This is a genomic window from Chengkuizengella sp. SCS-71B, from assembly GCF_040100845.1.
Lineage (GTDB): Bacteria > Bacillota > Bacilli > Paenibacillales > KCTC-33759 > Chengkuizengella.
Window position 1 is genome coordinate 3764975 of the sequence record NZ_JAZHSH010000001.1, and the last position, 115343, is coordinate 3880317.

Sequence of the window (115343 nt, forward strand, 5' to 3'; positions counted from 1 at the left end):
ACTTCTCTTATAATATTTTCCATTGAGGTTCTTGTTGAAACTTTTGTAATATCTTCTTGAATCAAAAAGTATCTAGACAATACTCTCATCACATTCCCATCAACCGCTGGTTCTGGCTTATCGTAGGCAATACTTAATACAGCACCCGCAGTGTAAGGACCCACTCCTTTTAATGATGAAATATCCTTTGGGTTGTCTGGCACTACTGATCCATAACTCACTTTTACTTCTTTCACCGCACTATGCAAGTTTCTAGCTCTAGAATAATAACCTAAACCTTCCCAAGCCTTCAGAACATCATCTTCAGGAGCATCTGCTAAAGCTTCTATTGTTGGGAACTTATCAATAAAATTCTCAAAATAAGGGATCACTGTATCCACTCTAGTTTGTTGCAGCATGATTTCTGAAATCCAAATATAATAAGGATTTTTGTTTTTTCTCCAAGGTAAATCTCTTTTATTTTCTCTAAACCAATTTAATAATTCCTTTACAAAAACTTGTTTTTGAATCGTTATGTTTGTCATATTTCTCTCCTGATTGATGGTAAACATTTTACACCAAATTATGTTAAAGTATATAGTCAACTTCGTTTGGTTGACCCTCTTCCGTATCGATCTGATAAACTCCCACCATTATACCACCAAATATGCTCACCAAAAAACTCAGAATGATGAACACAAAAAAAATCACCTTTCGGTGACCTTTTTTGTGTGTAATGGATTCTCTGGAAAAAATCATTTCACTTTGCTTCTATTTTTATCAATCAATATCGTTAAACTAATGAGAGAAACTAATATCGTTGCTCCCATGTCTGATAAAACCGCAATCCATAGCGTTAACCATCCGGGGATCGTTAATAAAAGTGCAATCAATTTTAACCCTAATGCTAGAGAAATATTTAATTTTATCACTTTGTTTACCCTTTTAGAGATCGAGATTGCATTAGGAAGTTTACCTAAATGATCCTGCATCAAAACGATATCAGCAGTTTCAATTGCACTATCCGTTCCTTTTCCCATCGCAATACCAAGATCAGCTACTGCAAGTGCTGGTGCATCATTGATTCCATCACCAATCATCGCAACATCCCCACGTTCATTTAAAGCCTTAATTTTTTCTACTTTCTGTTCAGGTAGCAGGTTCGCAAGAAATTCTGATACACCTACTTGCTTAGCTACTTTCTCCGCAGTCTGTTCATGATCACCTGTCAGCATCACTGTATGTTTAATTCCTATTTGATGAAGTTTATCCATAACTTCTTTACTTTCATGACGAATCTCATCTGAAATTCCGAAGATTCCTAAGACATGCTCTACACTAGCAACGATCACTATTGTTAGCCCCTGAGTTTTCAAATCATCTATATCTCTTAGAACCTTTTCATCAAACTGAAGATGCTCGATGCTCTTTTCATTACCGACATAGTACGGAATGCCACCTACTATTGCCTCTACACCGCGTCCAGAAAGAGTTTTGATTTCATCCGTTTCTGAAAATTCAACTTTAGTTTCTACAACCTTTTTCATAATTGCTTTCGCTAAAGGATGTGAAGATTTGTTTTCTACTGCACCAGCAATACTTAATAACCTATTGTCATACTCCACTATTTTTTCTACGTGTGGTTCACCTATAGTTAACGTCCCAGTTTTGTCAAAAGCAATCGTAGTTATTTTACCTAGTTGCTCTAAAAACACACCGCCTTTTACCAATATTCCATTTCGAGCGTTTCGTGTAATACCTGATACAATTGCAATAGGTGAAGACAAAATCAATGCACAAGGACATCCTACAATTAATACCGCTAAACCTTGATAAAACCATGTTCCCCATGTCCCACCAAAGAATAATGGAGGTAAGAACATTACTAAAACAGAAATCATCATAATTAATGGCGTATAATATTTTGCAAATTTATTAATAAATAGTTCCGTTGGGGTTTTAGTTTCCTGAGCTTCTTGAACTAAATGCAGTATCCTTGCTAATGAAGAATCTTCGAATGCTTTCGTAATTTTTATCTTTAAAACACCTTCATTATTAATACTTCCACCAAAAACCTTAACATTCACTTCTTTTTCAACTGGTAATGACTCACCGGTAATGGCCGCTTCATTCACTGAGCTGATTCCATTAACAACAATACCGTCAGAAGGAATTTTTTCACCTGATTTGACTAAAACGATATCGTCCTTCTGCAAAACATCAATTGGAACAACTCTTTCAGCTCCATTTGTAATTAAAATAGCTTCTTTAGGCGCTACTTTTAAAAGTTTTTCCATTGATTGTCTAGCTTTCTCCATCCCTAAACCTTCAAGATACTCATTTAAGCCAAATAAAATGGCTACAAGTGTTGCTTCTTTCCATTCACCAATAGATATGGCTCCAACTAAAGCAATGGTCATTAGAGTATCGATATTAAATTTCAAGCGAAACAGATTTTTAAGTCCCTTTATAAAAGTTTGATATCCGCTAATCGTAATAGCAGTTAAATAAAATAAAACGGACAGCATGTTTGGAAAGGAGGTTTCAAAAATGATAGTTAATAAAAACAACCCTGTGGAGATTCCCAGAAATAGTTTTAATTTATTGCCGCTAGCGTGAGAATGATCATGACCATGATCTTGTTCATCATCACTAACTAAAGAAGCTCCATCACTTGCTAATATTTTCTTTACTTTAGATAAATTAGCTCCTTCATCAATCTTTAACTTAGAGGAGTTAAATGAAATTGCAGCAGATTCTCCATGTTCTAGCTTTTTAATTTTTTCTTCCATTTCTGCTGCACAGCTAGCGCAGCTTAAACCTTTTATCTTATATTCCTTCATATTTGCTCCCCCCTCTCAGTTAGTGAATTAGATAAAGGAATGCTTATAGTTCTTACAGATGCTGGGCATGATTTATTGTTTGATCTAACAAGTCCACTACATGTTCATCATCATGAGAATAGTACATCGTTGTACCCGCTCTACGAGATTTTACCAATCGTAAGTTTTTTAAAAACCGTAACTGATGTGAAACAGTCGATTGCAGCAATTCAAGCTTTTCTGAAATTTCATTCACTGAATATTCTTTGTTCGTTAACAAATGTATAATTCGAATTCTAGTTGGATCTGATAAGGCTTTAAAAGTTTGAGATACGATAAATAATGTTTCCTTATCTAATTCATTATAGTCATTTTCATTTGATTGTTTATTGTTTTCTTCAGTCAATTTAAACACCCCACTCACTATATATGTGCATATGGTCATATTACCAATAATTAATTTTAATTTATCATAAAATTGAACAATTCGTCAATAAACTACAAAAAAAGTCCCTATCCAATGTAGAGACTTGTTTCTACTTTATAGCTTTAACCGCCACTGCACAAATCTTAAATTCTGGCATGCGACTGATTGGAGCTAAAGCATCATTTGTTAATCGATTAATCGCTAATTCTTTGCCCCAATGAAATGGAACAAAAATCGTTTTAGGTTGAATCCCTTCTGTGATTTTCACATGAAAATCAAGCGATCCTCTTCGACTTATAATTTTCATTTTTTGATTTGGAATCAAACCCATTTTTCGGGCTAACCAAGGATGAATTTCTGCAACGGGTATCGGAGATTTTTTGTTCAAAATTTCAGTTCTCCGAGTCTGGGCACCACTTAAATAATGATTCGCAAGACGACCTGTTGTTAATATATACGGATATTCCTCATCTATTGGCTCAGCAGGTTTTTTTGGTTTAATGGCAAATATATTTGCTTTTCCATCCTCATGGTAAAACCTATTGTTAAACATCATAGGTGTCCCTGGATGATTAGGTTCTGGACAAGGCCAAAACACACCTTTTTCCTCTTTCAAACGATCATAAGTCATTCCCCCATAATCAGCTTTCCCGCCTGCTGAAGCTCTTGTTAATTCATTAAATACATCTTCAATTGAATGATACTGAAAATACTGTCCACGACCTAATCTCTCAGCAAACTCACAAATAATTTCATAATCTAGTGGATTCTCATTTGGAGTTTCCAATACTTTAGCCCTATGAAAAACACGACCTTCCAGATTTGTTAACGTTCCTTCTGCTTCTAAAAATGAAGATCCTGGTAACAACCAATCTGCATATTCTGCTGTTTCAGTTTCAAATAAATCAACTACTACTAATAGTTCTAACTTTTTTAATGCTTGCTCAACAACAGCATTATTGGGACTTGATACAATTGGATTGGAACCTAATACAATCATTGCTTTAATCTCACCAGCATTTATTTTCTCAAACATCTCAAACGCAGAGACGCCCTTTCCAGGCAATTCATCTGGAGAAATTCCCCACACTTTTGCAACATGTTCTCGTGCTGATTGATCCTCTAACAAACGATATCCAGGAAGCTGATCTGCTTTTTGGCCGTGTTCTCTTCCACCCTGTCCGTTTGCTTGGCCTGTAACTGCACCAAAACCACAGCCTGATTTACCAATTTTCCCTGTGGTTAAGCATAAATTAATATAATTTAATGTATTTTCTACACCGTTTACCTGCTGTTCCAACCCTCTTGCAGTAAATACAATGCCTGTTTTTGCTTTGGCAAACCCACGAGCAATCGTTCGAATTTTAGGAGCAAGGATACCTGTCATTTCTTCTACAACATCAGGTGTATAGTGCTTCACCGTTTCTATTAGTTCAGAAAATCCATTTGTTCTATTCTGTACAAACTGCTTGTCATACAGTTTTTCATTCACAATGACATTTAATAAAGCATTAACAAACATGGCATCAAATCCAGGTTGTAAACGTACATGAATATCAGCCAGTTTAGAAGTTTTCGTATTTCTAGGGTCTATAGTAACGATCACTGCGCCTTTTTTCTTTGCTGCTATTAAGTATGGCATCATCGTTGGTTGGCATTCCGCAATATTAGTTCCTGCTAAAATAATGTACCTTGCATTCTCTATTTCAGATAAAGGGAGCGTTAATCCTCGATCCACTCCGAATGCTTTATTTCCAGCTGCTGCAGCAGAAGACATACAGTACCTTCCGTTATAATCAATATATTTAGATTGCAATGCTACACGGGTAAACTTACCTAATAAATAGGAAACTTCATTAGTTAAAGATCCGCCTCCAAAAACGGAAACTGAATCTTTCCCATGTCTGTTTTGTAACTCTTTAATTCTAATTGAAATTTGATCAAATGCTGTTTCCCAACTGGTAGTAGACCACTTCTTGCCACCATCGTTATCCACTCTAACCAATGGTCTTCTTATACGGGATATGTGTTCAACATGATCTAATGAATTTAATCCTTTTTGACAAAGTCGTCCAGTAGCTACTGGAAAATCATAACTAGGTTTAACTATCATGCTTGATTTTTTTCCACTTGGAACAAGTTGCAAGCTACACTGCATACTGCAAAAACAGCAGTGAGATTGATTAGATACGGGCTGGTTTTTTTGTAATTTTTTCTTTTTTTTAAACATCGTTAAAGACATGTAACTCTCCCTCCCGTAAAATTACCCAAATAGTGACTTAGTACAAGCTAGCAGATCCATTAGTAACCTTTAAGAAGGATTCGATAATGTTTATTAGCTAGCGATCTCACTTTTTTCTAATAAGTCAATATATACTTTACCATTTTCAATAGATACATCAAAGGTTTTAACACATCCAGTATCTGGATTCTGCACTAAACCTGAAGATAAATCAATTTTACGGTCATGTAAAGGGCAAAACACATATTCCCCACTTACGATCCCTTCTGCTAAAACACCATCTTTATGAGGACAGCGATTTTCAATCACAAGTATTTTCCCACTTGTTAAACGAAAAATAGCTAACTCTTTATCCTTAAAACGAACCGTCTTTCCTGAATTCACAGGTAATTCATCATACATAGCTACTTCTACCCATGATCTTTCACCATTTAAATTGTTCATTCCGTTCATCCTCCTATTTCTTTTCATTGTCTTTTTAGCCGATCACTTCGCTTCAATTACTTCATATAAATCCTTTTGTATTTTTTCACTTTTTACAGCTTCCTTCCAAGGATCTTTTAATACGGATAGAGCTGTATCCATTCTTCCACAAAGTTCTTTACGTTTAGTTTCATCTGCTAAAACGTCTTGAATATGTTGAACTCCTAAGCGTTCAACCCATTCCGATGTACGTTCTCCATAAACTCCAGTTTCACGGTAATATTGTAAATAAGCTTCTGTATATTCAATCACTTCTGCTTCTGTTTTCACGGTCGATACCAAATCACCTTTGCGAAGTTTTACACCACCGTTACCACCGGCATACAATTCCCATCCACCGTCAATTGCAACAACACCTAAATCTTTGATTCCGGATTCTGCACAGTTACGAGGACAACCTGATACGGCCATTTTCACTTTTGCAGGCGTATTTAAACGTTCAAAACGTTTTTCAATTTGAATCCCCATTCCCATAGAATCAGCAGTTCCAAATCGGCAAAATTCTTCTCCAACACATGTTTTAACTGTTCTAACCGCTTTACCGTAGGCATATCCTGAAGGCATATCCAACTCTTCCCACATGTTTGTCAAATCTTCTTTTTTTACACCTAACAAATCTATTCTTTGACCACCTGTGATCTTTACTTTAGGCACATTATATTTCTCAGCTACTGTAGCAATTTTTTTCAAATCTGCTGGATTTGTAACTCCACCATACATACGAGGTACTACAGAATACGTACCATCCTTTTGGATATTGGCATGCATTCTTTCATTTACAAATCGTGAAGTAGAATCATCTTTATATTGCTCCGGATTCACCATGCCTAAATAATAGTTAATTGCAGGTCTACATTTCGAGCAGCCTTCATCATTTTTCCAGCCTAGAACACTCATCACCTCACGTACATGAGAAAGTCCTTTTTCCTTTATTTGTGTTACAATTTCGTCTTTTTCTAAATCAATGCATTCACACATCGTTTCTTTTTGAGCTGATTTATCAAATTCATCACCTAAAGTGTACTCTAGTAAATCATTTACTAAAGGTTTACATCCTCCACAAGAGCGAGAAGCCGTTGTGCAGTTCTTCACCTCTTCAACTGAAGTTAATCCCTGCTCTTTAATCGCTGAACAGATCTCACCTTTACTTACTCCGTTACAACCACAAATGATTTCCTCATCACTCATGTCAGCGACACTAGATCCTGCATTACCATTTTCACCAGGTTCTTGTAGAATAGCTGCTTTTTCAAATCCAGTAATGTCTGTTTCGTTACGTATCATTTGCATTAATCTAGAGCCATCTGAAGTATCTCCGAATAATACTGCACCAATAATCTTGTTTTCTCTTATTAAAACCTTTTTATAAATGCCTGAAAATTCGTCTTCTATTTTAATCGACTTTGTATTCTCTCCATCAATAAACTGTCCACCTGAAAATACGTCTACTCCAGAAACCTTTAATTTAGTATATACTACTGAACCTTCATATGGATTTGTATCTACTCCAGCAATATTTTTTGCTAATACAGCACCTTGTTCAAATAACGGGGCAACTAAACCGTATCCGATTCCTCTATGTTCTGCACACTCCCCAACAGCAAATATATCTTTAATGCTCGTTTCTAGAAAATCATTTACTACAATGCCCCGTTTAACTTCAATACCTGCATCTACTGCAAGTTGAACATTTGGAGTAATTCCCACCGCCATCACTACTAAATCTGCATCCACTTTGGAGCCGTCGGAAAATTTTAAACCTTTCACTCTATCTTTTCCTAGAATTTTCTCTGTTTGTTTATTTAATAAAAAGTTCATACCTTGAGACTCTAATTTGTCTTGAAGCATTTTTGAAGCTGTTCTATCCAATTGCCTTTCCATAATAGAATCACAAATATGCACAACATCTACCTTCATACCAAGATTTAAGAACCCTCTTGCTGCCTCTAACCCCAACAATCCTCCACCGATTACTACTGCTTTTTTATAGTTTTTAGCAGCTTCCATCATATATTCACAATCTTGAATCGTTCGATAAGCAATAACTCCTTCTTTATCAGCACCTGGCAATGGAAGCATAAATGCATTAGATCCTGTAGAAATAATTAATTTATCATAAGAAATGGTTGTTCCTTTGTCACTTGTTACTGTTTTTGATTCCGTATTTATCTTCGTGATGGTTTCCCCTGTATATAGTGAAATACCATGTTCCTTATACCATTCATAACTATTAATGACAATATCGTCTACTTTGGAATCTCCCGCTAACACGTAGGATAGTAAAATACGATTATAGTTTGGATGAGGTTCTGAACCAAATATTGTAATGTCAAACTGATTTGGAGCTAGTTTTAATATATGCTCGACTGTATTCACACCAGCCATCCCGTTCCCTATTACTACTAGTTTTTCTTTTTGAGTCATTATCACTCGCCCCTTCCTTATAGATTAAAGGTAAACAAAAAGAGACCTACTGATGTTATTGTTATACATCAGATAGGCCTCGTTGCCATCTTTCATTTATAGACACGCCATTGTGTCATTCAATTAGAAACTCCAATAGAAGTTTTTGTTAACACAATTATATATCTTCCGAAATCACATGTCAAGTTTATTGACATAGTTAAACTAATTTAAGTAATTTAATTTATTCACATTTTTTGTTTTTACGTCAAGTTGATGTTATATATTATAGAAATTATGCAACAATCTTTTCCCCAACCCTACATTCTTCTATTTCTAAAGCTTGTTGTTCTATCGCTTCAACATCTGGTTCCTTTAAAAAGAAACATGCTGCAAAACACACTAGAGAAGCACAACCAATGACTACAAAGAAAGCCTGCGGACTTACAAAAGTAAGCACTGTTAAGAATGTAGTCGCACCAACATTCCCATACGCGCCAACCATGCCCGCTACCTGCCCTGTTAAACGTTTTTTAACTAAAGGCACCATTGAAAATACGGATCCTTCACCTGCTTGAACGAAAAACGAACAAGTCATTGTTAACATTACAGCTGCTACGATTGACCAACTTGAATTCATAAATCCCATACATAAATATGTGATAGATAATCCAGCAACAAGAATAGTTAAGGTTTTTTTGCGGCCAAATTTATCACTCAACCAACCTCCACTTGGTCGAGCCACTAAGTTCATAAAAGCATAACTTGAAGCAATCATTCCTGCTTGTGTTACTGAAAGATTAAATGTAGTCAGGAAAAATAATGGCAGCATAGAAACAACCGCTAATTCAGAACCAAATGTACAAAAATATGCTAAATCCAAAATGGCCACTTGTTTGAATGAATACTTTTCTTTTTCCTGTACCCCTTCTTGTATGTGATCTTTGTTTACAGACCATATTTTATAACAATTTAAAATAAATAATAACCCTAACATTCCATATATTAAACCAGATATTACAGGATTAATTAATCCTAACCCCTGAACTTTCCATGTAAGGACTCCTAAAATGATATACATCGGTAAAGTCATCGCCATTAAAAAGATCATGTCCCCATAACTGGTAACTTCCATCGCACCACTTTTCTTAGGACGTTTATATTGGCGACCTTCGGGCGTATCTTTCACAGATTTAAAATAGATCAAAGAATATAACAAACTAACGAATCCAGTAAATCCAATTGCCCATCTCCATCCATTTTCCAAACCAAAAAATTGTTCCATAATATAAACTGCAATTAGTGGAAGTGTAAAAGCAGCTGCTGCGGACCCAAAGTTACCCCAACCCCCGTACACACCTTCTGCAATACCTACTTGTTTCGCAGGAAACCATTCAGATACCATGCGAATCCCAATTACAAAACCTGCCCCAATCATAGCAAGTAAAGTACGTGCTATAAAAAGTTGAATGAAACTATCTCCCAAAGCAAACATAAAACAAGGAATACTCATGATTGCCATTAGAGATGAGTAAACTTTACGGGGACCGAATCGATCAACTAACATTCCTATAATTACACGTGCAGGTATAGTTAAAGCCACGTTCATTGTCAGTAATACTCCAACTTGTTGATCCGTTAAATTTAAAGTTTCTTTAATGGTGGCAACAAATGGTGCCATATTAAACCAGACGACAAATGTTATGAAGAATGCAAAGGTAGTTAACATTAAAATCTTAATATTTCCTTTGTAAGGGTTTCCTGTTTTAGTACTCATACCACTCACTCCTTAGTTTTTTACTGCATTTTGTAAAATACTGACACCCCGTTGTGTCTTTAACCTTTTTTTAAAAAATAAAACCTACCTACAGAATAAACCTGTGAAAAGGGTTCACTCAGTAGATAGGCACCTTTGCCTACTAGCTAACTCAACACATCTTCGTGTTGAAACGATTTTATTTAAAGTTATTATAATTAATCCATAAACATATGTCAACTTAATTAACATAAATATAAATATCAGATATATATTGTGTTTTTATAAGTAATTCTTCTTAAAACAATTGAAAACGCTCTCCTAAGACGTACATTAAAGTATGTTATCTTATTTATGTTCGTTTTTTAAGGAAATACATAGACTTCCCCCATCTAATTATGTTATATTTATAACTAATCCATGTTAGTATATATAACATATAGTTGTCCAATTATTATTATTTAAATTTCAATTTAAAATATTTACTCTAAATTTATGTTAAAACAGAAAAATGACCATATTTTTAGTAGGTAAATAACTTTGATGGGGGTTTTTTTATGCTACAATATTTCCTTCTCATCAACGATTCAAATGTTTTGGAAATGGGAGAGAAAAAAGTTAATTCAACTTCAAATTTCATTGAGACATTAAATACCATAGGTTATCGTGTCCAATCCATTACTACTCAAAATATTATTGAAAAGAAAGTTTTAAACCCCATTGATGCTGTTATTTTAAGAGTTAGAATATCAGATTTGTTTCAATGGACACAAAAAATTATATCTATTAAAGATGTTCCTCTTATTTGGTGGTGTGATTCTTATACCTCTGATAATGATGAATGTAAATTAAACTTAGGGATTGATGGTATGATCTTTCCCCAAATGGAGCCGGCAAAATTGCATTGGTGTTTTCAACTAAGTGCAAATCATCACCAACTAAAAACACAGTGGAAAAAAGAGCGTCAACAATTATTGTTTAAATTAGAAGAACGAAAATGGATCGAACAAGCCAAAGGAATTATTTCTAAGATGAAAAATATCCCTGAAGCAGAAGCCTATGATTTTTTACGCAAACAAGCTATGAACGATAGAAAGAGACTAGCAGATGTAGCAATTTCAATTGTTAAAGTTCATCAACTACTAAACGAATAAATGGATTCTTACAATTCGCTAGCCTTTATTTGACAAAATTATTTCTCGGGAAATATAAATTGACAAAATATTTCACACTTTGTCCTTTGATCTCCTATCACTTTTTATTTATGATGATTAATAGTAGCTTAGGAATTATATCTAGAAAATGTCTGGAGGCAATTTTATGTCAAACGATAGGAAGTTTGTGCTTTTTGCTTTTAGTCTCATGTTGATATTAACAACAGCATGTGCTCAGAACACATCTGAATCAGATATTGTAGACAAAAACTCATCAGAGTATAAGATTTATAAAAAAAGTCAATGCATTTCATGTCATGGCACTGATTTAGAAGGTCGTATGGGACCATCAACTAACCTACAACAAGTTGGAGCTCGGTTAGATAAAGAAGATATCAAAAATATATTACTTAATGGAAAAGAAGATACTCATATGCCTGCTTATGAGGGCGTATTACCAGAAGAAGACATTGAATCTCTAACGAATTGGTTGTTTGAAATGAAGTGACATATTTAGATTTAAAATAAAGTTTGATATAAAACTTCAATCAAACCTATATTCTATGGAAACAAAAAGAATCTATTTTGAAAGAAGGTTGATCAAAATGGATTCTAAATTGAATATTAGCTACTTGGTTTTTAAAAAAGATTGATTATCTTCTAGTATAATATTCCATAATCGTGCCATATAGTTGAATAACGTTATCATTTTTAACATCCTTAAAATTTCTTACTTGAAGAAGAGTTTATGATTTAATGTTTAATCAAATAACTCTAATGCTTCTTCTAAGTGATAATCATCTTCATTATTTTTTAAATGATCTGATATTATCTTCTTACATTCTTTCTTAATCTCTACTGGTAAATCCTTCGAAATTTTTTCTAACAACAGAAATGACTCATTACTTATCTCAATACTGTTGTTCAGAAGTAACTTGGTTATCTCTATAGTATGAGCAGAATAATCTAAGCTCCTTAATGCATAGAGAAGTGTACCTCTACTCCCTTTTGTTTTAGGATCTGCCAGTAGATTCATAATTGGCTCTACAGATTTATTACTCCCTATATCGCCAAGTGCAATAGCAATTGCATTTCTTAGAATATTACTATCAGTTTGTTTTAAGTTTTCTATTAGATTATCTACATATGAACTATCCTTTTTCTCGCCAATTTGTTTAACAATTAGAATTGCTTCTTCAATTCCCCCATTAACTATGTGTTGTTCTAAATTTAACTCATACAAAATATCACTCCATTTATCAATTTAACTTTAAGCTATTAAAATCATCCAAATTCAAAAGGCATTCTTCTTTAAGAAATGCGCCATAGAGTTGAAGATCACTTTATCAAATATTTTCGAAGAATTTTTATATAAAATAAATATTCTCTAATATTATTCCGTCTCTATCACTAGCAAAATATAGAGCTATCAGGGATTCAGGAGTATTTTTATATGTTAGTTTCATACTCCTCTTTACTACAAACCTCGATTATGACCTCATTATTTGAATCTGAATCAGCACGATAATTTCTAATATTTTTCATCATCAATTCAGTAATTATTTCAGGATTGTTTTTATAACTATCTTGAATATCTCCTGTAACAGATTCTCGATATGTATAAAATACATTGTCTCCCTCAGATACTTTAAAATATCTACGATCAACAAAATATACTTCTCCATACTTTTCTAGTTGTCGATCCAATTCACTTTGACTTACTTCCTTTGATAACAATCCATATTTAGTATTAAAATAAAACTCTTTTTCAAACGTAATGACTTCCATCATTTCTTTGCTAGGAGTGTTTTCATAGTTTAATTGTATTTTACTTATAAAATGAGAACTTGAATATTCAACTTCACCTTCATAACCATAATATTTATCACCCTCAATGTGAATAGTTTCATCAACTAGGCTCCATGTAAAAGTTTCGATCATACAAGAACCCCAATTACAGCTTTGGAACCAACCTTTTCCATTAGGTAATAAAACAAACCAGTCATCACCTTGCGCACCTGGAGCATACAGTATATCCACTGACCAACTTCCAATTATTTCCTCGATCAACAAATTAACGCCTCCCCTTGTTTTGTTTTAAATATCTCGTGATATAATAAAACAATCATAATTCTTTCCCTTTCCCTAGCAATTGATTGCACAGCTTTACTATACACTGTGTTGCATATCCCTTTTTCTTATATGCCTCTAAGGTTGCTACCCCCACTACGATCGATGAAATCCCTTATATATCATGGAATTTCAATGAAATTGTCGGACGACAAGAACCTTATTATATTATATAAACATACTTTCTATTTTGATTCGTGATCGGTTGTTGAATAAGTATGATTGTTTTTTGTTATGAAACACTTAATTTTGCCATCCGAATCCAAAGATTCCGTCTTAAAAAACTCTGGATATAATTCTAATTTCGATAATTCATCAATCGGAAGCCAATGTAACGTTACTTTACCATATGACTCTTCAAAGAAAGCATGTTTCATAAGGCGTAATTCGGCACTTGATTTAACCGAGTAAAAAAAGAAATCTCATGGTTAACAGTACCTTCATAAGAAGTAAAGAAGTTTTCGTGAACATACTTTAATTCACCAAGTTCAAGACGATGTTGAGTTTCCTCAAAAATTTCTCGTAAAATTGCTTCTTCTGCAGTTTCCCCAAATCTTACACGACCACCTATCGTATAATAAAACGAAGTTTTTTCATCTTTTGCCATTAAAATCTCATTTGAATCAATGATTATTGCCCCAACACGACAGCTAAATTTCCCATTTAGTATATCTAAAGTAATGTCCCCATTTATCATGTATTTCACCTACTAACCTGTTTTTTATTTTTGGATTTATGTTATTGTTTTAAGATTATTTTGTAATCCAATTCTCATAGTTGACATTAAAACTATTTTTAGCAATGTCTCTTGCCTCTTCTAAAGATTCACAATCAATATCACCAATTACCTCCCAATGCAGGTCACAAGAAAATAGATAATACTCGTCACTTCCTACATACTGACAAATAGCCATGGCAGTAATAAGTAATCCATCAATTATTTCATCTTTTTCATTAATAATCCCTACTGTTCCAAATTTATTAGAAACTGAATTTGAAGTATATTGGATTACCTTTGCACCATCTAATACATTAGATATAACCATATTATCCACCTTGCCTTGATTTATTAAATAAAGTCTTCAATTAGACCTGATTATAAGTATTTCAAAAAATCATAATTTTCACAAGGAGTTCTTCCACAATCTGGTCCCATTCATAAAGAAAGACGCTTCTCTATTAAAGAATAGCGCCATTTCGTAGAAGAGTGATTAATTTATACATGTACCATGTTGAATAAAAAATGGTACATTTAAAAACTCTAAAGTTTTCCTGGTTTTCTCAACAGCCTCTTGTAAAGAGAACCTCATTATTATAGCTAGGTTCACCTCTCTTTTAATGCTTCATACAATCCTCCGTAGTCCCTATAATCAATGTTAGATATTTTCCCTTGTTCGTATATATGTGCTCTTCCGATTACTTTTGCTTTTTTTTCTTCTTCATTTCCCTTTTTATATATCACATTTACTGTAAAATCATAGGCACCTTTTGTAAATTCATTTTGTATGACATCAACACTTTCAACGTTAAATATAAAGTTTGTATATATTTGGAATTGTGTCGCATATAAAATAATAAATTTTTCATACATATTTTCAGTAAAATAAGACTTATATTTTGTTTCTATGTAACTATCTCCTTCAGTTATTATCTTTTCAATTAATTCTAGATCAGGTGGAATTTGTTCTACTAATGTTGATACCTTTTCATATAATTCAACCCATTCTTGATCAGTTGTAAATTGTTGTTGTAATACGGATTTAATAACTATGATGTTTTCATTTTCAATAGCTGATTCTGTCTCTGATGAACACCCAACTGTTAATATTACAAGGGTCAACAACGTTATAACAAGAGCTTGTTTTTTAACCATTGTAATCCCTCCATATTTAATAATCTTCTATATTTACGATTAAACACCTGCTTTGGTTTCGAATAATTTGAAAACAGCTATGCAAAACCACAATAACATGATTTACACTTTATTTATTTTGAATTTTTAACGAAGTGGACGAAAAACAGCCGTTCATTAAGAATAGAGACATTAATTTAAACAGTGTAGCGTTAGAAACTGCGAATTTACAACGTTAAGGATTTCAAAAGATTAAATAAAAGCTAAATTCTAAGTATTTAAACCTTCCTTATTTAAAGATTTAGATATGCAAAACGATCTATGGCCCTTCTGTTTAAAAAGGAAAGAACAACAAGATAGCTATCTTTTCTCTTTACTTAAAGTGCTCATTATTTCAGCATAGAGTTCATCAAGAGGTTTAGAGCTGTCGATCTTTATGACAGGACTCATTGATATTGAAATTTAATAGAATTGTTCCGCATATGTACCTGACTTACCCTTATCTTCTTCTGACCAATATGTTTTACACCATTCTATAAAGTCATTTGTATACTCACCATTTTCATCTAGCCACATTCGACTAAGGTTATTTCGTTCAATTTCTCTATTCCTTAAGCGTTTCATACGAACTTCTTCATCAAGTGAAAGAAAAACTAAAAGGTCACGGTTACAGAAGCCTTCAGGATACCACATGAAAATGGAGCCAGATGCTATATAATTATCGTTAGAACTAATATCTTTCTGATACATTTCAATTCGTTTTTCAATTGGATTAATTTCCGAGAAAAAACTATCTCTCCAATAATAGTTATCTGTATCAATCCACTTGATAATTTCTTTTTCACTGATGTATTTTGCTAATGTACTTTTTCCAGTACCCGAACCACCAATTATTTGGACTTTCACAAACATCCCCTTCTCAAAAAAAGCAACTCTACTTTATATTTCCAAATTACTTTTTATTATTATTAATTATTTCAAATTATCTTAATTTTCACAATAAGAGTTATTCAGCAATATGGCCCTTACCATAAAGAAAGACGCTTTTCTTAGAGATCCAGATTGTGGAAGGTACAATATATTCAGACTCCTCATCCTTTGGATATATTTAATAAGCCACCGGTCAAAAAAATTGAATTAACTCCCCAAAAAATAACACGTTTAGTTATTGAAATATTTATTTAGAAACCCATCACTCTCTGGTAAAAACATATTGACACCAAAATAGGTTAAAATTGAAAAAAGAAGACTCCACATCGTGATACTAATAATCATCCAATATAATGTTTTTGTTTTAGTTCCCCCGAATACAAGGCTCATGAAAGACGTAAGATGACTACCTACTAATAGAGGTCCGATGAGGGTAAGCCCGATCAAACCATATCTCTTCCATAGTTTTTCTGCTCTTAAGGAACGCTTATTAGTTGCCTTTTGTTTTTTATTTTTTTTGATCTTATTTCTCCACTCTTTAATCTTCTCGATAAATAAAATCAACAAAAATACGGTTAAAATATTCCCTGATAACCCTATGATCACAACAAGTATAGGCGATAAACCAGCAACAATGGCAATGGGAATCACTGCATATGCTTCAAACAAAGGGATCGCAGAGAATATAAACACAAGTAGATATGCCCACAATAATTCAAAGAAATTCATATTTCCCTCCTAAACGTTACACTTTATATTTTTTAAATTATTAGGTATTGCATTAACTTAATTGGATTGTCAACACAAAACTAGATAATTATTTTCCTTTTTAATCCATTTTTTTGTTTGACTTCCCTACTTCCACAATATGGCCCAAATCATAAAGAAGACGCATATCTAATTAGAGAAATACGCCATTTTGTTGAAGAATATATCTCTTCATAAATGAGCCCGATTAATTAATAATGCAATACTCCTGTTTCAATATAATTAATCCATTGTTCTCCTGTAAATTCACAGTTACCTGTTTCAATCTGGACATTTGGTAACTCTGCAATTACTTTTGTTACTGCAAGCCATAAGTTTATTTCAGATTCATATCTATTTATCGCAATATAAAAACCGTTATTTTCCACTTTTACGTTTTCTATAAACACTCCAAATTCCGTATCTTTCACTTTATTGGTTTCTTGAAGAAACCATCCTGAGTAATCAGGATAAGGAACTTGCTCTGGTAATTTTATTTCACTTCCTCCATATCTCCAAGAAGTTTTAAATCCCTTTAATTCAAGAAGTTTTATCCAAGCAAATGACTTTGGTAAAATTGTATTTTTTACATTAGCGAATAAATATTTTTCGCTTACCCAAGGCTTAGTAATTGTTCTTATATAAATAGGTTTATCAATATATAATGCTTCACAGTGTAGCTGAACCATTTCAGGTAAATCAAATTCTATCCCTATTCCGACCGACAACTTAATAGGAACTACTCCTTCAACGCAATGATCAATATGTTGAAAATGATCATGAAAATCTTTTACACCTTTTTGGGGTTCCAGCAACATAATTTCCTTCTATTTGAAAACCAACACGCATTCTAACTGTGCTTTCATCAATCTTCTGTAAATCTGAAACATAGCCATCTTCAAATCCAAAGTTATCATTAAGCCAATTATCCAAATCCTTATATGTTGTTATTATTTGCATTCTTTAATCTCCCTCAAAAGTCATCATATCACAGTATTTAAATCAAATATTAGCTAATTATTCTATTTTGTTATTCGATTAAATGATCCAAAAGTAAAAGACACCATTCTTCGAGAAGAGCACCATATTGTAAAGACTTACTGATTTATGTTCTTTATATGACTTAAAATCTCAGAGACCCCCATAGCTATAGCACCATTTAACATCCCTAATACCGATATAATTAGAACAATTCCATCGTATTCTCCAATAAAAATTCATACCAAAAAATATTGCACTAAACGCAAATACAATGATACCAAATATAAATAAAAACCTTTCCATCATCTATACTCCTTCCAACTAAATAGTATTGAATACTCTTCAATTATTTCTATGACTCTTTATTGACAATTCAAACTATAGTAGGATGAATATATCATATCCGTTGAGATTTATTATAACTTTATTAATAATTATTATTTTTATAAAGTTAATCTTGTAATCTGAAATACTTAGATAATTTTTCTAGATACGTATCATAATCATTAGATTTACAATTTTTCATTATTCCTTTAATAGTTGCATTAATAGTATTAATATTGAAATCATTCATAATTAAATATCCATGTCCTACTTCTATTATACTAGTTTCAAGAATTTCACTTAATCTTGTTGGACTTACAACATCGAATGTAAGTAAATTAGATGAGAACTTAATATTAGGTACTCCAACATAAACTTGAAATTGGATATAAAAATCATTATCGTCTTCTCCCCAATTTTCATCCTTTGAAATAGCCTTTATCTCTAGCATTACAATCCCCCCTACCCCTATATTTTTTATTCTATGGTAGTTAAAAGCATTGGCAGCTTATTCAGTATCTCTCTCTAAATCAAATAGATGGTACGCAAAAACTACACTTCAACAGTTAATTAAAGTCATAATCTTTTTTTAATTCAATCAACAGATATTGTAATTCACTCATCATCTGTTCATCTAAAGGATCTTTTGAAAGTTCATCTAATACTTGGATTAATTCCTGTTTTTTACTTATGTCATCTATATCTTTATTTAAATAAGTCATCTGAAGTAAATAATCTAATAATACTATAGAATAAACTTGCACAACATAAGTCTCGTCATAATAACTGGTAAATTTAGAAAGACTTTCAGCTTTAGTTGCATGTCTGATAACATGTGATGATAAACTTGAATCATTTTCTAGAGAACGTTTAAGTATTCTTAAACTTGATAAAAATTCTTGATCTATATGATTTTGTTCTCTACCTTCCTTTTTTAACTCGTTCATTTGATATACATTAAATGAAAATGAGGAAAAAAGTACTATGATTAAAAAAATAATATTTATATTAAATTTATTCATATAATAACTCCTCAGCTATTATAAAAAAGGGATGTCCCCCTTCTTTTATTCATGCTAATTAAATTAAAAAAAACATAAACCTTTTCCTAAAATCTACAAGTTATAATAATAAGTTGGGCATATATATCTTATTAAACTAGTTTATTATAATACTAGGGATGTTCACTATAAGTAAATGTTACCAGATGTTATTTTCAGAAGAGTTTGTTCCACAATCTGGCCCATCCATAAAAAAGACGCTTCTCTATTAGAGAATAGCGCCATAGTGCTGAATAAAAACACTAAAGATCTGAGATAGTAATTAGCAATCCGAGTTTATTAATCCTTTTGTGATTATATGGTATTTCAACTAACTTTTTGTAATCCTCATTCCATAATATATAAATAAAATATGGTTTGTTTTCTAAAAATTGATTTGGATTCACTTCTCGAAACGATAACACTCATTAGGATAAACTTCACTACAATCGAATAAATCTAGTATATCGTTTTCAATAGCTATTCCACCAATCTTAAATTGAAAGTTACTATATAGATCAGTAAGAAAGTTATTGAAACCAGGGAGATCATCAATCTTTATAGCTTTTTGCCCCCATTCTGGTACATCAAATTCACATCCAAAAAACCAAAAATTTATCAAAAGAGCATTTGAGGATACTTGTTCTATTTGTAATGTTGCTTTACGCCTACCAGCAACATGAACATATAACTTTACTTCCATAGAATATATTTGAACTGTATGTGGATCTTCTTCATCATATGGATAACCCTTAACAAATGATTCGATCTTAGAATCAAGTTTTTCATCAACAACCTCAATCTGATTATGGGATTTAGACAATTTATTCAGTATTGTTTTTATAATATTCTTCTTTTCGCCTTTAAGTTCCAATAAGAAACTTACTTCAAGAAAAGGACCACCTCTCAACCACTGTGAATCATCCATAAGTAACCTCCAATCCAAATACAATTATTTAATTTATGCGCCATATTATGGAAGACTTCCAATTAATTGTACTATCATACATACCAAGCATTTTCTTTAAAATCATTCCATTGCAAAATAAAACTCTTAGCATGAAGTTTTAAACTAAAAAATTCATGTGCTCCTCCATTAATACCGAATATATCAAAAATGAAATAGTCTTTAACCTGTTTCTTATTAAACTCTAATAGTTCCATTTCTTCTAAATCAGCAATTAAGATGTTTACCTTCATATTTTCTTCAAAGAGTATCACTTCGCTCTTTGTAACATTGATAAAAGTTAGCTCACATCTGTCTGTTGATTTTGCTACATCATAAGGATTAATTGGATGTTTTTCTGAAATGTTAATAAATTCTAAACCTATTGTAACTAGGTCCTTTTCTACTTTCACTTGTTCAACTAGACAATCATGAAAATCCAAGTAATCAAAATAATCGCTTGTGATTTTATATCTCCAAGACCTCATTTTATTTTTCAACACCATTCTAATATCAGTGAATTTATCAAATAGTTACCTTCCCAAAGCTTAAAGTAATAGAAAAATTTCTCATCACCAAATTTAGTTGAAATTCCTAAGTTGGTTTCAAGAATAAATTTTATTGAGTTGAAAGTAATATTGTTCATTATTAAAAATCATATAGGGGAATTAATATCTACTTAGGTTCAGCCACCGAAGGTATAAAAGTGAAAAGTAACTATTCAGGTGGAATATCTAATAACCATGGTAAAAATGCCTCTATACAAAGTTCAATTACATTGTCATCAACCTCTACATTTAATAAACTAATTGTAAAGTAATCCTCATCATTTTTATACAACACATCAATTGCTTCTGTTTTTGCTCTTCTTATAATGTTTCCAAATAATTTGTATTCAGCAATATACATATGTTTGCTATTCTTTGCTTCATAAAAGTGACTAACTCTTGCATCTTTTTTAAGATTTACTCCTATATTTATGCATAGAGATTTTACGTCTTCTGGAAAATACATTGTTGCAAGTGCATAATTTTGGCAATATATACAGTTACAATCATCTTCATCTCCGATGAATGGAAGGTCTTTATAATATTCTAATGTCCTAGCATAATCAATCTCTATTTCATACTCAGCAAACTTATAAGTTCTCATATTAACTACACCTTCATTTCATAATATGCCATTTAAGCAAAGTTGTACTATAGATTATATCAGTTTTATTTTCATTAACCTATATTCATTAGTTTATAACTACACAATTTCAAAGCTCATTTACCAACACAATTAAGAGTTAAGTATACCCCCCTCATAATTGTCACCTTGTTCAACAATATGGCCCCACTCATAAAGAAAGACGCTTCTCTTAGTGAAAAGCGCCATATTGTTGCAAAACTTCCATCCTTATAATCCTTAACAATACTTTTGACAGGAGAAAGCAAAGCGTCTCATTTGATACAATAAGAATCGATTCTTTGCAGTTCATTTTTATCATTAAAAATATAGACATCACAGGCTGAAACTAAAGATAATTGTTCACCATTGCGAATAAATTCAGCTGTTCCATTTACTGCAACACAATTTTTTTCGGAAATTACATTCAATGTAGTGAATTTAGTGGTTATAGTTTTGAAATAATTTGAAGTTTGCTTGCATTCTTCTATTACAGCTTCCCTACCTACTAAGGTTTTGTCACCAACGATATTCCATTCAATTATTTTTGCTAGAAATGGAAAAGTAGGCTCAAAATTACCATTAGAAAATGACTCTGCTATTTGTTTTTGCGTGAGAACATGGCTTTCTGAAGTCATAGTTCAATTCCTCCTCGAATAATTAGATAAACTTTATTTTATAATCAGATAAAAAAATGACTCCAGTTTTATACAAACGTCATTTCATTATCTACTCCTTGTCTTCATTCACCTTTGACAATGTTAGTAAGCGTATTTGTAAAATTCGAAATCTTGTTTCCTCCTATGTATTGATTGTTGCTTAAAAAAATAATGACAAGCTCTGAATCAAGCTCACGATAAATATTCGCTAAATACCCTGGTAAGTACCCTGCATGTTCAACATTATTTCTCTGCGTAAGCCACCCATATCCATATTCATATCCATTACCATAGTCGGAATTTAAAGGAATTTTAGTATAAGGAGCATACATCTTATCTATTGTCTCTTTTTTTAGTAATTTTTCAGAATATAATCCCCTATCCCATTTTACTAAGTCATTCATTGTTGTATACAAACCCCCGGCAGCATGGAACAAGAAATACTCATCATATTGACTAGGATAAACATTATTTTCTGTAATCACTTTTTCATATCCAATCGCTTTATTTTCTTGAATGTTCCAATCCAAACTATAACCTGAATCTAACATCCCTAAAGGTTCGAAAATATTTTCATATAAAAAGGTTTCATATGTATCCCCCGAGATTTGTTCTATTATCAATCCTAATAAAAAATAATTGGAATTACTATATTCATATTCTTCCCCAGGTTTAAAGTTAAGAGGAATGTCACTATATAAAGCAATGGTTTCTTCTGCGGATGGCAACGAAGTAATATTAGACCCAAGACTCTTTTCAAAGTTCTCAACAAGACTTGGATGACCTGTATTTACAATACCAGATGACATGGATAATAAGTGATGAATTGTAATCTCATTAAATTGGTTTGCATCTGGGAAGTATTTTGTAACTTGATGATCAAGATCAAGCAATCCTCTTTCCTCTAACTGTAATATCGCTGTGGCTGTAAATTGTTTAGTTAAAGATGCCATGATAAATTTCGTGTCCAATGTATTTGGGATATCTTGCTTATAGTCAGCCATACCAAATGTTTTGGAATAAATCTCTTCACCTTCCATCCCAACATACACAGCTCCTGAAAAATCATGTTTTCTCTCAATAGAAGACATAGTAGAGTCTATTTCATTATATAAATCTGAAACTTCACTTTCTTTATCAATAGAATTTTCCGCACTACATCCGACAATTAGAAGAGATAAACTAATAAGTACAAGAAACATCGTTTTTTTCAAAAATATCGCTCCTTTATTTATTATGCAATGCCATTAAATACGAAGGAGCTGCCAAGAAGTTTCATTTTTTAATATAGTGTAAAAAAAACGGAAAATTAAACACCATATAGTTCGTAATAATCTCTTTTTCAACAAAATGGCCCCAAATCATAAAGAAAGGCACTTCTCTCAAAGCGTCATATTGTTGAATAACGTCAAGTATAATAAGACACCAAAACGAAAAGGAGATCCCAATCGTTTGACGCTTTTTCATCTACAAGTTTTCATTTTCCGACCAAATGACATTTCCTCTTTCATCAACTTCATAAGAATATCTACGTGTTGCTTCAGACTTCGGTACCACTTCTTTATTTTCGTTGATGTAGTAAGTCACTCCTCTTATACCACCATGTTGTAAATTCTCTGTTAAAATTTCAATAGCTGGGTTTAGATTTTCGATTTTTACTCGCTTATCTTTTAATAGATGTGCTACTTCATCCATTCCCACTTGTCTACGAAACTGCCACTGAATTTCTCTATTTTCAACTTTGTCATACTCCCACATATCTTCATATAGCGTTATCCTGATTAATCCAGTTTCTAACTCTGTTGTCTCATAACCACCCTTAAAATTAAGTAATACTTCTTTAGGAATATACTGAAAGTACTGCTCGCCAAACCACATTCTCCAACACGATCCAAACCATACATCTCTTATAAGATGGGAATGCCCTGGATTAAATTCTATATCGATCACTTGCCTTTTTTTTAATACATCGTGTTGTTTTAATCTTACATCTTCAAGAGATTTTCCCTTTGATATATATAGATCTATGTCTGTATTATTTTGTAAAAAATCATCTTTAGACGTGCACATATATGCCACTACACTTTGATGACTTTTAAATAAATCATCTAAATTCTCTAAAATAATGTTTTGGTCTTTGAGATAAATCTCACCATTCAATCTGAATGATATCGAACAAAGAAATGGTCCTTTTGTAAAAGTAAAATAATTACGATCTCCATCTAACATTATGGAAAATATATCTTTACCTGTTATTTTATCTAGTGCCTCATAAAAGGTTTGGGGAACATATTTCCTCACTTTCCCACCACCAATATTGGGTACCATCATTTTTTTAGGATCAAAATATACGAGATTGTTAAACCATTTTTTTAAATTCATTGTTGAGACTTCCTGATTACTCATCATTATTTCAAACAATATATTTTCAACCATTCATTAAAATTCCCTCCACTTGATTTTAATACCTTTACTCTTATCATTCATTAATTTCATCATAATCAAATATACTCTTTCAATTAAAGTTTGAATATAATCAATGATCTCTCAAGTGATGCCAAGTCATATTTATATGATCTTGGATCAATTGATTAACACTAACCACTTGAATCTCTATTTACTAAATCATCAATTACTGAATAAAGTCATTTTGTCCTAGGCAAAATTATACCATTTATCATATTTCATATGTTGTGCATCTAGGGTATTTAAGATAGATAAAGCCTCCTAATTAAATTTATTATTCATTTCCTCCTTGTTCAACAATTGGCCCAAATCCAAAATGAAGACATTCTGTACTTATAATAAAGCAAAAATTATGCACTAAAAAAGAGGACATTTCATTTGTCCTCTTCTTAAAAATATTAGCTACGATGTCTTAACTTGCCACTTAATTGGACATATATTTTTGTGAATACCAGCTCGTTTGGATATTCTTTTAATCACATATCGCATAAGGTCCATGCTCATACGATGGTTAGATTTTCTTTCAGTTACAAACAATGATGGATCATTATCTTTCCTCTCATTCAAATATCTTTTTATCCAGACATTGCTCCCATTGTTCCAACCATTTTAAAATGGCTTGGTTTGTTTCTACTGGCTTTTCTTGCTGGATCCAATGACCGCAATCTAGATTTACCACTTCAACATTGGGCACGAACTCTGTTAGTGTTTCAGACTTCGCGACCCCATCCCGGTCGCCATAGATCATGAGTGTAGGCTGTTGGATGATAGGATTCACGTCCGCCAATAAGTGCCAGTTGCGATCAAGGTTTCTGTACCAATTTATACTTCCCGTGAACCCCGCTGATTCGAAGGCAGAGACAAAAACAGCCAGTTCGCTGTCACTCATTATGGGTTCACCGAATGGTGTTTCTTCTTTGGCGAGATTGATCAACGCCATGCCCGGCTGAGGCTCTCTGAATGGCTCATTCTTTCGGTACATGTTGCGAAGAAACTGGGATGTATTTTCTTCGAATACAGCGTCTGCGACGCCTGGCTTTCGATTAAAGTGGACAAAATAGTGGTCAGCGCCAAACATATCTTCTATGAACTCAAGCCAGGGTTTTTCTCCTCGATCGAAGTAAGGCACGCTCAGGTTTATCACTTTATTTACACGGTCTGGATGCAATAAGGTCAGTCCCCAAACGACAGTTGCACCCCAATCATGACCGACAAAGATAGCATCTTCGTATCCGTAGTGATCGAGAAGTGCGATGAGATCACCCGACAAGTGTTCAATGTCATAATCGGTTACTTCAGTCGGACTGGATGAGTTGCCATAACCCCGTTGGTTTGGGACGATGACATGGTAGCCTGCGTCAACAAGGACGGGCACCTGATAGCGCCAAGAAAAGGCATGTTCTGGCCAACCGTGACAGAGTACAATAGGTTTTCCTACATTTTGTTGGCCTGCTTCAAAGACTTCGAGTTCCACACCGTTGACTGAAATAAGGGTAGGATTGGGAAAATCAGTTTTATTAATCATCATATTACCTCCTATACTAGCTGTACTAAAATTCTGTTACAGTTTGCATAGTAGCATAGTGGTGTGACACTAGAATGTCAGGTTTGAGAAAATAATTTTATTAATATTTTTCATGCATCGATTTTATTCTAGATGCAACAGCTTGGCGTACCCTTTCAGGACCTAACACTTCGACGTGTTCGCCAAAACTGAATATCAATGCAAAATACCATTCCTTCTCTGGAAATTGTGCAGTCACAATCAGTTCACCTGTGTTCAGAATTTCAATATTTTCTTTGTCAAAAATATCTTCAACTCGGGCCCTCACTTGGGGTACGAATTTTAATGTAATGCTGGTTAAAGAGACCTGCTTCATTGATGCCTCTTCAATTTCTTGATATGACTTTTCCCTACGCTTGAATAGTACATCTTCAACCTGCAAGTCAATAATGCGTGAAATCCTGAATACCCTGTAATTTGTTTTTAAGTGACAATAGCCAAAAAGATACCATGTATAACCTTTAAAGATTAATGACATCGGTTCTATCTGCCTTGTACTTGTTTCGTTTGCATAGTTTCTATATATAATTGTAATCAATTGTGATTGAGTCATAGCATTCCGGATGTTTTTGACCAGCTCTTTTTGTTTTGAGGTGTATGCCCAGGGCTGCATACCAATTATGATTTGCTCCATATGCAGGTCAAGATGATGAGTTTTATCCTGTGGAATGATATTTCGCAGTTTTTCTATGGATGATTCAAGCTCAACATCCTCAAATGTTGAGTTAACACCTTTAAGTGCTGAAAGTATGGAACACAAATTGTTTAGTGTCAGCAACTGATGATTTAATTTATAATTCTCCCTAATACCAAAACCGCCATTATTCCCAGGGTATGATATGATTGGAATACCAGCCATATTAATAGCTTCTATGTCTCTGTAAATCGTTCGAACTGAAACTTCAAACTTTTCCGCAAGTTCTTTTGCCGATATTCGACTTCTATTAAGTAATATAACAATGATTGTCAGCATACGGTCTATTTTCATATTAATCTCCTTAATATATGTTAGGCATATTCTAGAGTATAAGGTATTTTTGTCAAAGCATTTTTTAACATATCATGCTTATGATCGCTGAACGTCTTGATGCCACGTAATTGCTACTATCTTTTTTATCCATTACCATTACATTCTAATAAAATTTAGTTATTTCAATCTAACATAGCATCTAAACAATGAATGTCAAGAAGAGTTCAGAAGAAATTTATTTGACCAACAATAAATTGTATGCTACGGTTTTGCGGCATAAAAAAATAAAATAGAGTTTTAATAAATTAAGTTTTAATAGGAAACGGCTTTATTTCCTGTGCATTACTAATTGAGTTTTACTAAATTTAAAAGTATTTTTCTCATAAAATGAAATTAAATCCTCTTCACAAAACAAACTAATAACATCTATGTGAGAAAGCTCTTTTAACAATTGTGAGACAAGTTTCGTTCCTATACCTGATTTTTGAAAGTCTTTACATACTACAACATCTTCAATGTAAGCTCTAAATTTATCGTCTGTTACAGCTCTTGCAAACCCTATAAGAACATTGTCGTTCCAAGCACCAACCGAATTCTCTTGTTCTAACATACTCTCAATATCTTGCTTTTTTCTTTCTTCCCACCAACCTGCATTACCATAAAGCCGGATAAGTTCAGTAGCCTTTATTGGTCTTTCGTTAAAACTCATAACTTTCACATTCAAATTGCAACCCTCCATTATGTATTGCTTTACTGTAAATCTAAAGTATTTCACTTCTTCAAGTAGTGCACCAAATAGTTGTAATAGGTCGTATTCAATCATACCTTTAACAGCTACACCAATGTTTTTTCATCATATACTGCCAAATCATAAAGAAAGACGCATCTCTATAAAAGAAATGTCCCAATTATCTTTTTATTATATTTTAAGCTACTGAAAGTATTGCTCAATTTCTTTTGAAACAACTCTAGTCTCCCAAGGATGGAAAAAATAATTTTCTCCATCATTTGCTAAGGTTAAAGTGTATGCAAAGGTTCCACCTGTGTAAAAGACCATATCATAATAAATAGGATCTCTATCTGTTATATTAGATTGGTAGTTTGGTGTGTCTAATCCCTCTTCCAACAATGAAATGAATTTCTTTACATCTTCTCCTGCTAATGTTTGAATTTTAGTACCTAGTCCTCTAGAATGATAAAGTTCGATTTTTTCTATGTCTTGTTTTACAATTTCACTAAAACGATTAGGCAAAAGATCTTGATTTTCCTCTTGATATATTTGATAACCATTGATTCGATTCTTATCTATTACTACAATCAATGACTGATTTTCAAAGCCTTTAACCGAATACAGCTTTGTGCCTATATCTAAAAATGCAGCATCTCCATCTATTGATTTATAACTCGGATTACCAACTACACCAGCCAATTTAAATTCGACTTCTCCAACAACATCATTCTCATTAACGAACGATGAATCAGAGATAATCACTTCCCAAGCTCCAAAATATTTTTTATCATTAATGTTTACAAAATCAGTCCAACTAATTTCCGCATTTCCATGTATATTATCACGCGGATTTAACTCTTCTACAATTAGACTCTTATCTGAACATCCTGATAAAAATAAACATAATACTAAAGTGAAAGTTAATAATATCCTCAATATGACTCCCCCTAATTTCATATACTGACCCCTTGTTTCACATAAGGTATGGAATCCCCATATAGAGTTTCCTGAATCATAAAGAAAGACACTTCTCTATTAAAAAAAGCGTCATTTTGCTGAAAAACTTTAATATATTTTATTTATTTTTCCAATACAGCAAAATAGTTCATCACTTATTACTATAAACCCTACTTTTTTAGTCCAAAAATTCACTGACTCATCTTGGTTATTCACATTAACATTATTTGACCTACTTTGTTAATCAAAAGGATCACTCCATTTTCAAATATCCTATTTATATTTAATAATACTCTAAAATCATTTCAAACTAAACTACCCTATAGTTTTTTGTTTATTTCAAATTTTCTAATTCTAACAAATGGTGATTAAACAATCTGGAAAATCTTTTAAAACCACAACATATATCAATACTTAAAAATAAAACCATCCTTGAAACATTGGATGGTTATCTTGGATGTAGTATTTAATTATCTAAGATTTCAACTATTGCAAATGCTGCTGCCATTGTAGCACTATGTGTGATGCTGATATGTATTTTCGATTCAGATAATACACCTAAATTCTCTAAAACTTCACTTGAAATACGACATAATGGTTTGCCTAATTCATCAGGGACAATATTTATGTCCTGAAAACCAACCTTATCTCCTATTCCACATCCTAAAGCTTTTACAATAGCTTCTTTAGCAGCAAATCTTCCTGCGACAAATTCCACGTTATTTTTTACACGTTTCATGTATATGTTTTTTTCCTGTGGAGTTAATATGCGATCTACAAATTTTTTGCCATGATTTTTGTTTAAGACATTTTCTACCCTTGATATTTCAATAAGATCATTACCGATGCCATATATCATAAACAGCCTAAATTCCTGGAATCAGATTTCTTTTATGTTCTGTGTTGTTATATAACTTTTCCAACTTTTCTCTCACTTTAGGATCCACTTCTTTCCCTTCAAGAAAATCACTATTTTGCTCATATGTAATGCCTAACTCAGTTTCATCAGTTTGTCCAGCCCATAAACCCGCAGTAGGGGCTTTTTCAATCACCCTTTTAGGTACTCCTAATTTTTCAGCTATCATTCTTACTTGTCTTTTAGATAATGTGCTTAATGGAGTAATGTCTACAGCTCCATCCCCATACTTGGTGAAAAATCCCGTCAGCGCTTCAGATGCATGGTCTGTCCCGACAACCAATAAATTCCTTTCAAATGCTAGAGCATATTGCATCACCATGCGAGTCCTAGCTTTTACATTTCCTTTTCCTTTAATACTTATATGTCTAGAATCACCTAAATTTTTCAAAGCATATTCTACTTCAATTGCGATTTCGTCAACTGCTTCTTCAATATTTGTTTCTGTTGCGGATTTTAACTGAAAAGCTTTAGCAACTGCATAACTATCTTCTATATCTTCTTGCTCACCATAAGGTTGAAAAACCCCTAATGTTTCATAAGGCTTCCCTGTCTCCTCAACCAATTCATCCGTTGCCTTTTTACACAATCCTGTGGTAACAGCACTATCAACTCCACCACTAATCGCAATCAATAAACCTGTCGTTTTTGATTTTAATATGTAATCTTTTAAAAAGTTTACTCTTTTTCGTATTTCCTGATCGACATCAATTTCAGGTTGGACACCAAGAGCAGCAATAATTTCTCTTTGTAAACTCATTATCCTTTCACCTCTAAAATTAAATTATACATTGAATCTTTTTTTATTATAAACTTATTTATACTTATTTTACCACTAAAGAAAACTCGTCGAATGGTAGCTAGAACAACCACGATTCAAAGCGATATCTATTGTGACTCAATAAGCTAAAAAACATCACTAATGAGATTAGTGATGTTAAAAAGTACTATGTTAAATTTTTAGTCACAATACTTGTCAAAAGCATCTGTTAGGTTTTTAGCAATCTGTTCAGCAGAATGATCTTCAATTTCATGTCTTTCAACAAAATGAACTAATTTTCCATCCTTCATCAATGCAATAGAAGGTGATGATGGAGGGTAAGGTGCAAAATATTCACGTGCTTTTGCCGTAGCTTCTTTATCTTGACCTGCAAAAACAGTAAATAAATTGTTCGGTATTTTCTCGTGGTTTAGAGCAAGCGCAACACCAGGTCTACAAAGTCCAGCCGCACATCCGCAAACTGAATTCACTACTACAAGTGAAGTACCACTTTTATACTCTTCAAAATTGCCCTCAACTTCCTCAGCAGTTCTAAGCTCCTTTACACCTATTTTTGTAAGCTCATCACGCATCGGTTGTATAACATCATTCATATACATATCAAAAGACATAGACATGTGCTTTCACTCCTCAAAATATTAATTTCATATAAAATCGTCTTATCTTAAGTTTATTATACATGGCTTAAAGGAATGAAAGCAATGTTTGGTATATTTGTACTATTTGTACTATTTTTCATTCTCATTCGAATCTGACTTGTTCCCTTCCTCTTTACTGTGAATGGGAGGTTCATAAGAAACATCTTTATCAGGATGGGTAAATATGCCCTCTTGTGGATCAATGCCCTTCTCAAAATAATCTTTATTTTGTTCTGTTTGAAAACCTATATCCTTATATGGGTGCACCCACTCATCCCCTGCCATAATTTCAGGATCGGTTTTTTCCGTCCACTTGGTTAAAGGAGAGTTTGGAGATTCATATTCATGGTCACCTATGACCACTCCATGTTTATTTACAAAAGCTTCTTTGGGTTCGTTCCCCTTTTTAAATTGAGGGAGAAAATTAATTTCATAAGGATCTAAATCAAATTGCTTCTGATTCTGTTGATTTTCCTTACTCAAATTCGATTGTTTTTGACTCTTTTTCTTTTGATTAGCCATCGTATCTATCTCCTAATATTATGTAGCAGGTTGGTTTGGGCCGTCCAACTTCTTATCTATATTTTTTAAATCACCTGATTGAGCGGTCTCTTTTTGTTGCTGAAGTTGGCTCTCTCTCTCATGCTCTTGCTGTGCTTTTGAATCTTGGTTAGCTTTCGTGTTCATTTGTTTGTAACCTACTCCTTTCTACTATTATTATGTGTAGGTTTCTAAAAATGATTCAGCAGCTTTGTTTAAGGATGTCCTAATTTGAATGTTTTTTCAAGAACTTGAATTTTTATAGTTGCTTAATTTAGAATAGATGGATCAATACAATTCTAAAGTAGAGATATAGGAGGAATCATTTATGACATACATAGCAAGTAACAGTAGATATTCTGATATGAAATACAATTATTGTGGTCGTTCTGGTTTGAAACTGCCCGTTATTTCTTTAGGTTTATGGCACAATTTTGGAGGAGTAGATACTTTTGAAAATTCGAAATCAATGTTGCTTAGTGCATTCGACTTAGGTATTACTCATTTTGATTTAGCAAATAATTACGGTCCTCCTCCCGGATCAGCAGAAGAAACACTAGGTCTTGTCTTAAAATCTGATCTAGCAAGTTACCGAGATGAGTTAATCATTTCAACAAAAGCTGGTTACGGAATGTGGGAAGGTCCATACGGTGAATGGGGTTCTAAAAAATATTTAATCAGCAGCCTAGACCAAAGCTTAAAAAGAATGGGATTAGAATACGTTGATATTTTTTACAGCCACAGATTTGATCCAAATACACCTTTAGAAGAAACGATGGGGGCTCTAGATCAAGTGGTTAGACAAGGAAAAGCACTCTATGTAGGCATTTCAAATTATGGTCCAGAAGAAACAAAAGAAGCCATACGTATTCTCAACGAATTAAGAACACCTTTATTAATCCACCAACCAAATTACTCTATGTTTAACCGTTGGGTTGAAGATGGACTTCAAGAAGTACTTGAAGAAGCTGGAGTCGGTTCCATAGCTTTTGGACCATTGGCACAAGGTATGCTTACAAATCGTTATCTTGAAGGGATTCCTACAGACTCTAGAGCGGCAAGAGAAGAAAGCATTTTCTTGAATAAAGGAGATGTTACTAAAGAAAAAATTAACAAAGTGCAGCAATTGAATGAAATAGCCTCAAACCGTGGACAAAGTTTAGCACAGATGTCATTAGCATGGGTATTACGAGGAGGACGTATTACAACTGCGCTTATAGGAGCAAGCAAAGTGAGTCAGATCGAAGAAAACGTAAAAACTATCAATAATCTTGAGTTCAGTAGTGAAGAATTAAATAAAATTGAGAATATTTTAAATGGATAATAATCCTTTCTATTTTGTATTCTAGATTGTTGTTAGTTGATTGCCCTTTAGGGCGGTCAGCTCATATTTCGTTTAGTGTAAATCGTCTAGATGCTTGGAAGCAAAGACGGTTTACTTTCGTTTATGAAAGAAGGAGTTAAATATATGTCTTATGATGTTATCGTAATTGGTGGCGGACCTGCTGGTTTAATGGCTTGTATTTCTGCAAGTGAAAATGGAGCTAAAGTGTTACTTGTTGACAAAGGGAATAAATTAGGTAGAAAGTTAGCTATTTCTGGAGGCGGTAGATGTAACGTCACAAACGCCCATGAAGTTGACGAAATTATAAAAAACATCCCTGGAAACGGGCGTTTTTTATATAGTGCTTTTTCCAATTTCAATAATCAAGATATTATACAGTTTTTTGAAAAGTTAGGAATCGAATTAAAAGAAGAAGATCGGGGTAGAATGTTTCCTGTTTCGGATAAAGCGATAACTGTTGTACGCACTCTAATTAATGCAGCAGAAAACCTAGGTGTACACATGAAGACCAACTCTCCAGTGAAACGAGTCCTTTATGCTGATCAACAAACAAAAGGAATTGAATTACAAACAGGCGAGAAGATAAAATGTAAGTCTGTGATTATAGCAGTTGGAGGAAAATCTGTTCCACATACAGGTTCTACTGGGGATGGATATGTTTGGGCAGAAGATGCAGGTCATACGATTACCGAACTATATCCTACAGAAGTTCCAATTACCTCAAACGAACCTTTTATTCAAAAAAAAGAGCTTCAAGGATTATCTTTAAGAAACATTGAGCTCACCGTTTGGAGCCCCAAAAACAAAAAAGTAATCACCCATGAGGGAGACATGATTTTTACCCATTTTGGTATTTCTGGACCAGCGGCTTTACGATGCAGTCAATTTGTAATCAAAACGATGAAAAAGTTTGATGTGACTCAAATACAGATGTCAATTGATTTATTTCCTGAACAATCCGAAGAACAGCTTCTCAAACAAATCAGAAACTTAGGTGAAAACGAACCTAAGAAACAAATCAAAAACTTATTAAAAAAAATGTTGCCTGAACGAATCATTCCTATTTTACTTAAATTAGTTAATTTAAAGGAAGATATGATTTTTAACAGTGTAGCAAATTCCAAATGGTTAGAACTAATATCCATTCTAAAGAAATTTAGCATTTATGTAAAAGGAACTCGTTCTATTGAGGAAGCCTTTGTAACAGGTGGAGGCGTACACCTGAAGGAAGTGAATCCTGGAACGATGGAATCCAAATTAATGAATGGTCTGTTTTTTTGTGGTGAAATATTGGATATTCATGGTTATACAGGGGGATATAACATCACTGCTGCGTTTGTTACTGGACATACTGCTGGTATTAATGCTGCACAAAAAGAGCCATACATCTAAGATGGCTCTTTTCTTACCTATATATGAACATCGTCAGCAGATAAGTAATTTGTTTCTTCATACTCATTTGTTTGTTCCTCTAATTCATTATTTTTATAATCACTTAAATAATTTTCTGGTAAATCCTCAATAACAGTATGTGCAGGTATGGGAATTTGTCCTTCCTCCATTCCATAAGCGGCATTAATATAGTTACTTTCATCTGAAGCTTTTTCTATCATTGTGCCCCCATGTGCTTGAATAATTTCCAGAGCAGATGTCAAATCATTTTTTTCAAGATGAATGTGCAATGTTGGTTTGCTCAAATCATCATGATAAAACACTTCATATCCTAACTCCTCTAACGTATCTAAGGCTAAAAATGCTGATCTTCTATCCTCAAACTCAAAAATAATCGGTTTTTTATCCATCGGTTCATTCCTTTAAGTTTTTTATATAGCTTATCCCCCAAAAATGTGTTCTATACAAAATGAACTGTCATCAGGCTCTGACTTCAAACATAAAATTAGTATGAATACACCTTTTAGAAAAGGAGGTCATATAGTGCAGCAACCACACAAAATAAATTCAAAAGATATTGAAGAAAATAAAATTTGGGCAGTTTTAGCCTATTTTTTATTTTTCTTACCAATGTTAACTGCAAGAGATTCAAAGTTTGCCATGTATCATGCCAATCAAGGACTTATTTTATTTATTTTTGCTGTTGCAGTTAATGTAATTGGCTCTTTTATTCCTATTTTGGGCTGGTTATTGATTCTCCCTTTTGGAAATTTAGCCGTTATCATTTATATGATTATTGGTATTATTAATTCAGCATCTGAGAAAGAAAAGCCACTCCCTCTAATTGGAAATTTCGATATTATAAAATAACAACTATTTATTTACGGTCCTTAACTTTAATAAATATAAAAAAATTATTCTTCCATAAAAACAGTGATTTCTTTATTGATTTTACTGTTTTTTAATTTTCAATCAATTCTATTAAATGTTTCTATTATTGTAAGTTTAAAAATAATAGTTTTGGATAAACTATTTATTAACAAAAAGAAAAGTCTTAAAATATTAACTTACAAAGGTGATTGGATGTTAGCGTTATTAAAGAAAAATATCATATACAGCTTAGTGCTTGTCATCATATTGCTATTAAGCAGTTTATCTTATTACATTTATGCACATCCTGAAGATGATTTTTTACAATTTGTGTCTCTTTCTGAAGAGATTTATCCAGAAGATTATACATTTATTTTAAAACACAGTAGTTTTTATAAAAGTTATGAAAATCAAGGAGATTTCGAACAAATAGGAAATCTACTAATGGATGAGCTTCAAATGCCGCATGGTGAAAGTTTAATAGAATTAAATCACTTAGTATACACATCCTTTGAAAATAAAAATGGAACAAATTTTGCTGTAAAATTAACTGGAATGAACAATGACAAATCAACTTATTTAACAATAACATTAGATAGCAATCATCAAAGTTTAGACTCTTTATCTAAAACAAAAACAAAAATTGAGGCTACACTAGAAAAATTAAATATAAATGTAAATTGGAATTCGATGATACAAGGAATATATACAAAATCTGAAGAAGTGGATTTTCTAAAATTATGGGAGCAACTAAACAAACAGCTTCAATTAAATGAAATTGAAACTTATACAGGTCAACGGACAATCAGTAATTCATACTATTCTCCAAATTTAAATTCAAAAATTTTAAGTGGATCTAATCCGATGAATATTCAAGTAGCACTTCATCAAAATTCACTAAATGACGAATGGCAATTAACAATAGGATCTCCAATCATTACAATGGAATATTAATTACATCTCAACGGTCAGTTATGAGTCCCGGTTCCTCGATGACTAATGTTAAGGGTCAATACATCAAAACAAAAAAACGTGAGCAGTTCATACTGTTCACGTTTTCTATTTTATTAATTTAATTTATTAAATTAAACCAATTGAGATTTCCGATATCGCTGCCGCCTCTAAATACTAAATACAAATCATGTGTACCCGAAGTTGCTGTTATAGAAGCTGTATTAGTTACCCAATTTTGCCAACCACCTGTATTTGTAATATTAACGGTCCCAATTAATGGACCATTTGTACTGTCTAATCTAAATTCAATGCTTCCCCCAACTGTTTGAGTCGCAACTCTTGCTTCTATTCCAGTTGCACCACTTCTAAAATCAACATTTTCAAAAAATAAATAGTCTCCATTATCCGTCCAGCCTACATTTAACCCTCCACCTACATCCGTAGTGGGCTCCGTCTGAATACCAACCATAGATGTATAACTTTCTGCTTCAATTTTTTCAAAAGGGTTTGTATTGGAAAATTCCAGCCAATTTAAGTTCATAATTCCAATTCCAGTACTACCTCTGAAAACTACATATAAGTCATGTATACCTTCAGCATTAGAAATCGCGGCAGTATTGGTTACCCAGCTCTGCCAGCCACCTGTATTGCTAACATTTACTGTTCCAATTAGAGGTCCAGAAATACTATCTAATCTAAATTCAATCGTTCCTCCATTTGTATTACTAGCAACCCTTACATCAACACTATTTGCTCCATTTCCAAAATCAACTTGATTAAAAGCGAGATAATCTCCTTCATCCGTCCATCCAACATTCAATCCGCCACCGATATCCGTGGTTGTTTCTGTCTGAATTCCATTCATTGATGTATAGTTTTCTGCCTCAATTCGATCAAATGCATTTATAGGACCACCTGTAGGTGGACCAGATGATTCATAAACTCTTACATAGTCTACAAGCATCTCTGCAGGAAAATCACTTGGGGCAGGTACACGACCTCCATCAAAATTCCCTCCCACTGCCAAGTTCAATATCATATAAAACTCTTGATCAAAAGGGGCAGGAAAAGGGTTATTAGTAGTTTGACCTAAACTTCTGCTATACCAGGAGGTTTCCGTATTATATAATTGTCCATCCAAGTACCAACGAATTTCACCTGGTTCCCACTCCACACTATAATTATGCCAGTCTGCTGCAGTGCCATTATTAGGTATTGTTATTGATCCGCCTGAATAAACATTATTTGGCCAATTTTCTCCATAATGAATGGCTCCACTAATTTCATGAGGCAATCTTCCTCTATTTTCCATAATATCAATTTCACCAGATGATGCCCATCCACCATAAATGTCATCTTGTGGCATCATCCAAAATGCAGGCCAGAAACCTTGTCCTACAGGTAACTTGATTCTAGCTTCAAATTTTCCGTATTTCCAACTCGCAAGTCCATCTGTTTTTAACTTTCCAGAAGTATAGTTAAACCCATTAAATTGTTCATTTAATGCTGTGATTATTAAACTCCCATTCTGAACTCTTACATTTTCTGTGCGGCTGGTGTAATATTGCTCCTCATTATTTCCCCAACCTCCTACTCCATTACCAATATCATAAGTCCACTTACTCGTATCAAGAGTATTGCCATTAAATTCATCGCTCCATACTAAGGTCCATTCTTCGTGATTGTCAGCGATTCCAATTGTAGGGATCAATAAAACTGTTATCAAGATTGAAAATAAAACTAAAATTACTTTCTTCATTTGATATACCCTCCCATTTAATTATTAGAAAGCGCTTTCATCAATAGCTTCAGAAAAATCGTTATTAGCTGGAACTATATAAAGTCTAATATTACTTATGCTTGCCTAACTCCTCCCTCCCATAGCAGATTATTGGAAAACGATTTCATGCATTAATTATATTAAATTATTAACTCAATCTCAATTGCAATTTATCCAATATTAAAAGAGACAGCTCTTGAGAGTGAATAAATCTCATAAGAGATGTCTCTTCCTTATTTTCCATATTAAAAAGTATGAAATTTAACCTTCAAATGTATTATACGAAGCAATTTGAGATACTGGAAATCTAGGTGTTTCATGTGCTGGCTTGGCTTGTTTTCCAACGGTTATCAACATCACTGGAATATAACGTGCTGGAATATTAAAAGTTTCAGATATTTTTTCTCGATCAAAACCACCCATTGGACATGTATCATAACCTTTTGCTTTTGCAACTAACATTAATTGCATCGCAGCTAATGAAGGATTTAGTACAGCTTCACTAAAAGCAGCTTGTTGATTTTGATATGCACCATTAATTTGACCCATCAATGTATCCTTTGCTTCCTGTGTCATAAAACCATGTTTCACTGCTTCACCGTATACCGCTTCACCATTTTTATTTGCTTCAAGATCACCAAGAACTACAATTGTAGCTGCTGCGTCAACAACTTGCTGCTGATTAAAGGCAATCGGCAATAAAGTTTGCTTTAATTGCTCATCATCAATCACAAGAAATTTCCAATGTTGAAGGTTCCATGAAGATGGTGCTTTCGCTGTTTCTTCAAGTATTTCATTCATTTCACTTCTATCAATTTTGACAGATGAATCGTATACACGCACGGATTTACGATCGTTAATTATTTCATAAATATCTTGTTTAGTGGACAACATTTTAATAACTCCTCCTCAATTACTTACTAATTGTAATTTAAAAACTTACAGTTATTATTATACTCATTTTTAGTTATAAATCAATCTTGTTTGTAAAATTTTTTTCATTAACTATATTTTATTGCTCTGTAATACTTTTTCCATAAATGATGATTTCAACTCACTTTCTTGACTTGTTAACTTCTAGAAATATAATTCTTCGTTTTCTGAAAAGACATTACTATATGTTATATAATAATCAATCGTTTAAGAATGATTCGTTAAAGTGTATACAAAGAACAAGCAATGAAATAATAGAAATATACACTTTTTTCATATTAAAAACTCTTGCAACTCCATCGTATCTATGTAAAGATCAATATATTACAAGACTACTATACTTTACTCATTTTCAGAGATACAATATATTATTTAATGATTTTATTTAGATCTTATATAGATATTTGAGGTGAAGATATGACTAATAAAGCAATCATTTTAGGATGCAATTATTATATAGGTTTAAGCACAATACGTTGCTTAGGTGTTCATGGCATACATACAGTTGCAGTAGATTATTCAGAAAAAGGTGCTTATGGTGCTAAATCCAAACATTGCTCGGAAAGGTTAATTGCTCCACACTATAAAAAAGAAACAAAAAAATTCATTCGATTCTTAATTAATTATGCTCGTGAACAAAACAGTCCACCCGTTCTTATCCCTTGTCATGATTCCTACGTTGAAATCATTGACGAACATTTAGAGGAGCTTAAAAAGTGTTACCTTATTCCACAAACTGAAGCAGGACTTTATTCGAAACTTATGAATAAAGAAACGCTGCATCAAATTGCACAAGATAAAGGTGTGAAAGTTCCTGAGACAGTGAGAGTGAATGAGGAAAACTTTATGGATAAGGTCGAGAATATCATTAAATACCCTTGTTTAGTGAAACCAGTTGATTCCCCTACTTTTGTAGCAAAGTTTAGAAAAAAGTTATTTAAAGTCCATAATAAAGAAGAATTAGAAGCATCCCTTGATAGAGCAAAAAATGCAAACTTAGAAGTCATCGTGCAAAGAATCATCCCTGGTTTTGACGACCACATGTATACGTATGATGCGTATTTAAACCAAGATTCAAAAGTAACTCACTGGTTAACTTGTCAGAAATACCGTCAATATCCAATCAATTTTGGCGCTTCAGTTTACACAGGGCAGAAATATGTGCCAGAGCTTCATGAAATTGGAACTAAGTTTTTTGAAGAGATTGGATATAAAGGGTTTGCTGAAATCGAGTTTAAGAAAGATGCTGAAACCGGACAATACTATTTAATCGAAATCAACGTTCGAATCACAAATATAAATCAATTGTTATACAAAGTCGGCGTGAATATTCCTCACATCACTTATCAAGATCTTACTGGATCACCTGTTACCCCTAAAGCGATCGAAGTAGATACTGATGTACGATTTTGGTGTGGGTATGAAGACATGTATGCTATAAGAGATTATATAAGAACTAAACAACTGTCCTTCAAAAGCATTTTAAAATCTTTGTTGTTTAAACCTAAGGCATATGCCATATGGGATTGGAAAGATCCTATTCCTGCATTCTCCAATGCTGGTATGATCACATCAAAAATATTCAAACGTTTACTTCACTCTAAAAAATAAATCATTTAAACTTTGATCTAAGATATGGAGTTGGTCTTATGCTATTATCCTCAGTACTTCAAGACCTTAATTATGTTAAAATTAAGGGAAATACCGATATAGAAATTAACGCTATCGCTTACGACTCTAGAGAAGTGATAGAAAATAGTATATTTGTAGCTATTTCTGGATTCGAAGTGGACGGTCATATCTTTATTCAAAAAGCAATTGATATGGGAGCAACCGCAATTATTGTTGAAAAAGATATGCAAATTAAAGGGAATATCACTGTATTAAAAGTGGAAAACTCTAGAACAGCATTAGCTAGAATATCATCAAACTTTTATCATCGTCCAACTGAAAAACTAAATATTGTAGGGATTACTGGTACGAATGGCAAAACCTCAATCTCCTACTTTTTAAAATCTATATTTGAACATGCAGGGCGTTCTGTGGGCCTAATTGGAACGATTGGAACTATGATCAATAATAAAGTTGAAAAAAATAAAAATACGACACCAGAATCACTGAATTTACAGCAAATCTTCTCTAAAATGATAAAATCAGAAACAGATCATTGCATTATGGAAGTATCATCACATGCTTTAAATTTAAATCGAGTGGCTTACAGTCATTTTAATACTGCTATTTTTACAAATCTATCCCCAGATCATCTAGAATTGCATCATGATATGGAAGAATATTATCAAGCGAAAGCAAAATTATTCGAGCTTGCCAAAGAATATAATATCATCAATATAGATGATGAATACGGTAAAAGATTAATCCAAAAAGTACAAAAGTATGATGCGAAGTTACTTACTTATGGTTTAGAGAATGACGCTGATATTTATGCTTCAAATATCAAGTATTCAGCAAATGGCTCAACCTATTTGGTACATACCCCTAAAGGCAGCATTGAAATCACAGTGAACTTACCCGGGGTCATTTATGTGTATAATAGTTTAGCCGCTATCGCTTGTGCTTACAGTAATGAATTACCTTTAGAAATGATTAAAGAAGGTATTCAGAAACTAGAAGGAATTAAAGGTAGATTTGAAATTGCATATCAAAAAAATAATTATAAAATTGTGATTGATTTTGCCCATACTGAAGATGCATTAAAAAATGCAATACTTACTTTAAAACAACATGCTAAGGGTAGAATCATCGTTGTGTTTGGAGTATATGCAGATGCTGGAGAATCAGGTACTGATAAAAGAAGATCAATGGGAAAAGTCGCTGCAAAATATGCAGACTTCTCTATTGTTACATCAGACAACCCTAAGGATCAGGATCCTGATTTAATCATCCAAGAAATTGTCCAAGCCATTGAAGAAGAAAGTGGAACAGATACTTATGATGCAGTAGTTGATCGAAAAGAAGCCATAAAATATGCTATCGATATCAGTGAAAAAGACGACATTATTTTGATTGCTGGAAAGGGACATGAAACAACTCAAGTAATAGGAAAAACTGAAATACCTTTTAATGAGGCTGAGATCGTAGAAGAAGTTCTGAGAAGTAAGAATCGATTATTAGAAATATAACTACCCCGTAACCAAGATCGTAGCGATATATTTAGATTTAAAAACAACGAAAGGTGATTACTCTATGTGTGGTTTTGTTGGCTTTGCAGATACAAGTTTACCTATTGATAAAACAAAAACAATCCAGGATATGATGAATACTATTGTTCATAGAGGCCCTGACAGTGGCGGGGTCTTTTCTGATGAAAAAGTGACCTTTGGATTCAGGCGTTTGATGATCATAGATTTGGTGGAAGAAGGAAATCAGCCTATGTACAATGAAGATGAGAGCTGTATTCTTATCTTTAACGGCGAAATTTATAATTATCAAGAGTTACGTGATGATCTCATCAAAAAAGGACATGAATTTATTAGTAAAACAGATAGTGAGGTTATTCTTCATGGTTATGAAGAATATGGCGTTGATATTTTACAGAAATTAAGAGGCATGTTTGCATTTGCTATTTGGGATTCCAAAAAAGAAACAATGTTCCTAGCAAGAGATTTTTTTGGGATCAAACCTTTGTATTATACTCAAAATACATCAGATCATTCCTTTATATTTGGCTCAGAAATTAAATCCATTTTAAAACATCCAAGTTATAAAAAGGAAATGAATAAGGATGCTCTAAAACCTTATCTTACCTTCCAATATTCTGTTATGGATGAAACATTTTTCAAAGGGATATATAAACTGAAACCTGGTCATTATATGTTATATAAAAAAGGAGAAATTGAAATCAATCCGTTCTGGGATGCCAATTTTTCTGAGAAAGAAAATAGCTTGAATTATTACGTTGAGCAAATCAAAAAAACATTAGAAGAATCAGTTAAATACCATAAAATTAGTGATGTGAAAGTAGGTTCTTTTTTATCAGGTGGGGTCGATTCAAGTTATATTACATCCCTATTAAATCCGAATAAAACGTTCTCTGTTGGCTTCCAAGATCATGAGGGAATTTTTAATGAAACCAATCTAGCAAAGGATTTATCTGATATTTTACACATTGAAAATCATAAAAAAATAATTAATGCAGATGAATGTTTTAAAATGCTGCCAACCATCCAGTATCACATGGATGAACCACAGTCTAATCCCTCATCTGTTCCCTTATATTTTTTAGCTGAATTAGCAAGTAAACATGTAACTGTAGTGTTATCTGGGGAGGGTGCTGATGAAATTTTTGGTGGTTACGCATGGTATCAAGCAACACCTGCTATGCGTAAATATGAAAAACTCCCTTTAACTATTCGACGCCCAGTCTCAAAAATAAGTCAAAAACTTCCTAGAAATAGAATCACTGCTTTTTTAGAAAAAGGTGGGCAAAAAGTAGAAGAAAAATTTATTGGTCAAGCCAAGGTTTTTGAGGAAAAAGATGCTTTGAAAGTTCTAAAAGAGGATTACAAAAACAGTCCTTCTATCCTAGACATTACTAAACAAGTTTATGATAAAGTAAATGACAAAGATAATCTTACAAAAATGCAATATGTGGATCTGAAGTTATGGCTGCCAGGAGATATTTTACTAAAAGCGGACAAAATGAGCTCAGCCCATTCCATTGAGCTGCGAGTTCCATTCTTAGATAAAGTTGTTATGGAGCTAGCTTCAGAACTTCCTGCAGACCAACGTGTAAATGAATTAAATACAAAACATGCACTAAGAACAGCAGCAAAGGAATCACTGCCTGAAGAATGGGCAAACCGCCCAAAGGTTGGCTTTCCTGTACCCATTCGATATTGGTTAAGAGAAGAAAAGTACTACAATATCGTAAAAGAAATGTTTCAATCAGATATAGCAGAGCAATTTTTTAATACAGATGAACTTATGAGATATCTTAATGACCATTATGAAGAGAAACACAACTATGCAAGATATATATGGACGGTTTACGTATTTCTTATATGGTACAAAGAGTTCTTCACATGAACCTTTCATAACTTAAGTATCAAATGTTCTTGGCTTGTACTAGGAGGAGATTATGATCAATATATTAAAACAAGTTGCAGCAATATTTATGCTCACTTCAACTGTCTTTTTCTTTCCAAACACTTCTGAATTAATAAAAAATGAGGCGACAAACCATGTTGAAATAGACAATAGTAGTGAGAAAAAAGGCAGCATATCTATTTTAAATATTGATAGCAACTCTGGATCTCCTATTCAAAATACGGTACATATGGTAATAAACGAAAATGGAGCCATAGTTGAAATGTTAGTAACAGATAAAATGGGCAGAGCTACGTCAACCATGTTTGATTTTGGTAAACGTTATACGATTAGACAAGATAAAATTATGATTCCATATGTCTTAAACAGTCAAGAATATGATCTGATTATTAATAATGAACAACAGAACTTGACATTTAAAAATGACATGTTTGATTTTGTAAAAGGTACAGAAGTCATAGAAGAGGGGCACATAAAAATCACGGAATTATTTTTACCATTTAAGCCTATCTTACAGCTTCCTGAATTGCCTCAAGGCTGTGAAATTACTGCACTGACCTCTGTCCTTCATTTCTTTGATTATGAAGTTACTAAAACGGAGATGGCAGATAATTACTTACCCCAAGAGCAATTAATAAGAAAGAACAACGTACTATATGGTCCGAATCCATATAAAGCATATGCTGGTAATCCAAGAAAACTAAGAGCTGGTCTTTTTTCATATACTCCTCCTATTATTCAAGCAGCCGATCGCTATTTTGATGACGTTGATGGCAATTACAAAGCTTTTGATTTAACTGGAAGCTCAAGAGAAGACATAATAGAGCAACTTAATAATGGAATCCCTATTATGGTATGGGCAACTATAGATCTTAAGAAACCTAAATTAGATATTGCATGGTATTTTTATGATTCTGGAGAATATTTTTTAGCCCCATCCAATTTGCATGTCATGGTATTACACGGATATGATCAAAACAATGTACATGTAATGGATCCTCTAAAAGGTGAAGTTATGTATGATGCTAATACATTTTTTGACAGTTACTATTCTTTAGGAAGTCATGCTATGATGGTTACTAAAGGTGATGCATTATAAGCCACACGATATTAAATTCATACAAGTCAATGAAAAACTGTAAACTAAAGTAGGGTGAATTTATGGAACATAAAATCTTAGGTGTAATCGGTGGTATGGGACCGAAGGCAACATCCGTTTTTTTTGATAAAGTAGTTGAAAAGACAGAAGCACATAAAGACCAAGATCATATTGATATGGTCATCCTAAATCATGCTACTATCCCAGATCGAACTTCTGTGATATTAGAGAAAAATGAGAAAATGTTTATTACAGCCATAAAAAAAGATATAGAACTGCTTGAAGCAGCCAAGGTTGATCATATAGCTATACCCTGTAATACTTCACACTATTTCTATGAAGACCTTCAAAAAATGACCGATATAGATATTATCCATATGGTAGATGAAACAGTTAAAAAAATAGTTGAAACTTATGGTGCGAATTGCAAGGTTGGAATTATGGCTACAAGTGGAACCATAAGCAGTGGAATCTATGATAAAAGCGCAACAAAATTCAACATAGACTTAAGTGTGCCAAATCAAACCCTGCAAGATCAAATCATGAAGATCATCTATAACGATATAAAAAATGACTTAACAGCGGATACAAATGAGATCGAAGCTATCATCCATGACTTTATATTTAAACAAAATTGCAGCTGTGTGATCTTAGCATGTACTGAGTTTTCTTGCATAAAATTAAGTGAAGAAATTCAAAGTTACTGTATTGATGCAATGGACGTGCTTGTAGAAAGATCTATAGAGTTATCTGGAAAACAATTGAAGAGTTTGCAACAAAATAAATCAAACGCTGCGATCATCTAAAGAATGAAGATAATTATTTATTATTTTATTTATACTTAAAATATAGGCGCCCATAGGCGTCTATTCTACTTTACTTTCATAAATTTATGATGATAAATCTATGTTGAAGAAATATTCGATATTAAATGTGCGTTTCAAGACATAGATAGTGAAGGTGATATGAGAAATTGTTTTATTTAAACCGTCGCATAAAATGCTGAGTTTCTAATGGAGGGGTTGCACCTAGTTCCTTTTTTAATAATTTAACGTAATCATCATAATAACTTCTAAGACGATTCAGTTCATCAAGATCCGACGAATACAGCTTTAATAACATTAGATTGAGTTTATCGTGTAGAGGATATAGGGATAGAAATGTTTTTAATATCTTCTCTGCCTCATCGAACTCTCCTTTACTATAATAATAATGTGCAATCTGCCGCGTTAATGAACTGTATTGTTTCTCTAATTGTTCCTCCAAACCTATTTTCCATATATAATCCTTCAATCCAAATAAAGGACCTTTGTATAACTTAAATACTCGTTCACTTTCAACCAAGTTTTCTTCCGATATAGCAGAAGCAGAATGATATTGTAAGTATTCTCGAAATTCATCAACATCACTTTTAACGTTTGACATGTCTAACATATAACCTTCATTAACCTTTTTTAAAGTGATCCATTTACTATGTTCTTTCAAGGTTTTTTTTAATCGGTAAATCGTATTATACAAATTTTGGATCGAACGATGACCATCTATGTCTGCCCATAACAATTCGGTTAATCTCCACTTACTAACGACTTGATTAGGATGAATAAGAAAATAGGCTAAAAGCTCCTCTGTTTTTCTAGTAGGAAATTTTATAACTACTTGTTTCTCATTTCTAATCTCAAATGTCCCTAAGCAAAAAATGGATTCTTTCTGATTTTGTGATGTTTTATCTTTTATTACACGCATATGGTTATGATTTTTCAATAAACGATTTGTTACACGTTCAATCTCCTCTGGTGTTATAGGTTTTAGAATATAATCAACCGCTGGGACTTTAAAGGCCTCTATAGCATACTGTTCATAAGCAGTTGTAAAAACAATTTGAATATCCTCATCTGCTTCAAGTACTTTTTCTGCTAATTCCAAACCCATCATTTCTGGCATCTCAATATCCAGAAAAGCAACATCTGGTTTTAATGATGGCAACTCAGCTAATGCTTGTAGAGGATTAGTAAAACAGCCTACAATGGTTAATTGCTTATTTCTTTCAATAACAATCTTCATTAAATTTAGAATCAGTTGTTCATCTTCTACAATCATCACTTTCAGCAAAATAGTCACTCCTTAGATCATCACTCTTATATCATTTTAGGTAACCGCAATGTCACCTTCGAACCTTGGTCTATTACTGAATTCACCTTAATGAATGACTCTGAAATCGATTCTAATCGTTTCTTTATATTTGTCATCCCAATTCCAGAGTTGTTTATTTCACCTTGTTCAAACTGTTTAAGAATATCATCTCGCATCCCCACACCATTATCTTCTATGACTACTTCAATACTTTCCTCTTTTTCAAGAATGGTTAAGGTCACCTGACCTTTCCCTTTTTTCTTAAAAAGACCATGGCGGATCGCATTTTCTACAAAAGGTTGGATACACAGAGATGGAACAATAACGTCTTCGAGACCTTCAGCCATTTGATAACTAAAATCAAAACGATCAAATCTAGCTTTTTCAATTTCAACATACGCTTTTATTAAATCCATTTCTCTATGCAGAGGAATAAACATCGTTTTATGATTCGTACTATAAATCACTCTTAAATATTGACTTAAATGATTTAACAAGCGAGCTGCCTTATGCCCATCTGTGTAACAACAAGAAATAATATTACTCATCGCATTATATAAAAAATGCGGTTTAATTTGCGCCTGCAAAAAGGCCATTTCATTATGAAAAGCTTCTTCCATCGAGGTTTTCATTGAAAGCAGCGTTTGAATTCTAGCTAAAATCGTATGACTATCAAACGGTTTGGTAATATAGTCATTCGCTCCAGCTTTAAACCCTAATTCAATATCTTCTGATCGATCCTTTGCCGTTGCAAATAAGATTGGTAATTCTAGCAAGGAATGCGTCTCCCGAATGGCTCGACACAGCTCGATCCCGGACATAACAGGCATCATTACATCCAATATGGCAAGGTCAATGTCATGATATTTTTCCATCTTCCTTAAGGCTTCTTTCCCAGAAAATGCAGTGATGACGTTATACCCCTGTTTAGATAATAGATTCAATAAGACTTGGATGTTGGTAGATTCATCATCTACGATGAGAATCGTTTGATCATACGCTTGTACACTATCAAAATCATGTTGTGGTAGTGGGCTAGAGTTCGAAGAAATATGGGGTTGTGCCCGTGTATCTTCACTACCTTTTTGTTCTGAATACTCCGCTTTAGGCAAAGTAAAAGCCACTCTCGTTCCTTGTCCAACTTCAGACCAATCCACCCTGATCTCGCCATTCATTTTGTTAATGAGCTGTCTACTAATATATAATCCTAATCCCATACTTTGATAACCATCCTGCGGAGAAAGCTGATCCAACTGTTCAAAATAACCAAAGACCTCTTCTTGTTTCTCTTCGGGTATTCCGATCCCTGTATCCTCGACATACAAATACACCTTATTATCTACTGGTTTGGAAGTAATGATGATTTCCCCATGCTCTGTATGTTTAATCGCATTATAAATCAAATTATATAAAATTTGACGCAGTCTATTTTCATCCGCTACTACGAAGACAGAATCCTTTATGTTGCTTATCAACTGAATAGGTTTCCCTTTGATCTCAAAAGCAAGTACATCAAGTACGATTTGAGTAGATACTTTGAGATCCACTGTAGTGGATTGTAACCTGAATTCTCCATTTCTCAAGCGAGTAACATCAATTAAATCGTTCACTAGATTGGAAAGCTTGAGCGAAGTATCATGAATGAGCGAAAGATTCTCGTTATATTTCTTTGACATTCTCCCTTTTTCTTCTTCAAGCAAAAAGGAAGAAATATTAATAATACCGTGCAGTGGTGTTCTTAACTCATGAGACGTTTTCGCTAAAAATTCATCCTTTACTTGATCAACTTTCAATAGTTCTTCCGATAATTGCGTATTTCTTTTGAACGCATTTGAATAACGCAAAGACATTAATAAAGCAAACATTAACAATAAAACAAACGGCTCAAAAGGAAATGACAAGATGAAATTTTCTACCCCTACGGTTACTAAGAAATACTGCTTTAACATAGGTATACTCATTGCCACTGAGCCAACAATCAAGTATACTGCACCTTCCATCTTCTGTAAAAACGCTAAGCACATGACATACGTTGCATACATCATAGAAATAAACATATACACATAAGTAACGATAAGCATCCATGACGGAATATTTCTCGGGAACAATATTTCATAAATGATAATAGCTACACCTACTGCAACGACAAACCACACCAACCTCTTTGATGATACATGTTTAAAATAAGTATAGATATACAATATTAATGATAGATGTGCAGCCATATAGCTTACATATCGAAGTCTGGGCATGAGCCATATTGGAGTATCAGGAAAGACCATGAACCATACGGCTTCACCATTAACAGCGTAATATACCCCCATTGCTAAGCAATATATTGAGAAGAAAAGCAAGAAGATATCGTTGTTCCATTGACCATACAATCCAATGAAATAAAGCCCCATAATTAGAAAAATACTAATCGTAATCCAATTATTCATCACTAAGGAATCACGCAGGCTTGATATTTGCTCCTGAGTCCCAAATTTTAAGGAGATATAGATACCACCACCAAGCGCAAAAGCTTTATTTTCCACCTGCAAAATAATTTCATTGACACCACTATTCATTGTGGCATAACGAACGTACGGTAAACGAGGCGAGGATATGGGATTGTCAGCTATTAATTCTCCATTCACAAATAACTTAGTTCCATGTAATATGTCAGTTTTGATACCAAATGTCTGACTATTTCCTTCCATTTTGATTTTTACTCGATAGGTTGCTACCCCAATGGCATCCATGGTTTCACCATCAAGATCATAACTTGTCCAATACGGCTCAGGAACAGGAACAATATAAGGTTTTAACTCACCTTGCTTGCTTTCATCAAAATCAATAGGCTCTAATAATTGATAGGGATAAAACTCCCATTCTCCAACAAGGGGTATATTCCCGTCCTCTTTAAAATCCCATTCTGATAAGTTCAATACCCCATTTTCTGCAGTAGGAGTATCTTGGTTAGGTGGAGATATAAGCAGAGTCAACACTCCGAAGATGGTTAATGCTATTAATAATAGTAGCAGTACAGCCGCTAATTTAGTTTTCATGTAATACCTCACAATATCCTAATCATTTTTAACATAAATAGAATTATACTCTATTAATCTTAATATATATTATAGTTTTTAAGCTTTAATGCATTTTCCCAAAATCACTAAGTTACTTTTCATGAAGGATTTGAACCATGGTGTATGCTATTTCAACTAAGAATTCACGTGTTGCGTTCAACCTATAATTCTCTCGATCTTCTATAAACTCCCACTGTATCGCTGCAACCACATATTTCTCAGCCCAGTCACTTACATACCCAGTATTCTCTTGTCCAGCCTCGTCTATTTCTAATCCTTTCACAGAAGCATATCCTTCTACCAACATTTTAATAACCTGTTCATAAGTGATATTTCCAGTTGGGTTAAATTGACCGTTGCCTACTCCATTTGTAATACCTGCTTTGGATGCTGCTTCGATATATTTATAGGACCAACGTTCTTTGTTAACATCTGTAAAGTGAGCATCTTGGGCGGAGTCTGTTAGATCCAATCCAAATAGTAAAACAATAATTTTAGCTGCTTGTTCTCTTGTCATTTGATCTTCTAGATGCGGTAAACCATCTGAATAACCACTAAAGATATCTAATGCTTTTAATACTTCAAACTTTTCTTCTGTCGTTAATTCTTTTTCAGTGGTTATTTCTTCTTCCGCTTCATCCTTAGTATTGTCATCGTTGCTACCACCGTTGTTACTTCCTCCACTAGAAGTTGACCGTGGACTCACAGCATTCGACTCCTCTGAAGCTTCACTTTTACCTACGCTATTGATGGCTTTGACCGTAAAGGAGTAATTCGTGCCATTAGAAAGACCGGTAATGGTCATCGGGCTCTCTGTTCCAATCTCCTTGATGTTCCCAGGTAAAGCTGAGACTTCATAACCGGTTATTTCACTTCCTCCATCATCTGTTGGCGGTGTAAATTGAACGGTCACTTTCCCATTTTTCCCTGCTGTTGCTGTGATATTGGTAGGAGCCGTTGGAACGGTTTTCGGTGTAGCATTCACTTCCTCCGACTCATCACTCTCTCCACTTTCATTGATCGCTGTCACCACAAAGAAATAACCGGTGCCATTCGTTAGGTTTTTCACATCATATAATGGACTGCTTACTGTGCCCATCGCTTCGCCATAATTGCCAGATGTGGTGCTTTGGTATACTTTATATTGTGTCGCACCTTTGATCTCAGCCCACGTTAGGTTTACTTGCTTGTTGCCTTCCATCACGTTTATGACCCCAGGCTCTGCTGGTACGGTGATGGCAGAGACCTCGACGGATGCTTCACTGCTGCCCTCACTATTCATAGCTATTACAGTAAAGCTATATTCCGTTCCATCCTCAAGATCATCTACGATAATCGGACTTTCTGTTCCTGTTTTCGTGATTCCAGATGAGGATGTCACCTTATATCCAGTGATTTCACTTCCTCCATTATCGGCAGGAGTTGTAAATTTAACCTCAATCTCACCTTTTCCGCCTATTACTGTGACATTGGTTGGAGCAGATGGGACTGTTTTTTCTCTTGTGACTATAAGGGTGTATTCTTTCGTTGTTGTTCCATCTTCTGCGGTGACGATGACTTTGATCGTATTGTCACCCACTTTTAGATCACTTGGACTTCCCTCTATCGTTGCGTTTGCTTTTTCATGTTCTGTTGTTGGTGTAACTGTAATGGATGTTATATCGTTGGCTACAGATACTTCATAATCTATTTTTTCCGGATCGAATGATGGGTTTAATGTGCCTTTACTTACGGTTAAGTCACTTAAGTTTGCATTCATGAAAGCTTCAATTATTGCTCTTGCCTTTGATACTCTTTCTTCTAATGCTGTTTTATCCTCACTATCAGAAAGGGCTGACAATGTGTTTTCTGCTTTCTTTAATGCTTCTTCAGCTTTTATAAGATTTTCTTTTTCTGCTAAATCTTCCTTCACTGCATTTTCTAACTCCGTGACTACCTTATCGTATAAAATCCATGTGCCCACATTCGTCTCTCCAGAAATGTTACTTCCTACACCTACCACTGTTCCGTCCGATTTTATACCTACTGTATGAGCATATCCTGCTGCTACCTGCTCGATATCTGTCCATCTAGACACATCCGTCTGTCCATACTTTCTATCTCCTACGGCTACCACTGTTCCGTCTGATTTTAAACCTACTGTATAATAAGATCCTGCTGCTACCTGCTCGATATCTGTCCATCCAGACACATTCGTCTGTCCAACATCGTTACTTCCTACGGCTACCACTGTTCCGTCTGATTTCAAGCCTACGGTATGATTAGATCCTGCTGCTACCTGCTCGATATCTGTCCATCCAGACACATTCGTCTGTCCAACATCGTTACTTCCTACGGCTACCACTGTTCCGTCTGATTTTAAACCTACGGTATGAGCATATCCTGCTGCTACCTGCTCGATATCTGTCCATCCAGACACATTCGTCTGTCCATAAAAGTTAAATCCTACGGCTACCACTGTTCCGTCTGATTTTAAACCTACGGTATGATTAGATCCTGCTGCTACCTGCTCGATATCTGTCCATCCAGACACATTCGTCTGTCCAACATCGTTACTTCCTACGGCTACCACTGTTCCGTCTGATTTCAAGCCTACGGTATGATAACCTCTTGCTGCTACCTGCTCGATATCTGTCCATCTAGACACATTCATCTGTCCATAATCGTTACTTCCTACGGCTACCACTGTTCCGTCTGATTTTAAACCTACGGTATGATTAGATCCTACTGCAATAAGTGTTGGTACTAATTCGGTTTGATTTGGAGCAAACATCAAGATACCAGCACTTACTGTTAAATTACTTAAATTGCTTAAATTTGGGTTTTTACTAGAGTTATCGAGTTGATCCCCGCCTAAATTGAATGGTGTTGTGAATTCTTCATTTATTACACCCTCACCCCCATTTGCCATTACATGCATCTGTTGTTGAAATACAGGTTGAATACATAAGACCATGACTAAAAAAAGTGATATCATTTTATAAAACGGATTTTTCACTTGTTCTTTCTCCCTTCACAATACGGATCATTCTGTTCAAAAAAATTACAATACCATTTCAACTTTTTTTTCTGTCTATTACTTCCCTCCCTCCTATTCTGAATACAAATGAATGAGGTAAAGCAATCTCACCCAATGAAATTGAAAAATATAGGTTTCTTCGCCTTGTAGTTTGAATTTAGCAAAGCTTTATTCAAAATTGACGAACATTCAAATTATAAATAACGGTTCTCGCAAAAAACTCTCAAAAGTCTGGTTTTTGAACCTCTTAGTCTCATGAAATTTTGTATAACATGATTTATTGTATTTGTTTTTTATGATGGATTCATGGCATGAAAAAAAAGACAATTAGATCAAATCTAATGTCTCCATAAAATTAAACAAATGAAGCTTTTAATAGTTCCAAACGATAGATTGCATGATTTCAAATTGTCTCCGAAATGTCCATAAACTTTATTCTTAATTAAAAAAGCTGGTCTATTATTAACTATTAAAATTTACACTTCAAACATATAGCTAATGTTATTTTATTAAACTCGATAAATCCCCACTTACCGTTAGTTTTAATCTCAATTATTCCTACCAATAATTAATTAAATAACACATAAAAAGTACAGTTTCTGATAGGAATATCAACTACCAATATCATCGTTAACAAGTTCTATAGAAATGATATTGTACTGTGTAAGACATTATGATGAGCATAGACCTGTTTACCAATTTTGAATGAATAAACTAATTGAACCATTATTACTGATACCGTAATCAGTACTTTCTCCAACAACGTTATTGTTATTCCAACATTATTCTTTTTGAATAATTTATTATAAAGAGTTTTCACTCGATCACCTCATATTGAAAAAAATGACCTCGATTCAATACGTTCAAAACCGAAGCCATTTATTAATTCCTGTAATCTAACAAATGTAATCAGATCAGAAACATCAAGGAATAACTATTGGAGTGATTGTTAATTCTGTTTCTCCTGACTCGTTCCCTACAGAATCAATTAATACAACAGTAGCATTTGGATCAATTGCATTGCTAAAATCAAACTCTACTTCATTTGAATTGACATCTTTCTTAAGGGTAGTCCCTGAATTTGTCACTTCAACTTCTTTTACATTGTTTTCTAAATTTTTAAATACTAATTTTTTTTCTGTTACATCATAATACACATCATTCAAATCAGAATCATTGACATCCATTGGTACTCCATTATTTAAGTCATTTGGTGCTACAGTATCTACATAAATCGTTTTATCTGCTGGCTCTGAAATGTTTCCAGCTTCATCAATTGCATATACGTAGTACTCCTCACCAACTTTATCCTTAAATAAATCATCTCTACTATAATCTATAGTATAATTTCCACCTTCTATTATATCTAAAGCTATAATATACTGATTTTCTAAACCGAGACTGTCAGTTGGATCATCATCTGAAGATAACAGTAGATCTACTCCATATTCTGAATAATCATCGAGCCCAACTGTTGTGGATAATGAAGTTCTATTATTAATAGTAACAGTAACATTATCACCGTTATCATTTAAAATGGGTTGGGCTACTTGGGTATCTATTGTTATACTTTCATCTGTTTGAATTGTTTTATCCTCCCCGATTTTTACAGAAATATCATATATGCCATCAGCCCAACCTCTTAAATCAATTTCAATCCATACAGATTGATCAACACTTGATGTTTTTTCTTCACCAGAGTTGTGAGTCAAAATGATTTCTATATCTTGATTTGGATTCCCTCTATATTCCCAATAAGAGAACGGGAATGAATCCATAACCTCTTTATTAAAAACAAAAACAGTATCTTCAGAATTCACTAATAGATTTGCACTAATGGTATGATCTGCTTTTTCAGAAATATTATTAGGGTCTTCAACATCGATGGCGTAAACATAATAGACATCTTCTAAACTATAAGAACATTGTTGTTGTCCACCACATTCTTCAAATAAAGGAGCCTCGCCTGTTATATCAAAGTACATATATGAAAGAGCAATTACTCCTTCTGGAGATACATTGGATTCAATGATGATTGTTCTATTATCATCTTCATCTTCTAGTCCCTCTAACCCATCCGTAGGGTCTGCATCTGTACTTATCACAAGCTGAACTGTATCATTATCATCATTATTTTTAATTGTTGTTGAACCATATTCAGGAGATTGTTGCGATTGTTGCTCAAATAAGGAAGAATGATTCAAAAACTTTACGTTATTTCCATTTACATAATCGCTATTTGGATTTAATATTGGTTTTTCGATTGGATCAGATGGTTCTGGTTCTGGTTCTGGCGTAGTTCGTGAAGGAGAAGTAGTGACTTTAATCTTTTTCACTTCAATTTCAACTACTATAAAATCATTTAAATCACCCATTAAGTCATTTACAGATCCTTTTTTAATATAAATATATACTTTACCTTCTGGGAATTTATTTTCTTTAAAAGTGAGCTTCAATTCATTCCCATCGATTGAAATCTCACCTTGTTCTTTATCTTTTTCATCAACCGGGTATGCATTACACGTATGGAAGTAGTTTTTAAAATAATCATCATTTACTTCAATATCTTCACTAAAAATTAGAGTGACACCTGTCATTGTTGCATCTTTATAATCAACAACATGTGGTAGTTCTAAATTAGGTTGGATATCAAGTGCGATATATGTTTCATAAGCAGAATCAACTAAGAAATTACGGTCTCCATCGATTTTGTAATCCTCTTGTTCATTGATTAATTTCCACTCTAACGCTTGAGCTACATATTTTTGCGCCCATCCACTTACACTTGGACCCACATAGCCAGATTCATCAATTTCTAAACCTTTGTATTTCGCATACCCTACAACCAATAATTTTGCAAATTGTTCCTTGGTTACATTATTTTTAGGATCAAATAAACCTTTTCCGATTCCATCAATAATTCCAGCAGCAGTCCCTACTTCGATATAGGGATATGCCCAGTTCCCTTCGATTTTCACATCCGAATAGGTTCCTGTTTCTGGGGGTTCTGACGGATTAAGTATAAATAATAACGTAATTACTTTCGCCGCTTGCTCACGTAACATATCATCATCTAAATGAGGTAAACAATCACCATAACCATCAAAAACACCTTTTCCTCTCAACACATCAAATTTCTCTTCTACTGTTAACTCATCCACTGCTGAAATATAAGATACCATTGAAAAAAACATGGCAAATGTCAGTAATATTGATATGATTTTTTTCATTTTTTATTCTCCTCCTAATTCTTGTTCAATCCACAATATGATTTGATATGACTTCTGCTCTGCGTTTTTGATATTCGACTAAATCCCCCCTCCTTTTTTTCCAAACCAACTATTTCTGAAGATAAGATAAATACACCCCGTAGAATTGAAAAATATAGATTTCTGCTTCACCCAATTAGTGCGAATTTAACTACGCTTTAGTTCGAAATTGGCGAACATTACAATTATAAATGGCACTTCTCGCAAAAAACTCTCAAAAGTCTGGTTTGATAATTGGAAAATTACTGCTATTATTCATGAAGTAATGGAGGAGTTTAATATCTATTTAACAAATGAGGAGGATCAACATTAACTGCGAGAAGTGATTCGGTTATAATGGATAGCAAATAGAAGTAAACACTCTAGTAAAGTGAGCTTGAATTTAGTCGTTTTTATAGCTGTTTTACTATGCATAACAAAAAACTGTCCTATTCATCATTGGACAGAATATAGTGTATTTATTCTTTTTATAGAGAGGTTCTTCAAAATGCGGTTCTATCTATGTAGTTGTGTAATTCCAGGTGTATCTGTTAATCAATCAACCCTTTTAATTTTTTTTCTAATACTTCAGGTTCAACTGACCCAAGCACTTTATCTACAATCATCCCATCCTTATCAATAAAATACGTAGTTGGAATGGCTTGTACAATATATGCATCAGAAACCTCTGCATCTTCATCCATCAATACAGGAAATTGGAATCCATATGTTTCTGCAAATTTTTTGGCACTTTTTAATGAGTCCTCTGCGGTAATATTTATTGCAACAATTTCTATGTCTGGTTGATACTTGTCGTACAATTTCACAAGCTCAGGTGCTTCTAATTTACAAGGACCACACCATGATGCCCAAAAATTAATAATCATTGGTTTATCCAAATCATTGTCAAATTTGTAAATCTCATTATTTTGTAGCGTTTTTAAAGTAAATGTTGGGGCCTCTCCTCCAATTTCTGCAAACATTTTATTTCTTAATGCTACACTTCGAGCCTCCTCTTCTCCATTAAAAACAAGTATGCCTATGATGGCCACGCTTAGTAAGAGTGCGCTAATGATCCATTTCCTCATCAATGTTCATTTCTCCTTTAGTTATACGCATATTTTTATATTCCAAACCCTATATAATGTATTTTTTCCATCATTTGTCCATTTTATTAATATTTTATATAAGCTATGATAGTTTATATAACACCAAGGAGATGACATCATGAGGAAAAAAATGACATCATTACTATTGGGGCTTATTTTAAGCGCTTCCATGGCAAGTAACTCTTTTGCTGCAGCATATACAGTAAATTCAGATGATGTTTTGTGGAAAATAGCAGATCGTTATTCACTTACGGTATCTGAACTAAAATCATTAAATAACCTCTCCTCGGATGAAATTTTTCCTGGGCAATCGTTGATAGTTTCAAAAGATAACAATCAGTATACAGTAAAAGCGAATGATACGATGTGGATTATCTCACAAAGACTAGGAATTAAGACACAAATTTTAATAGATGCCAATCCTCAAATTTCAAATCCTAACAGTTTAATCATCGGGCAAACGATTTATATTCCAAGTTCAAGCTCAAATTCCAACTCAAATTCAAACAATCAGGTCGAATCTGGAAAAAAAAGCATTTTTGCAGATGGTATGTTTCCCCTAAAAGCAGGTACATATGAAAGTTATGTAAATAGTTATGGTGATGGGAGAAACTATAATCCTAGTGGAACCGGAACTCGCAGTCATGAAGGGATAGATATTATGGCGAATAAGGGGACAGCAATCTATAGTGCATTAAATGGAAAGGTAGTTAAATATGGATGGAGCCAATATGGTGGCTGGATGCTGGCTATTCAAGTAGATGATTCTACTATATTCTATTATGCTCACATGTCCGGTTATGCTAATGGTATGGGAATAGGTGCCGAAGTGAAAAGAGGACAAATCATTGGTTATGTTGGAAGTACAGGTTACGGTCCTAAAGGGACATCAGGAAAATTTGAAAACCACCTACATTTTGGTATATATACACTGCCAAACTGGAGTTCAATAGATCCTTATCCATATCTTAAAAATTGGGAATAATCACAAAAACCCTCGTTGGACTCAAAACAAGGGTTTCATCATGTTCAAGTAAGATCAAGATCATTTTGTATCAGTTGTTCTAACGTCTCTCTTTTTACAACTTGTACTGATCTACCATCTTTCACAAAAACCATAGCGGGTCTAGGAATACGATTATAATTGTTCGCCATCGCATACCCATAAGCCCCTGTGCAAGGCACTGCTAAAATTTCTCCATTTTTCACTTTTGGCAGTTTAATGTCATGAATTAACATATCCCCACTTTCACAACACTTTCCTGCAATCGACACTACTTCAATTGGTTCATCATCCATTCTGTTCGCAATGAATGCATTATACTTTCCCTGATACAAAGCTGGTCTAAGGTTATCTGTCATTCCACCATCAACAGCTACATATTTCTTGATCCCTGGAATTTCTTTTTCTGATCCTATGGTATAAAGCGTAGTTCCTGCTTCTCCTACGATACTTCTGCCAGGTTCAATCCAAATCTCAGGAAGAGTATCCATTTGGCGATCATTACATTCCCGCTTCACAACCTCCACAATACTATCAATATATTCTTCTACCCTTAAAGGATTATCCTCTTCTGTGTAGCGTATTCCAAATCCTCCGCCTAAATTAATCACTTGCGTATCCATACCAAATTGATGTTTTGTTTTATCCATTAAATCAAAAAACCTTTGCAGAGTAACAAGGTACCCCTCTTTTTCAAAAATCTGTGAACCTAAATGACAGTGAAACCCTAAGAAATGAAGGTTTTCTCTCTCATCTAACAAGTTAATTGCATCTAAAGCCTGACCACTGATCATATCAAAGCCAAACTTCGAATCCTGTTGACCAGTTTGTATATATTGATGTGTGTGTGCCTTTACCCCTGGTGAAATTCGAAGTAAAATAGAAACAATTTGATTATGTTTTTTAGCTAAGCTATTCAATAAATCTAATTCATAGAAATTATCAACGACATAACAGCCTATTTTTGCTTGAAGTGCCATTGTAATTTCTTCTGGCGTTTTATTATTTCCGTGAAAATGTATGTGGGAAGCTGGAATACCAGATCTCAACGCCGTGTATAATTCTCCAGCCGAGACAACATCTATACTTAAACCCTCTTCTTTTATAACTTGGCAAATGGCTATGTTACAAAAAGCTTTACTTGCGTAAGCTATATTAAAATTCACATTATGTTTTTTGAAAGCGTTGATGAATGAACGAATATTGTCTCTAATCAATTTTTCATCATATACGTACAAAGGTGTTCCATACTGTGTTGCCAGATCAATTGCGTTACACCCTCCAATTTCCAACTGTCCCTGCTCGTTACTTTTGCTCGTTCCACTTAATACCATCTTTTCCTCTCCCTCATTATACAGATTATTAAAACTCTTTTATTTGTATTTTTATACTTATTTTTGTTATATAATATACTTAATAATTTAATTCATTCAAATGTAAGGTTTAATGAAAAATTTGTATTTTAGTACATAGGAAGATAAAATATGAATTTGATATTTTACGAATTTTAAATAAAACACCTGAGTTTTTTCCTTAAATTTTTAATAAGGTGGAATAAAAATATGTTACAAGTTGATGTAAACTCATTTGTAGTCACTAGATATTTTGCAAAGATCACATGTGAACCAGCGTGGAAATGGATAAAACGCGATGTACCTCTTCCCCACTATGACCTTTTTTATGTCTGGGATGGTCAGGGTGAAGTCATTGTGAACGATCAAGCTTTCCAAGTTTCTAGAGGCTCATGTTTCTTGTTTCAACCAGGAGATTTTACAAGTGCAACACATGATCCGCAAAACCCATTAACCATCACTTATATTCACTTTTCATTGAAAGAACAACCTGAACAAATACCAATTAGATATCGAGTCATAAAAAACAAAATGGATTTTCAAACGATCTTAACCTCTTACGTACGACTAATGTTGAATGAACAGAATTATTCAATTGAAGAAGCACAGCTCATTTTAAAACAGTTGATGATCCATCTATTGCGATCTGATCAAGATTCAGGAAATGAATCTCAACAAAAACAACATCATTTAAAAGAATCTATTTTTGAAGTAGCCAATTATATTCATGAGCATCCTAGCGAGTGGTTTTCATTAGAGGAACTTGCAAATAGAGCTCAAATCTCTCCAAGATATTTTTCCTTAAAATTTAAAGAGTTAATTGGAAAATCAGTTCGAGAATACATGATTGAATCAAGAATTGAACGGGCGCAATATTTACTCTATTACACAGGAATGAATGTAACGGAAGTAGCCAATGCACTTGGCTATGAGGATATTTATTTTTTTAGTAAACAGTTCAAGAAATATAAAGGGTATAATCCTTCGACACTAAAGTAGATGGATATATCTCTACTCCTAATTTGGACTTTCCATCATATGAAGCGTTTTTCTAATTCTAAATCATCCATACCTCTAATAACTATTAAATAAGAAATTTTAATACAAGCTTTTTTAAGAGGAGGTAAAAGGAATCATGGAAAATGTAATTAGTGAAATTTCAAATTTTGTTTGGGGACCACCACTTCTTGTATTACTTGTTGGAACTGGAATATATTTAACCATTCGTCTAGGGCTTTTACAACTACGATTATTGCCGTACTCTTTAAAACTTGCTTTTACTAGAAACCAAGATAAGAAATCTGAAGGAGATATCTCTCACTTTCAAGCACTTATGACTGCACTTGCTGCAACGGTTGGGACAGGAAATATTGTCGGAGTAGCTACTGCAGTGATGTTAGGTGGTCCAGGTGCTGTATTTTGGATGTGGATGACCGCATTATTTGGAATGGCAACAAAATATGCAGAAGCGATTTTAGCGGTAAAATATCGTGTAAAGAATGCAGATGGAGAAATGTCAGGTGGCCCTATGTATTATCTTGAGAAAGGTTTAAAACAAAAGTGGCTTGCCATTCTTTTTGCACTATTTGGAGCAGTTGCTGCTTTTGGGATTGGGAATATGGTTCAATCTAATTCAGTTGCTGGTGCACTAGAGTCTACTTTTTCTATTCCACCTCTTGCCACAGGACCTATATTAGCCGTGTTAACTGGTTTAGTCATTATTGGAGGAATTAAAATCATAGGAAGAGTTACAGCCTTCTTCGTTCCAATTATGGCACTATTTTATGTCGGTGCTGGTTTAATCATCCTTATTTTAAATGCTGAATTAGTTCCAAATGCAATTGCTCTTATTTTCACAGATGCCTTTACGGGGCAAGCAGTTGCAGGGGGCGCACTTGGTGCTGTCATTCGCTGGGGAGTTGCTCGAGGTGTATTTTCCAATGAAGCTGGTTTAGGTTCGGCTCCTATTGCTGCAGCCGCAGCGAAAACAGACTATCCAGGTCGTCAAGCCCTTGTTTCAATGACACAAGTATTTATCGATACAATTATCATTTGTTCAATAACAGGAATTGCCCTTGTCATGGGGGACTTATACAAAGGGGATTTAGAGGGATCTGAGTTAACTACAAACACATTTGAATTATTCTTAGGTTCATCAGGATCTACTATTGTTGCCATCGGTCTAGTATTCTTTGCTTTTTCTACGATTATAGGTTGGTCTTATTACGGAGAGAAGTGTTTTACATACTTGATTAAGCATCCTGCTATGAAGTATTTATATCGTACATTGTTTGTCGTATCAGCTTTTTTTGGTGCTGTGTTGACTTTAGAAACCGTTTGGGGCATTGCAGATATAATGAATGGATTGATGGCGATACCGAACTTAATTGGATTGCTTGGATTATCAGGTGTAGTCGTTTATGAAACGAAAAAATTCTTAGAAGTATTAAAAGAGGAAAAGGAGAAAAAAATAAGTAATCAAGCAAAATCATAATTTATTAATGTTATACAATTCTAGCAAAGTCGATCGTACGTCTACGGTCGGTTTTGTTTTTTTAGAATAAACTATTTTAAAAAGACACCCTTATTGAAAGAGTGCCTTCATTGCTGTATTTAAATTTGCAGATAGTTATTCTTGGCTAACTTCTGATACCAGTAATAACTTTCTTTTGGTGTTCTTTCCAATGTGCGATAATTGACATGGACTAATCCAAAACGCATGCTATAACCATATGCCCACTCAAAGTTATCCATCATTGACCAACACATGTATCCTTTTAAATTAACTCCAGACTCAATACAACGGTGAAGCTGGAGAATATGTTTTTTTAGGAACGTAATTCTACGATCGTCATTCACTATACCATTTTTAGGTTCATCATTATAACAAGCACCATTCTCAGTAATATAAATTGGAACCTGTCCATATCGCTCAGTTATAAACGTTAACACATGATATAACCCTTCAGGATAAATATCCCAACCTATATCTGTATGATCATGACCAATATCTACGTGTTCATTATCTAATAACCCTGAGCCCTCAACATATTTGGTTGCACTACCTGTGTAATAATTAATCCCTAAGAAATCAATGGGCTGATTAATAGCTTCCATATCTCCAGGTTGAATGTTCAATTTCACACCTTTTTGCTCATACCAATCTACCATAAATTGCGGGTATACTCCTTTAAATACAGGATCCATAAACCACTCTACAAACCAACCTCTAGCTCTATTGGCTGCTTCTACATCTTCTTGTTTGTTACTGTATGGTGTTCTCCACTCTACATTCGGGGCATAACCAATCTGACCTTTTAATCCAAGTTCTCTAAACTTGCTTACAGATTTACCATGTGCCATTAATAAATGATGAGCGATATCCACTGCAACTTGTAAATCTTGCTTTCCAGGTGCATGCATCCCTAAATAATTTGATAAAAATGAAATACACCACAACTCATTTAGAGTCATCCAGTTATTAATTTTTCCAGAAAACTCTTTAAACATTAACTCTGCATAATTCACAAAAGCATCGATGGTTTCACGATTCTCCCAGCCACCTTGATCCTGCAAGGCTTGAGGCAAATCCCAATGATATAATGTACAATACGGTTCAATGCCATTTTCCAATAATTTATCTACAAAATTGTGATAATATTCTAAACCTTTTTGATTGACTTCACCCGTTCCATTAGGAAAAATCCTCGGCCATGAGACAGAAAAACGATACACTTTGATCCCTAATTGTTTCATTAATTGAATATCTTCTTCATAACGGTGATAACTATCACAAGCTACATCTCCGTTGTCACCCTCAAAGACTTTACCAGGAATTCGAGAAAATGTATCCCAGATTGACATTCCTCTTCCGTCTTTATCATAAGCCCCTTCGATTTGATAGGCTGCTGTTGCAGTTCCCCATTTAAAATCATTTGGGAATTGTAGTATTGTCATTATTCCACCTCATAAAATATTTAATTTTATTGTTCAGCAAAAGAAAATAACATGTATATTTTCATATACTTTAAACTGAATTGCAAATCTCATCTGAACTTTATTATAAAGAATATTAAGTAGTATTGATATTGCCATATTAGGTTTTCATTTATGCTATTTTGGGATTCAATAATAACCTGAAGAAGAAAAGCTCTGATATTAATAGCTATTACTTTTATGATGGACAAAAAGTGTGAGAGTTGGTACTACATGAATTAACGGGAATTTAGGGTCTTATTTATGTAAATTCACCATACTAAATTAAAATAAGTGGAAATTTTGGTCTTATTTAACTCAATTTTGATCGATTTTTGCATTATTTGCATAAAACCATTGATATAAGACCGTTATTTCCCGCTATTTTAATAAAATCCATAAAAATTATGAAATAAGACCGTCAGATACCTTTATTTACTTAACTCTACTTACTCTACCTCAAATTCACAACGATATCTCTCAACTCCAGGGAATTTTTCACCTAAGCTATATACTGTAAAACCACTGCTGCGATAAAAATCTACTGCATCATCATCCGTTTCAGCCATAACTTGAGTTGGTTTTTTTAAGTTTATCATCGCATTGATCATTAAGCTTCCTATTCCTTTATATCGTTGCGGTGGTGAAACAGCGATATGTTTTAACTCCATCTGGGTTTCATTTATTTGGAAACCTATGATTCCCACAACCTTGTCTTCCTTTTCAAATCCATATATTTCAACATCATTTTCGTTTTTATAATTTTGAATTGTTTCTTCTAATCTATTGGAATCTGAGAAAGTACAAAGGGCAAGTAATTCAATAATTTCTGACTGGTCTAATTTATTTTTTACATTTATCATTCCATTTGACTCCTTTGGTTTTTATCAAATAAAGATGAGTATACAAAAGTTGTTTTATCTAATCTGATTTTACTAAATCTGAGTATACATAAGTTGTTTTATCTGATTTTACTGAATCAATATTACATTTCACTATAAAATTTTAATGCCTTCTTTTCTGTTTCTTTAATAAATGTTTCTTTTCCATCTGAATATCGCTCAGGATTGTTTGAAAATTTATTTGCTAATTCTTCTTTTAAAACTTCATATTCTTTTGCAACTTCAGGGTGAGCTATTAAATAATCACGAAAAGCTAAATGACGCTCTATATGTTGATCACCTTTTTGAAATACATGTACATGATGTGATCGATGTTTTTCTCCGCCCTTAGGAAAATATCTGCGACCTGGAATACCAAACTCTCCTCTTGCTTCATAGCCGATAGCTTCCATTTTTTCATTGAATAAATCTATTTCTTTAATATTTTTTACTACTGGGATGATATCAATGATAGGTTTGGCTTTTAAACCAGGAACGGAGGTGCTGCCTATATGATGAATTTCTACTAATTGATCTCCGAATATCTCTTTTATTTTCAACGCCTCTTCTTGAAACTTATTTACCCACTCATCCTGATAAGGAACTACTTTAATTGTCCTCATATATACTCTCCCCTCCCATTATTTTTAAACCAAAATTAATGTTTTATAGTCATTCTTCAAACTGTGATTCCTTGAATGATTTTAGCATACGTTTGATTTCTTTCACATCAGTTGCCATTTTTGATGTATCCACTGCCGTACGCACCACATGTTCTATAATTACTATAAAACCTACAATTAATCCCGCTAGAATTAGTAAAACAACAAAAATATTCATTTGAGTCCATCCTAACTTATTAGTTATTCCAATCTTCTTTCAACAAACCATAAACAACATGATGAATATAACGATTATTTACCCATTCTGCTTTGCGAATCGTACCTTCCAAATCAAAACCAAGTCTTTCAGGAATCGCTCTGCTCTTCAAATTGTTTACACCAACACGTATCTCTATTCGGTTTAATTGTAAATCTTTAAATGAGTAGTTTATCATAGCTTTGCAAGCTTTGGTCATTATCCCTTTACCTTGTAATGACTCATCTAACCAATATCCTATAGAAGTTTTTTTATTTAACCAATCTAGTCTATGTAAACTTATACAACCAGCAATCCGATCTTTAAAAAAAATTCCGCAATCAATCCCATCATTATTTGCGAATTTTTGAAGTGCTGCTTCAATGTACCCTTTTGTATGATCTATTGTATTTCCTTGTACCCAAGGTAACCACTCAGATAAATAATCTTGATTACAACTAACTAGATCAAACAGCTGTTCAGCATGTCGAAGTTCTAGTATCCTTATATCCAAATTTTCATCAATGATATGTTTAAACATGATTCCAACTCCAATCGTTAACTATCACGTAATTTCAATCCACATGAATTACATTCTTTATTGTTCAAAAATACTTGAGTTCCACAAGCCGGGCAGCTTTCTTTAGCTATTAATAGTCCGCATTTAGGACACTTTTCTTCATTTAAGAGTATTTTTTTATTGCAATCAGGACAATTATCATATTTCACAGTTAGAAGATATTCTTCCTCTTCCGACTTTCTTCTTGAATTAAACCACTCTTTTCTAACTTTTGATTTAACTGTTTTAATGTTTCAGTTAGTTCTGAATTGTTGATTGCAGATTGAATGACTACATAAAGTATGAGAAAGAATAAAAACGTAATTATGATATAAATCAATCCCATGATCATTTCACCTCATTCATAAACTATCCCATATTATAACACTAATCTCACTCTTCCTTCTCACAAATATCCCAAAATCCCAGCTATAACGGAAATCCAAACACAGGTAAAAAGGATCAAGCAAAAAATTTTCAAAAATATTAAATATTATTGATGCTTCTCAGGCTTCTCAGCTAAAAAGAAATTTATATGTACAATTCAATTGCTAGAGTTGGTATTAGAAGATTCAGGTTTTTAGAAGTGCTTAGATAAAATGGATGGCTTTTTCAGTCTTCATCAGCTTTTTCATTGCTTATGCTTTAAGCTTTTTGATTTATCAAGGGTTGGATATTCATAGGATTGTGAAAAAGGAGACTCCTATTTGTAGAAAAATTTAGAGAAACGTGACATTTTTTCAATTACGATACCTGTTAAGCTTCCGAGAATAGCACTCCCAATAATATCAGAAGGGTAATGATGCCCTACCCAAATTCGTGATATTCCTGTTAACACAGATAGTCCTAACATAATTAATCCAAGGGCACGTTTGCAAAGAAAAACGGTAGTAGAAATGGCAAACATAAGTATAGTGTGTTTACTAGGAAATGAAGAATCCATCTTTGAGGGAATAAGTAAACGAATACGGTGTTTCATAAACGGTCGTGGTTTATAATAAAACAATTTTATTAAAGAATTAATCAATAAAGCAACTGTTAAAGATATCACAGCATTTTTAACCATTTTTTTATCGGAATGGTTTCGAAACCACATGAAACCTAAAATAAACATAAACATATATCGAACCTTATTTGAAATTAGTATCATTAGAAAATCCGTTAGAGAATAACTCCCTTTTTTTATATTCCTAGATATTTTATGATCCATAAAAAAGCTCCTAACTTTTTAGATATTTGTACTATTCCCCCCTAAGTAAAAAACATGTAATATAAAACATAAAAAACGATTCATTGCCTATCTCCATTACCTAAAAAACAGACAAGGGAATCTCCCCTTGCCTGTTTCATTTAATTTTAGTAAAAGATTTATGCCCTTACTGTTGACTTATATAATCCTGATGCTTTTAGTTCATTAAAGAAATCTTGAAACTGTGGAATATCCAATTGCTGCTGTGAATCAGACAAAGCTATTGGTGGATTAGGATGTACTTCTACCATGACACCGTCTGCACCTGCAGCTAAGGCCGCTTTTGCACATGGCAGTAATATGTCTTTTCTACCTGCTGAGTGAGTTACATCTACTAGTACAGGTAAATGACTTTCTTGTTTCAAAATAGGTACTGCAGAAATATCTAACGTATTTCTTGTCCATTTTTCATAAGTTCTTATTCCACGTTCAATTAACATAACTTGTGTATTTCCTCGAGAAACAATATATTCCGCAGCATGCAGGAACTCTTCCATTGTAGCTGACAATCCTCTTTTAAGTAAAACAGGTAGGTTGGATTCGCCCGCTTCCTTTAATAGTTCAAAGTTATGCATATTACGAGCACCAATCTGAATGATATCAATATAATCTGAAGCCATTTCGATATGACGAGGATCTACAATTTCACTTATAGTAGTTAGACCAAATTCCTCCCCAACCTTTTTCAATATCTCTAAACCTTCAACACCTAGCCCTTGGAAATCATATGGAGAAGTCCTTGGCTTAAATGCTCCACCTCTTAATACAGGTACACCTGATGCTTTAATTGCAGCTCCTACTTCTCTTACTTGCTCATAACTTTCTACCGAACATGGACCAGCTATCAATACGGATTCATTCCCACCGATCACAGTACCATCTTCAAGATCGATTACAGTATCCTCTGCCTGTTTCTTTCTACTCACCAACAAATGTTTTTTATGCTCTTCAGATTGAAGATCTAAAGATGCTTTAAATATTTGTTTGAACAAATGACGAATCGTTCCGTCTTTAAAAGGACCTTCATTTAAAGAAATTAATTCTTCTAACATTTTATTTTCACGTACAGGATCAAATTTAGGCACACCCTGTACTTCTTTAATATCGCCAATTTCTTTAGCGATATCGGCACGTTTAGAAATTAATTTTAAAAGTTCTTTATTTATTTGATCCATTTCTTCCCTTAAATGATCTAATTGTATATTAGACATTTCTATCACTCCTTATTTTATATTAATTTTCGCAGAAAAACATATTTCATCCCTTCTCAACACAATTTAAATATATTTGTTCCTACAGAAATACACTAATGCAGGTTTCAACTTAACTATTTGAGCATTTATTTTAGAAACAAAAAAAGCCTTATCATCCTCAAGGGACGAAAGACCGCGGTACCACCCTAATTAAAAACACGATGTATTAAGATTTGCAACATCCATGCTTTTCACTTAAACATGATAACGGTATGAAAACCGGTAACTAATTTTCATGAAACAGTCATTTTTCATCTCGACCCGGGTCTTGACCGTTCCACTTATCAAAGTTCGACTCCAGAGTGAACTTCAGCGACAACTTCCAAGGCATGCTTTCAGTCAGTGACTTGCCCTCCCTGTATGGCGTATTCTCCGCTTACTCTTTCCTTCAACGTCTTTAAACCTTTGTATTAGATTGTAATTGAAGCTTATTATAACGAATAACCAATAAGATTACAACTATTTATTTCTATGCGTTTATACAAAAACGCAGTGATCTTAAACATATAGTTTTTTGATATGTTCATGTCTAAGATTAATTATTAAAAAGTATCATATATTCTCCATAAACAAGGAAAATGTGCATAGATCTATTATTATAAAAAATGGATTGTTGCCATTTATTTATCCTTTGTTTTCAGTACTATATATATGATTAAGATCATACTTAAAGTAACTATTAGATTTACATACCGTTCTTGAATATAGTATAAATCATACCCAATCATCGATTCAATCCATATCGTTGGCACTTTACCAATAAGGGTTACAAACAAAAAATCTAATAACCTCATTTGAACAGCTGATGCTGCAAAGGTAGCAGCTCCTGACGGTACCATTGGTGCAAGTCTAGCTGATAATAAAACAATCGCTTGTTTCTTCCTAGAGATTCCTTGTAACTTCTTTACCCATTTCCAAGAATGAGAATCCCCTTTCCACTTTCTTAACCCCCAACGATATACTATATAGGCTGCTCCTGCACCAAGTGTTTCTCCAATAACCGATACAAAAAAACCTAAAACAGGACCAAAAACAACCACGTTTGCACCAGACAGAAAAAGGGATGGCAATACACCAACAACACTAATGATGATATTAATGAATAAACTTATTAAAATCGCCCACACGCCAAATTCACGGAGCCATTCCGCTGCTATTTCAAGTTGCAACATGTTTTTTCCTCTCAACTGAATTATATTACAAACTTCAGCGACAACGAACTTTATTATAACGAACAAGAAATAAGATTACAACGAAGCGTTTAAACAAAATGCTATAACGCTTTAAATTAATAATATATTTTAATGTATTAAAATAGGTTGTAAAGACATAACAGAACCAACCATTGTTTTAAAGACAATGGTTGGTTCGTTATTCACTGAACAGTTTTAATTACTTACTAACTCCAAATCACCTGTGTTTGAAGAAAGTTTAATGATGGGACCTTTCCCTGTCAAGTAGCTTGGTAAGTCAATAAATTCTTTCCCTGTGTCCGTATCAAAATCAATTTGTAATGCTTCAGGAGGTTGCTGTGATTTTATCATAATATCACCAGTAACTGATCTTCCAACAATATCATCAGTGATTTGCTCTAATTCTAATAAGATTTCACCTGTATCTGTTCTTACATCAAAAGCTCCTTGTAGTACACTTATATTCATATCTCCAGTTACTGTCTTTAACACATATTTATTAGATGATACATTATTCATTTCAACACTTGCAGACTCCGTATGTACCTGAAATTCTGCAAATTCTGTTTTTGGCACTTTTACGATTAGATCGTATTCAGTATACAAGTCAAATAATTTCCCTTTAGATTTTTTAACTTCTATATAGGCTTGACCATTAGATTCCTCAACATCTAATTCATAGTTGTTTTCTGTTTTTTTTGTTGTTTTCCCTTTCATTTGAACTTCAATTTGATTTCCTTCAGATTGCACAATTTGAACTGTTCCTACTGGTGAGATAACTTGAACATGATCAATATTTGCAACAGATAGTGATTCTTCAACTTCGAAATCTACTAAATTAAGCTCCGATTCTCCTTGAAAAAACCAAAATAGATTTGCAACACCAATAATCGCTATAATTAAAATTGATAATAGTATAACCTTTTTCATATAAATTTTTTCCACCTATCATTATAAAATTTAGTTCCATATACAAATTATATTTTATTTATTTCTATTTATGAAAAAAATTAACAAAATATTTATCTAGATTATGTTTGTCGAAAAAGAAATGTTTGATGTTCCTTTAGCGCTCTCTATTGCTTGTAACAAACTTTGTTTTAAGATATTACATCCTTCATTTAAGTTTTCTATTCCTATCGTTAAAGGAGGTAAAATTTTTATGACATGATCGTTTCTTCCTGCACTTTCTATGATCAATCCATGCTCAAAACAATCCTTAATCACAGCACTCGTAATGTTATCGTTTTTAAGACCTGATAAATCAATGCCCCATATCATTCCCATTCCTCTAACTTCAATAGAAGAATCTATTGGTTTTATTTCTCTTTCGAGAAACTGTTTAATAAAGTATTCCTTTGTTTTCACTTGTTCTTCTAACATTTCTTCTTCAATGATTTCCAAAGCTGCTTTTGCAGCAATAAATGCCAGTTGGTTTCCACGGAACGTACCATTATGTTCTCCTGGTTTCCAAATATCTAACTCGGGTCTGATCAAAACTAGCGACATCGGTAGTCCATATCCACTAATAGATTTTGATAAAACAACGATATCTGGAATGATATTGGCTCTTTCAAATGAAAAAAATGAACCCGTACGTAAACAACCAACTTGTATATCATCACAAATGAGTAAAATATCATGTTCATCACATAATTTTCTTAATTTTCTTAACCACTCAATGTCCGCCACATTCACTCCGCCTTCAGCTTGAACAGTTTCAATGATAATAGCGGCTGGTTTTTCAATTCCAGAATGCGTATCATTTAAAATATATTCCATATATTTGATCGTATCCATATTTCCAAATGGTCCATGATTAAATGGAATAAAGGTAACACCATCTAAATCTAAACCTGAACCTGCTCTGTTTGATTTATTACTTGATATAGACAAACTACCTAAAGTCATACCATGAAAACTCCCCATTAATGCAAAAATTCCTGTCCGTTTTTTAAATTTTCTGGCTAACTTTAGAGCCGCTTCTACAGCATTTGCACCTGTTGGCCCACTAAATTGAATTTTATAATCCAATTGACGAGGACTTAATATTTTTTCATGAAATGCACATATAAAATCCTCTTTAGCACTAGTATATAAATCTAAACCATGCATAATTTTATCTGAAGTAATATAATCAATCATTTTTTTCTTCATGTAATCATGATTATGCCCATAATTTAAAGCACCTGCACCTGCTAAAAAATCAATGTAACTTTCACCTGATTTAGAATATAAAATTTCCCCTTTTGCTTTATCAAAAACGACAGGATAGTTTCTACAATAAGACCTTACATTTGATTCTATTTTTTCAAAAATATTCATTGTTTTATCTTCCTCTCAATTTTTATTTTTATCATTTATAGTTAAATTTTTTTAGTTAGATTCAATAACTTCTATGGAGTTTGGTTCTATGACATCCTCTTGATCATCCTGCTCTCTACTAAAAAATTCTCTTAGTTCCTGATTCCGATGTGCTATAAAACCAATGATTATTAATGTGACACCTGAAATTGTCGTTAAATATGTCCAACTGACCATCTCTAATACGGCTCCATATATCCACAGACCAATTGGTACACTCATCGTAGCTACTGTTGTAACAATTCCAAAAAAACTTGCTCTCATTTTCTCTGGAATATATATCTGCACATATGACACCATAGGTATGTTAGCCATAGCATTAAACATCCCCATAAATGTCAATATAATCATATATCCTAGCAAAATTACCAATGAAGAGCTGATTGATATATAAGGCAGCTCTGGGAAAATCCATAACACTGTCATAAAAGCTAATAGTTGAAATAGTATAAATATTTTGTTAATAACAAACTGACCTATTTTTTTGATCGCCACTAATAATGCCCCAACGATAAGACCTAAACCTAGTGCTCCCTCTATTAAAGCTATATAAAATTCAGACATTTCATAGATTTCACGCATAATAAATGGCATTACTAACGTTACGATTGGTACGAACATAAAATTAATAACAAGAAAGATACCAAGTAAATATTTTAACTCGTTGCGATTTTTAATATATTGATATACCTCTTTCATGCTCTCCCAATAGGTATTGTTTTGCAAAAACTCCTCTGATTTTTTCCTAAATACAAAAAATACATTGATGATGCCGGACAAAATAAATGAAATTCCGTCTATCAAAAACACCATTTCAATTCCGAAAGCACCATAAGCAAAAGCACCAACAAACAGTCCTACAATACTCAATAAAGTACTAATACTCTGTATATTGGAATTTACTGCCATCACCCGACTCTTAGAAACGAGTTCGGGGATGGAGGCATTCATAGCTAGTAAAAATACGGCTTGAAATGAGTACAGAATAATAACATAACAAATTAATAATCCTATATTAGCTGGTTGAACCAGAAACAAGACTAGAAATAATATCGTGGTTATACCACTTAATAGATCCGCAGCTATTAATATTTTTTTCTTATTACTCCTGTCAATAAGCACTCCTGCAAAGAGATTCACTAGGACACCAGGTATATAGGTAAATCCAAATACAAATCCAAACATTAAAGGTGAACCAGTAATATCTAAAATATATAAACTAAGAGCAAACCTTAATGCTACGGAACCTAACTCAGATATTAAACGGCTAATACTGATTAAAACGATATTTCTAGTATCTGACATTTGCCCTTTTCCTTTCTAATATCTATATATCTACTAATTATCTATATATCTACTAATTAAAGTTTATTTTATAGCCTTTGTTTGTTAAGTGCCGAATAGCTGCTTTTTGCAATTGTTTTAATGCCATATTTTGATCAACAATATATGGTAGTATCACTGAAATATACAACTTTTCGTGATCATACGATATCATGTTAATGATTCTTGAACGATTTTCACTGTTAATATGACCAGTATCTAAATCTCTTAAACCGTCATCTTCTACTTTTAGTTCACCTAAGTAATTAAAGTTAATCGGAATTTGTTTAAATGATTTATTTAACAGTTCGTTTGATATTGGGTATTCCTTTTTCATTTCATCGTTATACATTAAATTAGCAAAGTGAATATTTTTTTCAGGTGCCCATTTCAATTTTTCTTTTATTTGTTGAGCATTATTATAAAGACTTGCTTCACCATTCACTAAAATAGGGATATAATCGATAAATTCTCCAATTGTATTAAAATAGCTTTCTGAACCAAAACGCCTTCCATAATTTGTTACCCAAAACGGAACTTTAGATATGTCAAAATAAGATTGGAAATAGTCACATAAAATGTCCAAACTTAATTCCCATATCTCTTCAGAACCCATCTGCCAAGAACCATTTGCAATCCTCGTTTCAAAATCAATAACGGTGTATTTTGAACTGTCAAATTGTTTCACTTTCTTTTCAATTTGAGTACTTAAACTTTCAAATTCTTTTAGATTAAATTCATCCAAAATTTGTTGATCACTCATATATTGCGGTCCTTTTTTTATTTGTTGGATAAAGGATTTAAATCTATTATTTTGTTCAATTTTGACACTTTGTCCTAAAGATATCTTTTCGTAGTAGTTATTTAGTTTATTTTTTATAATCTCACTGCTCATGTAGTCAAAAACGACATGAGAAAAAGGTAACAACAACAAGTGATCCCTAAGATTTTCTTTAATTAAGCACGCTCTAAACAACAAAGAATGCTCCATTTCATATTCCTTCAAAAAGTACTTATCCATGATAAACTTGATGATTTTCTGTTTTGTCTTCTTACCGTAGGAGGATAAATCTACAAATGGAATGTATACTTCTGACACAGGGTTATATTCGTTCCAATGATATTTACCTTCATCTATCGTTAGTGTGCTCCTCATTGTACTTTCTGAAGATAAAAGATGTAGAAAGGCTTCATCTAACACATCTTTATCGAGGTACTTATCCCATTTCATCGCTGTTCCTGAAAAATCTTGCTGTTCTAAATGATACTTTTGAGAAGGTGATACCTCATACATATCCATAACTTTTCCATTCATCAGCTCCCTTTCCAAGTGTAGGTGCCTTGCTTCAACTTCATTTAATATTTCATCCAGCATCGTTTGAGAACATGATTGTTTATTATGAATGACCCTATCAAATTCTTGTTGACTAAGATTAGAGTGCTGGATTAATTCAGACCATTCAACGATATGATGTGGTCTTATTTTGTCATCTACATGCTCTTCGACTAAAGAAACAATTTGATCCATCAATTGCTCATTTAATCCTTCCACAAAAAGCACAATCATTGTTTTATCATTATCATGAACATCAAATTGGAAAAGTTGACTTTTAATTTTTAATTGATTATTGATATATTCTTCTGCTTGATAAATATCATCAATATAAACCTTCTGTTTTTTATCGTTTAATTGAATAAGTTCAGCTAGTTTTTCAGGAGTTTGATATGAAAATACATCATTAATACGAATATGATAACCTAATTGTGTTAACTCTGAAACCAATTGAATCGCCTTTAAAGAATGACCTCCCAATTCAAAGAAATCATCATGAATACTAATACGTTCTACATTTAACAACTCAATCCATATGTCCACAATCTGCTCTTCTATTTCATTTCTTGGCTGAACATATTCATCATCTGTGCTTGCTACAAATTCAGGTTCAGGCAATGCTTTTCGATCCACTTTTCCATTTTGATTCAATGGAAATTTATCCATAAACACATATGTAGAAGGGATCATATAATCCGGTAGCTTACTATCTAGAAACACTTTCATTTCTTGAACAGATAACACTTTGTCTGTAACGATATAAGCAACTAAATATTTCATTTGGTTATTTTGTTCTTTTGGTAAAACTACCGTTTCTTTTACATCATTATTTTTTAAGATCTGTCTCTCAATCTCACCGATCTCGACTCTAAATCCTCTAATTTTTAGTTGGTTGTCCATTCTGCCAATATACTCAATATTTCCATCAGGTAACCATCTGGCTAAATCACCTGTTCGATAACATCTCTGTTCATCATCAACAAACGGGTTGGATATAAATTTTTCTGAGGTTAACATATCAAGGTTCTTGTATCCTCTTGCCACTCCATCTCCACCAACCCAAAGTTCACCAGGTACACCAACAGGTGTAAGCTTTCCTAAAGGATCAACAATATAAGCAGTTGAATTATGGATGGGTTGACCAATAGGAATATTAGATTCATGAGTTTTATGAATTGGATAACAACATGAGAACGTTGTATTTTCTGTTGGTCCATAGCCGTTTACAATGGTAAGGTTAGGACAATGTTTCTTGACATCATAAATCCTTTTTGGTGTTAATACATCTCCACCAACAATTAAAGTTTTTAACTGGTCAAACATATTCGATTTTTGCAAGGATAACTGATTAAACAATGGGGAGGTTAACCACATCGTTGTTATTTTGTTCTCTTTAAGTGTTTTTTCAAGTTTCTCAGGACTTAGTATGGTATATTTGTCCACCACATAAAGTTCTAAACCATTGAGAAGTGCACCCCATATTTCAAATGTACAAGCATCAAATACTTCAGCCCCTGTTTGTAGGATTCGATCTCCTATATCAAAGGTGACATAATTTGTGTTTTTCACTAACCTCACAACATTTTGGTGCTCTACCATGACACCTTTTGGTTTTCCAGTAGAACCTGAAGTGTACATCATATAAGCCAAGTGAGCTGGTTTATAGTCAATAGATAAGTTTAGTACTTCATTTTCCATATTGTAGGCTTTTTCCAGCTCAATCACTGTAATTTCTTTATTTACCTTATGCAAGTATGCAGTTTGTGTTAGTAAGATATCAGCCTCACTATCAGCTAATAAATACTCTACTCTTTCTGATGGATAATCTGGATCGATTGGTAGATATGCACCCCCAGCTTTGAGAATAGCTAACATTCCTATAATCAATTCAATAGATCGTTCTTGCATCATAGCAACTACTTTATCAGCTCCTACACCTCCTTCCCTCAATCGGTAAGCAAGGTGATTCGCTTTTTCATTTAGCTCAGCATAAGTGAGTTTTACATCCTTACAAACAACTGCGATGTTATTTGGATGATTTCGTGCCTGTTCCTCAAATAACGTTTGTATTGTTTTATCTTTAGGATAATGATTCTCCGTATTATTAAAATCAATTAAAATCAAGTCTTTTTCTTTTTCAGATAATATTTCAATGTCTTTGATTAAAATATTAGGTTCATCCGCTATGATTTGAAGAATATTCTGGAAATGTACTGAAATATGGTCGATCATCTGCTGTTCATAAACAGAGGAATTATATTTAAATCTTACTTCTAGTTGATCATGAGGAATAACCATAATGTTAAAATCATAATTGGTTTGTTCAAATTCTTCAGTTTCCAAAATTTCAAATTCATCATTTTCAATGGTATGGTTAGATTGATCTCCAAAATTTTGAAAAGCAAATAAATGATCGATTAAATCTTGTTTTAAAGATGATAAGGACTGAATCTCAGCTAATGGGAGGAATCCAACATTCTGTTTTTTAATAGAATCTTGATGAATATGTGCGATCAAATCTGAAAAAGATTGCTTGCTTTCTACTTTAATTCTCATAGGAATCGTATTGATAAATAAACCTATAACCTTATCAACATCTTTAATTTCAGCAGGTCTGCCAGAGGTAACCATACCAAAAACTACATCATTTGTATGGTTATACTTACTGAGTAATATTCCCCAAGCAGTTTGAAGAATTGTGTTTAATGTAATGTGATACTCTTTGGCCATTTCCTCTAATTTTAGTGTAGTATCTCTGCTTAATTTCTCCACTTTATTTACTTGTTTATATGGTTGTAAACGATTGTTGGTATGATATGTCGGTAATGTCGCTTTCATTTCATAATCACTAAGGTACTGCTCCCAGAACGTTTTTGCTTCTTCATGATCCTGCTCTTCCAACCATTGAATATAAGTTGAATATGAAGGTACATCTCCAAATACAATGGAATCGTTATGTTTTAACTTATGGTAGATTTCAAAAAGTTCTTGTGTAATCGGCTGTAAACACCAACCGTCCATCAAAATATGATGAAAACTCCAAATCACCTCAAATTCATTATCTTTTATTTTTAAAACTGACATTCTAAAAAGATCATCATGAATTAAATCAAAATTGCGTTCTTTATCTTTGTTTTTAAAATGTTGTATTTCTGATTGGAGTTCAACATGTTGTAAGTGAGAGAAATCGTGAAATTCAACCTTCACCTTTTTGTTTTTAAATACAACTTGTTTAGGTCTTTTTAAATTGATGTGTAAAAAGTTAGTACGAAGAATATCGTATTTTTCAACTAAAACATGAAAGCTTTTTTCTAGAATATCGATCTCAATTTCCCCTCTTATCGTGCTGGATAATTGTTCAAAATAAGCGGAAGACTCAGGATTTAATAAGGAATGGAATAACATTCCTTCTTGCATTGGACTTAAGTTATACACACTCTTTATTTCTGATTTTACAATTGGCATAGACTCAAATTCATAAATAGAAAGATCCTTTGCCCCCACATCAGAAGGTGTGATTTCCTTAAATCCTTTAGTAACACAGTGTTGTATAATATGATCCAGACTCTCTTGCATGTGCGAAGCAAAATGAGTGATTGTGTCGTTTTTATATTCATTGATGTCATATGTAATTGATACATTTAACATCCCATTTTCAACAGAACTAATGATATCTAGTATATATTTTCTATCTGAGTTTGGACTCATCTCTTCACCAATTGAGAAAGGTGAACTTTCAAACAATGGTGTATTCACATCTGTATCAAACTGTCCAAGATAATTAAAACTTATTTCAGGATCTATACCTAAGGTTATCTTTGCTTTTGTATCATCCGAGGTTAAATATTTCATCATTCCATACCCTATTCCCTTATTAGGAATTTGCCTCAACTCTTCCTTCAGATGTTTGATTTGATTAGAAAGATTTGTTGAGTGCTCCATATTTAATTGAACTGGGTAAATAGAAGTGAACCAACCTATCGTTCTTCCAATATTTATACCTTTTACAATTTCTTCTCTTCCATGACCTTCTAAACTGATGACAAATTGATTTTCTCCTGTCCATTTTTTCATTGCTAAACCAAGTGCACATAACAAAATATCATTCATCTCTGTGTTGTAAGCTTTGTGCACACTAGTTAACAATGTAGTAGTTTCCTCTACAGACAGGTGAAACTTAGATGTCCTGTTATCCTTTACTTTTCTTTCTACTTGTTCGTTATCTTTAGGAATAGGAATGATATTAGAAGATTCAAACTTATTCCAATATGCTTTTTCTTTTCTCAAAAACTTGGTGTCATTTGCAATTTCTTTTAACTCATTTGTCCATTTTAAATATGAATCTGTTTTTTTAGGCAATTGAAGGGTTTCATTTCTCATCACCTGCATATATGTTGAAGTAAGATCTTCAAACAAAACCCTCCATGATACACCATCAATGACTAAATGATGTATGACGATGAGTAGATGATCACCCTCATTTGTTTTAAACAATCCTAGTTTTACTAATGGACCTTGTTCTAAGTTCATGCTGCTTTGAATTCGCTCAACCGATTTTTCAATATGATATTCATACTCCTCACCCACTGAAATTTCTTCTACAGTGAGATCAAATAAAGGACCTTCTAAACCACGATTAAATTGTTTGAACTTACCTTCATTTTTTGGATAAATCATTCGTAAAGCATCATGGTGGTGGACAATTTTCGTAAATGCTTTTTGAAGTGTTTCAACATCAAATCCATCTTTTCTGTAAAGCATTACCGCCTGATTAAAGTATTGTTTTTCTGTGAAATCACTCTCAAAAAACCATTTTTGTATGGGACTTAGTTCCACATCATTTTCAACGATACCTTGATTAGCTTCTCTTTTTTCTAGTTGTACATATTTACTAAGTTTTATAATCTCAGGATTTTGAAATAAGTCCTTAACCGTCACAGTATAACCCTGACTATTTAATTTAGATATCATCTGGATTGCTTTGATGGAATCACCACCAAGCTCAAAAAAATTATGGTGAGTACCAATCGGCTCAAGTCCCAGCACGTTCTCCCATATTTCAACCAATATTTCTTCCAATTCTGTTGTTGGTGGAATGATTTCCTGCTCAATGTTTAACTTAGGTTCTGGTAAGGCTTTTCGATCAATCTTGCCATTTGGATTTAAAGGAAGCTTATCCATAAATACAAAACTAGAAGGAACCATATATTCTGGTAATCTTTCTTTTAAATATTCTTTTACTTCAAATAGGGAAAGCTCTTTTTCTAACACAATATAAGCACATAAGGATTTACTTTGATTTTGTTCATATACAACTACAACCGTTTCTTCAATATAAGGATGAGTCAAAATTTGACTTTCAATTTCACCAACTTCTACTCGAAATCCCCTAATTTTTACTTGTTTATCAATTCTACCAATAAATTCAATACTTCCATCTGGCAGCCACTTTGCCATATCTCCTGTTCGATATAACTTTCCACTTGGTGCAAATGGATCGGTAATAAACTGTGTTGAAGTCAGCTCTTCAAGATTTTTATATCCTCTTGCTACACCGTCCCCTCCAACCCAGATTTCACCAGGTACACCTATTGGCACAAGTTTCCCATATTGATCTACGATGTAGGAAGTAGAGTTATGAATAGGAAAACCTATAGGAATATTCACATCATAGTCTTCATCAACATTAAAGTAAGTAGAAAAGGTCGTATTTTCTGTAGGTCCGTAAACATGTACCCATTGCAAACCTGGACATTTCTTTCGCACTTCATTCATATTTTTAGGTGATATAACATCCCCTCCGACTAGTAGGGTTTTAATCCCTGCAAACATTTCTGGTTTATACTGAGACAACTGAGTAAAAAAAGGAGAGGTTAAAAATATCGTTGTAATTTTATACTTTTTAAAAGCTTCTTCTAGTTTGTTTGGGCTTAATATCGTAAATTGATCAACGATGTAAAGCTCCAAACCGTTTAAAAGTGCACCCCAAATCTCAAAAGTGCATGCATCAAAAACCTGTGCTCCGATTTGCAAAATTCGATCCCCTTCATCAAAGGATACATAATTCGTATTTTTAACTAATCGAACCACGTTTTGATGCTCTACCATCACACCTTTAGGTTTTCCTGTAGAACCAGATGTATAAATGATATAAGATAAATGATCTACCCTATTTTGAATCTTAGGATTTTCTGCTTCATTTTTCATGCTCTCTGGTTGTTCAAGTTCGATCATTTTCAATTTTGTATCCATTTCACTTTTGAATATTGATTGAGTAAGTAATATATCTGCTCCACTATCTTGTAATATATAATCCACTCTCTCCACAGGATACTCTGGATCAATAGGTAAATATGCTCCACCTGCTTTGAGGATCGCTAACATCGCTATCACCAATTCCATAGAACGTTCTTGCATAATAGCAACGATGCTATCCGCTTTTACACCCTCTTTTCTTAATAACAGAGCAAGGTGGTTTGCTTTCTCATTTAGTTCTTTATAAGTGAGCTTTATATCCCCACTTACCATGGCTATAACATTTGGATTTCGTTCTACTTGTTCTTCAAAACATTGTTGAATCGTTTTATCTTTGGGATACTCTCTCTTTGTATCATTAAATTGATTAAAAATCTGATTCTTCTCTTCATTTGACAACATGTCAATCTCTGATATGTTGATCTCTAAATCACGGATAACCTCATGTAAAATATGAATATAATGATTAGCTAACCTTTCTATTGTTTCCTTTTTAAACAGTTTTGTAGCATACTCTACTTCTAATAAAATTCCTCTCTCATCTTCTTCTACTGTAAAAGTAAGATCAAATTTAGAAGTTTTAGAATCTATTTGCACTGTCTCAACTTGTAAACCTTCTATATTCATTTGATCGATCTCTATATTTTGAACTGCAAACATAGTGTCAAATAGTGGATTTCGACTTAAATCTCTTTCAATATCTAATTGTTCTATCAATTGCTCATACTGATATTCTTGGTTTTCTAGCGCATGCAATAAGTTATCTTTTACTTCATTGAGGAATTCCTTGAATGTTTTCTCACCCTTAGGGTAATTCCTTAGTGCTAATGTGCCTACGAACATCCCCATCATATTCTCTAAATCAGCATGAGATCTTCCACTAATAGGTGATCCTACAACGATATCATCTTGTCTTGTATACTTTGACAATAAAATGTAATAAGCGGATAACATCATCATATTTAATGTGGTTTCAGTTTCAAAACATCTTTTATTTAATTTGGAAATTACATCATGATCCAAGCGAATGGATAATCGATCCCCTTCAAAGCTTTGAATTTGAGGTCTTGGAAAATCAGTAGGCATATTTAATACCGGAAGTTCTCCTGAAAATTGTTCAATCCAATATTTTTTCTGATCATTCAACGATTCCGCCCTTTGATTTTGCCATGCCGTAAAATCTTTATATTGTATTGATAACTCATTTAGTTCTTCATCGTTATATAACTTGCTGAATTCATCTACAAGCACGCCTATGGATGTTCCATCAGAAATAATATGATGCATATCCCCTATCAAGTAGTTAGTATTTTCTCCAACTCTAGCAAGGCATACTCGAAGAAGAGGGGCTTGTTGCAAGTCAAAAGGTACGATAAAGCGATCCAATACATATTCTAGTTGATCATTGTTTTGAATATTGAATTGTTCTATTTCAAATGTCACTTCATTCCTTATTTCCTGTACAGGTTCTTCGTTTTTCAGTTTAAAAGATGTTCTAAAGGTTTCGTGCCTTTGAATTAGGGTTTTAAATACTGTCTTCAATTTTTCTGTGTTTAGATCCCCTTCAAGCTTTAATACAAATGGCATATTATAGGCCTTATTGTAACCTTCAATTTGGTTTATAATCATCAATCTCTTTTGAGCCGATGAAAGAGCATAGTGATTTGCTTTAGCTACTGGTTCTATTGAATCGTATACTTTTTTTCCCGCAAACATGATTCGACTTGCCATATCTCTCAATATAGGAGTCTTAAATATTTCTTTTAAAGGAAAATTTGAGTTGAATTCTTTATTAATTCTCGTATACAAAGTAATTGATTTTAAAGAGTGACCACCTAGGTGGAAAAAATGATCGTTCAGACCCACCTTGGATACACCTAATATCTCTTCCCAAATTTGTGCTAATTTCTTTTCAGTAGTAAGCTGTGGTTCAACATAAATTTCCTTTGAGTTTACCAATAAATCTGGTTCAGGTAATGCTTTACGATCGACTTTCCCATTTTGATTCAAAGGGAGACTATCCAAACATATAAAACTGGATGGAATCATGTAATCTGGCAATTCTTTTGTAAGTTCATTCATTAAGATTTCTCTTGAAACATTTTCTTTAGATACATAATAAGCACACAAGTATTGACTGCCATATGTATCTTCTTTACCTATCACTACAGCTTCCTGCACAAATTTATTGCTTAAAATAACGGTTTCAATCTCCTCAAGTTCAATCCTGTATCCTCGAATTTTAACTTGGAAATCCGTCCTCCCCATATATTCTATAGTTCCATCATCAGACCACTTGCCTAAATCACCAGTGCGATATATTTTCTGACCTTGTATAAATGGATGATCGGTAAATTTTTCAGCAGTTAATTGTTCTCTTTTTAAATATCCAAGCGCAAGTCCATCACCTGAAATGCATAATTCCCCAGGCACACCCATTGGTTTACAATGATTATTCTCATCCAAAATATAAACCTGTGTATTCGCAATCGGCTTACCTATGTCGACTTTTAATTTTTCTGTGAGGTTGCTTACACAAGACCACACGGTTGTTTCTGTTGGTCCATACATATTAAATATTTTTAAATTGGAGAATTGCTTTAAAGTTTCAAGTAAATGAACAGGTAAAGCTTCTCCTCCAATCATGATTTCCTTAACTTGTTTCAAGAAAATCATTTTTGGATCCTGCGTGATCAACATTTTCAGTCTTGAAGGAGTGATCTGAATCATATCAACGTTGTGATTTACAATCAGTTCATTTAACGCCTTTGGATCCATTTGTTCATCCTCATCTGCAATCACAACTTTTAAACCCTTTACTAAAGGCAAGATCGTTTCCAATACAAAAATATCAAAAGATATCGTCGTCAACGCCAAAATCGATTTATTAGGACTAAATGGAATTTCAACACACATGGCTTCTATAAAGTTATGAATTGCCTGATGTGATATCATCACTCCTTTTGGTTTGCCCGTTGAACCAGAAGTGTAAATCGTATAGGCAAGATCTTCCGATCTATTAACATGTACAAGATTATTAGATTCACCAGTAAATAAACGATCCTCGTAATATAAAAATTTCGTTCCTGTATCAAGAGTAGTTTCCCTAAAACCAGGATGTAAAAGTACAATTTCTGCATGTGCATCTTTTAACATGTATTGTATTCTTTGTGAAGGATGTTCTGGATCTATCGGCAAATATGTACCTCCTGCCTTTAACACACCAAATATACCAACCAACATATCAATAGAACGATGCAGCATAATTCCGACTAAACTTCCTGAATTCACTCCATGTGAACGAAGTGTATTAGCAAGTTGATTCGCTTTTTCATTTAACTTCCCATATGTAATCTTTTGATCACCACATACTGCGGCAATTTTGTTTTTATCTCGTTTTACTTGTTCTTCAAAAAGTTGATGTATTAATTTGTGATGCTGATATTTCATAGAAGTGTTGTTAAATTCAACAGTAATTTGCTTTAATTCATCTTCAGTTACCATTTGAATACTCTGTATTTCAACGTCTGGATTTTCAGTAATCGTGGTTAATATGTTTTGAAAATGACTTCCAATACGATCGATCGTGCGTTTGTTATACATCGCAGCATTATATTTAAACTTCATCTCTAAACTATCGTTATGCATAAAAACAACATTAAAGTCATAGTTTGTTTGCTCAAAATCCTCATAGTCTACAATTTGAAATTCTTCATGATCAACGGAGTTTAAGGACTCGTCTTCAAAATTTTGAAACCAAAAAATATGATCTATTAAATCTTGTTTTAAAGAGGAACCAGACTGAATTTCAGCAAGTGGGAAAAAATCAACATTTCTCTGTTCAATGGACGTCTCTTGTATTTGTTTAATTAATTGAGCAAAAGTAATTCCATTTTTATAGTTAATTCTTACAGGAATTGTATTGATAAATAACCCTATCATTTTTTCTATATTTTCTATCTCCGCAGGTCTTCCGGATGTAACCATTCCAAATACAACGTCTTTTGTATTGTTATATTGACTCAATAAGATACCCCATGATGCCTGAAGCAATACATTTAAAGTTACTTGGTACTTTTTTGCTATGTTTTGTAATTTTTCAGTTCTGTTTTTGTTCAATTTAATTATCGTTTCTTCCTGATGATATAACTCCTGTTTATGATCAACATTGTTCTTTGGCAACATTGCTTTTGTATCATAGTTTTTAAGATAACTTTTCCAAAATAAACGTGCTTGATCATGATCTTGTTGATCTAGCCATTTAATATATTCTGAATAAACAGGTACATCTTCTATAACAACCGGCAAATTCCGTCTTAATTGATGATATGTCTCAAAAATTTCTTGGACGATCGTTTGTAAACCCCAACCATCCATCAAAATATGATGATAACTCCATATCAACTCATAATCACATTCTGATTTTTTGAATACTGACATTCTGAGCAGAAAGTCTCTCGAGAGATCGAAACCCTTATTTTTATCATTTTTTTTATAAAGGTCAATTTCATTTTTTTGTTGTAATTCATCCATATTAGAAAGGTCTTTAAAAGTAATGTTAATTTTTCTTTCTTTAAATACAATCTGCATTGGCTTTTGAATATTTTCATACATAAAATTTGTTCTTAAAATATCATATTTTTCAATTAATAAATTAAAGCTTTGTTCTAAAATTTGTACATTGATTGTACCGTTAATCGTACAAGAAAGCTGTTCATAATAAGCAGGGGAATCAGGGTTTAATAAAGAATGAAACAGCATACCTTCTTGCATTGGACTTAAATTATAAACACTTTTTATTTCCAATTTAGTACTCATGTTTACCACTCCTGTTCAATTTAGCTTTCATAAAATGCTGAAATTGCTTCAAGATCTTCAATAGAAAGATCATCTCCCCCTACGTCTGATGGGGTAATTTCTTTAGATTCCTTTGTTATGCAATGTTGAATAATATCAGATAAACTTTGTTTAAAGAAATTTCCAAAACGTTCAATGGTTGTTTCCTTAAATTCATTTGCACTATAGGTAATCTCCATCTTCAGCGTTTCCTCTTCTACTAAACCATTGATGTCAAGAGGGACTTCCCTATTAGAATTCGGGCTTATCATCTGACCACAGGATAATTCAGAACCTTCAAATAATTCTGTATTTAAATCGGTATCAAACTGACCTAAGTAATTAAAATTGATTTCTGGTGTAGAATCAAAAGTGATATCCTTTTTGTAATTCTCAGATGTCAAATATTTTAAAATTCCATATCCAATACCTTTATTTGGAATTCGTCTTAAATGTTCTTTTAAATGCTTAATTTGGTATGATAAATCTTCAGAGTTATCCATATCGAGAACTACAGGATAAGTAGAAGTAAACCAACCCATCGTTCTACTAATATCCATCTCTTTGATAATCTCTTCTCTTCCATGCCCCTCCAAATTGATACATACTTGATTTTCCCCTGTCCAATTTTTAACTGCGATCCCTAGTGCACATAATAAAATATCATTCATTTCTGTGTTATATGTGGCATGAACACTAGTTAAAAGTTCACTAGTTTCTTGTTTAGAAAGTTTAAATTGATAAGTTTGATTATACTTAGTACTAATTTCAAGACCTTCTTTATCTTTAGGAATAGCAAAGAATGCATTTTCCTCAACTTCTTTCCAATAAGATAATTCTTCCAACATCTCTTTGCTGTTTGCGTAATTCATTAATGAACTTGTCCAATTTAGATAGGAATCCGTTTTACTAGGTAATTGAATAGGATCATTTTGACTCATTTGCTGGTATGCAGTTAAAAGATCTTCAAACAAAATTCTCCATGAAACACCATCAATAATCAGATGATGGATAGCAATCAATAAGTGATCGCCGTCCTTAGCCTTTAATACCCCAAGCTTTACAAGTGGACCTTGTTCTAAATCTATACTGCTTTGAATTTGATAAATAGTGTTCATTAATTCCCCATTGGTTTGTTCAGATATATCTGAAACTGTTATATCAAACATCCTTTCTCCTATTTCACGATTAAATTGTATTGTTTCCCCATTATCATCACGATAATAAACCATTCTTAGTGCATCATGATGTTCTATCATTTTAGTAAATGCCTTCTCAAGAATATGGAGTTCAAATCGATCTCTCTTAAATAACATCACCGCTTGATTCCAATGGTTCATATTCGTAAATTTCTGCTCAAAAAACCATTTTTGAATAGGACTTAAAACAACCTTCCCTTCTACTGCGCTTTGATCTATTTCTTTTCTTTCTTTTCTTACACATTTGGCAAGTCTATGAATCTCCGGATATTGGAATAAGTCTCTAGTTTTTAATAAATATCCTTTACTATTAAATTTAGAAATCATCTGAATCGCTTTAATAGAGTCACCACCAAGCTCAAAGAAGTTATGATCCGTTCCTATGAACTGAACACCTAATACCTCTTTCCAAACAGAGACAAGATCTTCTTCTATTTCATTTACAGGTGATAAGATTTCTTTGTCTGTTCCACTAGTTTTATCTGGTGTTGGCAACAATTTTCTATTGATTTTTCCGCTAACAAGTAAAGACAATTGTTCTATCAACATAAAATATGCTGGTATCATGTAATCTGGAAGTTTATCACTAAGCTCTGTTTTCAATTCTATTAGTTGAAAATTAGGATTTGCTACAATGTAAGCACAAATATATCTTTCATCTTCTTCTTGTGTAATCACTACTGCTTCTTTAACAGCATGATGCTCTAAAATAGCGGACTCGATTTCCTCTAGCTCTATTCGAAACCCTCGGATTTTTACCTGAAAGTCCTTCCTTCCAATGAACTCAATGTTTCCGTCAGATCTCCATCTAGCCATATCTCCTGTTTTATATAAACGTTCGTTTGATTGATCAGAAAACTTATTGATCATAAAGGATTGCTCAGTACCCTCAGCATGATTTATATATCCTCTACCAACTCCAATTCCAGCCACACAGAGTTCTCCAACTACACCAATAGGACATAAATTCATTTCTTCATCTACGATGTAAATTTTCATATTTGCTATTGGTTTTCCAATAGAAATATTTGATATATCTTCTTTAGGTAATTCTTCCATAATAAATTGGCTAACATCATCAGATGCTTCTGCTGGACCATAAGCATTTACCAACTTAATTTGCGGGAACTGTGCAAACCAACGTTTGACTAAATGAGGTTTTACAGATTCCCCTGTCACCATAAGATTTAATAATGAAGGCAATTCTAGCTTTTCATTCTCAAAATAATCTAATAAAACAGACAAATAAGTAGGAACTACTTCTAACAATGTCACGCCATCTTTAACTAATTGTTCAGAAAATTTATCAACCTCTAATATAAGTTCATTTGGATAAATAGCTGTTGTACCACCTAGTGACAAAGCACCAAAAAATTGCCAAACGGAAATATCAAAACATGGACTAGCATTTTGAGCAAAAACTAAGCTTGAATCTAAGTTTAATTCTTCAGCTTCAGCCAATATGTGATTTAACATGCCAATATGTTCGATCATGACACCTTTTGGTTTTCCCGTTGAGCCAGATGTGAATAAAATATAAGCTAAATGATTAATATCCATCTCCAGGTTTAAGTTATCCTGCTCTTCTTGACCAATCTCTTCTTCCAGCTCATCAAGACATAAAATCTTTATCTTATGATTAGTTTCAAGCTTACATTCCAAATATTGAGAATCTGTGATGAGAACTTTGGCTTTAGAATCATTTAAGATGTTTAACTTTCTTTCAGTTCCGTATGATACATCGATTGGCACATAAGCTGCCTGTGCTTTCCAGATGCCTAATACACTCTCTACAAATTTAGGCGATCGCTCGAGCATAACGGAAACAATATTCTCGGGTCCAACTCCTATTTTTCTCAAATATCTAGCAATTTGATTTGCTTTTTTATTCAATTGTTCATAAGATATTTTTTTATCTTTATAAATTAAGGCTGTTTTATCAGCTGAATGAAATACATGCTCTTCAAATCGTTGACTAACTGTTTTACTAAAATCGTAATCTCTCTTTTTACCATTAAATTGTTCCTTAATCTGAATCTGCTCTTTTTCAGAAAGTAAACTGATTTCTGAAAGAAGTGTATTTGGATTTCTCACTAGTTCTTCTAAAATAATCAGATAATGATTAGACAATCGCTCTGCAGTTTCCGCTTTATACAAGTCTGTACAATACTGCAGTTCAAATCTTATATTGAATGGTTCAGTGTATACATCTAACATAAGGTCAAATTTTGCGGTATCTTCTTCCAATGGATATGGAGTTATAAGCAACCCATCCATGGTGATTTCTTGTTCTTCTGCTTCAAATAGACTAAACATTGTATCAAATAAAGGGTTTCTGCTCGTATCTCTTTTTATGTTTAATTGATCAATCAGTTTTTCAAAAGGATAGTCTTGATTTTCAATTGCTTTCAAAGTACGTTCTGAAACGTATTGAATAAATTCTAAAAAGGACTTCTTACCATCTAGGAAATTCCGTAATGCCACCGTATTCACAAACAACCCATTCATTTGCTGTAAATCTGGATGATTTCGACCAGCAACTGGAGAACCAACAACGATATCATTTTGTCCGGTATATTTCATTAATAGTATGTTATAAGCAGCAAATAAAACTGAGAAAACGGTAGTATTGGCTTGACTTGCAAGGACATTTATCTCTTCAGCCAACTTATTTCCAGTCACAGCAAAAATCTTCTTTCCTTCAAAGCTTTGCACTGAAGGTCTTCTATAATCTAATGGCATGTTCATAACAGGGATTTCATCATTAAATATGTGAAGCCAATATTGTTCCTGTACTTTCATCTCTTTAGTTTCTAATTGCTCATTTTGCCAAGCAGCAAAATCTCTATATTGATTAGATAATGGAGATAAGGCCTTCCCTTCATATAATCCAATCAATTCATCAATGACAAGTTTACCTGAAATGCCATCGGATATAATATGATGCATATCAAACAATAAAAGGTGCTGCTTTTCACCTGTTCTCACTACTTTAACCCGCAATAGTGGAGCCATTGATAAGTCAAAAGGTTTAATAAATGATTGAATTATCTGTTCATATTCCTCCCTTAAAATAAGGGTTGAATCTAAAAATTCTGGTTTAACATCCACATCTTTATGAATTTTTTGTTGTATTTGACCATTGATATTCACAAAGCTTGTTCTAAATATTTCATGGCGCTCAATTAATGCACCTATCTGCTGATAAAAGTGATTTACATTAAAATCTCCTTCAACCTTAAAAGCGGATGGCATATTATAAGCTATACTGTTTTCACCTTCCAGCTCATTTAGTATATACATCCTTTTTTGCGCTGTGCTCACTTCGTAGTACTGTTTCTTCTCCAATGAAGGAATTGGTGTAATACTGCTTTTAGTTTGCTTGCTGATATGATTTGAAAGTTTATAGATAGTGTTATAAGTAAACACATCTCTAACCTTAATTTCTACATTCATCTCACGATAGATTTTGGATACTAATACAGTGGCTTTTAATGAGTGACCACCTAACTCAAAAAAGTTTTGATGAATACTAATGGATTCTATTTCTAATACTTGCTCCCATATGTTTTTTAATGTTTCCTCAGTAACATTTCTTGGAGCAACAAAGGAAGTTTTAATTTGTTGTGTTGGGACTGGCAGCTTTTTTCTATCTAATTTCCCGTTAGAGTTAATAGGCATTTCTTTTAGTTGAATAAAATAACTAGGAATCATATATTCAGGTACACACTTATTCATATAACTTCTTAGTGATGCTGTATTTAAATTAACTTTTGAGGTGAAATAAGCACATAAATAAAAGGTCCCATTCATCTCGCTAGTAATCACAGCCACTTCCTGAATACTTTCATGGTTAATCAGATGCTGTTCAATCTCCCCAAGCTCTACTCTATGACCTCTAATTTTTACTTGATGGTCATTTCGTCCCAAATATTCAATATTACCGTCCTGAAGCCACCTTGCTAAATCACCTGTTTTATACATTTTGTTACCAGAATGAAAGGGGTTATTTATAAATTTCTCTTCAGTAAGTTCCTTTCTGTTCAGATATCCCCTTGCTAACCCTACACCTGAAATATGAAGTTCACCCGTTAAACCGATTGGCATAAGATTCAAGTTTCTATCAAGTATGTGCAATTGTATATTGTCTATTGGTTTACCTATAGGTACAACGTTCATCTTTTCATTTGAAACACAATCATAATAAGAAACATCTATAGCTGCCTCAGTAGGTCCATATAAATTATGTAACTTTGTACCATTTTTTTTGTAGAGTAATTGAACAAAAGAATCTACTTGGGTAGTTTTTAAGGCTTCTCCACTAGCAAATACTTGCCTTAGACTTTTTAAACGACTATTTTCACTTTCCTTATTTTCTAAATATTCTAAAAACGCACTAAGCATGGAAGGTACAAAATGCATAGTTGTAATATGATTCTCTTCAATCGTCTCAATCATCACACCCGGTTCTTTTTCTCCTCCAGGTTCCAAGAAATATATACTCGCGCCTTGTATACACCACCAAAACAACTCCCATACCGATACATCAAACACAAATGGAGTTTTTTGTAAAATGACATCTCCTTCTCCTATTGGATATTTTTTTTGCATCCAATGAAGTCGATTGATTAGTGCACGATGTTCTATCAAAACCCCTTTCGGATTACCTGTGGAACCAGATGTATAAATCATATAAGCAAGATCGTTCGATGAATTAATGATAGGCAAGTTAGAATCTTCCAATTTATACAAATCGCTATCTTCTAAATTGATGACTTGAAGTTTTTCAGTCTGAAATTGCTCACTAAACATCGCCATATATTTTCCTTGAGTCAGTATGACTGGAGCCTTGCTATCATTAAGCATGAATTTTATTCTTTCCATTGGAAATTCAGGACTGATCGGCATATAAGCTCCGCCTGCTTTCATAATTCCCATGATTCCTACCATCATTTCTAAAGAGCGATCTAACATAATCGCTACGATTGTATCCTTTTCTATTCCCTTATTTCTTAATACTCTAGCGAAACTATTAACCTTTTTGTTGAATTCGTCATATGTCCATTTCTTCTCCTTCAAGAGAACTGCAGTCTGATCAGGATTTGACTGGACTTGTTCCTCAAAGAGCTCATGTATTGTTTTCTGAATTGGAAATGCAACATCTGTATCATTAAAATCAACTAAGATTTGATTCTTTTCTTCTTGTGATATCATTTCTATATTGTTGATCAAAACACGATCATTATTGATGACCTGTTTTATTATTTGTTTAAGATGTACTTCTAATTTATGAAAAAATACTTCATCATATAACAGTCCATTATAAGTGAAACAAACTTCTAATTGTTTACCGGGAAACACAATAATTTCCAAGTCATAGTTTGTGTGTTCTGACATTTCGCTACCCAGTATAGTAATTTGATCATTATAATCAACGTCATTTATGATGACTTCTTCCATAGGATAATTCTCATATACAACAATATGCTGAATTAAATCATTTTTTAATGCAGATGAAGATTGAATATCCGCTAGAGACAAATAACTATATTTATTTGCCTTACGTAAAGATTGATTCAACTCAAATAAGAGAGATTTAAAGGTCTTATGTTCATCAGATTTGATTCGAATAGGTACGGTATTTATAAATAATCCCACCATACTTTCAATCCCTCTAACTTCAGGAGGTCTGCCCGATACAATAGAACCGAATACGACGTCTTCGGTATTATTATACTTTTGTAGTAGCACTCCCCAAATCCCTTGAAATACTGTACTAAGTGTAGTCTGATTTACTACTGCTACATTCTCTAATTCATTTGTCCAACCCTCATCTAACTTAAATGAATATTTTTTATGCTCATAACTTACATCTTTTTTTATTGCACTTTTACTTGCAGGTATCGTTGCTTGCTGTTCGTATCCTTCTAAAATATTTTCCCAATACTTAAGTCCATCAAGATCCTGCTTCTCTAACCAGGTAAAATAATCACTATAAGGATATACTTCTGTAAGTTGATTTAATGATTTGTTTTTTAGTGAAAAATAAATTTGAAATAGATCTTTTGCAAGAATGCTTAGACACCATCCATCCATAATAATATGATGAAAATTCCAAATTAACTTCACTTTATCCTCACTCGTTTTAAATAATGCCATTCGGATTAAAATATCTTTTTCAAGATTAAAACCTTTCTCTTTTTCACTTAGTTTATATTGTTCTATTTGTTCGGTTTGATCTTTCTCCATTAAGTTTGAGATGTCTTTGTAATAAATAGAAGCTTCTCTTTTATCCAAAACAACTTGTAAAGGTTGATCAACTTCTTTAAAAATAAATACCGTCCTTAACACATCATATCTTTCAATCAGCTTGTTGAAGCTTTTTTCAAGCAACTCTGGATCAATAATCCCATGTAATGTTAATACTGCTTGTTCAAAATATGCACTTGAGTTTTGATCAAATAATGAGTGAAAAAACATACCTTCCTGCATGGGAGTGAGTCTATAAATATTACGAATGTCAGAATCTATCAAAACAGCCACCTCAAATCTATTAATTTAAATTCTAAATCTTACTTTTTAAATAAGCTCGAAACCTTTTCTAATTGCTCTTGAGAAAGTTTGTTATAGTGGTAATCTGTCGGTGTATGCTCCTTTGATTCTTTTTCACAACAATGGTTTATCATATTTTCCAGATTTTTCTTATACAACGCTATGAACTGATTTACTGTATTTTTTTTATATAATTTGGAGTTATAGTGAAGCTCCAATACAAGCTGATGATTTAAAATCATTCCATTAATCTCAAATACGTAATCTTTTCTAATTTGTGATCCGATTTCCTTGCCTGTTGAAGTATCTGAAAACTTAAATGTATCTGTGCCTATATCGCTATCCATATGACCAAGATAATTAAACAATATTTCAGGTTGAACATTAAATTTTAAAGGTAAATTGACATCTTTCACTTTAGTGGATAAATATTTCAAAATACTGTAACCAAACCCTCTATTAGGTACCCTTCTTAAATTGTCTTTTGTTTGTTTAATCACATCTGAAATCCCGCTATCATTTGTCATTTCCAGTACAAAAGGAAATATAGAAGTAAACCATCCTACAGTTCTTGATATATTCATGTCATCCATAACTTCTTCCCTACCATGTCCTTCTACATGAATTAAAGTTTGATAATGACCAGTCCATTCACAAATGGCTTGACATAATGCTGATAAGAGAATGTCATTTATTTCAGTGTTATATACATGATGTACATCTTGTAATAATTTTTGAGTATGCACTTTATCTAATGTCAATTTCTCTATTTTCTGATGTTTTGCAACCGTGGTAGATACAGAATAATCTCTTGGCAAAACTTGAACGTTTGCTTGTTCTTGTTTACTCCAATATGATGCTTCATTTAAAAGTTCTTTATTTGTTGAATATGCCTTTAGACTCTCAGACCAAAATTTAAATGAATCCGTTTTAGCTGGAAGATTAAAATCTTCTTTATTCATTAATCCATTGTAAATCGTTGAAAAATCCTCCAATATAATTCTCCACGACACACCATCTACTACTAAATGATGGATAATAATCAACAAATGATCTCCTTTTTTGGTTTTAAATAAGGCCAATTTTAGGAGTGGTCCTTTTTGAATATCAAATGATGATTGTAGAAGATTAGCGTTAACCTCTATTTGGTCTAAATCATCTTCTTGCATTAAATCAAATACTTTCAAATCAATCGATGAATGACCGGCTGCATTGTTAATCTGAGATATCTCATTATTTTCATTTACAAATGTCATTCTTAATGCATCATGATGCTCAACTATCATTTCAAAAGACTTTTTCACTAGCGTTTCATTAAATCCCTCACTATAAAGCATCAGTGATTGATTATAATGCTGAACAGCTTCCCAATCTTGCTCAAACAAGTTTGTTTGAATAGGTGTCAAATTTACTTCTCCTATAACCATGGACTGATCCGCTATTTTCGTAGTGAATGTAATATATTTATGAAGATCCTTAATTACTGGATATTCAAACAGATCACCAACATCTAACTTCAAACCGTAATCCCCCATTAATCTTGAAGAAATTTGCAGAGCTTTAATGGAATCTCCACCTAATTCGAAGAAGTTATGTTCAATGCCTATATTTTTAATTCCCAATGTTTTTTCCCAAACATGAATCATTTTTTCCTGCACTTCATTTTCTGGTTTAACATAGGTGCTTTTCGTGTCTATGATAGGATCTGGTAATTTCTTTCTGTCTACTTTACCGCTAGGATTCAACGGCAGTTCTTCCATCTGAACAAAATAAGAAGGAATCATGTATTCAGGAATAAACTTACTTAAATTGTTTTTCATTCTTTTTACATCAAGTTCATGATCAGCCATATAATATGCACATAAGGTTGGTGTTTTGGTTTGATCCATCTTTAACACAACGACAGCTTGTTTTATTTTTTCGTCTTTAGTCAGTTGTTTCTCAATTTCACCCAGTTCAATTCGATGTCCTCTTATTTTTACTTGATCATCATTTCTTCCTAAATATTCAATGTTTCCATCAGGTAACCATTTTGCTAAATCTCCAGTTTTATACATCTTTTCACCAGGTTTTAAAGGGTTGTTTATAAACTTTTCTGATGTTAATTCAGGTTTATTCAAATATCCTCTAGCTAAACCTACACCTGATATATGAAGTTCTCCCGGTAATCCTACAGACATTAATTGGTTATTTTTATCTAAAATATATAGTTGTGTATTATCAATCGGTTTGCCTATAGGTACAATATTTAACTCTTCCTTTGATGAACAATCGTAATAAGACACATCTACTGTAGCTTCTGTTGGCCCGTACAAATTGTGTAACTTAACACCATAATCACGGTTCAAACATTGATTAAATAATTGAGTTTGATTTATATTCAATGCTTCACCACTTGCAAACACTTGCTTTAAGCTAGATAAACGACTTAAATTATGTTCAACATTATCCAAATAATCTAAAAAGGCAGTAAGCATAGATGGAACAAAATGCATCGTTGTGATTTTATATTTTTCGATCGCATCAATGATCGCTTTTGGTTCCTTCTCTCCCCCAGGTTTTAACATACATACACTAGCACCATACATTGACCACCAAAATAGCTCCCACACTGAAACATCAAAGAAAACCGGTGTTTTTTGTAATATTGTGTCTCCATCACCTATCGGATATTGCTTTTGCATCCAATGAATTCTATTGATAACAGATTTGTGCTCGATCATGACCCCTTTTGGTTTTCCTGTAGATCCAGAGGTATAAATGATGTATGCTAAATCATTTGCAGTATTTATATATGGTAAATTAGAACTTTCTTGGGTATACAACGAATCTTCTTCAACATTTATCAACTCTAGTTTCTCAGCCTCAATCTCATTCTTAAGTTTATTGATATATTTTTCTTGACATAGAATGGTTTGCACACCGCTATTTTCAAGCATATATTTGATTCTTTCATTAGGCAGCTCAGGACTGATTGGCAAATATGCCCCACCAGATTTCAAAATACCCATAATACCGATCATCATTTCCAGAGAACGATCCAACATAATCGCTACGATACTATCGTTTTTAATCCCTCTATTTCTTAAAGTCCTGCTTAAACTATTTGATTTTTGATTCAATTCACTATATGTCAACTTCTCACTTTCATAGATGACGGCTATTTTATCTGGATTTTGTTCTACTTGCTCTTCAAAACATTGATGTAGTGTTTTATGGGATGGAAATTCAGCTTCAGTCTGGTTAAAATCATTTAAAATTTGATTTCGTTCCTCATTCCCAAGCATATCTATATCTTTTAATTTGATATTTTTATTTAAAGTAATGTGATGCAAAATGTTTGAAAAATGTACAGCCATTCTTTCTATCGTTTGTTTAGTAAATAATTTTGTAGAAAATTCAAGACCAAACTGTATGCCGCTCTCCACTTCTTTGGCTTCGAGTAATAAATCAAATTTCGTTGTATTTTGTTTTAAATCATAAGGTTGAATCGTTAGCCCTTTCATTTTCATTTCATCGGAATCACTATTTTCCATGCTGAACATGACATCAAATAATGGATTTCTGCTTAAATCCCTTTTTAACTGAAGCTGTTCAACTAACTCCTCAAATGTAAACTGCTGATGATCAAAAGCATGAACACTATTTTCCCTAACCTCATGTAAAAATGCTGAAAACTCTTTATTTGAAACAGGTCTATTTCTCAATGCCAAGGTGTTCACAAACATACCGATTAAATTTTGAACATCTGCGTGATTTCTACCTACAACTGGAGAACCAACTACTATATCTTCTTGTCCAGAATATTTTGATAATAAAATATAATAAGCAGACAACAACACCATAAATAAGGTAGCACCAGTCTCATTTGCAATTTTTTTTAATTTTTCTAGAGATTCTTCACCAATCTCAAATCTGATTTTATCTCCTTCGAAGCTCTGCTTTTGTGGTCGATGGAAATCAGTCGGTAAAGAAAGAACTGGAATTTCATCTTTAAACTGATTTAACCAATACTTTTTCTGGTTGTCATAGGTGCCTTTTCTCATCAAATCATGTTGCCACTCCGCAAAATGTTTATATTGTACGTTAAGCTGTTGTAATGATTTCCCGTTGTACAATTGATTGAACTCTTGAATCAAAATATGAATGGAAGTACCATCCGAAATGATATGATGCATATCAATAAACAATAGGTGTTTCTTATTGGAAATCTTGATTAGATTTACTTTTAGCAAAGGTGCTTTACTTAAATCAAACGCTACGACCATCTCATTTAAAAATGGGTCTAACTCACCTTGCGAATCGTAAATTTCAATCTTAAAATCTAAGTTCTCATGAATCAGTTGAACAGGTTCACCATCAACAAGTGGAAATGAAGTTCTAAGTGTTTCATGTCGCCTAATAAGCTGATGGAAAGTTTCCTCTAATCGTTGTCTGTCTATATGACCATCTAACTGAAGGGCACCTGTCAAATGATAAGCTGTACTTGATTTATGTATCTGTTGAAGTAAAAACAATCTTTTTTGAGCTGGTGATAAAGAATACATTCTCTTTTCATTATCAACAGGTATAGATGAATGTTCATTTTTCTCCGATCCAGATATAAATGCAGCCAACTCACTAATCGTAGGGTGTTTAAACATTACACGAACTGGAATATTGATGTTAAATTCTTTATTTATCTTGGTAATAAGAATCGTTGCTTTTAAGGAGTGCCCACCTAGTTTAAAAAAGTGATCATGAACCCCAATTTGGTTAAGAGATAATTCTGACATCCATAATTGACATAGTTTTTCTTCTATATTGTTTCTAGGTTTGACATAATTAACTGTTTTGTTATATGAATGATCAGGTTTAGGTAATGATTTTTTATCAATTTTTCCATTTGGTGTTAAAGGCATATGATCAAGATGAGTCAAATACGAAGGTATCATATATTCAGGAAGTTCATGAATAAGACTGTTCCTTAACTCATCTAAAACAAGTTCCTCTTTTGAAACATAAAAAGCAGCAAGGTACTTGTCCCTATTTTTATCTTCATAAGCTAACACAACAGCTTCTTGAATCAGATCATTTTTCATCATTACTTTCTCTATTTCTTCCAATTCAATGCGATATCCACGAATTTTAACTTGATGATCTATTCTACCTAAATATTGTATAACCCCGTTTTCAAACCATTTTGCTAAATCCCCGGTTTTATACATTTTCTCACCTGATTTAAATGGATTAGGTACAAATTTTTCATGGGTTAATTGTTCCTGATTGAAATAACCCTTACTTAACCCATCACCTGAAATACATAACTCCCCAGGTATGCCAATCGGTTGGATCTGTTGATTTTCATTCAAAATATACACTTGAGTATTTGCTACTGGTTTTCCTATATCTACTACTTCTTTATGGGTAAGATCACTTACACAAGACCATACCGTTGTTTCCGTAGGTCCGTACATATTATATATTTTTAAGTTTAAAAATTGCTTTAAACTTTTTAACAAATTAGTCGGTAATGCCTCTCCTCCAAGTAAGATCTCAGTCACATGATTTAAAAAGTCTAGATTCAAGTCTTCTGCCATCATCATCTTTAATCTAGAAGGAGTGATTTGAATCATGTCCACATCATTTGTTGCAATTACTTCCTTCAATGCTTGCGCATCTATTTGCTGGTTTTCATCAGCAATGACTACTCTCATCCCTTTCATAAGCGGCAGTAAAGTCTCAAGTGCAAAAATATCAAAAGAAATGGTTGTGAGAGCTAAAATAGACTTACCTTGACTAAATGGAATTTGCTCACACATCGCTTCAATAAAATTATGAACCGCTCTATGGGAAATCATTACCCCTTTCGGATTTCCTGTTGAACCAGAAGTATAAATCGTATAAGCTAGATCTTCTGATTGGTTCACATTAGTCAGATTACTTGTATTTCCCTTGTACAAGCTCTCATCAACAATTAATAATTTTGTTCCCTTACTACTAATTATCTCTTCAAAATCAGAATGTACTAGCAGCATTTCTACTTGTGCATCTTTTATCGTATATTCAATTCTTTTTAGAGGATAGTTTGGATCAATAGGTAAATAAGCTCCTCCTGCTTTTAGAACACCTAATATTCCAATGATCATATCTATAGAACGATTTAACATAATTCCTACTAAACTTCCTGGTTTCACTTCTTTTTCTCGAAGTAGATGTGCTAGTTGATTTGCTTTTTCGTTTAACTCCTTATATGAGATTTGTTGGTTTCCACATACTAAGGCTATTGCAAGTGGTGTTTTCTTCACTTGCTGTTCAAAATAAATATGAAGCATTTTATTCTTATCATAAGGTTTCCTTGTATCATTGAAAGCTAATAATAGTTGTTCTTTTTCCCCTGGAGGTATAATCTCAATTTCTGACAACTTTAACTCTAGACTTTTTGTAATTTGATGTAACAAGTGATTAAAGTGAGAAATAAATCTATCAATCGTACTCTTTTTAAATAATGCAGTACTATAATCGATATGAAAGACCAAATATGTATTTCGATCCTCAGCACTCAATGTCATATCATATGGAGAAACCCCTGGATTTAATTCGGTAGGAGAAAATTTCAGTTTTCCCGTTTCTACTTCTTTAATAGCCATATTTTGAAATATAAACATCGTATCAAATATCGGATTTCTACTCGTATCCCTTTCAATATCCAGTTTTTCAACTAAATCCTCAAAAGGATAGTCTTGATTTTCAAAAGCTTGTAAAGAATACATCTTTACTTCTTGTAGAAATTGTTTATATTTTTTATCTAATGAAGGTTTGTTTCGAATGGCAACCGTATTAATAAATACACCGATCAGTTGTTCAATATCAGCATGATTTCTTCCTGATATAGGAGTACCGACTATGATGTCATCCTGACCTGTATATTTGTGAAGCAAAATGTTGTAAGCGGATAATAATAACATAAACATCGTCGTTTTTGTTTCATTTGCAAATTGATTTAATTGTTTAGTTAATTTCTCATTTATTGTAAAAGTTACTCTTTCGCCTTCTGTGCTTAAACTTTGAGGTCTAGGATTATCAAGTGGCATATTTAATACTGGGATTTCATCACTAAACTGACTTAACCAGTACTCTTCCATAGGTTTTATCTTTTCTTCATTAAAATTTTTCTCTCTCCATTCAACAAAATCTTTGTATTGAACGCTTAAATCTGGTAATTGATCACCTTGAACTAAACGAATGAATTCATCGATAAATATCGCCATGGAAAACCCATCTGATATGATATGATGCATATCCAAACATAAAATATGTTTATTTTCCTCTAATTTTAAGAGTTTTGCTCTAAATAATGGGGCTTTCGTTAAATCAAATGGCTTCACAAAATGTTTAATAACTGAATCTATTTGTGAAACCTCTACTTTAGTAATATCAAGTTTAAAATCAATTGGATCAACGATTCTTTGAACAATATTCCCATCTTTAATCTCAAAAACTGTTCTAAAAATCTCATGTCTTTGTATCAATATGTTTAGGGAATTATTTAATACCTCTACATCTAACTCCCCTTCAATCATAAGCTTTCCTGAGATATTATGAATCATAGTCTCTTCTTCCAATTGCTCAATGATATATATTCTTTTTTGAGCAGGAGAAACGGGATAAACATCGTCTTTCTTTTTGATGATTGAAATAGGTCTAAAATCCTCTTTCTCCCCACCGTTAATTAACATGGCAAGCTCTTTCACTGTGGAATGCTTAAACATCTGTCCTATCTGGATTTGAATATCAAATTGCTCATATACTTTTGAAAGCATGATGGTAGCTTTCAAAGAATTCCCTCCGATAGAGAAGAAATCATCGTGTAAATCAATTTGCTTTAAATCTAAAAGATCACACCATATATGAAGTAACTGCTCTTCTGTTTCATTCGTTGTTTCTTCATTAATCATATCTTTCTCAATATTTGGAAGAAGTTGGATATCTACTTTACCATCAGAGTTCAATGGAATATGATCCATTCCGAATACAACGTTAGGAACCATATAATCTGGGAGCAATTCCATCATCATTTTTCTAATCAATCTTGTATCTACCCATTTGTCCTTCCCGACAATGTATGCAATCAAACCTTGTTCTTCTTGTGATATCATTTTATTATCTACAATGACACAATCGGAAACTGGAAAAAGATTTATTATAAATTGTTCAAGTTGACATAAATTCATACTGTAACCACGAACTTTAATTTGATTTTCAACTTCCCCTATGATTTCAATCTTTTCAACAGATTCGTTCATAGCAAGCAGCCCAGTATGATTTGTCTCATTGCCACTTTTTATATATAGTTCACCTATCGTTCCTATTGGAGATGGTTGCATATAACGGTCTAATATCATGTACTTATATTGATCAGTCGGCAATAATATATTTGTTCGATTGATTATTTTCTTATTTAATTTTTGAGCATTTTGATTCCAGGAGTTCAGTATTTCTTCCTTATTTTCATGAGTAACTAAACCAATTTGAGCAATCTCAGCTGTACTGTTTTGTGTGATCGTTTGCAGCATATAAATAAATCCTTCTGCCCAAATTTTCATGACTTCAGGTTGTATCAAACCTACGCTGTAATCAAAATCAAACCATAATTCATTTTGAATATCGGTCACGTTGAGAAACAAATCATAGAAAGAATATTTAGAAGGATATGGTAATATCTCTGTATCTAATCCCGAAAAGTTTAAATTTTTTATCGGTCTGTCCATATTAAATAAGATATGGATGTCTGGAATATTTTTAACTCTTTCTGCTAATTGAGCTAAAGAGTAATTTTGATATACTTCTATTTCTTTCAACAAAGATTTTATCTCATTTAAATAACTAGAAAAAGAAAGTTGATCTTCAACTTGACTATAAATAGGAAGCAAATTAACACAATTTCCAATTAGGGTGTGCTCATCCATATGAGCTTGACCTGCTGTAGGAATACCCACAACAATGTCATTTTCTCCAGTTATTCTGTGAATAAATAATTTAAATGCCGTTAATAAAGTAACAAACAAACTATTTTTCGTTTCAATACTTAAAGCTCTTAATTTTTTTGTCAATTGTTGATCTAATATAATCGAATAGCGATCACACTGATAAGTTTTATGTTGTAAATGACCACTTAGGGAAGGAAGATGTACAACTGGTATAGGTTTGATAAACTTCTCAGACCAATAATTCTCTGCTTGCTCCATTCCTCCCTGTTGTTGTAACCCATTCTGCCAATTTAGAAACGATTCAAATTGTACAGAAATAGGTAAGGTCCCTTGAGAACCTTCACAAGTGGAAGAATAGATTTTCTCTAATTCATTTACGAATACTCCAATAGACCAACCATCTACTCCTATATGATGGAATGTTAACAACAACATATGAATGGTATCTGATTGTTTTAGTAAACTGATTCTAAATAAAGGTAAGTTTGATGTTAAATCAAATGCTTTTTCAGCATCTTGTTTCAGCCATTCATTAATTCTTTCTTGCTGTTCTTCTTTAGCTATGTTTGTGAAATCTTCAATGTTTATGTCTAAATTTAAATCAGGTTTTACAATTTGAAAACTACCATTTGGCTCTATCACTGTCCGCAATGACTCATGTCTTTCCATTAAATAAAAGATCGCTTCTTTTAGTGCTTTCAAATTTATTGAACCTTTTAACTTCAATAAAACAGATTCATTTGCAGCAGCAGACTCTGAACTTCCAGCCATGGAAGCTATCCATAATTGCTTTTGTTCATTTGTTAATTTTAACGTTTTTTCATTAGGAACTTTTGAGTCATTGTTAGTTCCTCCACCATTTGGCGGTTCTGGCTGTCCTGGTAAAAATCCACCTCTTCGAAGATCATTTACTGTTTCTTTAACAACTCGAATCATCTCATCTATCTGTTCCATAGTATGAGCAGTTGATAAAAAGCAGTTTCTACCTTCCCAAATATATATACCCTTATGAATGAGATGATAGAAAAATAATTCAATATCTCCAAACGAGACAAATCTAAATAGACTTCCATAATTAACCATATAAATAGGAACACCTGTTGATTTAAAATATGCATTTAGTTCATTTACAAGATAGGCTGCTTTCTCATTAACTTCCCTATATAAGCTTTTATCATTTAATTTTAAATAGTTTAATACTTTTAACATTATCCTCATCGTTATTGGATGAGTACAGAATGTTCCACCAACAAAAGTTTTTTGATCAGCATAACAAGGATAAGATGTATCACCAAAATCCCAAGTCCCTCCATCTACAGGATCCATAAAATCTCTTTTTCCTGCTACTATACCGATTGGCATACCTCCACCAACTACTTTTCCATAAATCACAAGATCAGCTTGAATATTAAAATAAGCTTGAGCTCCACCAATTCCAATTCGAAAACCTGTGATTACTTCGTCAAAAATAAGTGCAGTTCCAGACTTCTCTGTCACTTCTCTTATCTGTTGTAAAAATTTTTTTGGTTGTAGATCAGGTCTTCTACTTTGCACAGGTTCAACTAATACGGCTGCCAATTCATGAGCATGTTTTTGGATCATTTCAAGAGCTTCTGGACTGTTGTAATTTAACATGATCACATCATCTACATAACTTGACGTAATACCAGGTGCCATCGGGATCGCGGATGGTTCAACAGGTTCTGGATTTGCAACTCCTAATACACCATCAAATGTGCCATGATAGGAACCAGAAAAAATAACCACTTTTGTTCGTCCTGTTTTTGCTCTTGCTAAACGCAATGCAAACATAACAGCTTCTGATCCAGTATTATAAAAAGCCACACGTTCAACACCAGTCAATTCACTTATTAATGACGCTACTTCACCTGCCATATCAGACATGGGACCTAAAGGGGGTAAGGTAGGTTTCACACTTTGCTCAAGTTCATGCTGAATAAAATCAGGATTATGACCAAACAGGTTTACACCAAAACCCATAGTGAGATCAATGTACTCATTCCCATCTATATCCCACATTTTTGCCCCCGCAGATCGCTCAGCCACAATTGGATACACTAATTCCTTCCAACCTAATCGAAATCCAGACACATTTCGATTGTTTGCATGCACATCTCGTGTTTCTTGTGCCACTTTTTTAGAATTGTTCGTTCTTTGGTTAAAGTCAGCAATAAATTGTTTTAAATATTCTTTTTGTTTATCAGTAAAACTATCATTTTCTTCTATCAGTATCGGTTGATACGGAATAAAAGGTTTTGCTTTAGTATTAATATTCACCTTTTTGGACAATTTCATCGTGGTATCCACATTATTTATCTTTGGAAAATGATCCGTAGTTGCTATTTTGCTGTTGCCCAATACTTGAAGCTGCTGCATCATTAAATTAGAAAAATTCTGTTGCTGCTCATTCATTAATTCAATTTGTTTTGAAATGATATGCTCTGCAGAACTCTTATGTGTGTCTATCTCATTACTAGAGAACTGTTCTGTTCTCTCTGTTTTTATTTCATTTTTATCTGGGGAACGTTCTACCATCATCGTTGCAGCTACATCCTGCGACGAAACCATTCCAGTGATAAAATTACTTAAATGATATAAATTGGTAATGGAATCAAAAAACTTTTCCATTTCTATGTCAATATTAAACATTTCATGTATTTCTTTTCTAATTTGGACTAACATAATGGAGTCAAGTCCCATTTCTAAGAAATGTGCATTTTCATTAATTTCATTTAACTCTAATCCAGATACTCTGCTCACTATATCTTTGAGGGATGCAGATACAGCTTTACTAGGATGATGATTGGGTTCATTTATAAAATCGTTCATTGTTGAAATCTGTTCTTTATTCACTACACTAGAAATATTCTTGCGATTTACTTGGACCCAACACCGTTTTCTTTGGAAAGGATATAAAGGCAAAGGAGTTTTCCTTATTTTTTGATGAACGGAATAGAATTTATCCCATCTAATGTTTGCTCCTTGTACGTATAAATCACATAATTGATATAGTAGAGTTTCTTCTTTTATTCCATGAATACTAATTCCTTCAATGATCTCATTTGATTTGTTTGAAATGAATTGAAGCTCTTTTTCAGTGATCTCTCCCTTTGCTTTATGATCTTTAGAATCAAAAACAATTTTATATTCTCCTTGAAAAATGCCTTTCATGTTGATCTGGTTTTTTTCTATTGCCTCTAATTTATGTTTTAACTCTTCTTTACTAGAAGCCACAATCGCAATTCTATGATCTAAATGAGCCCTTCCCGTGGAGGACGTGAAACAAACAGATTGCAGTTCTACTTCATTATCATTTATTAAAATATTTTTATATCGTGTTATTAATTTATTCAAAGACCATTTACTTTTAGCTGATATTGTAAAAACATATGGTAATTTAGGGGAAGTAACAGTCTTTTTTTCTGAAGGTATATATTGTTCAAGAACAACATGAGCATTTGTACCACTAAAACCAAAAGAGCTAACCCCTCCTCTTAAAGGCTGTTCACTTTTATCAAAATCAGTTAATTCTGTATCAATGTAAAAAGGAGTTTTTTCAAAATGTATGTTTTTATTCGGTTTATGAAAATGCACTAATGGAGGATTCTGTTTTTTGTTTAACATCAGTACTGATTTAATGAGACTTGCAATACCAGCCGCTTCAAATAAATGACCTATATTCGTTTTAACTGAACCAATGGCACAAAATTGTTTATGGTCTGTATAATCTTCAAATGCTTTACACAATCCTTCAATTTCAACAGGATCTCCTAGTTTCGTCCCTGTTCCATGAGCTTCTATAAAGGTTAGGGAAGTTGGATCAATTCCTGCATCACTCCATGCTTCTTTGATCACTTCTGTTTGTGAAGCTGGATTTGGAGCTGTAATACCAATGGTTGCACCATCCTGATTTACTGCACTTCCTTTGATCACTCCATAGATATGATCTCCATCTTCAATCGCTCTATTTAACGGTTTGAGTAGAACAGAACCTACACCTTCTCCGACACCTGTACCATCAGAATTGATATCAAATGTTCTAGTTCGTCCATCTGAGGATTCCATATCCAAACCTAATTCAGTTGGAAGTAAGATCGTCCTTATTCCACCTGCTACAGCCATCTCACATTCGCCATTTTTTAAAGCTTTACTTGCCATATGGACGGCTACAAGTGATGAAGAACATGCTGTATCAATCGTAATCGCTGGACCTTTCAAATTTAAAAAATAAGCTATTCTACTTGCCAAAACAGAAGGCAAATTCCCCACGATATAGTTTTGCAATTCTTCAGGATTATTTTTTGAAATAAGGCGTTCATAATCATAACCTACTTTTGAATATCCAACATAAACCCCAACGTTTTCTCCTCTTATTCGATCCCCTGCATATCCTGCATCTTCAAATGTATGCCAACAGGATTCTAAGAAAAGTTTTTGATTAGGATCCATATAACTGGCTTCTTTAGGGTTTAATTTAAAAAATGAATAATCAAACTTATCAATTTCATCCAAATACCCGCCTTCAACAAATTCATCTTCACTTTTATCCCAGTCCAGCAAAGACAAGTAATCTAGTGCATCTTGTTTTCTATCATGTTGATACTGTGCAATACTATGTTTCCCATTTGCCAAATGGTCCCAGTACTCATATGCTGATGCTGCACCAGGAAAATTCATAGACAACCCTATAATAGCGATATCACCATCTTGTAGACTCTCCTCAACTCCTTCTTTATTTTTCGCTTGTTTCATAGAATCACTTTCCATTTTCTTATTTTTCTTATTACTCTGTTCAGATAAATACTTTGATAATTCAGAGATGGTAGGATAGGCAAACAAATCAGTAACATTTAAATTTATCTTAAATTCTTCCTCTATTTTTTCTGTAATTTGAGCGATTTGCAATGAAGTAACTCCAATGTCAAAATAGCTTACATTCACACTGATTTGTTTATCTTTTAATATTTCACTACAAATATCATGTAATTTCTCTTCAAACTTATCTTCTAAAATGAAAGAATCGTTCATTGCTTCATTTGAAAATTCTTTCAACTGTGTTAATGTTTCTTTAAATTCACCATTTTCATATTGTTTGCTTAATTTGTATCTTTGAACTTTTCCACTTGTTGTTTTCGGCATTTGACGAATAGGTATGACCTCGGCTACTTCCCAGCCCCCCCTTATCAATAAATGCTTTTTTAGTTCTGTAGCAAGAGGAAGGAATTTTTCTACCTTTTTTTTAGAAACTACAAAAACGACAATTTGCTCTTGATCTTTATTTAAATCATGGACTCCACAAACCGCTACTCTACCAAGCTCAACGTCACCAATTTCTATTGCAACTCTTTCAATATCATGAGGATACACATTTTGACCATTCACAAATATAATATCTTTAGCTCTCCCTGTGATCACAAGTTCTCCTTCATGGTAAAAACCTAGATCCCCTGTATCTACCCAACCATCTGAGGTAACCATATTCGAGGTTGCTTTTTCATTATTATAATAACCTTGTGTTACATTTTTTCCTTTGATCTGTATATGACCAATCATATCTTCAAATAATAGATTGTTATGATCGTCACATATTCTAAGCTCACAGTAATCAATTGGGTTTCCAACTTTGACAAAAGATAGTGCTTTTTGATCTTGAGGACTAATTTGTACAACTTTTTGACCTATATTTAATTCGTTTCTATCCAAATACAGTGTCTCAAATTCTTTGCTAATATCAGGAATGGATACACCCACAGATGCTTCAGCTAACCCATATACGGTTGTCATCGCCGTCCTTTTTAAATGGTATGGTGCTAATGTATCTACAAAAGAATTACAAACTTCCGTAGAAATCGGTTCAGCTCCGTTATAAAACATCTTAATATTTGACAAATCCCAACCTTTAGCTTTCTCAGGTTTAAAAAACTTTAAAAAGTATTGGTAGCCAAAATTAGGAGAAGAAAGAATGGTAGTTTTATGTTCATTGGCTTTTTTCATCCATAATAATGGTTGCCTTATAAACAATGGAGTAGGAATCAAAAATTGATTAATACCAGCAATTAGAGGTGTAAGATGACAACAAATTAGTCCCATATCATGTGTAAGAGGCATCCAAGATAAATAAGAATCATTTTGATTTACTTCTGTTCTGTTATTTATTCCACAAGTATTATATACTAAATTTTCATGAGTTAATGTAACACCTTTGGGATCGCCTGTGGAACCCGAGGAAAATTGAATAAAAGCGATATCCGATGCTTTACTATGAATGACTTTTCCTTTTGTATGACTCAAATTTTTATCATCTATAACCGTTATTCTTTCAACAATATTTTCTATAGAATCGATTTGATTGTTCTTAATAGTAAATTTTTTCAAGGTGTTCAAGAATTTTTGTGAAGTAATCATGTGAGGATTATGCAGCGTGTTCCATATTTTAAAAACTTTTAATTTATGTTCATCATTATTACCTATACTTACAGGGACCGGAATCATTCCTCCCAAAATACAGGCCCAAAATGCGATGATAAACTGCTTATTATCTTCTAGCTGGAAAACAATTTCCTGCTTTGGCTTTAAACCCTGTTTTTGCAAATCATGCAAAAAATAGAGAGATTCATAATATAATTCGCGATAGGTTAACCTACTTTCTTTGTGATCGGCTTCAATAAATACAATCCCTTTATCATCCAATTTACTTCTCTCAATCAACACATCTTCTAACGTTTTAAATTGTTTTGTAAACATCATCTTCCCCCTAAAAGTTAATGTATCTTGCTTAGAATTCTCTGCTGTTCATGCTCTGTTACTTTCTTTGCTTGAAGAATAGACCTAATTGTATCAACTGCTGTTTGCATTTGTGATTCATTCAAGCCTACATCTGTATCTATTAGTAATTGTTTTAATTGTTCATAGGGTATAACTACCCCTTTTGTGAATTCTTCATAATCCAAATTTCTATTTTTATGCATCATTGCAGAGTTAAGACAATTTTCTAAGAGATTTAAATTCGTTTTTAGATTTGTAGTGTGATAATGTTCTATAAATTTTTCTACGTTAGATAGATCATCTATATGACCTATTGAATAAGTTTGGATTTGATTTATACTTTTTTTACATAAATTGCTTAGCGTAGTTTTTGGTCCCATTTCAAGTGTATGACTTACTCCCTGCTGATGGAAATACATCATTGTATCATACCACCTTACGGTTTTAGTCATCTGCAATTTTAACAATTCTATAACACTTTCATTTTGTTCATATGGTAATGCTGTTACATTTGATATAATAGGCCATTTTTCTTTGTTAAAATGATAGTTTTCTAATTTTAATACCAATTCTTCAGCTGCTTTTTTCATCATAGGACTATGAAATGGACCGCTTACATTTAAAGGAGATGTAGTGGAAGATGATTCTTGGAGTATATTCATAACTTTATCTATTGAAAATATATGACCTGATATTACATTTTGTTCATTTGAGTTGTTACATGCTATAACAACTGGGTAACGATCTGTTGATACATTTTCACATATTTGTTTTAGTTCGTTACAACTCATTCCCATAATCGCTGCCATTGAACCTGTTCCAGAGGATACTGAATTTTGCATCAAAATTCCCCTCTGTCTAACCATCTTTACTGCATCAGAAAATGAAATTGAACCAACGCATGCTAGAGCACTATATTCCCCTAAGCTGTGTCCTGCTAACAGCATAGGCTCTAATCCTACTTCCTGCATAAAGATTTCAAAGGCAATAACACTAACAGTTAAAATGGCTGGTTGTGCATTCATCGTTTGTGTTAATTCTTTGATATTACCTTCAAAACACATTTTCCTTAAATCCATACCAAGTGCTTCGTTGGCTTCTTCAAAACGATGTTTTGCAAGAGTGTACTGATAAAAGCCCTTTCCCATACCAACATATTGAGAGCCTTGTCCAGGAAAGAGAAAAGCTAATTTACCCATTTTACTAACCTCGATTCTATAAAATAATTAATTTATACTAAGCTTCGAAATTATGAGTAAAATAACTTAACAAATTGATGTATATGTTGTAAGATATAAAAAGGACAGATGTATCCTAAAAAGGGTACTAGTCTGACGCCCATATAAATTCCGTGAGTCCTGCCAAAGATGCACTGGAATTTATGTGGGTATTTTTATTTTATCCAACTATCATCCATTTGTGTTATTTTCTACCATACTAATTACTATTTATATACTATAAAACTTCAAAAATCAACAAATTTTATTATTTAACATTTTTTTAATAAAAAATATATTATAATAAACTAACATATTTTGGGATTTAAATCATGATATTCAGTTAATGATAGTTAATAATATCCTATATTGTAAAAATAATCAATTGTTATTTATTGCTAGTTACGTGAATTGTAATTAAACATCTCCTGATAGGATATCCCACATTTTAAACTTAATCAATTACTTTTTTCCATTTATTATGAAATGACTTAACCTTTTGCTTTTAACCACAACATAAATATTAGATTTTTTGTATAATCTATCAAAACTTTATCTTCAAATCAGGTGGAGTAGAGTCTCCATATTTAATAAAAAAAAGCAAAAAATTGAGTATCATCGCACATAAAAAAATCGTAAATCTCCTCCTTCAAGACAGGAAAATTTACGATAGTTTTATGTGTGATATTTAACCTATTCTACGATAAGAATTTTAGGTGAAGTTTTTCTTATTAACTTTGAAGCAAACCATGCTCCTAACCCAACTGAAATGATTGCAAAAGGAGCAATCGCTACAATTTGATACCATTCAATAATTAAAGGTATCTCCACTATACCATAGTCGGCTAAAATGATGTTTAACAAGATAGGCAATATGTAAATACCAATAGGAATCCCAATGATTACACCTGCTCCTGCAAGAAACAATGACCCTGTTGCAATTGAATATCTAATTTGCCTTGAGGACATTCCTATAGATTTATATATTCCGTATACTTTGCTTTCTTTTTTAATGTTCATACTGTTAATATTATAAGTAATGATGAAAGCAACGATGAGAAATAACAAACCCATTATGGATAGGGGCAAAATTAATATAGAGACGGCTTGAGAAAATGTTTCATTAATCAATGTTTCCTGAGTTGCAATAAAAATAGCATCTCCGTACTTCTCAGTCAGTTCACTAACCATTAAATCTGGTGAAACCCCTTGAAGCACGTTGAATAAAAACAATGGATTTTCCATCTCTCCATTAAGATTAAGCTTGTTCATTGCATCTGATGTCATCCTTGCAGAGTTAGATAAGTTTGCAATGGCTTGATAAATCCCCGTTATGGTATATGTACCTTTATAATTTTGTATGTAAAGGTCGATTGTATCCCCCACACTTTTATTTAATTTTTTAGATACATTGATACCAATAGAAATTTCATGATCACCTTTAGGGTTTTCACCAAGTATGTTTGCAAATCCAATGTCATCAAATTTCCCATCAGTTGTCATTATATAGACTCCTGTATCCTTTACAGTAACATTGTTCTTATTTTCAGTTTCTGAAATGATTCCGTACAGATTACCAATATTATTCACATTTTTAATTCTATTGTCATTTAATAGATCCTGTTTTAAAGCACTTACAGGTAAAACTGATGTATCTAGAATTTCAATATTTATATCAGAGTTGTCATAACCCCAAAGTGGGATCGTCTTATGAATGGATGCAATGCTAAATAAGAATATACATCCGAAAACGAGGACAGACGTTGTAAACGCAGTGATGGTAATCATTAGTATCGATCCACGAATATTTTGGAATATCCTTCTTATTCCAATGACAAACGCAACTGGTAAGAGCTCAAATCCAATCATTCTATTTTTTGAGGCATTTAACTTTTTAGATCTTTTCATGTTTTCTTTTTCTGTCATACCATATCTAATGGCTTGAGCAGGTTGAATCGATTTTGCTTTTAATGCAAAAAATAGAGAGACCAAAGTGACTAATGAAATGAGCATTATTCCAATAAAAAAAGCATCTTTAGAAAAGTTAATGTTTAATAAAGATTCTTTTGTCTCTAAGTAGGATAGAGACATTCTAATAATAACCTTTGAAAAGTAAAAGCTAGAAATGATGCCAGGAAGGACGGAGATCACAGTCAAAAGAGCGTACTGAATCACATATACACGAACCAAGTGATCAGATGAGATACCCATAGATTTGATAATTCCAATCGTTTTTACATTTGATAATATAGCATCAGATATCGTGTATCCAATCGTATATAGAGCAGCTAAAATCATGACAATTGCAAGAAAAATCATTATGAAACTAATTAATTGATTTATAATTAAGTAAAAGGAAGATATACTCTCAAAATCCTGTGACGTTTCTAAAAAAGGACTACCTAAGGCATGTTCAAATTGATTCCAATGAAAACTTTGATTACTTACGTTATCGTAACGTAAACCCATCATAAATTTATCTGTGCCCCGCATGTTACCAATATATTGATTATAATCGTTTGGATTCATCCATATTCTTGAAGTAATTGTAAAGGGCTGGCTAAATGGTACATCTGCTACAATAGCTGTTACCTTCAAATAAAGTACCCCTGTTTCCGTTTTAAATCCCATTGGGTCTCCTATGGAAATATTCTTTGAATAAGCTAACGATGTTGGAATCCAAATTGTTCCTTCACTAGGCGTGTTAGATTTCATACCATCTGCAAATATAAGCTTATCAACTGAAGCTGGGACTGGTGGAGTATTCATCATGTACAAACTAATATTAGAAACTTCCTTGTCTTGATGTTTAAACCATGATAAACTTCGATATTCCATTAACTCCGTTGAGTTCACTCCTTTTCGCTCTTGCCACCAACGAAAGATTGGATAGGGATTGTATAAACCATCTTCAAAATATAAAATTTGATGAGATCCATTCACTTCGTTATGCATGTTAGAAAAAACTTCATCTGTATTATTCATTACTAAAACTGCTGTTGAAAGGAGTAATGTAGATAGCATAATAATGATTGCAATCATCCCATTTTGAACTTTTTTTCTTCTTAAGTTGGATAAACACAACAACCATACAGAATACATTCTATTACTCCTTTCTAGAAACAAACGAATAAATTCTCTTTTCTCTCTCTTTCATTTCTTCTGGTTTATATTTGCTCAATTCTAAAATCCCTTCCACCATTCCATCTTTAATAAGAATAAGTCGATCCGCCCTACATGCTGCTTTTAAATCATGCGTTACCATAACTACGGATTGTCCATATAGATTTACATTTGTTAAAATATCCAGTATATTATTCCCTTGTTGAAAATTTAAAGCACCCGTCGGTTCATCTGCAAAAATAACTTCCGGTGTGCTAATTAATGATCGAGCAATCGCTGCTCTTTGCTGTTGACCACCAGAAACCTGAGATGGAAACCTTTCTTTTAACCTCTCAATTCCCATTAATTTCATCAAAGATAATGCCTTTTTTCTAACCTCGATTTTATTATGACCTGCAACGTAACCTGGAAAAGAAATATTTTCAAACAAAGTAAGATCAGGGACTAGGTTAATAGATTGATAAACATATCCAATTTTATGCGCTCTGAACCTAGCCATATCTTCTTCTGAAAATGAATCTATTCTTCTATCTTCAAAATAAATTTCACCATCAGTTAAATTATCCAAACCACTTAACATATATAAAAGCGTTGATTTACCCGACCCTGAGCTTCCCATAATAACTGTAAAATCACCTTTATATATTTCTAAATCTATGCTTTTAACTGCATGGAATCTTTCACTTCCACTATTGTAAACTTTCGAAATACGGACGGCCTGCAATAATACTTCTTTGTTTTTATTACGTTCCTTTTCAATTACATTAGCAGTTAACATAAGTTTCACCATCTTTATAATTCTCTTCTTTTTATAAACCACCAGCTGCAATAAAATAAAATGATTGTAACAATAGAGGAAAGCACAATTTGCATTATAATAGAAGGATTAAAAAGCAAATATGATAATCCAATCCCTACTCCTTCTCGTAATGTGCCTATAGCCATACTGACAGGTATAACGATAGATAATGCTATATACAGTCCGATCCCTAAAATATGCTTATAACAAGAAACCAATAAATTGATGAAAGAAAGCACAAGGAGATATGAAAAAAACTGATATAAAAACATACCTGCTACACCACTTCTATCCCAGTTAAAAAGAGCCATAATATTAAAGTATTCCCTCACACTAGGATTTAAATAATTGTTCTCAAACAAAAACCAAAGAATATTAAACAAAGAAAAAATAATACTATAAAAGACATATGTCCATATGATGCCATTCATGTAATCTCTTCGTGATGCTCCAAGGCTTAGTAAACGTCTAAAAAAATATAACGGAAGTATGAGGGGAATAACTAAAAGAAATATGGTGATTACGTTGGCAAAAGAGATTCCAATCGTATCATTGATACCGCTCATATTAAAAACAGTATCTAAAACCCCCTGCAATGCTACAGCTAGAATAAACACAAAAAATGAGAATTTTAATAGAT

Annotated in this window: 77 protein-coding genes and 2 pseudogenes (2 of these 79 running past the window's edge); 14 read left to right on the forward strand and 65 right to left on the reverse strand. The window is 33.1% G+C overall.

Annotated elements, in window-relative coordinates; all coding sequences use genetic code 11:
• The 7 genes from mutY to VQL36_RS18445 form a co-directional block, all read right to left on the reverse strand.
• Window positions 1-524 carry the start of an A/G-specific adenine glycosylase gene (gene mutY, locus VQL36_RS18415; protein ID WP_349250701.1) on the reverse strand. 601 nt of this gene lie to the left of the window's left edge, so 524 of the gene's 1125 nt are visible here — the first part of the coding sequence; its start codon is at window positions 522-524; its stop codon lies off the left edge, out of view.
• A gap of 210 nt (window positions 525-734) precedes the next feature.
• Window positions 735-2822: a heavy metal translocating P-type ATPase gene (locus tag VQL36_RS18420; RefSeq protein WP_349250702.1), complete on the reverse strand. Its 2088-nt coding sequence runs from the start codon at window positions 2820-2822 to the stop codon at window positions 735-737.
• A 52-nt stretch (window positions 2823-2874) separates the two neighbouring features.
• Entirely contained in the window at window positions 2875-3207 is a 333-nt protein-coding gene (locus tag VQL36_RS18425) for a metalloregulator ArsR/SmtB family transcription factor (protein WP_349250703.1), read from the reverse strand.
• A 130-nt stretch (window positions 3208-3337) separates the two neighbouring features.
• Window positions 3338-5470: a molybdopterin oxidoreductase family protein gene (locus VQL36_RS18430; RefSeq protein WP_349250704.1), complete on the reverse strand. Its 2133-nt coding sequence runs from the start codon at window positions 5468-5470 to the stop codon at window positions 3338-3340.
• A 93-nt stretch (window positions 5471-5563) separates the two neighbouring features.
• A complete protein-coding gene (gene nirD, locus VQL36_RS18435; protein ID WP_349250705.1) occupies window positions 5564-5914 on the reverse strand; it encodes a nitrite reductase small subunit NirD in 351 nt (116 codons plus the stop codon).
• 42 nt (window positions 5915-5956) lie between these two features.
• On the reverse strand, window positions 5957-8377 hold the full coding sequence (gene nirB / locus VQL36_RS18440) for a nitrite reductase large subunit NirB (protein WP_349250706.1): 2421 nt from the start codon (window positions 8375-8377) through the stop codon (window positions 5957-5959).
• A gap of 274 nt (window positions 8378-8651) precedes the next feature.
• Window positions 8652-10133, reverse strand: a complete 1482-nt coding sequence (locus VQL36_RS18445) for a NarK family nitrate/nitrite MFS transporter (RefSeq protein ID WP_349250707.1) — start codon at window positions 10131-10133, stop codon at window positions 8652-8654.
• A gap of 536 nt (window positions 10134-10669) precedes the next feature.
• Here VQL36_RS18445 and VQL36_RS18450 point away from each other — a divergent pair.
• Together VQL36_RS18450 and VQL36_RS18455 are read left to right on the forward strand one after the other, a co-directional pair.
• A complete protein-coding gene (locus VQL36_RS18450) occupies window positions 10670-11266 on the forward strand; it encodes an ANTAR domain-containing protein (protein ID WP_349250708.1) in 597 nt (198 codons plus the stop codon).
• Between the two features lie 166 nt (window positions 11267-11432).
• Window positions 11433-11774 carry a cytochrome c gene (locus tag VQL36_RS18455; RefSeq protein ID WP_349250709.1) on the forward strand — a complete coding sequence of 114 codons (342 nt, stop codon included), beginning with the start codon at window positions 11433-11435 and terminating at the stop codon, window positions 11772-11774.
• 252 nt (window positions 11775-12026) lie between these two features.
• On the opposite strand, the gene VQL36_RS18460 is transcribed toward VQL36_RS18455, so the two are convergent.
• The 28 genes and pseudogenes from VQL36_RS18460 to VQL36_RS18590 form a co-directional block, all read right to left on the reverse strand.
• A complete protein-coding gene (locus tag VQL36_RS18460) occupies window positions 12027-12509 on the reverse strand; it encodes a HEAT repeat domain-containing protein (protein WP_349250710.1) in 483 nt (160 codons plus the stop codon).
• Window positions 12510-12715: 206 nt separating this feature from the next.
• A complete protein-coding gene (locus tag VQL36_RS18465) occupies window positions 12716-13336 on the reverse strand; it encodes a hypothetical protein (protein ID WP_349250711.1) in 621 nt (206 codons plus the stop codon).
• Between the two features lie 245 nt (window positions 13337-13581).
• Window positions 13582-13773 (reverse strand): hypothetical protein, encoded by a 192-nt coding sequence (locus VQL36_RS18470; protein WP_349250712.1) that lies wholly within the window; start codon window positions 13771-13773, stop codon window positions 13582-13584.
• Window positions 13770-14093 (reverse strand): NUDIX domain-containing protein, encoded by a 324-nt coding sequence (locus VQL36_RS18475; RefSeq protein WP_349250713.1) that lies wholly within the window; start codon window positions 14091-14093, stop codon window positions 13770-13772. The genes VQL36_RS18470 and VQL36_RS18475 overlap by 4 nt, the downstream gene beginning before the upstream one ends.
• Before the next feature lie 55 nt (window positions 14094-14148).
• Window positions 14149-14442 (reverse strand): hypothetical protein, encoded by a 294-nt coding sequence (locus tag VQL36_RS18480; RefSeq protein WP_349250714.1) that lies wholly within the window; start codon window positions 14440-14442, stop codon window positions 14149-14151.
• A 278-nt stretch (window positions 14443-14720) separates the two neighbouring features.
• On the reverse strand, window positions 14721-15269 hold the full coding sequence (locus tag VQL36_RS18485) for a hypothetical protein (protein WP_349250715.1): 549 nt from the start codon (window positions 15267-15269) through the stop codon (window positions 14721-14723).
• A gap of 441 nt (window positions 15270-15710) precedes the next feature.
• On the reverse strand, window positions 15711-16154 hold the full coding sequence (locus VQL36_RS18490) for an AAA family ATPase (protein ID WP_349250716.1): 444 nt from the start codon (window positions 16152-16154) through the stop codon (window positions 15711-15713).
• Between the two features lie 255 nt (window positions 16155-16409).
• Window positions 16410-16907: a small multi-drug export protein gene (locus tag VQL36_RS18495; protein WP_349250717.1), complete on the reverse strand. Its 498-nt coding sequence runs from the start codon at window positions 16905-16907 to the stop codon at window positions 16410-16412.
• 230 nt (window positions 16908-17137) lie between these two features.
• Entirely contained in the window at window positions 17138-17743 is a 606-nt protein-coding gene (locus tag VQL36_RS18500) for a hypothetical protein (protein ID WP_349250718.1), read from the reverse strand.
• Window positions 17703-17885 (reverse strand): hypothetical protein, encoded by a 183-nt coding sequence (locus tag VQL36_RS18505; RefSeq protein ID WP_349250719.1) that lies wholly within the window; start codon window positions 17883-17885, stop codon window positions 17703-17705. The genes VQL36_RS18500 and VQL36_RS18505 overlap by 41 nt, the downstream gene beginning before the upstream one ends.
• Window positions 17886-18357: 472 nt before the next feature.
• On the reverse strand, window positions 18358-18681 hold the full coding sequence (locus VQL36_RS18510) for an Imm8 family immunity protein (RefSeq protein ID WP_349250720.1): 324 nt from the start codon (window positions 18679-18681) through the stop codon (window positions 18358-18360).
• A 115-nt stretch (window positions 18682-18796) separates the two neighbouring features.
• Window positions 18797-19177 carry a hypothetical protein gene (locus tag VQL36_RS18515; protein WP_349248841.1) on the reverse strand — a complete coding sequence of 127 codons (381 nt, stop codon included), beginning with the start codon at window positions 19175-19177 and terminating at the stop codon, window positions 18797-18799.
• A gap of 496 nt (window positions 19178-19673) precedes the next feature.
• A complete protein-coding gene (locus tag VQL36_RS18520) occupies window positions 19674-20198 on the reverse strand; it encodes a hypothetical protein (protein ID WP_349250721.1) in 525 nt (174 codons plus the stop codon).
• 74 nt (window positions 20199-20272) lie between these two features.
• The gene (locus VQL36_RS18525; RefSeq protein WP_349250722.1) at window positions 20273-20704 is read right to left on the reverse strand and encodes a hypothetical protein; all 432 of its coding nucleotides are present in this window, start codon (window positions 20702-20704) and stop codon (window positions 20273-20275) included.
• A 229-nt stretch (window positions 20705-20933) separates the two neighbouring features.
• On the reverse strand, window positions 20934-21368 hold the full coding sequence (locus VQL36_RS18530) for a hypothetical protein (protein WP_349250723.1): 435 nt from the start codon (window positions 21366-21368) through the stop codon (window positions 20934-20936).
• A gap of 293 nt (window positions 21369-21661) precedes the next feature.
• Window positions 21662-22024, reverse strand: a complete 363-nt coding sequence (locus VQL36_RS18535) for a hypothetical protein (RefSeq protein WP_349247913.1) — start codon at window positions 22022-22024, stop codon at window positions 21662-21664.
• Between the two features lie 104 nt (window positions 22025-22128).
• On the reverse strand, window positions 22129-23259 hold the full coding sequence (locus VQL36_RS18540; protein WP_349250724.1) for a serine hydrolase domain-containing protein: 1131 nt from the start codon (window positions 23257-23259) through the stop codon (window positions 22129-22131).
• A gap of 253 nt (window positions 23260-23512) precedes the next feature.
• A complete protein-coding gene (locus VQL36_RS18545; RefSeq protein WP_349250725.1) occupies window positions 23513-24481 on the reverse strand; it encodes a hypothetical protein in 969 nt (322 codons plus the stop codon).
• A gap of 589 nt (window positions 24482-25070) precedes the next feature.
• The gene (locus VQL36_RS18550; protein WP_349250726.1) at window positions 25071-26036 is read right to left on the reverse strand and encodes an alpha/beta hydrolase; all 966 of its coding nucleotides are present in this window, start codon (window positions 26034-26036) and stop codon (window positions 25071-25073) included.
• Between the two features lie 100 nt (window positions 26037-26136).
• A complete protein-coding gene (locus VQL36_RS18555) occupies window positions 26137-27048 on the reverse strand; it encodes a YafY family protein (RefSeq protein WP_349250727.1) in 912 nt (303 codons plus the stop codon).
• A gap of 325 nt (window positions 27049-27373) precedes the next feature.
• Entirely contained in the window at window positions 27374-27754 is a 381-nt protein-coding gene (locus tag VQL36_RS18560) for a GNAT family N-acetyltransferase (protein ID WP_349251217.1), read from the reverse strand.
• 222 nt (window positions 27755-27976) lie between these two features.
• Entirely contained in the window at window positions 27977-28711 is a 735-nt protein-coding gene (locus VQL36_RS18565; protein WP_349250728.1) for a hypothetical protein, read from the reverse strand.
• A 168-nt stretch (window positions 28712-28879) separates the two neighbouring features.
• Window positions 28880-28980 (reverse strand): annotated as a pseudogene (locus tag VQL36_RS21190) (VOC family protein); the annotation flags it as partial.
• Window positions 28981-29198: 218 nt separating this feature from the next.
• The gene (gene acpS, locus VQL36_RS18570; RefSeq protein WP_349250729.1) at window positions 29199-29591 is read right to left on the reverse strand and encodes a holo-ACP synthase; all 393 of its coding nucleotides are present in this window, start codon (window positions 29589-29591) and stop codon (window positions 29199-29201) included.
• A 7-nt stretch (window positions 29592-29598) separates the two neighbouring features.
• Window positions 29599-30408, reverse strand: coding sequence for an ammonia-dependent NAD(+) synthetase (gene nadE / locus VQL36_RS18575; protein ID WP_349250730.1), 810 nt, complete (start codon window positions 30406-30408; stop codon window positions 29599-29601).
• 200 nt (window positions 30409-30608) lie between these two features.
• Window positions 30609-31046: a BrxA/BrxB family bacilliredoxin gene (locus tag VQL36_RS18580; RefSeq protein ID WP_349250731.1), complete on the reverse strand. Its 438-nt coding sequence runs from the start codon at window positions 31044-31046 to the stop codon at window positions 30609-30611.
• A 111-nt stretch (window positions 31047-31157) separates the two neighbouring features.
• On the reverse strand, window positions 31158-31589 hold the full coding sequence (locus VQL36_RS18585; protein ID WP_349250732.1) for a DUF3905 domain-containing protein: 432 nt from the start codon (window positions 31587-31589) through the stop codon (window positions 31158-31160).
• Between the two features lie 18 nt (window positions 31590-31607).
• Window positions 31608-31754, reverse strand: a complete 147-nt coding sequence (locus VQL36_RS18590) for a hypothetical protein (protein ID WP_349250733.1) — start codon at window positions 31752-31754, stop codon at window positions 31608-31610.
• Window positions 31755-31935: 181 nt separating this feature from the next.
• Between VQL36_RS18590 and mgrA the strand changes: the two genes are divergently transcribed.
• Both mgrA and VQL36_RS18600 read left to right on the forward strand, forming a co-directional pair.
• Window positions 31936-32931, forward strand: a complete 996-nt coding sequence (gene mgrA, locus VQL36_RS18595; RefSeq protein WP_349250734.1) for an L-glyceraldehyde 3-phosphate reductase — start codon at window positions 31936-31938, stop codon at window positions 32929-32931.
• Window positions 32932-33075: 144 nt separating this feature from the next.
• On the forward strand, window positions 33076-34344 hold the full coding sequence (locus VQL36_RS18600) for an NAD(P)/FAD-dependent oxidoreductase (RefSeq protein ID WP_349251218.1): 1269 nt from the start codon (window positions 33076-33078) through the stop codon (window positions 34342-34344).
• Window positions 34345-34361: 17 nt separating this feature from the next.
• On the opposite strand, the gene VQL36_RS18605 is transcribed toward VQL36_RS18600, so the two are convergent.
• A complete protein-coding gene (locus tag VQL36_RS18605; RefSeq protein ID WP_349250735.1) occupies window positions 34362-34754 on the reverse strand; it encodes a hypothetical protein in 393 nt (130 codons plus the stop codon).
• A gap of 133 nt (window positions 34755-34887) precedes the next feature.
• Between VQL36_RS18605 and VQL36_RS18610 the strand changes: the two genes are divergently transcribed.
• Together VQL36_RS18610 and VQL36_RS18615 are read left to right on the forward strand one after the other, a co-directional pair.
• Complete coding sequence (locus tag VQL36_RS18610) at window positions 34888-35214, forward strand: hypothetical protein (RefSeq protein WP_349250736.1); 327 nt, start codon at window positions 34888-34890, stop codon at window positions 35212-35214.
• 150 nt (window positions 35215-35364) lie between these two features.
• On the forward strand, window positions 35365-36168 hold the full coding sequence (locus VQL36_RS18615; protein ID WP_349250737.1) for a YwmB family TATA-box binding protein: 804 nt from the start codon (window positions 35365-35367) through the stop codon (window positions 36166-36168).
• 118 nt (window positions 36169-36286) lie between these two features.
• On the opposite strand, the gene VQL36_RS18620 is transcribed toward VQL36_RS18615, so the two are convergent.
• Together VQL36_RS18620 and VQL36_RS18625 are read right to left on the reverse strand one after the other, a co-directional pair.
• On the reverse strand, window positions 36287-37927 hold the full coding sequence (locus tag VQL36_RS18620; protein ID WP_349250738.1) for a carbohydrate-binding protein: 1641 nt from the start codon (window positions 37925-37927) through the stop codon (window positions 36287-36289).
• Window positions 37928-38209: 282 nt separating this feature from the next.
• On the reverse strand, window positions 38210-38842 hold the full coding sequence (locus tag VQL36_RS18625; RefSeq protein ID WP_349250739.1) for a nitroreductase family protein: 633 nt from the start codon (window positions 38840-38842) through the stop codon (window positions 38210-38212).
• Between the two features lie 456 nt (window positions 38843-39298).
• Between VQL36_RS18625 and VQL36_RS18630 the strand changes: the two genes are divergently transcribed.
• The 5 genes from VQL36_RS18630 to VQL36_RS18650 all read left to right on the forward strand — a co-directional run bounded on the left by VQL36_RS18630 (window position 39299) and on the right by VQL36_RS18650 (window position 45853).
• On the forward strand, window positions 39299-40492 hold the full coding sequence (locus tag VQL36_RS18630; RefSeq protein ID WP_349250740.1) for a carboxylate--amine ligase: 1194 nt from the start codon (window positions 39299-39301) through the stop codon (window positions 40490-40492).
• 38 nt (window positions 40493-40530) lie between these two features.
• Entirely contained in the window at window positions 40531-42021 is a 1491-nt protein-coding gene (locus tag VQL36_RS18635; RefSeq protein ID WP_349250741.1) for a UDP-N-acetylmuramoyl-L-alanyl-D-glutamate--2,6-diaminopimelate ligase, read from the forward strand.
• Between the two features lie 64 nt (window positions 42022-42085).
• Entirely contained in the window at window positions 42086-43927 is a 1842-nt protein-coding gene (gene asnB, locus VQL36_RS18640) for an asparagine synthase (glutamine-hydrolyzing) (RefSeq protein WP_349250742.1), read from the forward strand.
• Window positions 43928-43979: 52 nt separating this feature from the next.
• On the forward strand, window positions 43980-45047 hold the full coding sequence (locus VQL36_RS18645) for a C39 family peptidase (RefSeq protein ID WP_349250743.1): 1068 nt from the start codon (window positions 43980-43982) through the stop codon (window positions 45045-45047).
• A 62-nt stretch (window positions 45048-45109) separates the two neighbouring features.
• Complete coding sequence (locus VQL36_RS18650; protein ID WP_349250744.1) at window positions 45110-45853, forward strand: aspartate/glutamate racemase family protein; 744 nt, start codon at window positions 45110-45112, stop codon at window positions 45851-45853.
• 172 nt (window positions 45854-46025) lie between these two features.
• Here the strand turns inward: VQL36_RS18650 and VQL36_RS18655 are convergent, their stop codons facing one another.
• The 6 genes and pseudogenes from VQL36_RS18655 to VQL36_RS18680 all read right to left on the reverse strand — a co-directional run bounded on the left by VQL36_RS18655 (window position 46026) and on the right by VQL36_RS18680 (window position 57603).
• Window positions 46026-47147, reverse strand: coding sequence for a response regulator (locus tag VQL36_RS18655; protein WP_349251219.1), 1122 nt, complete (start codon window positions 47145-47147; stop codon window positions 46026-46028).
• A gap of 35 nt (window positions 47148-47182) precedes the next feature.
• The gene (locus VQL36_RS18660) at window positions 47183-50227 is read right to left on the reverse strand and encodes an ATP-binding protein (RefSeq protein ID WP_349250745.1); all 3045 of its coding nucleotides are present in this window, start codon (window positions 50225-50227) and stop codon (window positions 47183-47185) included.
• Window positions 50228-50339: 112 nt separating this feature from the next.
• Window positions 50340-52007: a fibronectin type III domain-containing protein gene (locus VQL36_RS18665; RefSeq protein WP_349251220.1), complete on the reverse strand. Its 1668-nt coding sequence runs from the start codon at window positions 52005-52007 to the stop codon at window positions 50340-50342.
• A gap of 192 nt (window positions 52008-52199) precedes the next feature.
• Window positions 52200-53021: pseudogene (locus VQL36_RS18670) on the reverse strand (RCC1 domain-containing protein); the annotation flags it as partial.
• 1169 nt (window positions 53022-54190) lie between these two features.
• Window positions 54191-56497: an S-layer homology domain-containing protein gene (locus VQL36_RS18675; RefSeq protein ID WP_349250746.1), complete on the reverse strand. Its 2307-nt coding sequence runs from the start codon at window positions 56495-56497 to the stop codon at window positions 54191-54193.
• A gap of 569 nt (window positions 56498-57066) precedes the next feature.
• Entirely contained in the window at window positions 57067-57603 is a 537-nt protein-coding gene (locus VQL36_RS18680) for a TlpA disulfide reductase family protein (protein WP_349250747.1), read from the reverse strand.
• Between the two features lie 139 nt (window positions 57604-57742).
• On the opposite strand from VQL36_RS18680, the gene VQL36_RS18685 reads away from it, so the two are divergent.
• Window positions 57743-58609, forward strand: coding sequence for a M23 family metallopeptidase (locus tag VQL36_RS18685; protein ID WP_349250748.1), 867 nt, complete (start codon window positions 57743-57745; stop codon window positions 58607-58609).
• Between the two features lie 44 nt (window positions 58610-58653).
• On the opposite strand, the gene lysA is transcribed toward VQL36_RS18685, so the two are convergent.
• Entirely contained in the window at window positions 58654-59961 is a 1308-nt protein-coding gene (lysA, locus tag VQL36_RS18690) for a diaminopimelate decarboxylase (protein ID WP_349250749.1), read from the reverse strand.
• A gap of 228 nt (window positions 59962-60189) precedes the next feature.
• On the opposite strand from lysA, the gene VQL36_RS18695 reads away from it, so the two are divergent.
• Both VQL36_RS18695 and VQL36_RS18700 read left to right on the forward strand, forming a co-directional pair.
• Entirely contained in the window at window positions 60190-60978 is a 789-nt protein-coding gene (locus VQL36_RS18695) for an AraC family transcriptional regulator (RefSeq protein ID WP_349250750.1), read from the forward strand.
• Between the two features lie 136 nt (window positions 60979-61114).
• The gene (locus tag VQL36_RS18700) at window positions 61115-62473 is read left to right on the forward strand and encodes a sodium:alanine symporter family protein (protein ID WP_349250751.1); all 1359 of its coding nucleotides are present in this window, start codon (window positions 61115-61117) and stop codon (window positions 62471-62473) included.
• Window positions 62474-62592: 119 nt separating this feature from the next.
• Here the strand turns inward: VQL36_RS18700 and VQL36_RS18705 are convergent, their stop codons facing one another.
• The 20 genes from VQL36_RS18705 to VQL36_RS18795 all read right to left on the reverse strand — a co-directional run.
• Window positions 62593-63936 carry a GH1 family beta-glucosidase gene (locus VQL36_RS18705; RefSeq protein ID WP_349250752.1) on the reverse strand — a complete coding sequence of 448 codons (1344 nt, stop codon included), beginning with the start codon at window positions 63934-63936 and terminating at the stop codon, window positions 62593-62595.
• A 467-nt stretch (window positions 63937-64403) separates the two neighbouring features.
• Entirely contained in the window at window positions 64404-64817 is a 414-nt protein-coding gene (locus tag VQL36_RS18710; RefSeq protein WP_349250753.1) for a GNAT family N-acetyltransferase, read from the reverse strand.
• Window positions 64818-64939: 122 nt separating this feature from the next.
• Entirely contained in the window at window positions 64940-65458 is a 519-nt protein-coding gene (locus tag VQL36_RS18715; RefSeq protein WP_349250754.1) for a GrpB family protein, read from the reverse strand.
• Between the two features lie 49 nt (window positions 65459-65507).
• Entirely contained in the window at window positions 65508-65675 is a 168-nt protein-coding gene (locus tag VQL36_RS18720) for a hypothetical protein (RefSeq protein ID WP_349250755.1), read from the reverse strand.
• Window positions 65676-65694: 19 nt separating this feature from the next.
• Entirely contained in the window at window positions 65695-66234 is a 540-nt protein-coding gene (locus tag VQL36_RS18725) for a GNAT family protein (protein WP_349250756.1), read from the reverse strand.
• A gap of 17 nt (window positions 66235-66251) precedes the next feature.
• The gene (locus tag VQL36_RS21195; RefSeq protein ID WP_413789537.1) at window positions 66252-66422 is read right to left on the reverse strand and encodes a double zinc ribbon domain-containing protein; all 171 of its coding nucleotides are present in this window, start codon (window positions 66420-66422) and stop codon (window positions 66252-66254) included.
• A gap of 2 nt (window positions 66423-66424) precedes the next feature.
• Window positions 66425-66598 carry a hypothetical protein gene (locus tag VQL36_RS18730; protein ID WP_349250757.1) on the reverse strand — a complete coding sequence of 58 codons (174 nt, stop codon included), beginning with the start codon at window positions 66596-66598 and terminating at the stop codon, window positions 66425-66427.
• A 357-nt stretch (window positions 66599-66955) separates the two neighbouring features.
• A complete protein-coding gene (locus VQL36_RS18735) occupies window positions 66956-67462 on the reverse strand; it encodes an undecaprenyl-diphosphatase (RefSeq protein ID WP_349250758.1) in 507 nt (168 codons plus the stop codon).
• Window positions 67463-67620: 158 nt separating this feature from the next.
• Window positions 67621-68712 carry a bifunctional 3-deoxy-7-phosphoheptulonate synthase/chorismate mutase gene (locus VQL36_RS18740; protein ID WP_349250759.1) on the reverse strand — a complete coding sequence of 364 codons (1092 nt, stop codon included), beginning with the start codon at window positions 68710-68712 and terminating at the stop codon, window positions 67621-67623.
• Between the two features lie 662 nt (window positions 68713-69374).
• Complete coding sequence (locus VQL36_RS18745) at window positions 69375-69926, reverse strand: TVP38/TMEM64 family protein (protein ID WP_349250760.1); 552 nt, start codon at window positions 69924-69926, stop codon at window positions 69375-69377.
• Between the two features lie 216 nt (window positions 69927-70142).
• Window positions 70143-70877 (reverse strand): DUF4097 family beta strand repeat-containing protein, encoded by a 735-nt coding sequence (locus tag VQL36_RS18750; RefSeq protein WP_349250761.1) that lies wholly within the window; start codon window positions 70875-70877, stop codon window positions 70143-70145.
• Between the two features lie 96 nt (window positions 70878-70973).
• The gene (ectB, locus tag VQL36_RS18755; RefSeq protein ID WP_349250762.1) at window positions 70974-72272 is read right to left on the reverse strand and encodes a diaminobutyrate--2-oxoglutarate transaminase; all 1299 of its coding nucleotides are present in this window, start codon (window positions 72270-72272) and stop codon (window positions 70974-70976) included.
• 51 nt (window positions 72273-72323) lie between these two features.
• Window positions 72324-73616: an MFS transporter gene (locus VQL36_RS18760; RefSeq protein ID WP_349250763.1), complete on the reverse strand. Its 1293-nt coding sequence runs from the start codon at window positions 73614-73616 to the stop codon at window positions 72324-72326.
• A 52-nt stretch (window positions 73617-73668) separates the two neighbouring features.
• A complete protein-coding gene (locus VQL36_RS18765) occupies window positions 73669-86040 on the reverse strand; it encodes an amino acid adenylation domain-containing protein (RefSeq protein ID WP_349250764.1) in 12372 nt (4123 codons plus the stop codon).
• A gap of 20 nt (window positions 86041-86060) precedes the next feature.
• Window positions 86061-93791: an amino acid adenylation domain-containing protein gene (locus VQL36_RS18770; protein ID WP_349250765.1), complete on the reverse strand. Its 7731-nt coding sequence runs from the start codon at window positions 93789-93791 to the stop codon at window positions 86061-86063.
• Window positions 93792-93829: 38 nt separating this feature from the next.
• Window positions 93830-109543, reverse strand: coding sequence for an amino acid adenylation domain-containing protein (locus VQL36_RS18775; protein ID WP_349250766.1), 15714 nt, complete (start codon window positions 109541-109543; stop codon window positions 93830-93832).
• A 17-nt stretch (window positions 109544-109560) separates the two neighbouring features.
• Complete coding sequence (fabD, locus tag VQL36_RS18780) at window positions 109561-110763, reverse strand: ACP S-malonyltransferase (protein ID WP_349250767.1); 1203 nt, start codon at window positions 110761-110763, stop codon at window positions 109561-109563.
• A 711-nt stretch (window positions 110764-111474) separates the two neighbouring features.
• Entirely contained in the window at window positions 111475-113883 is a 2409-nt protein-coding gene (locus VQL36_RS18785) for an ABC transporter permease (protein ID WP_349250768.1), read from the reverse strand.
• A gap of 4 nt (window positions 113884-113887) precedes the next feature.
• Window positions 113888-114694 (reverse strand): ABC transporter ATP-binding protein, encoded by an 807-nt coding sequence (locus VQL36_RS18790; RefSeq protein WP_349250769.1) that lies wholly within the window; start codon window positions 114692-114694, stop codon window positions 113888-113890.
• 2 nt (window positions 114695-114696) lie between these two features.
• Window positions 114697-115343: the 3' portion of a hypothetical protein gene (locus VQL36_RS18795; RefSeq protein ID WP_349250770.1), read on the reverse strand. 37 nt of this gene lie beyond the right edge of the window; only the last 647 of its 684 coding nucleotides appear in the window; its start codon lies off the right edge, out of view; its stop codon occupies window positions 114697-114699.

Coding starts and splice junctions, on each gene's coding strand:
- VQL36_RS18680 (WP_349250747.1), bottom strand. CDS start 57,603: ATGAGGAAATGGATCATTAGCGCACTCTTACTAAGCGTGGCCATCATA.
- VQL36_RS18760 (WP_349250763.1), bottom strand. CDS start 73,616: ATGTCAGATACTAGAAATATCGTTTTAATCAGTATTAGCCGTTTAATA.
- VQL36_RS18450 (WP_349250708.1), top strand. CDS start 10,670: ATGCTACAATATTTCCTTCTCATCAACGATTCAAATGTTTTGGAAATG.
- VQL36_RS18730 (WP_349250757.1), bottom strand. CDS start 66,598: ATGGGATTGATTTATATCATAATTACGTTTTTATTCTTTCTCATACTT.
- VQL36_RS18700 (WP_349250751.1), top strand. CDS start 61,115: ATGGAAAATGTAATTAGTGAAATTTCAAATTTTGTTTGGGGACCACCA.
- VQL36_RS18665 (WP_349251220.1), bottom strand. CDS start 52,007: ATGAATGCAAACTTAAGTGACTTAACCGTAAGTAAAGGCACATTAAAC.
- VQL36_RS18675 (WP_349250746.1), bottom strand. CDS start 56,497: ATGAAAAAAATCATATCAATATTACTGACATTTGCCATGTTTTTTTCA.
- VQL36_RS18545 (WP_349250725.1), bottom strand. CDS start 24,481: ATGGTTGAAAATATATTGTTTGAAATAATGATGAGTAATCAGGAAGTC.
- VQL36_RS18590 (WP_349250733.1), bottom strand. CDS start 31,754: ATGAACACGAAAGCTAACCAAGATTCAAAAGCACAGCAAGAGCATGAG.
- VQL36_RS18685 (WP_349250748.1), top strand. CDS start 57,743: ATGAGGAAAAAAATGACATCATTACTATTGGGGCTTATTTTAAGCGCT.
- VQL36_RS18530 (WP_349250723.1), bottom strand. CDS start 21,368: ATGAGAACTTATAAGTTTGCTGAGTATGAAATAGAGATTGATTATGCT.
- VQL36_RS18620 (WP_349250738.1), bottom strand. CDS start 37,927: ATGAAGAAAGTAATTTTAGTTTTATTTTCAATCTTGATAACAGTTTTA.
- VQL36_RS18710 (WP_349250753.1), bottom strand. CDS start 64,817: ATGATAAATGTAAAAAATAAATTAGACCAGTCAGAAATTATTGAATTA.
- VQL36_RS18480 (WP_349250714.1), bottom strand. CDS start 14,442: ATGGTTATATCTAATGTATTAGATGGTGCAAAGGTAATCCAATATACT.
- VQL36_RS18510 (WP_349250720.1), bottom strand. CDS start 18,681: ATGCTAGAGATAAAGGCTATTTCAAAGGATGAAAATTGGGGAGAAGAC.
- VQL36_RS18445 (WP_349250707.1), bottom strand. CDS start 10,133: ATGAGTACTAAAACAGGAAACCCTTACAAAGGAAATATTAAGATTTTA.
- acpS (WP_349250729.1), bottom strand. CDS start 29,591: ATGATATATGGCATCGGTAATGATCTTATTGAAATATCAAGGGTAGAA.
- VQL36_RS18715 (WP_349250754.1), bottom strand. CDS start 65,458: ATGAGGACAATTAAAGTAGTTCCTTATCAGGATGAGTGGGTAAATAAG.
- nirB (WP_349250706.1), bottom strand. CDS start 8,377: ATGACTCAAAAAGAAAAACTAGTAGTAATAGGGAACGGGATGGCTGGT.
- VQL36_RS18735 (WP_349250758.1), bottom strand. CDS start 67,462: ATGGATCATAAAATATCTAGGAATATAAAAAAAGGGAGTTATTCTCTA.
- VQL36_RS18475 (WP_349250713.1), bottom strand. CDS start 14,093: ATGATAAATGGGGACATTACTTTAGATATACTAAATGGGAAATTTAGC.
- lysA (WP_349250749.1), bottom strand. CDS start 59,961: ATGGTATTAAGTGGAACGAGCAAAAGTAACGAGCAGGGACAGTTGGAA.
- VQL36_RS18750 (WP_349250761.1), bottom strand. CDS start 70,877: ATGAAAAAGGTTATACTATTATCAATTTTAATTATAGCGATTATTGGT.
- VQL36_RS18775 (WP_349250766.1), bottom strand. CDS start 109,543: ATGTTTACAAAACAATTTAAAACGTTAGAAGATGTGTTGATTGAGAGA.
- VQL36_RS18455 (WP_349250709.1), top strand. CDS start 11,433: ATGTCAAACGATAGGAAGTTTGTGCTTTTTGCTTTTAGTCTCATGTTG.
- VQL36_RS18725 (WP_349250756.1), bottom strand. CDS start 66,234: ATGTTTAAACATATCATTGATGAAAATTTGGATATAAGGATACTAGAA.
- VQL36_RS18630 (WP_349250740.1), top strand. CDS start 39,299: ATGACTAATAAAGCAATCATTTTAGGATGCAATTATTATATAGGTTTA.
- VQL36_RS18500 (WP_349250718.1), bottom strand. CDS start 17,743: ATGTTGCTGGAACCCCAAAAAGGTGTAAAAGATTTTCATGATCATTTT.
- nadE (WP_349250730.1), bottom strand. CDS start 30,408: ATGAGTTTACAAAGAGAAATTATTGCTGCTCTTGGTGTCCAACCTGAA.
- VQL36_RS18790 (WP_349250769.1), bottom strand. CDS start 114,694: ATGGTGAAACTTATGTTAACTGCTAATGTAATTGAAAAGGAACGTAAT.
- ectB (WP_349250762.1), bottom strand. CDS start 72,272: ATGAATATTTTTGAAAAAATAGAATCAAATGTAAGGTCTTATTGTAGA.
- VQL36_RS18740 (WP_349250759.1), bottom strand. CDS start 68,712: ATGTCTAATATACAATTAGATCATTTAAGGGAAGAAATGGATCAAATA.
- VQL36_RS18495 (WP_349250717.1), bottom strand. CDS start 16,907: ATGAATTTCTTTGAATTATTGTGGGCATATCTACTTGTGTTTATATTC.
- asnB (WP_349250742.1), top strand. CDS start 42,086: ATGTGTGGTTTTGTTGGCTTTGCAGATACAAGTTTACCTATTGATAAA.
- VQL36_RS18485 (WP_349250715.1), bottom strand. CDS start 15,269: ATGGTTAAAAAACAAGCTCTTGTTATAACGTTGTTGACCCTTGTAATA.
- VQL36_RS18560 (WP_349251217.1), bottom strand. CDS start 27,754: ATGAGTTTTAACGAAAGACCAATAAAGGCTACTGAACTTATCCGGCTT.
- VQL36_RS18580 (WP_349250731.1), bottom strand. CDS start 31,046: ATGTCTATGTCTTTTGATATGTATATGAATGATGTTATACAACCGATG.
- VQL36_RS18420 (WP_349250702.1), bottom strand. CDS start 2,822: ATGAAGGAATATAAGATAAAAGGTTTAAGCTGCGCTAGCTGTGCAGCA.
- VQL36_RS18525 (WP_349250722.1), bottom strand. CDS start 20,704: ATGAGGTCTTGGAGATATAAAATCACAAGCGATTATTTTGATTACTTG.
- VQL36_RS18625 (WP_349250739.1), bottom strand. CDS start 38,842: ATGTTGTCCACTAAACAAGATATTTATGAAATAATTAACGATCGTAAA.
- VQL36_RS18550 (WP_349250726.1), bottom strand. CDS start 26,036: ATGATTAATAAAACTGATTTTCCCAATCCTACCCTTATTTCAGTCAAC.
- VQL36_RS18720 (WP_349250755.1), bottom strand. CDS start 65,675: ATGAATATTTTTGTTGTTTTACTAATTCTAGCGGGATTAATTGTAGGT.
- VQL36_RS18535 (WP_349247913.1), bottom strand. CDS start 22,024: ATGACTTCAGAAAGCCATGTTCTCACGCAAAAACAAATAGCAGAGTCA.
- VQL36_RS18470 (WP_349250712.1), bottom strand. CDS start 13,773: ATGAAACATGCTTTCTTTGAAGAGTCATATGGTAAAGTAACGTTACAT.
- VQL36_RS18765 (WP_349250764.1), bottom strand. CDS start 86,040: ATGAGTACTAAATTGGAAATAAAAAGTGTTTATAATTTAAGTCCAATG.
- VQL36_RS18695 (WP_349250750.1), top strand. CDS start 60,190: ATGTTACAAGTTGATGTAAACTCATTTGTAGTCACTAGATATTTTGCA.
- VQL36_RS18600 (WP_349251218.1), top strand. CDS start 33,076: ATGTCTTATGATGTTATCGTAATTGGTGGCGGACCTGCTGGTTTAATG.
- VQL36_RS18745 (WP_349250760.1), bottom strand. CDS start 69,926: ATGTTGCAACTTGAAATAGCAGCGGAATGGCTCCGTGAATTTGGCGTG.
- VQL36_RS18585 (WP_349250732.1), bottom strand. CDS start 31,589: ATGGCTAATCAAAAGAAAAAGAGTCAAAAACAATCGAATTTGAGTAAG.
- VQL36_RS18650 (WP_349250744.1), top strand. CDS start 45,110: ATGGAACATAAAATCTTAGGTGTAATCGGTGGTATGGGACCGAAGGCA.
- nirD (WP_349250705.1), bottom strand. CDS start 5,914: ATGAACAATTTAAATGGTGAAAGATCATGGGTAGAAGTAGCTATGTAT.
- VQL36_RS18660 (WP_349250745.1), bottom strand. CDS start 50,227: ATGAAAACTAAATTAGCGGCTGTACTGCTACTATTATTAATAGCATTA.
- fabD (WP_349250767.1), bottom strand. CDS start 110,763: ATGGGTAAATTAGCTTTTCTCTTTCCTGGACAAGGCTCTCAATATGTT.
- VQL36_RS18605 (WP_349250735.1), bottom strand. CDS start 34,754: ATGGATAAAAAACCGATTATTTTTGAGTTTGAGGATAGAAGATCAGCA.
- VQL36_RS18515 (WP_349248841.1), bottom strand. CDS start 19,177: ATGAACGAGTTAAAAAAGGAAGGTAGAGAACAAAATCATATAGATCAA.
- VQL36_RS18635 (WP_349250741.1), top strand. CDS start 40,531: ATGCTATTATCCTCAGTACTTCAAGACCTTAATTATGTTAAAATTAAG.
- VQL36_RS18430 (WP_349250704.1), bottom strand. CDS start 5,470: ATGTCTTTAACGATGTTTAAAAAAAAGAAAAAATTACAAAAAAACCAG.
- VQL36_RS18520 (WP_349250721.1), bottom strand. CDS start 20,198: ATGGATGATTCACAGTGGTTGAGAGGTGGTCCTTTTCTTGAAGTAAGT.
- mgrA (WP_349250734.1), top strand. CDS start 31,936: ATGACATACATAGCAAGTAACAGTAGATATTCTGATATGAAATACAAT.
- VQL36_RS18645 (WP_349250743.1), top strand. CDS start 43,980: ATGATCAATATATTAAAACAAGTTGCAGCAATATTTATGCTCACTTCA.
- VQL36_RS18505 (WP_349250719.1), bottom strand. CDS start 17,885: ATGCAAATAATAACAACATATAAGGATTTGGATAATTGGCTTAATGAT.
- VQL36_RS18785 (WP_349250768.1), bottom strand. CDS start 113,883: ATGTATTCTGTATGGTTGTTGTGTTTATCCAACTTAAGAAGAAAAAAA.
- VQL36_RS18705 (WP_349250752.1), bottom strand. CDS start 63,936: ATGACAATACTACAATTCCCAAATGATTTTAAATGGGGAACTGCAACA.
- VQL36_RS18555 (WP_349250727.1), bottom strand. CDS start 27,048: ATGCTGACAATCATTGTTATATTACTTAATAGAAGTCGAATATCGGCA.